Annotated in this window: 94 protein-coding genes, 1 tRNA gene, 1 pseudogene and 1 other annotated feature (1 of these 97 only partly in view); of the genes and pseudogenes, 57 read left to right on the top strand and 39 right to left on the bottom strand. The window is 60.9% G+C overall.

What is annotated here, in order from left to right; translation table 11 throughout:
- Positions 1-950 carry the 5' portion of a lysylphosphatidylglycerol synthase transmembrane domain-containing protein gene (locus CN673_RS15810; protein WP_245409948.1) on the bottom strand. The gene continues 28 nt to the left of window position 1, outside the view, so only the first 950 of its 978 coding nucleotides appear in the window; its start codon is at positions 948-950; its stop codon lies beyond the left edge, outside the window.
- 190 nt (positions 951-1,140) lie between these two features.
- Between CN673_RS15810 and CN673_RS15805 the strand changes: the two genes are divergently transcribed.
- From CN673_RS15805 to CN673_RS15785, 5 genes are read left to right on the top strand one after another with little or no spacing between them, the layout of a single operon-like run.
- Complete coding sequence (locus CN673_RS15805; RefSeq protein ID WP_099867346.1) at positions 1,141-2,784, top strand: sulfatase-like hydrolase/transferase; 1,644 nt, start codon at positions 1,141-1,143, stop codon at positions 2,782-2,784.
- 20 nt (positions 2,785-2,804) lie between these two features.
- The gene (locus CN673_RS15800) at positions 2,805-3,782 is read left to right on the top strand and encodes a zinc-dependent alcohol dehydrogenase (protein ID WP_099867345.1); all 978 of its coding nucleotides are present in this window, start codon (positions 2,805-2,807) and stop codon (positions 3,780-3,782) included.
- 40 nt (positions 3,783-3,822) lie between these two features.
- Entirely contained in the window at positions 3,823-4,230 is a 408-nt protein-coding gene (locus CN673_RS15795) for a 6-pyruvoyl trahydropterin synthase family protein (RefSeq protein WP_245409947.1), read from the top strand.
- Between the two features lie 5 nt (positions 4,231-4,235).
- Positions 4,236-5,282 carry a glycosyltransferase family 4 protein gene (locus tag CN673_RS15790; RefSeq protein ID WP_099867344.1) on the top strand — a complete coding sequence of 349 codons (1,047 nt, stop codon included), beginning with the start codon at positions 4,236-4,238 and terminating at the stop codon, positions 5,280-5,282.
- Positions 5,279-6,097, top strand: a complete 819-nt coding sequence (locus CN673_RS15785) for an SAM-dependent methyltransferase (RefSeq protein ID WP_099867343.1) — start codon at positions 5,279-5,281, stop codon at positions 6,095-6,097. Before CN673_RS15790 ends, CN673_RS15785 begins: the two co-directional genes overlap by 4 nt.
- Here the strand turns inward: CN673_RS15785 and CN673_RS15780 are convergent, their stop codons facing one another.
- Together CN673_RS15780 and CN673_RS15775 are read right to left on the bottom strand one after the other, a co-directional pair.
- Positions 6,098-6,661, bottom strand: coding sequence for a cytochrome b (locus CN673_RS15780; protein ID WP_099867342.1), 564 nt, complete (start codon positions 6,659-6,661; stop codon positions 6,098-6,100).
- Between the two features lie 27 nt (positions 6,662-6,688).
- Entirely contained in the window at positions 6,689-7,399 is a 711-nt protein-coding gene (locus tag CN673_RS15775; protein WP_245409946.1) for a RibD family protein, read from the bottom strand.
- Positions 7,400-7,690: 291 nt separating this feature from the next.
- Between CN673_RS15775 and CN673_RS15770 the strand changes: the two genes are divergently transcribed.
- Both CN673_RS15770 and CN673_RS15765 read left to right on the top strand, forming a co-directional pair.
- Complete coding sequence (locus CN673_RS15770; RefSeq protein WP_099867341.1) at positions 7,691-16,306, top strand: glycoside hydrolase family 94 protein; 8,616 nt, start codon at positions 7,691-7,693, stop codon at positions 16,304-16,306.
- A gap of 199 nt (positions 16,307-16,505) precedes the next feature.
- Positions 16,506-17,684, top strand: coding sequence for an OpgC family protein (locus tag CN673_RS15765; protein ID WP_099867340.1), 1,179 nt, complete (start codon positions 16,506-16,508; stop codon positions 17,682-17,684).
- Between the two features lie 132 nt (positions 17,685-17,816).
- Here CN673_RS15765 and CN673_RS15760 read toward each other — a convergent pair whose 3' ends face one another.
- Entirely contained in the window at positions 17,817-19,589 is a 1,773-nt protein-coding gene (locus CN673_RS15760; RefSeq protein ID WP_099867339.1) for a glucan ABC transporter ATP-binding protein/ permease, read from the bottom strand.
- Positions 19,590-19,921: 332 nt separating this feature from the next.
- Between CN673_RS15760 and CN673_RS15755 the strand changes: the two genes are divergently transcribed.
- Positions 19,922-20,590 (top strand): response regulator transcription factor, encoded by a 669-nt coding sequence (locus CN673_RS15755; protein WP_099867338.1) that lies wholly within the window; start codon positions 19,922-19,924, stop codon positions 20,588-20,590.
- A gap of 5 nt (positions 20,591-20,595) precedes the next feature.
- Here the strand turns inward: CN673_RS15755 and CN673_RS15750 are convergent, their stop codons facing one another.
- Together CN673_RS15750 and CN673_RS15745 are read right to left on the bottom strand one after the other, a co-directional pair.
- A complete protein-coding gene (locus tag CN673_RS15750; protein ID WP_245409945.1) occupies positions 20,596-21,957 on the bottom strand; it encodes a hybrid sensor histidine kinase/response regulator in 1,362 nt (453 codons plus the stop codon).
- Between the two features lie 5 nt (positions 21,958-21,962).
- Positions 21,963-23,132 carry an FIST N-terminal domain-containing protein gene (locus CN673_RS15745; protein ID WP_099867337.1) on the bottom strand — a complete coding sequence of 390 codons (1,170 nt, stop codon included), beginning with the start codon at positions 23,130-23,132 and terminating at the stop codon, positions 21,963-21,965.
- 599 nt (positions 23,133-23,731) lie between these two features.
- Here CN673_RS15745 and CN673_RS15740 point away from each other — a divergent pair.
- The 4 genes from CN673_RS15740 to hemA all read left to right on the top strand — a co-directional run bounded on the left by CN673_RS15740 (position 23,732) and on the right by hemA (position 28,958).
- Positions 23,732-24,220, top strand: coding sequence for a (2Fe-2S)-binding protein (locus CN673_RS15740; RefSeq protein WP_099867470.1), 489 nt, complete (start codon positions 23,732-23,734; stop codon positions 24,218-24,220).
- 94 nt (positions 24,221-24,314) lie between these two features.
- The gene (locus tag CN673_RS15735) at positions 24,315-26,660 is read left to right on the top strand and encodes a xanthine dehydrogenase family protein molybdopterin-binding subunit (RefSeq protein WP_099867336.1); all 2,346 of its coding nucleotides are present in this window, start codon (positions 24,315-24,317) and stop codon (positions 26,658-26,660) included.
- Positions 26,661-26,735: 75 nt separating this feature from the next.
- Positions 26,736-27,533: an FAD binding domain-containing protein gene (locus CN673_RS15730; protein WP_099867335.1), complete on the top strand. Its 798-nt coding sequence runs from the start codon at positions 26,736-26,738 to the stop codon at positions 27,531-27,533.
- 210 nt (positions 27,534-27,743) lie between these two features.
- Complete coding sequence (gene hemA / locus CN673_RS15725; protein ID WP_099867334.1) at positions 27,744-28,958, top strand: 5-aminolevulinate synthase; 1,215 nt, start codon at positions 27,744-27,746, stop codon at positions 28,956-28,958.
- A gap of 28 nt (positions 28,959-28,986) precedes the next feature.
- Here the strand turns inward: hemA and dxr are convergent, their stop codons facing one another.
- Positions 28,987-30,207 (bottom strand): 1-deoxy-D-xylulose-5-phosphate reductoisomerase, encoded by a 1,221-nt coding sequence (gene dxr, locus CN673_RS15720; RefSeq protein WP_099867333.1) that lies wholly within the window; start codon positions 30,205-30,207, stop codon positions 28,987-28,989.
- Positions 30,208-30,321: 114 nt separating this feature from the next.
- On the opposite strand from dxr, the gene kynU reads away from it, so the two are divergent.
- The 3 genes from kynU (at position 30,322) to CN673_RS15705 (ending at position 33,187) form a co-directional block, all read left to right on the top strand.
- Entirely contained in the window at positions 30,322-31,584 is a 1,263-nt protein-coding gene (gene kynU, locus CN673_RS15715) for a kynureninase (RefSeq protein ID WP_099867332.1), read from the top strand.
- 182 nt (positions 31,585-31,766) lie between these two features.
- The gene (locus CN673_RS15710; RefSeq protein WP_099867469.1) at positions 31,767-32,948 is read left to right on the top strand and encodes a L,D-transpeptidase family protein; all 1,182 of its coding nucleotides are present in this window, start codon (positions 31,767-31,769) and stop codon (positions 32,946-32,948) included.
- Positions 32,945-33,187, top strand: a complete 243-nt coding sequence (locus CN673_RS15705) for a sulfurtransferase TusA family protein (protein WP_099867331.1) — start codon at positions 32,945-32,947, stop codon at positions 33,185-33,187. The genes CN673_RS15710 and CN673_RS15705 overlap by 4 nt, the downstream gene beginning before the upstream one ends.
- A 13-nt stretch (positions 33,188-33,200) precedes the next feature.
- On the opposite strand, the gene CN673_RS15700 is transcribed toward CN673_RS15705, so the two are convergent.
- Positions 33,201-34,280 (bottom strand): CobW family GTP-binding protein, encoded by a 1,080-nt coding sequence (locus CN673_RS15700; protein WP_099867330.1) that lies wholly within the window; start codon positions 34,278-34,280, stop codon positions 33,201-33,203.
- A 27-nt stretch (positions 34,281-34,307) separates the two neighbouring features.
- Positions 34,308-35,429: a D-alanyl-D-alanine carboxypeptidase family protein gene (locus CN673_RS15695; protein WP_099867329.1), complete on the bottom strand. Its 1,122-nt coding sequence runs from the start codon at positions 35,427-35,429 to the stop codon at positions 34,308-34,310.
- A gap of 272 nt (positions 35,430-35,701) precedes the next feature.
- Here CN673_RS15695 and CN673_RS15690 point away from each other — a divergent pair, with 272 nt between their 5' ends.
- Together CN673_RS15690 and CN673_RS15685 are read left to right on the top strand one after the other, a co-directional pair.
- Positions 35,702-36,871, top strand: a complete 1,170-nt coding sequence (locus tag CN673_RS15690; RefSeq protein ID WP_099867328.1) for a M20 aminoacylase family protein — start codon at positions 35,702-35,704, stop codon at positions 36,869-36,871.
- A gap of 68 nt (positions 36,872-36,939) precedes the next feature.
- Positions 36,940-37,016: transfer RNA gene (locus tag CN673_RS15685), tRNA-Arg, on the top strand.
- Between the two features lie 25 nt (positions 37,017-37,041).
- Here CN673_RS15685 and CN673_RS20935 read toward each other — a convergent pair.
- Both CN673_RS20935 and CN673_RS15675 read right to left on the bottom strand, forming a co-directional pair.
- Positions 37,042-37,251 carry a YMGG-like glycine zipper-containing protein gene (locus tag CN673_RS20935; RefSeq protein ID WP_157928922.1) on the bottom strand — a complete coding sequence of 70 codons (210 nt, stop codon included), beginning with the start codon at positions 37,249-37,251 and terminating at the stop codon, positions 37,042-37,044.
- A 70-nt stretch (positions 37,252-37,321) separates the two neighbouring features.
- Positions 37,322-37,795 (bottom strand): MarR family winged helix-turn-helix transcriptional regulator, encoded by a 474-nt coding sequence (locus CN673_RS15675; protein WP_099867326.1) that lies wholly within the window; start codon positions 37,793-37,795, stop codon positions 37,322-37,324.
- A gap of 264 nt (positions 37,796-38,059) precedes the next feature.
- On the opposite strand from CN673_RS15675, the gene ectA reads away from it, so the two are divergent.
- The 4 genes from ectA (at position 38,060) to CN673_RS15655 (ending at position 41,920) form a co-directional block, all read left to right on the top strand.
- Positions 38,060-38,608 carry a diaminobutyrate acetyltransferase gene (gene ectA / locus CN673_RS15670; protein ID WP_099867325.1) on the top strand — a complete coding sequence of 183 codons (549 nt, stop codon included), beginning with the start codon at positions 38,060-38,062 and terminating at the stop codon, positions 38,606-38,608.
- 58 nt (positions 38,609-38,666) lie between these two features.
- Positions 38,667-39,956 carry a diaminobutyrate--2-oxoglutarate transaminase gene (ectB, locus tag CN673_RS15665; RefSeq protein WP_099867324.1) on the top strand — a complete coding sequence of 430 codons (1,290 nt, stop codon included), beginning with the start codon at positions 38,667-38,669 and terminating at the stop codon, positions 39,954-39,956.
- Between the two features lie 7 nt (positions 39,957-39,963).
- The gene (locus CN673_RS15660; RefSeq protein ID WP_099867323.1) at positions 39,964-40,368 is read left to right on the top strand and encodes an ectoine synthase; all 405 of its coding nucleotides are present in this window, start codon (positions 39,964-39,966) and stop codon (positions 40,366-40,368) included.
- A gap of 79 nt (positions 40,369-40,447) precedes the next feature.
- The gene (locus tag CN673_RS15655) at positions 40,448-41,920 is read left to right on the top strand and encodes an aspartate kinase (RefSeq protein ID WP_198586021.1); all 1,473 of its coding nucleotides are present in this window, start codon (positions 40,448-40,450) and stop codon (positions 41,918-41,920) included.
- 17 nt (positions 41,921-41,937) lie between these two features.
- On the opposite strand, the gene CN673_RS15650 is transcribed toward CN673_RS15655, so the two are convergent.
- The 4 genes from CN673_RS15650 to CN673_RS15635 all read right to left on the bottom strand — a co-directional run bounded on the left by CN673_RS15650 (position 41,938) and on the right by CN673_RS15635 (position 45,594).
- Positions 41,938-42,567, bottom strand: coding sequence for a nucleoside triphosphate hydrolase (locus CN673_RS15650; RefSeq protein ID WP_099867322.1), 630 nt, complete (start codon positions 42,565-42,567; stop codon positions 41,938-41,940).
- Positions 42,567-43,373, bottom strand: a complete 807-nt coding sequence (locus CN673_RS15645) for an ATP-binding cassette domain-containing protein (RefSeq protein WP_370853060.1) — start codon at positions 43,371-43,373, stop codon at positions 42,567-42,569. The genes CN673_RS15650 and CN673_RS15645 overlap by 1 nt, the downstream gene beginning before the upstream one ends.
- Entirely contained in the window at positions 43,349-44,440 is a 1,092-nt protein-coding gene (locus CN673_RS15640) for an ABC transporter permease (protein ID WP_099867321.1), read from the bottom strand. The genes CN673_RS15645 and CN673_RS15640 overlap by 25 nt, the downstream gene beginning before the upstream one ends.
- 125 nt (positions 44,441-44,565) lie before the next feature.
- Positions 44,566-45,594: a sugar ABC transporter substrate-binding protein gene (locus CN673_RS15635; protein WP_099867320.1), complete on the bottom strand. Its 1,029-nt coding sequence runs from the start codon at positions 45,592-45,594 to the stop codon at positions 44,566-44,568.
- Positions 45,595-45,810: 216 nt separating this feature from the next.
- On the opposite strand from CN673_RS15635, the gene CN673_RS15630 reads away from it, so the two are divergent.
- A complete protein-coding gene (locus CN673_RS15630; RefSeq protein WP_245409944.1) occupies positions 45,811-47,028 on the top strand; it encodes an ROK family transcriptional regulator in 1,218 nt (405 codons plus the stop codon).
- Between the two features lie 23 nt (positions 47,029-47,051).
- Here CN673_RS15630 and CN673_RS15625 read toward each other — a convergent pair whose 3' ends face one another.
- The 3 genes from CN673_RS15625 to eutB form a co-directional block, all read right to left on the bottom strand.
- The gene (locus tag CN673_RS15625; RefSeq protein WP_099867319.1) at positions 47,052-48,419 is read right to left on the bottom strand and encodes an aspartate aminotransferase family protein; all 1,368 of its coding nucleotides are present in this window, start codon (positions 48,417-48,419) and stop codon (positions 47,052-47,054) included.
- Positions 48,420-48,533: 114 nt separating this feature from the next.
- Positions 48,534-49,532: a cyclodeaminase gene (locus tag CN673_RS15620; protein ID WP_099867465.1), complete on the bottom strand. Its 999-nt coding sequence runs from the start codon at positions 49,530-49,532 to the stop codon at positions 48,534-48,536.
- Positions 49,525-50,538 (bottom strand): hydroxyectoine utilization dehydratase EutB, encoded by a 1,014-nt coding sequence (eutB, locus tag CN673_RS15615; protein ID WP_099867318.1) that lies wholly within the window; start codon positions 50,536-50,538, stop codon positions 49,525-49,527. Before eutB ends, CN673_RS15620 begins: the two co-directional genes overlap by 8 nt.
- A 219-nt stretch (positions 50,539-50,757) precedes the next feature.
- On the opposite strand from eutB, the gene CN673_RS15610 reads away from it, so the two are divergent.
- Together CN673_RS15610 and argE are read left to right on the top strand one after the other, a co-directional pair.
- Positions 50,758-51,957: a M24 family metallopeptidase gene (locus tag CN673_RS15610; protein ID WP_099867317.1), complete on the top strand. Its 1,200-nt coding sequence runs from the start codon at positions 50,758-50,760 to the stop codon at positions 51,955-51,957.
- A gap of 10 nt (positions 51,958-51,967) precedes the next feature.
- A complete protein-coding gene (gene argE, locus CN673_RS15605; RefSeq protein ID WP_198586020.1) occupies positions 51,968-53,131 on the top strand; it encodes an acetylornithine deacetylase in 1,164 nt (387 codons plus the stop codon).
- A 19-nt stretch (positions 53,132-53,150) separates the two neighbouring features.
- Here argE and CN673_RS15600 read toward each other — a convergent pair whose 3' ends face one another.
- A complete protein-coding gene (locus CN673_RS15600; protein WP_099867316.1) occupies positions 53,151-53,936 on the bottom strand; it encodes an SDR family oxidoreductase in 786 nt (261 codons plus the stop codon).
- A gap of 132 nt (positions 53,937-54,068) precedes the next feature.
- On the opposite strand from CN673_RS15600, the gene pyrC reads away from it, so the two are divergent.
- The 5 genes from pyrC to CN673_RS15575 all read left to right on the top strand — a co-directional run bounded on the left by pyrC (position 54,069) and on the right by CN673_RS15575 (position 59,360).
- On the top strand, positions 54,069-55,106 hold the full coding sequence (gene pyrC / locus CN673_RS15595) for a dihydroorotase (protein WP_099867315.1): 1,038 nt from the start codon (positions 54,069-54,071) through the stop codon (positions 55,104-55,106).
- A 92-nt stretch (positions 55,107-55,198) separates the two neighbouring features.
- A complete protein-coding gene (locus CN673_RS15590; protein WP_099867314.1) occupies positions 55,199-55,897 on the top strand; it encodes an orotate phosphoribosyltransferase in 699 nt (232 codons plus the stop codon).
- A 29-nt stretch (positions 55,898-55,926) separates the two neighbouring features.
- Complete coding sequence (locus tag CN673_RS15585) at positions 55,927-57,201, top strand: saccharopine dehydrogenase family protein (protein ID WP_157928921.1); 1,275 nt, start codon at positions 55,927-55,929, stop codon at positions 57,199-57,201.
- A gap of 56 nt (positions 57,202-57,257) precedes the next feature.
- A complete protein-coding gene (locus tag CN673_RS15580) occupies positions 57,258-58,373 on the top strand; it encodes a carboxynorspermidine decarboxylase (RefSeq protein ID WP_198586019.1) in 1,116 nt (371 codons plus the stop codon).
- A 60-nt stretch (positions 58,374-58,433) separates the two neighbouring features.
- Entirely contained in the window at positions 58,434-59,360 is a 927-nt protein-coding gene (locus CN673_RS15575; RefSeq protein ID WP_099867311.1) for a carbohydrate kinase family protein, read from the top strand.
- 45 nt (positions 59,361-59,405) lie between these two features.
- Here CN673_RS15575 and pgi read toward each other — a convergent pair whose 3' ends face one another.
- Positions 59,406-61,046: a glucose-6-phosphate isomerase gene (gene pgi, locus CN673_RS15570; protein WP_099867310.1), complete on the bottom strand. Its 1,641-nt coding sequence runs from the start codon at positions 61,044-61,046 to the stop codon at positions 59,406-59,408.
- A gap of 71 nt (positions 61,047-61,117) precedes the next feature.
- Complete coding sequence (locus CN673_RS15565) at positions 61,118-62,854, bottom strand: long-chain fatty acid--CoA ligase (RefSeq protein WP_099867309.1); 1,737 nt, start codon at positions 62,852-62,854, stop codon at positions 61,118-61,120.
- A 210-nt stretch (positions 62,855-63,064) separates the two neighbouring features.
- Between CN673_RS15565 and CN673_RS21130 the strand changes: the two genes are divergently transcribed.
- The 5 genes from CN673_RS21130 (at position 63,065) to CN673_RS21475 (ending at position 71,869) form a co-directional block, all read left to right on the top strand.
- Entirely contained in the window at positions 63,065-63,919 is an 855-nt protein-coding gene (locus CN673_RS21130; RefSeq protein ID WP_198586018.1) for an ImuA family protein, read from the top strand.
- Complete coding sequence (locus CN673_RS15560) at positions 63,819-65,372, top strand: DUF6504 family protein (protein ID WP_245409943.1); 1,554 nt, start codon at positions 63,819-63,821, stop codon at positions 65,370-65,372. The genes CN673_RS21130 and CN673_RS15560 overlap by 101 nt, the downstream gene beginning before the upstream one ends.
- Positions 65,369-68,635 (top strand): error-prone DNA polymerase, encoded by a 3,267-nt coding sequence (locus tag CN673_RS15555; protein WP_099867308.1) that lies wholly within the window; start codon positions 65,369-65,371, stop codon positions 68,633-68,635. The genes CN673_RS15560 and CN673_RS15555 overlap by 4 nt, the downstream gene beginning before the upstream one ends.
- 158 nt (positions 68,636-68,793) lie before the next feature.
- Complete coding sequence (locus CN673_RS15545) at positions 68,794-69,552, top strand: hypothetical protein (protein WP_157928920.1); 759 nt, start codon at positions 68,794-68,796, stop codon at positions 69,550-69,552.
- A gap of 2,191 nt (positions 69,553-71,743) precedes the next feature.
- Positions 71,744-71,869 carry a hypothetical protein gene (locus CN673_RS21475; RefSeq protein ID WP_280951191.1) on the top strand — a complete coding sequence of 42 codons (126 nt, stop codon included), beginning with the start codon at positions 71,744-71,746 and terminating at the stop codon, positions 71,867-71,869.
- Between the two features lie 586 nt (positions 71,870-72,455).
- Here the strand turns inward: CN673_RS21475 and CN673_RS15535 are convergent.
- From CN673_RS15535 to CN673_RS15525, 3 genes are read right to left on the bottom strand one after another with little or no spacing between them, the layout of a single operon-like run.
- The gene (locus CN673_RS15535) at positions 72,456-74,483 is read right to left on the bottom strand and encodes an AAA family ATPase (RefSeq protein WP_099867304.1); all 2,028 of its coding nucleotides are present in this window, start codon (positions 74,481-74,483) and stop codon (positions 72,456-72,458) included.
- Positions 74,480-75,013, bottom strand: a complete 534-nt coding sequence (locus CN673_RS15530) for a hypothetical protein (protein ID WP_099867303.1) — start codon at positions 75,011-75,013, stop codon at positions 74,480-74,482. Before CN673_RS15530 ends, CN673_RS15535 begins: the two co-directional genes overlap by 4 nt.
- Positions 75,010-76,335: an SIR2 family protein gene (locus tag CN673_RS15525; protein WP_099867302.1), complete on the bottom strand. Its 1,326-nt coding sequence runs from the start codon at positions 76,333-76,335 to the stop codon at positions 75,010-75,012. Before CN673_RS15525 ends, CN673_RS15530 begins: the two co-directional genes overlap by 4 nt.
- 357 nt (positions 76,336-76,692) lie before the next feature.
- On the opposite strand from CN673_RS15525, the gene CN673_RS15520 reads away from it, so the two are divergent.
- Positions 76,693-77,325, top strand: a complete 633-nt coding sequence (locus tag CN673_RS15520; protein ID WP_099867301.1) for a tyrosine-type recombinase/integrase — start codon at positions 76,693-76,695, stop codon at positions 77,323-77,325.
- 127 nt (positions 77,326-77,452) lie between these two features.
- Here CN673_RS15520 and CN673_RS15515 read toward each other — a convergent pair whose 3' ends face one another.
- Entirely contained in the window at positions 77,453-78,295 is an 843-nt protein-coding gene (locus CN673_RS15515) for a LysR family transcriptional regulator (protein ID WP_198586017.1), read from the bottom strand.
- 121 nt (positions 78,296-78,416) lie between these two features.
- Here CN673_RS15515 and CN673_RS15510 point away from each other — a divergent pair, with 121 nt between their 5' ends.
- Entirely contained in the window at positions 78,417-79,163 is a 747-nt protein-coding gene (locus tag CN673_RS15510; RefSeq protein WP_099867299.1) for an NAD(P)H-dependent oxidoreductase, read from the top strand.
- A 155-nt stretch (positions 79,164-79,318) separates the two neighbouring features.
- On the opposite strand, the gene CN673_RS15505 is transcribed toward CN673_RS15510, so the two are convergent.
- The gene (locus CN673_RS15505) at positions 79,319-82,264 is read right to left on the bottom strand and encodes a DEAD/DEAH box helicase (RefSeq protein ID WP_099867298.1); all 2,946 of its coding nucleotides are present in this window, start codon (positions 82,262-82,264) and stop codon (positions 79,319-79,321) included.
- A 269-nt stretch (positions 82,265-82,533) separates the two neighbouring features.
- Entirely contained in the window at positions 82,534-83,424 is an 891-nt protein-coding gene (locus tag CN673_RS15500) for a LysR family transcriptional regulator ArgP (RefSeq protein WP_099867297.1), read from the bottom strand.
- A 55-nt stretch (positions 83,425-83,479) separates the two neighbouring features.
- Here CN673_RS15500 and CN673_RS15495 point away from each other — a divergent pair, with 55 nt between their 5' ends.
- From CN673_RS15495 to CN673_RS15480, 4 genes are all read left to right on the top strand, one after another.
- Positions 83,480-84,127, top strand: coding sequence for a LysE/ArgO family amino acid transporter (locus CN673_RS15495; RefSeq protein WP_306456963.1), 648 nt, complete (start codon positions 83,480-83,482; stop codon positions 84,125-84,127).
- 8 nt (positions 84,128-84,135) lie between these two features.
- Positions 84,136-84,756 (top strand): LysE family translocator, encoded by a 621-nt coding sequence (locus CN673_RS15490; protein WP_099867295.1) that lies wholly within the window; start codon positions 84,136-84,138, stop codon positions 84,754-84,756.
- 18 nt (positions 84,757-84,774) lie between these two features.
- Complete coding sequence (locus CN673_RS15485; protein WP_099867294.1) at positions 84,775-85,674, top strand: dihydrodipicolinate synthase family protein; 900 nt, start codon at positions 84,775-84,777, stop codon at positions 85,672-85,674.
- 182 nt (positions 85,675-85,856) lie between these two features.
- On the top strand, positions 85,857-86,489 hold the full coding sequence (locus CN673_RS15480) for a tyrosine-type recombinase/integrase (RefSeq protein WP_099867293.1): 633 nt from the start codon (positions 85,857-85,859) through the stop codon (positions 86,487-86,489).
- Positions 86,490-86,855: 366 nt separating this feature from the next.
- On the opposite strand, the gene CN673_RS15475 is transcribed toward CN673_RS15480, so the two are convergent.
- From CN673_RS15475 to CN673_RS15440, 8 genes are all read right to left on the bottom strand, one after another.
- Positions 86,856-87,641, bottom strand: coding sequence for a hypothetical protein (locus CN673_RS15475; RefSeq protein ID WP_099867292.1), 786 nt, complete (start codon positions 87,639-87,641; stop codon positions 86,856-86,858).
- A gap of 80 nt (positions 87,642-87,721) precedes the next feature.
- Positions 87,722-88,258, bottom strand: coding sequence for a hypothetical protein (locus tag CN673_RS15470; RefSeq protein WP_099867291.1), 537 nt, complete (start codon positions 88,256-88,258; stop codon positions 87,722-87,724).
- A complete protein-coding gene (locus CN673_RS15465) occupies positions 88,258-88,794 on the bottom strand; it encodes a HEPN domain-containing protein (RefSeq protein WP_099867290.1) in 537 nt (178 codons plus the stop codon). The genes CN673_RS15470 and CN673_RS15465 overlap by 1 nt, the downstream gene beginning before the upstream one ends.
- A 748-nt stretch (positions 88,795-89,542) precedes the next feature.
- The gene (locus tag CN673_RS15460) at positions 89,543-90,583 is read right to left on the bottom strand and encodes a TRAP transporter substrate-binding protein (protein ID WP_099867289.1); all 1,041 of its coding nucleotides are present in this window, start codon (positions 90,581-90,583) and stop codon (positions 89,543-89,545) included.
- 58 nt (positions 90,584-90,641) lie between these two features.
- On the bottom strand, positions 90,642-91,922 hold the full coding sequence (locus CN673_RS15455) for a TRAP transporter large permease (protein WP_099867288.1): 1,281 nt from the start codon (positions 91,920-91,922) through the stop codon (positions 90,642-90,644).
- A 2-nt stretch (positions 91,923-91,924) separates the two neighbouring features.
- On the bottom strand, positions 91,925-92,425 hold the full coding sequence (locus CN673_RS15450; RefSeq protein WP_099867287.1) for a TRAP transporter small permease: 501 nt from the start codon (positions 92,423-92,425) through the stop codon (positions 91,925-91,927).
- Between the two features lie 23 nt (positions 92,426-92,448).
- Positions 92,449-93,507 carry a D-TA family PLP-dependent enzyme gene (locus tag CN673_RS15445; RefSeq protein WP_099867462.1) on the bottom strand — a complete coding sequence of 353 codons (1,059 nt, stop codon included), beginning with the start codon at positions 93,505-93,507 and terminating at the stop codon, positions 92,449-92,451.
- An 11-nt stretch (positions 93,508-93,518) separates the two neighbouring features.
- Entirely contained in the window at positions 93,519-94,397 is an 879-nt protein-coding gene (locus tag CN673_RS15440) for a MurR/RpiR family transcriptional regulator (RefSeq protein WP_245409942.1), read from the bottom strand.
- Between the two features lie 200 nt (positions 94,398-94,597).
- Here CN673_RS15440 and CN673_RS15435 point away from each other — a divergent pair, with 200 nt between their 5' ends.
- The 4 genes from CN673_RS15435 to CN673_RS15420 are packed head-to-tail and all read left to right on the top strand — an operon-like array spanning position 94,598 to position 98,125.
- Complete coding sequence (locus CN673_RS15435) at positions 94,598-94,963, top strand: RidA family protein (RefSeq protein WP_099867285.1); 366 nt, start codon at positions 94,598-94,600, stop codon at positions 94,961-94,963.
- Between the two features lie 41 nt (positions 94,964-95,004).
- Positions 95,005-96,141, top strand: coding sequence for an amidohydrolase/deacetylase family metallohydrolase (locus CN673_RS15430; protein WP_099867284.1), 1,137 nt, complete (start codon positions 95,005-95,007; stop codon positions 96,139-96,141).
- Positions 96,138-96,926 (top strand): creatininase family protein, encoded by a 789-nt coding sequence (locus CN673_RS15425; protein WP_099867283.1) that lies wholly within the window; start codon positions 96,138-96,140, stop codon positions 96,924-96,926. Before CN673_RS15430 ends, CN673_RS15425 begins: the two co-directional genes overlap by 4 nt.
- On the top strand, positions 96,923-98,125 hold the full coding sequence (locus CN673_RS15420) for a threonine synthase (RefSeq protein ID WP_157928919.1): 1,203 nt from the start codon (positions 96,923-96,925) through the stop codon (positions 98,123-98,125). Before CN673_RS15425 ends, CN673_RS15420 begins: the two co-directional genes overlap by 4 nt.
- 134 nt (positions 98,126-98,259) lie before the next feature.
- Here CN673_RS15420 and CN673_RS15415 read toward each other — a convergent pair whose 3' ends face one another.
- Positions 98,260-98,886, bottom strand: coding sequence for a DUF938 domain-containing protein (locus CN673_RS15415; RefSeq protein WP_245409941.1), 627 nt, complete (start codon positions 98,884-98,886; stop codon positions 98,260-98,262).
- 433 nt (positions 98,887-99,319) lie between these two features.
- On the opposite strand from CN673_RS15415, the gene ampC reads away from it, so the two are divergent.
- Both ampC and CN673_RS15405 read left to right on the top strand, forming a co-directional pair.
- Positions 99,320-100,486 (top strand): class C beta-lactamase, encoded by a 1,167-nt coding sequence (gene ampC / locus CN673_RS15410; RefSeq protein WP_099867281.1) that lies wholly within the window; start codon positions 99,320-99,322, stop codon positions 100,484-100,486.
- Positions 100,487-100,981: 495 nt separating this feature from the next.
- Positions 100,982-101,947, top strand: a complete 966-nt coding sequence (locus CN673_RS15405; RefSeq protein ID WP_099867280.1) for a zinc-binding metallopeptidase family protein — start codon at positions 100,982-100,984, stop codon at positions 101,945-101,947.
- 74 nt (positions 101,948-102,021) lie between these two features.
- On the opposite strand, the gene CN673_RS15400 is transcribed toward CN673_RS15405, so the two are convergent.
- The 3 genes and pseudogenes from CN673_RS15400 to CN673_RS15390 all read right to left on the bottom strand — a co-directional run bounded on the left by CN673_RS15400 (position 102,022) and on the right by CN673_RS15390 (position 105,563).
- Positions 102,022-102,873, bottom strand: coding sequence for a universal stress protein (locus CN673_RS15400; protein ID WP_099867279.1), 852 nt, complete (start codon positions 102,871-102,873; stop codon positions 102,022-102,024).
- A gap of 13 nt (positions 102,874-102,886) precedes the next feature.
- Positions 102,887-104,367: pseudogene (locus CN673_RS15395) on the bottom strand (SulP family inorganic anion transporter).
- Positions 104,368-104,443: 76 nt separating this feature from the next.
- Positions 104,444-104,499 (bottom strand) — a sequence feature (sul1 is cis-regulatory element that is thought to sense ions involved in sulfur or methionine metabolism; They are found in Alphaproteobacteria).
- Positions 104,500-104,768: 269 nt separating this feature from the next.
- Positions 104,769-105,563 carry a GntR family transcriptional regulator gene (locus CN673_RS15390; protein ID WP_198586016.1) on the bottom strand — a complete coding sequence of 265 codons (795 nt, stop codon included), beginning with the start codon at positions 105,561-105,563 and terminating at the stop codon, positions 104,769-104,771.
- A gap of 132 nt (positions 105,564-105,695) precedes the next feature.
- On the opposite strand from CN673_RS15390, the gene CN673_RS15385 reads away from it, so the two are divergent.
- The 11 genes from CN673_RS15385 to CN673_RS15335 all read left to right on the top strand — a co-directional run bounded on the left by CN673_RS15385 (position 105,696) and on the right by CN673_RS15335 (position 115,280).
- Positions 105,696-106,679, top strand: coding sequence for a TRAP transporter substrate-binding protein (locus CN673_RS15385; RefSeq protein ID WP_099867277.1), 984 nt, complete (start codon positions 105,696-105,698; stop codon positions 106,677-106,679).
- Between the two features lie 81 nt (positions 106,680-106,760).
- On the top strand, positions 106,761-107,252 hold the full coding sequence (locus tag CN673_RS15380; protein ID WP_099867276.1) for a TRAP transporter small permease: 492 nt from the start codon (positions 106,761-106,763) through the stop codon (positions 107,250-107,252).
- A complete protein-coding gene (locus CN673_RS15375; RefSeq protein WP_245409939.1) occupies positions 107,227-108,552 on the top strand; it encodes a TRAP transporter large permease in 1,326 nt (441 codons plus the stop codon). Before CN673_RS15380 ends, CN673_RS15375 begins: the two co-directional genes overlap by 26 nt.
- A gap of 25 nt (positions 108,553-108,577) precedes the next feature.
- The gene (locus CN673_RS15370; protein ID WP_099867275.1) at positions 108,578-109,804 is read left to right on the top strand and encodes an aconitase X; all 1,227 of its coding nucleotides are present in this window, start codon (positions 108,578-108,580) and stop codon (positions 109,802-109,804) included.
- A complete protein-coding gene (locus CN673_RS15365; RefSeq protein ID WP_099867274.1) occupies positions 109,804-110,217 on the top strand; it encodes an aconitase X swivel domain-containing protein in 414 nt (137 codons plus the stop codon). The genes CN673_RS15370 and CN673_RS15365 overlap by 1 nt, the downstream gene beginning before the upstream one ends.
- A 271-nt stretch (positions 110,218-110,488) precedes the next feature.
- Positions 110,489-111,250, top strand: a complete 762-nt coding sequence (locus tag CN673_RS15360) for an ABC transporter ATP-binding protein (protein ID WP_157928918.1) — start codon at positions 110,489-110,491, stop codon at positions 111,248-111,250.
- Between the two features lie 25 nt (positions 111,251-111,275).
- On the top strand, positions 111,276-112,259 hold the full coding sequence (locus CN673_RS15355; protein WP_157928917.1) for an ABC transporter substrate-binding protein: 984 nt from the start codon (positions 111,276-111,278) through the stop codon (positions 112,257-112,259).
- A 2-nt stretch (positions 112,260-112,261) separates the two neighbouring features.
- Positions 112,262-113,053, top strand: a complete 792-nt coding sequence (locus CN673_RS15350) for an ABC transporter permease (RefSeq protein WP_157928916.1) — start codon at positions 112,262-112,264, stop codon at positions 113,051-113,053.
- On the top strand, positions 113,046-113,825 hold the full coding sequence (locus CN673_RS15345) for an ABC transporter permease (protein ID WP_099867270.1): 780 nt from the start codon (positions 113,046-113,048) through the stop codon (positions 113,823-113,825). Before CN673_RS15350 ends, CN673_RS15345 begins: the two co-directional genes overlap by 8 nt.
- 2 nt (positions 113,826-113,827) lie before the next feature.
- Complete coding sequence (locus tag CN673_RS15340) at positions 113,828-114,667, top strand: alpha/beta fold hydrolase (protein WP_198586015.1); 840 nt, start codon at positions 113,828-113,830, stop codon at positions 114,665-114,667.
- 10 nt (positions 114,668-114,677) lie between these two features.
- Complete coding sequence (locus CN673_RS15335) at positions 114,678-115,280, top strand: TetR/AcrR family transcriptional regulator (protein ID WP_099867269.1); 603 nt, start codon at positions 114,678-114,680, stop codon at positions 115,278-115,280.
- The last annotated feature ends 63 nt before the right edge of the window (positions 115,281-115,343 follow it).

Below are 115,343 nucleotides of genomic sequence, written 5' to 3'. Positions count from 1 at the left end.
AGCCCCGGCGCCGCGCCGGCGATGCTGAGAAGCGCGTAGAGCAAGGCGGCTGCGAGGCCATAGGAGCCTGCGTGGCCGGCCAGCGGCCAAAGCGCTGCTGCCGCGCCTTCACGGATGCCGAAGCCGCCGACCGATATGGGGATCAGCATGGTCAGGAGAACCAAAGGCACGAGGGTGATCCAGGCGGGCCAGGATAGCGGGGCGCCGACGGCCGCGGAGGCTATCGCAAAGACGGCGATATAGAGTAGGGCGATGACGATGCTCAGAACGCCTTGCACCAGCCATGCGCCCTGGCGAAACCATGCGCGGATGATATCCGGCCCGGTGTCCGCGACAAACCGGCGCGCGGGCTCTGGACCGAAACGGAGGACCGCCCACGCGGCGGCGGCCACGATGGCAACGGCGAGAAGCGGCAGTGCCAGAAGCGTGAGGGTGCCCTCAGGACGCGATCCCGTCAGAAGCAGCGGCCAGGCAAAGGCCCCAGCCGCGGCTATGAGGCAAAACGCTGCCTGCCCGGCCAGGCGTTCAAGCATGACGGCCCGCACCGTTGCGGGTGCATCGCGTCCCGACGAACCGCCCGCGTCTTGCGCCGTCATTCTGTAGGCCCGCAGCACATCGCCGCCGACCCCACCGGGAAGAACGAGATTGAGCAGGCTTGCGAGATAGTATTCGCCGATCGCCGTTCTCGTGCCGATTGGCTGGCCGAGGCGCATGGCGGTGAAACGCCAGCGCAGCGCGGACAGGACGATCTGTCCCTGGACCAGAAGAAGAGCGACGAAGATCAGCAGCGGATCGGCGTTGAGGAGGCTTTCGAGCGCATCGCCGAAATCGACGACGATCATGATCGCGACGAGTAGTCCGATGACGCACAGCACGCGTATGACATTTCCATGCCGCTCGGGCATCATGGACCACGGTTGGCGGATGCGCATCCGCTTGTGGTCAGACATCGAGAGCTTCGCCGCGTGTGGCCATTGGGAGGATCCGGTTCATCTTGAAGCACACAGATAAAGCACATCACTGGTTCTGCCACGGCGTGCGCACAATCGCCGCAAGTATGACCCCGCTCGGGGCAAGGCGATCAAAGAGCCGATCGGTGAGCGCATTGCGGGCTGACGTCCGGACAGCGAGACAGTCTTGATGATCGTCGTCTGGCTCGCACTGGTGATTTTTGCACTCGGACTGCCGAACGACACCGCAGAATTCGGCGTCGGTCCGTTCTTGTCCGTGCCGCTAGAGCTGCCGGTGGCTATCCTCCTCATGGCGCTTGCTCCTTCCGTGCTTGGCCCCGTCGTCCGCTTCGGCGCTGCGTTGGGTCTCGCGCTCCTTACCGTGATCAAACTTGCCGATATGGCGGCGATCCAGGCGCTTGGCCGGCCCTTCAGCCCCATCCTTGATTTTCATCTTCTCGGTGCGGCCTGGAACCTCATTTCCGGCGCAATCGGTACACCCGGTGCGTGGCTGCTGGTCGTCGCGCTTGTGGGCGTCCTCATCGCTATAGCGTGCCTATCGTTCTTCGCCATCGACGCCCTTGAACGCCTCGCGCGCAGGCGCCGGTCCATTGCAGCCGGCTTTTGCGCGGCCGTGATTGCCCTCGGGCTCTCCATACCCGCCGTCTATCCGAACAATCGGTCTGCCGATTTCACCTCCAGCAAAAGCACCGACTTGATGGTTCGCCATGCGCAAGCCTTCACCACAAGTCTTCGCGATCTGGAGGACTTCGAACGGCAGGCGCGCGTTGATGTCGCCGCGGCAATCCCCTCCGATGTGCTGTTCTCGCGCCTGAAGGACAAGGACGTACTGCTTGTCTTCATCGAGTCCTACGGCCGGACGGTTCTGTCCAACCCGCTTTATCGCCCGCATGTGGAGCCAGTGCTGCGAGAATTCGACAGGGTTGTGGAAGAAAAGGGGTATGCGGCGGCCAGCGGCTATCTGACCTCGCCGGTGGCCGGCGGGCAGAGCTGGCTCGGACATGCCAGCGTACTCTCGGGCCTTTGGGTCGACAATCAGCGTCGCTACAACGCCCTGGTCGTCAGCGAGCGCGCCACGCTGATCGATGATTTCGACCGGGCCGGTTGGCGCACGGTCGCCGTGATGCCGGCGATCACGATGGCCTGGCCTGAAGGAGAAGCCTTCGGCTATGACGCCATCTACGACGAAGATGCTCTTGGATACGAGGGGCTGCCCTTCAACTGGGTGACGATGCCGGACCAATATACCTTGTCGGCTTTCGATCGGCTGGAGCGCGAAAGGAAGGACCGACCTCCGATTTTCGCCGAGATCGCGCTCATTTCCAGCCACGCGCCCTGGACGCCCATTCCTGAACTGATCGACTGGGAATCGATCGGCGATGGCCACGTGTTCGACAGCCAGGCCCGCAGCGGCGATACGCCCAAGGAGGTTTGGAGCGACCCCGATCGCGTCAGACTGCAGTTCCGCCTTTCGATAGAGTATGCGCTCGCCAATCTTTCCTCCTATGTCGAGGAACGTCTGGATGACGACTTTGTTATGGTCGTGCTCGGCGACCATCAGCCGTCCCGCATGCTCACCGGTGAGACGGAGAATCGCGACGTGCCCTATCATGTCATTTCCGACGACATGGCCCTTGTCGGTGAATTTCGGCGGCGGTGGGGGCTCGCAGATGGCATGCTCCCGTCGCCGCAGGGTCAGGCGGTGGCCATGAACGCGTTTCGTGAGCGGTTCGTACGGGCTGCCAGCGGCATCGAGGCAGAAGAGGCGCCGCTACCGCCAGCTGCCGACGGTGAACCGCTTGGTCCCACATAGCGCAGGCGAGACGAGGGCCGATGGGTTCTTCCAATGACGGGGCTGTGTCGATGACGCGATGCCTGACTTACACCGCGCCGGGCGTGGCGGAAATCCGCAAGGTGCCGGTCCGGCTGGGCGAGGGCGATACCACTCGCGATCTTTCCACACTTTACACCGGGATCAGCCGCGGCACGGAGCGGCTTGTCTACCAGGGGAAAATCCCGCCAAGCGAGTATCACCGCATGCGCGCGCCGTTCCAGCATGGCGATTTTCCGTTTCCGGTCGGCTACGGCTATGCGTGGGTCGGTGCGGACGCGGACGGTCGATGGTTCGGTCTGTTTCCGCATCAGGAAAGGGTGGAGGCATCGCGAGCGGCGCTGATCCGACTGCCGGAAGGCGTACCGGCGCGCAGAGCCATCCTCGCCGCCAACATGGAAACCGCGCTCAACGTCGTCTGGGACGGAGCGATCGGTCCAGGCGACAGCGTAAGCATCGTCGGCGGCGGCGTGCTCGGTCTGCTTGTGGCAGGCATCGCTTCCGACATTCCCGGCACGAGCGTGACAGTCATCGACATCAATGCGCAGCGTGCGGCCGTTGCAGAGGCGCTCGGCGCCCGCTTTGCCAGACCCGAAGACGCGCGCGACGACCAGGATATCGTCATTCATACCAGCGCGAGCGAGGCCGGGATCACCACCGCGCTGGGCTTGGCGGGGACAGAAAGCACGGTTGTGGAGGCCAGCTGGTATGGGAATGAATGTCCCTCCTTGCCGCTCGGCCAGTCGTTTCACAGCAAGCGGCTCGTCCTGCGCTCCTCGCAGGTCGGCATGGTGTCGCCCACGCGCCGCGCGCGCTGGACCCATCGACGCCGCCTGGAAGCCGCGCTGGCGTTGCTGCGCAGCGACAAATATGACGCGGTGATCACCGGCGAAGTGCGCTTTGACGAGCTGACACGGCGCATCGGTGAAATCCTCGATCCACAGGCGGACGGGCTGGCGACCGCGGTGTCCTATTCATAACGAGAACGGGCTTTCGTGCCCGAAAAGCAAGGGAGTTTGGATGTCTCACTATTCCGTCGAGTTGCGCGATTCCATCATGATTGCCCATTCGCTCAAGGATCCGTTCTTCGGGCCTGCGCAAAGCCTTCATGGAGCGACGTTCACGGTCGATGTCAGCTTCGTTGCAAGCCGGTTGAACGGCAAGAATGTCGTCGTCGATATCGGCAAGGCGATGGAAGCGCTTGCAGCGACGCTCAAGCCGCTTAACTATCAGAACCTCGACGAATTCGATCCGTTCGACGGTCAACTGACAACTACGGAATTCCTGGCCCGGTACATTTTCGACGAACTGGCGGAATGCGCGCGGACCGGCGGGCTTGGCGAAGGGTCGGGGAACGTCGAGGAAATCCATGTGCTTCTTCATGAATCGCATTTCGCCAGGGCGGGATACCGGGGCAGCGTGCGCTGACATTCATGGAGATTTCGTTCTTCATTCCCGGTGATATCGAGCAGCCGACAGGCGGCTACGGCTATGCCCGCCAGATTATCGCATGCTGGAAGGCAATGGGGATCACATGCGAGGTGGTTCGCCTGGCCGACGATTATCCGTTTCCCAGCGAACGATCGCTGCGTGAGACGGCCGCGCTGCTTTCGCGCCAACCCGCCGCGCGCCCCATCCTGATCGACGGTCTTGCCTATGGCGCCATGCCAACCGACATCATCGCGATGGCGCCGGGCCCGGTGAACGTCCTCCTGCATCACCCGTTGGGATTGGAGACCGGTTTGTCTGAGCGGACAAGCCAGGCTTTGATCGCCTCGGAGAAGGCGGCGCTGAAGCTGGCAGACCATGTGATCGTGACGAGCCATGAGACGGCGCGAACCATTGGTCAGCTGCTTTCCGTTCGCGAAGACAGGATCACCGTCGCCCTTCCGGGAACGGATCGTCGAACGATAGCGCCGCGAACCACCCGGCCGCCGCTGATTCTCACGGTCGCATCGATCCTGCCGCGCAAGGGCCATGTCGATCTGGTCGCCGCACTTGAGCGCATCAAGGAGCTCGATTGGAACGCGCGTTTTGTCGGATCCGTCAGCGCGGCTCCCGATACGGTCACGTCAGTGAAGGACGCAATCGTTCGTGCGGGGCTGGAGCGCCGTATCGAGCTTCAAGGACCGTTGACTTCGACCGAGTTGGACGCTGCCTTCAAAGAGGCGTCTGTCTTCGCGCTGCCTTCGCACTATGAGGGCTACGGGATGGTGTTTGCCGAAGCGCTCGCCGCCGGGCTTCCGATCGTCGGCTATCATGCCGGGGCGGTGCCCGATGTCGTGCCGCCCGATGCAGGCATCCTTGTTGAACCGAGCGACGTCAGTGCATTGTCGGGCGCGCTCGCGAAAATTCTGTGTGATGACAGCCTGGCGGCCGAAATGGCGCGCCGGGCTGCATGGCATGGCCAGAGATTGCCCCGATGGCAAGATACCGCCCGCCGCATCGCCGATGCAATTGATGGGAACGAGCAGCAATGAATGCTGAGACGAACGATGCCTTTTCCGCCGACTGGCTCGCGCTGCGCGAACCCGCCGACAACGCAGCCCGCAACAGCGACGTTCGGCAGGCTTTCGCGAATTACCTATCAAGCGCGGAAGACGAACTTCGATTGATCGATATGGGCTGCGGCACGGGGTCGACGGTCCGCGCTCTGGCTCCTTTTCTGAGTGCGGCGCTGCCAGGGGTTTCGCAGCGGTGGCTTCTGTGTGATGCCGATGCGCTCCTGCTGTCCATGGCGCGCGAGCAGACGAACGATCTCGATGTTGCGATCACCTTCACAACTGTCGATCTTGCCTCTCAGGACGCGGTCAACGATCTCATCGGCGAATTCGAGCCGGACGTCGTCACGGGCTCGGCGCTGATTGATCTCGTGTCAGCCGATTGGCTTGACCGGATGCTGGCGCATGCCGTCGCCGACGGCTTCGGTCTCTATTTTGCCCTGAACTACAGCGGCGAAGAGCGATGGCTCCCGGCCCATCCTCTCGACGCGGCGATTCTTGCGGCATTCAATCGGGATCAGCGGCGCGACAAGGGCTTTGGCCACGCTTTGGGGGGTGAGGCGGCCGGCTATCTGGCGAAACGTGCGCGCGAGCGTGGCCTGGCGGCCACGATCGGACCCAGCGATTGGGACCTGGGGCAAGATGAGGTGGCACTGCGCACCATGCTTGCCGAGGGAATCGCCAACGCTGCGGTGGCGGGCGGCGCCGGCGAGGGTGAAGCAGCAAAGTGGCTCGATGACAGGCGGAGGTCCGAGCAGGCCGTCGTGGGCCATTTCGACATCTTCGTTGGGTAATCAGGCTTCCGGCTCGGCAACCCGGCGCCCGATGCCCATGCGGCCGACGACGCCGTCGCGCGCAATGACGCCGTGATAGAATGCCCCGGCGAGGTGGAGGGCGAGAAACGCCAGGAAGATCCGCACGGCAACCCCGTGATAGAACAGCAGTGTCTCGGCGAGATCCTCGTTCTTCTCAAGCAACACGGGTACGTGAAAGAGATAGAAGACACTGATGCCTTCCGGGCTCGCACCATATGCCGACTTGCCCAGCCAGCCGAGAACTGGCGCAACGATCAGCATGACGTAGAGACCGATATGGACGATGCTCGAAACCATACGCTGCGCACCGGTAAGGACACGGGCCGGCTTTGGCGGGGGCGCGACGATCCTGACGACGATCCGGACGACCATCAAAAGCAGGACCGTCAGGCCGATCGACCAGTGTACCGTGTAGAGAACGTTCGTGACGGGATTGAAATCCCGCTCAACCATGATCAGGCCGATAGGCAGCCCGATTGCCACGAGCAGGAAGATCGACCAGTGGAGGAAACGGGCGAGAGGGTTATAGGTCGTTCGCTGCAAGGCCGTCCCTCCTCGATCAACGTCGGATCACCGGATCGCGTCATCCTTGGACCAGGCGCTTTCAAACGCACACTCGTATAGCACATCGCCGTCGTCGAACAGAGAGACCTGCACGCTGGGCCGCAAGGCTTCATCGAGGCTGTCGATGCGCGCAAGGTTCAGCCCGTTGACACCCGATCCCAGGATGATCGGTGCCATCAATATGTGAAGCCGGTCGATCGCGCGGTGATTGATGAAGTGGGACAGCGTGGAGGAGCCGCCTTCGATAAGGATCCGGCCATAGCCTCGCGCGCAGAGCGCCCGAACGATAGCGACGGGGTCAAGCAGGCCCTCGTCCGCGTCCGCTTCGAGGCATGGAACGCCGACGTCGGCATCGCACCGCACGTCATTCTCATGCCGGATGAACAGGGGCGGCGCGTCACCCGCCGACATCAGGACCGCGTCCTGCGGCATGCGGCGTCGCGGATCGATCACGATCGCACGCGGGGTCTGCCCGCTGCATCGGCGCACGGTCAGCTGAGGATTGTCGGCAATCACCGTGCCGACGCCGACCAGGACCGCGTCGACCTCGGCGCGCAAGCCATGGAGATGGTCGAGGGCATCGGAGCCATTGATGTATTTGGATGCGCCATTGTGGCAGGCGATGCGACCGTCGAGCGTTTGACCCAATTGGCCGAAAACAAAGGGTGTGCCAAGGGGCGAAGCCGCATGACGAGCGATGTCGGTACTGATGTTCACCGTTTCCTCATCAGCTTGTGGAAGGGTCGCCGCACATTGTTCCTGATACCTACGGGCGAATGCCGACACCGGATCGCCGCAAGCGTTGTAATGACTCCGCAAAAGTGAAAACGTTCCCTGTGGCGAGCGAGATCACGCCATATTTCAGCTTTCCCAGAAAGGTGAGTGGAACCGGTTTGGAAAAACGTGGGTTACTTGTCCCCTCGGCGGGTAGGTCAGCCCCATTTCTGCCGGTGTCCGGCTCCACATCCTTCTATCAGCCGTCAGCCTAGCCAGAAGCAGCGATCCGCGATGAACTTCCAAGACAAGACCCCGAGCCGCTATCCGCAAGCCGCTGAAAGCGAAGCAAAGTCACGAGGGGTTGCCAGCGGTCGCCGGGTTCATCGATTGTCGACGCAGGCGAACAAGAGCGACTCCATTCGTGCGACCTATCTTTCTGATCAGGAGATAGAGATTGCAGGCCGCGAACTGGCTGAAGGGAAAATTCGCGCCCTGCCGGAGTTCAAGACGTTCGACATCATCGCCCGGCAGAAGGAAAACGAGACGGCGATCCTCAACGCCTATCGCTCGACCCGCGATGCCAATGAAGTCGGCGAGATGATCACGCCAGCCGCGGAGTGGCTGCTCGACAATCACTATCTGGTCGAACAGAACATACGGCAGGTGCGGCGAGACCTGCCGTTGAAGTTCTATCGGCAATTGCCAACGCTCGCGATGAGCGAGACGGGCGAACTGCCCCAAGCCCTGGCGCTTGCCTGGCTTTATGTCGCGCATACGCACAGTTCCCTGACACTGCACAGCCTGACGGCAATGGTGGAAGGTTTTCAGACGCGCAAGGTGCTGAAGATCGGTGAGATCTGGGCGCTGCCTTCAATTCTCCGTTTCGTCCTTATCGAGAATCTCAGCCGGATTTCGCAGCGCGTCGAGAATGCCCGCAACATGCGGCGGCTCGCCAACATGGTGGCCGACCGGATCCAGAAGCTGGCGAGCGGCGAGAGCTGCACCCCGATCCTCATCGAGAACGAGCACTACACCCACGACAATGCTTTCGCGGCGCAACTGCTCTATCGGCTCCGTGACGGTTCCGACATTGCCGAGGAGGCGATCGCCTGGCTCGAGGCCAAGCTTGAGGCACGCGGCATGGATGCCGAGGAGGTGCTTGTCCTGGAGCACAATCGCCTTTCGTCGGGCAATGCGACGATGGGTGCGATCATCCGGTCCTTGCGCAAGATCGACGATACCGACTGGACCGTCTGGTTCGAATCGATCAGCCGGGTGGATCAGGTCCTGCGCGAACGCTCCACCTTCGCGCAGCTCGATTTCCAGTCCCGCGATGTCTATCGAGAGGCTGTTGAGCGGCTCGCGCGTCGCGCGGGTTGCGAAGAGACCCATGTCGCCGAAACGGCGATCGCCATGGCGGGAGGCGTTTCCGGCACCCAGAGCGGTGTCGATGCCGGCCGGGTCCTGGTCGGGCCGCTGCGTCATGATCTGGAAAAGGCGATCGACTACAAGCCGTCGCTGCGTGACAGGATCTGGCGGATCACCCGTCGTTTCGGATGGCGCTCCATCGCCGTCCCCACACTGCTGCTCATACCCATCTTCCTGTTCGTGGGCTATTGGCTCTTATCCGCCATGGGTGTTTCTGCGGCAGTGAGCCTGCCGCTGCTGTTCTTCTTCCTGTTTCCGGCCAGCGAAGCGGCGACCGGGCTCTATAACACCACAATTTCACTGACCGTCCGACCCACCCGGCTGATCGGCTACGAATTCAAGGACGGTATACCGGAGGAGGCGCGCACGCTTCTCGTCGTGCCTTGCCTCATCGGTTCGCGTGACGGGGTCGATGATCTCCTGCGGAACCTGGAGGTCCACTACCTCGCCAACACGGCCGGAGAGATTTCCTTCGCACTCCTGTCGGATTGGGCCGATAGCGAGAATGAGGAAACCGAGGCGGACCGCGACCTGCTCGACTATGCGCAGCGAGAGGTCAATGCGCTTGCCGACCGCTACGCCTTCGATGGGCGCACCCGGTTCTTCCTGCTGCACCGGCGGCGCCTGTTCAATCCGTCCGAGGGCGTCTGGATGGGGTGGGAGCGCAAGCGCGGCAAACTGCACGAGCTCAACCTCCTGCTGCGCGGCGATCAGGACACGACCTATCTTCCACTCGACCGCCCGCTGCCCGACGACATCCGCTACGTGATGACCCTGGATTCCGATACGCGGCTCACGCGCGACGCGGTCACCAAGCTGGCCGGCAAGCTCGCCCATCCCTTGAACAGCCCGGTGCTCGACAAGGACGGCCGTGTCGTCAGTGGCTATGCGATCCTGCAGCCGAGGGTCACGCCGTCCCTGACGACCGGGCACGAAGCCTCCGCGTTCCAGAGGATATTCTCCGTCAATCGCGGTCTCGATCCCTACGTCTTCACCGTATCAGACGTCTATCAGGATATCGCCGAGGAAGGTTCCTTCACCGGTAAGGGGCTCTATCATGTCGATGCCTTCGAGGCGGCGCTGGCGGGCCGACTTCCCGAAAACGCGGTGCTTAGCCACGACCTGCTCGAGGGCTCGTTTGCGCGCAGCGCACTCGTCAGCGACGTCGAGCTGGTCGAAGATTTTCCCGTCCGCTATCAGGTCGAGTCGTCGCGCCAGCATCGCTGGGCGAGAGGCGACTGGCAGTTGCTGCCCTTCATCCTCGGCTGGCAGGAACGCGTCAGTGCGCTTGGTCGCTGGAAGATGTTCGACAATCTCCGGCGATCGCTGACACCAATCTTCTGGCTGATCGGCTCGGTTCTCGGCTGGTCCCTGCTGCCCCTCCAGCCCGCGATCATCTGGCAGATGACGATGATCCTCAGCCTGTTCGTCGCGCCGACTCTCGGTCTCATCGCAGGCGCCATTCCGCGCCGGACCGATATCATCCCGCGCGCTCACCTGCAGTCGGTGATCGAAGAATTCGCTTCGGCAACCGCACAGGTCGTGTTGAGAATCGTCTTCATCGCTCACACGGCATGGAACATGGGCGACGCGATCGCACGCAGTTTCTATCGCCTCTTCGTCAGCCACCGGAAGATGCTGGAATGGCGCACGGCCGCCTCGGCGCATGGCAGCGCCTCCGTTGATCTCGCGTCATTCTACCGTGCCATGTGGCAGGCGCCCGCGATCGCGCTGGTGGCGTTGACCGTGCCGTTCCTGTTCTTCGGCAATGGCGGGGAACTCGTCGCCATTCCCTTCAGCCTTTTGTGGGCGCTCTCGCCCGCGGTCGCGTGGTTCGTCAGCCAGTCCGCCGAGACGGAGGATCGGCTCGTCGTGACCGAGCACGACCGCCTGGAGCTTCGCAAGGTCGCCCGGCGGACCTGGCACTATTTCGAAAGCTTCGTGACGGCCGAGCACAATCACCTGCCGCCGGACAATTTTCAGGAAACCCCGGTTCCCATCGTTGCTGGGCGCACGTCCCCGACCAATATCGGGATCTACCTTCTTTCCATCGTATCGGCGCGCGATTTCGGCTGGATAAGCCTTGAGGAAGCGGTGTCGCGCCTCGAGCAGACGACGGCGACGATCGGTCGGATGGAAAGCCATCGGGGCCATCTCTACAACTGGTACGACACGCGCACGCTGCAGCCGCTGATGCCTCAGTACGTTTCCTCGGTCGACAGCGGAAACCTGGCGGGACACCTCATCGCGGTATCGTCGGCCTGCCGCGAGTGGGCAGACGCACCGGCGGCCTTCCTGCAAGGATCGATCGAAGGGATCGATGATGTGGCGGCGGTGGTTGCGGAAACGTTCGCCCTTGTCGCCGACGACCGGCGAACCGTACGGCCCCTGCGGCACAGGCTCGACGAGCGCATCCAAGGCTTCCGGCGGGCTTTGGCCAAGCTCAGGCACGAACCTGAATTCGCATCGATCCGCACGATCAATCTCACCGTGCTTGCGCGGGAAATCGAGAAGCTTTCCGGCGATCTGCACGAAGAGATCGATTCCGTCGAAAGCGGCGATCTGACCCATTGGGCGCGATCACTGACGCGGACCTGCGAAGCGCATGTGGCGGATGCCGTGTTCGATCCGCACCATGTCGAGGCGCTGCGCACCCGGCTCGCGGCTCTGCGCGAGCGCACGCGCGACATCGCCTTCAGCATGGATTTCCGCTTCCTGCTTCGCGCCGATCGTCGGCTGCTGTCGATCGGCTACCGTGTGACGGAACGCGAGCTTGACGAGAGCTGCTATGACCTTCTCGCTTCCGAAGCGCGGCTGACGAGCCTTTTCGGCATTGCCAAGGGGGACCTGCCGACGGAGCACTGGTTCCGCCTTGGCCGACCGATCGTGCCGGTCGGGGCGCATGGTGCCCTGATGTCATGGTCGGGCTCGATGTTCGAGTATCTGATGCCGCCGTTGGTGATGCAGGAGCGGCAAGGCGGCATCCTCAATCAGACGAACAATCTCATCGTGCGCCGGCAAATGGAGTATGGCGCCAGCCTCGGCGTTCCATGGGGCATTTCGGAAGCCGCGTTCAATGCGCGCGATCCCGAGATGACCTATCAGTATTCCAATTTCGGCGTTCCCTCTCTGGGTCTGAAGCGAGGTCTCGGCGAAAACGCCGTCGTGGCACCCTATGCCACTGTGCTTGCCAGCCAGTATCGGCCGCGCGATGCCGTTGCCAACCTGACAAAGCTCCGCGCCCTTGGTGCGCTCGGACGTTACGGCTATTACGATGCCGTCGATTTCACGCCGAGCCGCGTTCCCGAAAAGCAGACATACGCTGTCGTTCGCAACTACATGGCGCACCATCACGGCATGTCGATCGCGGCCATCGCCAACGTCGTCTTTTCCGGCCGTCTGCGCGACCTGTTCCACAGCGATCCCGTCATCGAGGCGGCAGAACTGCTGTTGCAGGAAAAGGCGCCGCGCGATGTGCCGGTCATCACCATCAAGCACGACGAGAAACTGTCATCCAAGGGTCCCGCGGAACTGCGGCGGCCGGAACTCAGGATCGTGCGTGATCCGCTTCATGCCGAACGCATGACGTCCCTCATGTCGAACGGCCATTATTCGACCATGCTGACGGCGACAGGTTCGGGCTATGCCCGTTGGAATGGCCTTTCAGTGACGCGCTGGAAACCTGATCCGACCGAAGACCGCTGGGGCTCGTTCGTCTTCCTGCGCGATCAACGGTCCGGTGATTGGTGGTCGGCGACGGCCGAACCCAAGCAGGCCGAAGGCGAAGAGACGCTGACGATCTTCGCCGACGACAAGGCGGAATTCTACAAGACCGTCGGCGACATCCGCTCGGAACTGGAGTGTATCGTCGGGGTGGAGAGCGACGCCGAAGCGCGCAGGCTGACCATCTTCAACAACGGCACCGAGGATCGCTTCATCGAAGTCACCTCCTATGCGGAGGTGGTCATCGCCGCCGACGATGCCGATGCCGCGCACCCGGCGTTTTCCAAGATGTTCGTCAAGACCGAGATCGGCCCGAAGGGCGACGTCATTTTCGCCGAGCGCAAGAAACGGGCGCCGAACGATCCCGACATGCATGTCGCACATCTCATCGTCGACAGCTCCAACCTGTCGCGGGACACCCAGGCAGAAACGGACCGGCGCGCCTTCATCGGCCGGGGGCGCAACCTGTCCGATGCGGCCGCGTTCGATGCCGACGCGAAGCTTTCCGGCAGCCAGGGGTTCACCATGGACCCGATCCTTTCGCTGCGGCGGGTGGTGCGCGTACCGGCCGGCAAGAAAAGCCGGGTGATCTTCTGGACACTCGCGGCGCCGAGCCGCCATGAGATCGAGGACGCTGTCCTACGGTACCGCCATGCGGAGAGCTTCAATCATGAAATGATGCAGGCCTGGACACGTTCGCAGGTGCAGACCCGTCACGTTGGTATCAGTTCGCAGGAGGCGGCGGATTTCCAGCGTCTGGCCCGTTACCTCATCTATCCGGATCTTCAACTGCGCAGCGGCACGGAGTCATTCTCCGCGGGCCTGACGAAGCAATCCGCGCTCTGGCCGCTGGCGATCTCGGGGGATTATCCCATCTGCGCACTGCGCATCAATGACGAGGCCGACCAGGAAATCGTCAAGAAGGCCCTGCTTGCACAGGAATATCTGCGCGCCAGGGGGCTTGTCGCCGATCTGGTCATCGTCAACGAACGGGCCACGTCCTATGCGCAGGACATGCAGCGCTCGATCGAGACAATGTGCGAAAACGCGCGCTTGCGGGGGACCGCCGAAGGACCGCGGCAGCACATCTTCGCCGTTCGGCGCGACCTGATGGAACCGACGACGTACGACGCCCTGATGGCCGCGTCGCGGATCGTCCTCCACGCGCGAAACGGAAAGCTGTCCACTCAGATCGATCGTGTCTCGCACGAACCGCCGGCCAGCGCCGTAACCGTGCCGCGCGCAAAAAGCGAGCGTATCGCAGAGGAAGGACGACCTGTTCCATCGCCCAGGGCACGGCCTGTGGCGACAAACAGCGGCGCATCGCGCGCGATTCAGCCCGTGCCGCCGGCAGTGGCCGCGATCGACGGCGAAGGGCTGCGCTTCTTCAACGGTTATGGCGGGTTCGAAGGGGCGCGATCCGACTACGTGGTTCGGCTGCATGGGGGAGCGGCAACGCCGCACCCGTGGATCAACGTTGTGTCGAACGGAGATTTCGGTTTCCACATTTCCGCTGAGGGATGCGGCTTTTCCTGGAGCCGCAATTCGCGTGACTATCAGCTGACGCCCTGGTCCAACGACCCGGTGGAGAACAGGCCGGGCGAGGCGTTCTTCATCGCGGATCGAGAGACGTCGGCGGTCTTCACACCGTTTGCCGCGCTTTCGCGCGATCGCAATCAGGTATTCGAGGCGCGCCACGGGCAGGGCTTCAGCTGTTTCAAGACCAAGAGCGCCGACGGACTCGATATGGAGCTGACGCAGGTCGTCGACCCGGACAATCCCGTCAAGCTCTCGCGTCTCGTGATCGCCAACGACGGCACGCAGACGCGGCGCCTGAGGGTATACGGCTATGCGGAGTGGGTGCTCGGCAACAACAGGTCGAAGTCGGCGCCCTTCGTCGTCCCGGCCTTCGACAGCGCAAGCGGGGTTCTGTCGGCCGCCAATCCCTATAGCATCGATTATGCCGACCGCGTCGCCTTCATGTCGTGCAGTGAGGCGGCTGTCTCATTCACATCGAGCCGCCGTGAATTTCTTGGTCGCAATGGTTCGATCTACCATCCGTCGGCCGTCTATGCGGGCAAGGTCCTGTCGGGTATGACCGAGCCCGACGGCGATCCGTGCGCTGCGATTTCGACCGATCTCGATATCGCCCCGGGCGAGAAGCGCGAAATCGTGTTCCTGCTCGGCGATGTCGGTCAACTCGCCGAGGCCACGGCGCTGGCGCAGCGTGACGGGAGCGAGACGTTCAAGCGCTGCCTGGAAAGGACCGAGGTCGAGTGGGACGATTTTCTCGATACGCTGCAGGTCGAGACGCCAGATGACGCCATGAACATCATGGTCAATCGCTGGTTGCCCTATCAGAGCCTGGCCTGCCGTATCCGGGCGCGCTCGGCCTTCTATCAGGCCAGCGGCGCCTTCGGGTTCCGCGACCAGCTGCAAGACACGCTGGCGCTCATGCTGCACGATCCGGCGCTGGCGCGTGACCAAATTCTCAACGCCGCGCGGCGGCAATTCACCGAGGGCGATGTCCAGCATTGGTGGTTGCCAGCGAGCGGTGCCGGTGTGAGAACGATGATTTCCGACGATGTCGTCTGGCTGGTCTATGGCGTCACCCAATATCTCGCGGCGACAGGCGATGTGGACATCCTCGACGTCTCGCTGCCTTTCATTGAAGGCGATCCACTCGGCGAGGGCCAGCACGACAGCTTTTTCGAACCGCGGGTTTCCGGCGAGACGGCTCAGCTTTACGAACATTGCGCGCGGGCGCTGCAACTCGCCGTGGAACGGACAGGTCCGCATGGCCTGCCGTTGATCCTGGGCGGTGATTGGAACGACGGCATGAACCGCGTCGGTGAGGACGGGCGCGGTGAAAGCGTCTGGCTCGGTTGGTTCCTCCTGAGCGCTATCGACGCGTTCAAGCCGTTGGCAGCGCAACGCCATGACGGACGCCTCGCCGGCTGGGAAGCGCATGCGGGCAAACTCAAATCGGCGCTCGAAGAGGCGGGATGGGACGGCGCCTATTATCGTCGCGGCTATTTCGACGATGGGACGCCGCTCGGCTCGGCGGCAAACAGCGAGTGCCGTATCGATTCCATCGCGCAAAGCTGGAGCGTTCTGTCGGGTCACGGCGATCCCTCCAGGACCACCCAGGCCATGGACGCGGTTCTCGACCAGTTGGTCGACGAGGATGCACAGATCGTGCGGCTCTTCACGCCACCCTTTGAGAACACCGACAAGGAACCTGGCTATATCAAGGGCTATCCCCCTGGCGTGCGCGAGAATGGCGGTCAGTACACGCACGCGGCAACATGGGTCGTCTATGCATTGGCCCGTATGGACCGCGGCGACGATGCCCATCGATGCTTCGACATGCTCAATCCGATCAGTCACGCGCGCACGCGTGATGCTGCCGAGCGGTACCGGGTCGAACCTTATGTCGTCGCCGCCGACGTCTATTCCGGCGAGGAGCGCGACGGACGTGGCGGGTGGACCTGGTATACGGGCTCGGGCGGCTGGCTCTACCGCGCCGCGGTCGAGGCCATTCTCGGCATACGACGCCAAGGCGATCGCGTCATGATCGAACCGTGTCTTCCATCCGCATGGGATGGCTACACGGCCCGGCTCGTTCTTGAGGGGCGGCGCCGGGAAATCGTCGTCGAACGGGCAGATGAGGGCTACCGGGTCCGCGTCGACGGAAACCTTCTTGAGGACGGTGTGTTGGCGATTTCCGCCGGCCATGCAACAAAATCGCCATGATCACGTTTCAGTGAAAACGCGGATGCACGAGATGGCTCGGCAGAAGGTCAATGTGCATCCGCTCTTCACAAAATAGGGACGTGGGTCTTATGCGCCGGCCACAGGTTCGTTGCCTGAAGGCATGTCGCATCGGACAGTCGGGCGCGCCGCTCAGCGACGTCAGGCTGGCCAACGGACGGTAATCGATAAGCACTTGAACATGAACAAAGACCAGCTGCCTGCAACGCAGCGCGACAGCAGGCTCGACGTCCTGCGTGCCATCGCGCTGATCACCATCTTCATCAACCACGTTCCCGGCAATTTCTACGAGGCCTTCACCAGTCGCAATTTCGGCTTTTCGGATGCGGCAGAGACGTTCGTCCTGATATCCGGCATCGCCGTCGGACTGGCCTACGGAACGAAATTCTTGCCGGGCAATCGCCTGATCGTCCTTGTCCGCACCTGGCGCCGCGCGATTACCCTGTATGTGGCGCACGTCATGGCGACCATGGCGACGATCGCCATTTTCGCGGCCGGCGCCCTCTGGTACTCCGCACCGGAACTGATGACCAAGATAAACCTGACACCGGTCTTTCAGGAAACGCCGGAAGCGCTGCTCGGCATCGTGACGCTCGGCCACCAGCTCGGCTACAACAACATCCTTACGATGTATGCGGCCGTGATGATCATGGTGCCAGGTTTGCTTTATCTTGCGAGCCGGAGCCTTTCGTTGATGCTGGGCGTTTCGGCGATGATCTGGTTGCTGGCCGGTCTCTACAGGATCGGACCGCCGCATTATCCCAACGACGGCCTCTGGTTCTTGAACCCGCTGTCCTGGCAGTTCCTCTTCGCAATTGGAATCGCCGGGGTGCTTCATGTGCGCCGTGGCGGCACGATCGCGATCCATCCCTGGCTGGTGGCATCGGCGATCGGATGGCTCCTTTTTTCGCTCGTCTGGGTGAAGCTCTCGCTTTGGGGCCTTCAGGACAGGTTGCCGCTGCCCTTTGTGCTCGGTGATTTCAACAAAACGTTCCTCACGCTGCCGCGCCTTCTGCATGTGCTGGCCATGGCATATGTGTTCCTTGCCTTCCCGTTCTTTTCGCGGTGGACGCGATGCAAGCCATCAAACCCGCTGGCGGTGATGGGGCGCCATGGTCTTGCCGTGTTTGTGGCGGGAACGGTGCTCTCCATGGCCGGACAGGTCATCGGGTATCTCACGGAAACCGGCTTCGTCATCGACACCATCATCCTGTCGACCGGCATCGCACTGCAGTTCGCTCTGGCCTACTACCTCGAGTGGGAAGGCCAGCTGCTGCGTCGCAAGGTCAAGGCGCCATCGCTCGTTCCTCAGACCGGTCCCGCCGCTGCGGCCGAGATGCCCGAGGGGAAAGCCGTCTGACTGGGCATCATGGTGGTTACGCCTGGCCGCGAAAAAAGAAGGCCGGCGCATTGATGCGCCGGCCTTTTCAATTGAGTGGTGGCACCCTTGGGCCGCGGCCGTCCCAGCAGGAACGTTTGCCGAGCTGACCTGTCAGGCGGCTTCAGCGATGGCTACGTGGCTGACACGGCGAACCTCGTCGTCGGTCAGCAGGCCGCCAGCGCGCAGAAGCGATGCGAAGCGGCCATTGCTTGCCGCCAGGTCATCGAAGCTTCCGGCCTCGATGAGGTGGCCATGATCGAGGAACATGACATAGTCCGCATCCCGAACCGTGGTCAGGCGGTGGGCGATTATGAATGTCGTCCGTTCGCGCCTGAGTTCGTCGATCGCATCTTTCACGCGCTGCTCTGTCTCGACATCGAGCGCGCTCGTCGCTTCATCGAGCACCAGGATCGGCGCGTCCTTCAGCACCGCACGCGCGATGGCAATTCGCTGGCGTTCACCGCCCGAGAGCTGGCCGCCACGCTCCCCGACGACGGTGTCGTATCCGCTTGACTTGCTGCGAATGAACTCGTCGGCCGCGGCTGCGGAGGCTGCCGAGGTCACATCGGCATCGGCCGCTTCCGTGCGACCGAGACGAATGTTTTCCTCGATCGAACGATTGAGCAGCCCGGCGTCCTGAAACACGGTTGCGATGTTGTCGCGCAGCGATTTGCGGGTGAGGGTGCTGATGTCCGTGCCATCGATCATGATGCGACCCTGATGAGGATCGTTCACGCGTTGCAGCATATTGATCAGCGTGGTCTTTCCCGCGCCCGTCGGGCCGACGATAGCGACCGTCTTGCCGGCCGGGATGTCGAAGGACAAGTCGCGCACCCCGTGTCCGGAATTCGGAAACTGGAACGTGACGTTCTCGAACCGGACATGACCTTTCACCCGGCCGACGTCGATGAGTCCGGCCGGCTCGTCCCTCTGGTCGACGGCATCCTCCAGCGCATAAAAGTCGACCAGCTTGGCGCGTGCCTCGAAGATCTGGTTGACGAACTGCATCACTTGGTCCAGCCGGCTGATCAGCAGGTTTGCGAAGCCGACAAACGCCACGACGTCACCGACTCGCAACTGACCCGAGGAGACGAGCAGCGCCCCGATCAGGAGGACGACGATCATCGAAATCGTCGAGGCCATGCGATGGAGACCGCTGGCAAGCGCCCACCAGTCCAGAACGGGGAACTGTGCACCCAGCAGGCGGGTGGTGTGGATGCGAAGCTGACGCACCTCGCTGTCCATGCGATTGTAGCTCTGCAGGACGGAAACGTTGGATATGCAGTCACTGACATGGCCGAATACGTCATGGTGATAACGCTCGACCGCACTCTGGCCTTCCTTCGTCCGTTTCATGACGAAGCGGCCGATCATGAAATAAAGAACGCCGAGGACGACGAGGACCATCGTCAGGCGAAGATCCATGGCGAGCGCAGTGGGTATCAGCAGCACCAGGGCGACGGCCGTCGTCAGGTGCTGGCGCATGAACTCCAGCCAAAGACCGAAAAGCGCCTCGACCGCGCGCAGCATCGTGTGCAGCGCATTCGAGGTGCCTTTGTCGTGATGCCAGGAAAGCGGCATGCGGATCACGCGCTCGAAGGAATCCGACAGCACCTGAACGCGGCGCCGGTGCGCCAGGCGATCTGCACTGCGCGCGACGATCACGAAGGACACGATGTTGAAGATGCCGAGCGCGGCCCAAAGCCCGAGTGTCGACGTGATGCCCGAGCGTTCGGCGATCGCATCGATGACACGTCCGAACAGGATCGGCTCGGCAATCGTGACGACTGCGAGCACGACATTGGCGGCGCAGACGAAGAGAACTCCCGTTCGCTCGGTCCCGAGGTAGCGGAGAGCCCGCCAATAGATTTCCGTCAATGTCATTCAGCTACTCCAATTCGCAGCGATTGTGCGATGCACCATCAGATCACGGTTAGCCGCAATATTGGGAAAGACAATGGGATTTCAGGGGCATGGTTCCCAAACCCCGCGCAACTATTGCGCGCTTCATGTTACATGACGTGATTATAATTCTCGCAGGTGCGAGATTCCGTCGCGGGGCGGCGTTCCGCCACCCCTACATTTCGAGAGCAAATAGGAGCCAAGGGGTTGCCGGCAAGCTCTAGACCCCACCAACTGCATAAATGCGCCGGAAAATTTGCCTGGCCGGCGAGTTTAGGGGTGACAAATGGCCACTGGCCGCTTTCATTGAGATTATGACACGTTTCCTGATCATCGACGACCATCCACTCTTCCGCGAAGCGTTGCACAGTGCCGTGGAACTGGCCTATCCCGACGTCGAGACCATGGATGCGGTAGATTTTACCAGCGCGTTGGAAATACTCCGCGATGAACGCAATTTCGACCTCGTCCTTCTGGATCTCAAAATTCCAGGGGTGCAGGGGTTTGAGGGGTTGCTTCAATTGCGCAGCCATTATCCGCGGGTGCCAGTGGTGGTCGTTTCGGGCCATGAGGATGCGCGGGTGATCTCGGAAGCTCTCTCCTATGGTGCCTCGGGCTTCATTCCCAAATCGGTTCGCAAACAGGAACTGACGACTGCGATCCAGCGCGTGATGGACGGGGAGATCTATGTTCCCGCATTCTACGCCCCGCCCAGTTCCACCGACGGGGACGCCGCGCGCAAGGAAATGATCGGTCGGTTGTCGACCCTGACGCCGCAGCAATTGCGCGTATTGCAGATGCTGCGGGAAGGGCTTCTCAACAAGCAGATCGCGTTCGAACTCAATGTCGGGGAAACGACGATCAAGGCGCATGTTTCCGAAATATTGCGCAAGCTCAATGTCTATAGCCGCACGCAGGTCGTCATCGAAGTTTCGAAGCTCGATGTGGCCGATCTCAGTGTGTTTTCCAGCGATCGGCGCTGACGGGTTCAGGTCTGCCGGCCGGCGGCGAGCATGTGGGCCATCAGCGCTCTCAGCTGCGCGGGCTTCAGTGGCTTCAGCATGACTTCCACATCGATGGCGCGGCAGCGTTCGACGAGCTTTGGTGACGGGTCGGCCGTCACAATCAGTGCCGGAACGGGTCGGCGCAGGTAATAGCGGATATGCTCGATCGTGTCCGATCCGAGATCGCCCTCGTCGAGATGCTGGTCGGCGATGACGATATCGGGCCGCCAATCGGCGTCAGCCAGAAAGCTTATCGCATCGCTGGCATTGCTGGCCATCCGCACGGAGCAATGCCAGCTCTCCAGCAAGGTCAGCATCGCTTCCATCACCGCACGGTCGTTTTCCACGAGAATGACGTTGGTGCCAAACAGGCTGTTGCCGGTCGGGCGCTTCGGTGCGTATTCCCCCGTCGTCAGGCGGCGGGAGTGGGCCTGGCCGAACGGCACATAAAGGTGAAACGCGGTGCCGTGCCCCTCTTTCGAGGTGAAGGCGATGTGGTGGCCGAGCGTGGAGACCATTCGCTGGACGATCGACAGGCCGAGACCAAGCCCGGCCTGGTGCGCGGTATCGATGCCCGCCGGGATGGTTCCGCGGTGGAACTCCTCGAAAATAGCCTCGAACTGGTCGGCCGGAATGCCGATACCGGTGTCGACGATGTCGATGCGCAGCATGGCGCCACGTCTGCGCGAGCCGATCAGAACGCCGCCGGTCTTGGTGTAGCGTATCGCATTGGAAATGATGTTCTGCAGGATGCGTCGCAGCATGCTGCGGTCGGACCGCACAATGGCGTTGGTCGGCCGAAAACGTATGTGTAGATCCTTGGCAGCGGCGATCGGCTGAAAGTCGGAGCGGAGGCTGTCGAGGATGGTGTCGAGAGGCAGGCTGGTCACGTCTGGTCTCATGACGCCGCTGTCGAGCCTGGATATATCGAGCAGCGTGCGCAGAAGGTCGTTCATCGTCTCCAGAGACTGTTCGACCTGATGGACAAGGGCTCGCCCCTGAGCTGTCGTCTGCAGGTCCGAAAGAGCCGAGATCGACAGATGGGCGGCATTCAGAGGCTGCAGAACGTCATGGCTCGCGGCCGCGATGAAACGGGTCTTTGAGATGTTGGCGGCCTCGGCCGCTTCCTTTGCGGCACTCAAGGCCCTGTTGGTCTGTTCCAGTCGCCGAAGCGTTGCGGTCAATTCGTCGGTGCGCTGGCGTACCTGGCTTTCAAGGCCGATCGCCGTCTGAAACAGGGAAAAAGCGTTTCCCTGTTGATCCATCGAGCGTTCCACGCGCTCGATCAACGCCGCATTGATCTTGCGAAGCTTGGCGATTTCGTCTGGATCGATGGCACCTGTCACACTGTCTACTCCGCGGCCAGGACCTGGCGACCGAAGGCAATGCCGGTAAAGGTCTGGTTCAGATGCATCGAGCGATACTGCTCGCCGTAAGTCCCGAAGCCGATGATATTGTTGTCGCGATAGAGTTTGGAAATTGCCGCGAAACTCTGGCGGTTCTCTGCATCCAGCCGGCGCAGGACACAGTCAAATCCGAGGATGACATCCGTGCCGCCCAACTGGGCCGAGACGTCGTGCAGCTTCTGGCGTGTCGATTCCACCATGCCCATCGGTTCGGCGATCGTCAGTACGATGCCGTTGTCGATGGCGCAGAAGAATGACAGCGAACCGTCCTCGTTCATCTTCTGGATCGACCGGCAATAGTACTCGCCACCCACCCGGACGACGACGGGGTAGGAGGCGAAGCTCATCGGTGTCAGCGACTTCGGGTCAATGCCGATCGCCGAGGCATACGCTTCGGCTGCCGGTTCCGCGTTGATCTCGTAAACGGTGCGGCTGTCGGGATCGGATGCGGTGACCACCAGCTTCTGTGCCGTGGGGTTGAAGTTCTCCGTCTTGAAGATGTGGAAGGGCAGGGCACTGCGCACGAGGATGACGATGGCGCAGCCGGTTGCGACGCGGCCATTGTGGATCAGCGTCGTGCGATCGAAGCGCATATTGTCACCGGCGGAACCGCCGACGAGCGGGATATCGTCAAGGCTCCAATAGAGCGCCGACGTCACCGTTTCCTCGACGCGGGACAATCCGTCGATAAGCAGCACCGAGAACATGTCGCCACCAGCATTGGCGGGCTTTTCGTCGAATGCACTGCGCAGCGCTTCGACCGCGGCGACAAGCTCTTCCATGCGCCGCGTCGCCACGTCCTCGATAAGCAGAGCCGATGCCTTGAAACTGGCCGACGGAAACAGCATCGCGAGAATGCAGCCCTCGGAATAGCCGTTCGGAGTGATTTCACCGGCGGTCGAGCAGCCTGCGTATCGCAGTGCTGGCGCGTGACAAGCGATTGCCTCGACGAGGGCGGCGGCGTCGACGCGATCCTGCGAAAAGAAGATGGATGCGATCTCTGCTTTCGCCAAATTCGCCTGGCGCGCCAGCTCGCGTGCGAACGTGTCTGGTGACACGTCGCGCGCATCGATGGCGACGATGCCACAAGCATAGGTCGTGCTTTGACACGGCATGCGCTTTCAACCTCCCTGCCGCGGCGTTGCGCGACCCGTGCCACTATTCGTCCACCAGCTTGGTTTTTCAAGACAAACAGCGTCGAGGCGATGGCCGAAAGTACAATGTCAATTTATCGCGCGTTTCAGCATCCTTGCGGCGATGGGTGGCGCAACCGCTGAATGGATCGCAATCATGCGGAAGTTCGTGCAACTTCCGGACGTTTGCCTGTGTGCGGGCGCTTCATCCCGCGACTAGGGCAGCGTCGGGAGATGGCGAATTTGCACTTGAAAACCGGTTGCAGGACAACACACTATGTCAGTGCTGCGGCCGTCGACAGGAGACGAGGATGAGCGAAGGCATCATCGATCGGGTCATGCGCCTCTTCGGCCTGAAGGCCCCGGCACATCCGGCGCCACCGCCAAGACGCGTGGTGGAGCCGCCTGCAGAGCCGCCACGACCCAGGGTGGTGGCCAGCAACGACATACCGAGCCGCAGTCAGGCGGCGCCAAGCCCAGTCAAGGACGACAACATCAAATCACCGGTGATCGAAACGACGGATGCCAACGCTGAACAGCCGCAGGCACCGCACGAGCACAAGGCCGGCGGGAGGAATGGAATGACGAAGGTTACGATGAAGGTGAATGGCCGCGAGGTTTCGCACGAGGCCGAAGACCGTACGCTTCTGGTCCACTTTATCCGGGAAAATCTCGGCCTGACGGGAACGCATGTCGGTTGTGACACCTCGCAATGCGGTGCCTGCATCGTCCACATCGACGGCAAGGCCATCAAATCGTGCACGATGCTCGCAGTCCAGGCTGCCGACACAGAAATCACCACGATCGAGGGGCTCGCCAAAGGCGGCGAACTGCATCCGGTGCAGGCTGCATTCAAGGAGCATCACGGCTTGCAATGCGGCTTTTGCACGCCGGGCATGATCATGGCGGCGACGGACATCATCAATCGCCACCAAGGCCAGCTGGACGAGAAAACGGTCCGCCACGAGCTGGAGGGCAATATCTGCCGCTGCACTGGCTATCACAACATCGTCAAGGCCGTACTGGCCGCCGCCGACACGATGGGCGCGCGCAAGCAAGCGGCCGAATAGGGCATTCATCGACCTTTCGGCGTGAGCGCTCTGCCGCCAAAGGTCCGCTGAGGGAGCGAGGCGCGGTCCTGCTGCGCATGAGGAGGAGACGATTATGGGTATCGAAGGAATCGGCGCGCGGGTCCAGCGCAAGGAAGACAAGCGTTTCATCACCGGCAAGGGGCGCTACACCGACGACATGGTGGTGCCCGGCATGAAGCATGCCGCCTTCGTCCGTTCGCCGCATGCCCATGCCAAGATTGCAGGCATCGACGCCTCCGCGGCGGAGGGCATGCCTGGCGTTATCGCGGTGCTGAACGGAAAGCAGCTGACGGATGACGGCATCGGCAACCTGATCTGCGGCTGGATGATCCATTCCAAGGATGGTTCTCCGATGAACATGGGCGCCTGGCGGCCACTCGCCGATTCCACGGTCCGCTATGTCGGCGACGCCGTCGCGATCGTCGTTGCCGACACCCGCTCGCAGGCGCGCGATGCGGCAGACGCGGTCGTCGTCGATTACGAGGAGCTTCCGGCGATCGTTGACCCGGTGAAAGCGCTGCAAGACGGGGCGCCTCAACTGCATCCCGAAGCCAAGGGCAATCTGATCTATGATTGGGAGATCGGCGACGGCGCGGCAACGGACAAGGCGATCGCCGAAGCGGCGCACGTCACCGAATTGAAGATCATCAACAACCGCCTCGTGCCAAACCCGATGGAGCCGCGCGCCGCTCTCGGCCACTACGATGAGGCGGAGGATCACTATACCTGCTGGACGACGTCGCAGAATCCGCACGTGGCGCGCCTCGTGATGAGCGCATTCTACAACGTGGCGCCCGAGAACAAGCTGCGGGTGATCGCGCCGGACGTGGGCGGCGGCTTTGGCTCGAAGATCTATATTTATCCCGAGGAGATTGTCTGCTTGTGGGCTTCCAAGCGCACCGGCGTGCCGGTGAAATGGGTGTGCGACCGCACGGAGGCCTTTCTGACGGATGCCCATGGCCGCGACCATGTATCGACGGTCAAGCTTGCTTTCGACGCGAACAACATCGTCACCGGCATGAAGGTCGACACCATCGCCAATCTCGGCGCCTACATGTCGCTCTTTTCCTCATCGGTTCCGACCTATCTCTATGCCACGCTGCTGTCTGGCCAGTACAACATCCCGGCCATCCACGCGAATGTCCGTACGGTCTACACAAACACCACGCCGGTCGACGCGTATCGTGGCGCAGGGCGTCCGGAAGCCACCTACCTGGTCGAGCGGGTCATGGAGACGGCCGCCCGTGAACTTGGCGTTTCACCTGCGGAACTGCGGCGGAAGAATTTCGTCCGCGAGTTCCCACATCAGACGCCGGTGATCATGTGCTACGATGCGGGCGACTACGATGCCTCCCTGAAAGCGGCGATGGAAGCGGCGGACTATGACGGTTTCCCCGCGCGTCGGAAGGAGGCGGAATCCAAAGGCAAGAAGCGCGGCATCGGGATGAGCTGCTATATCGAGGCCTGCGGCATCGCCCCTTCCCAGGCGGTCGGGTCGCTCGGTGCGGGCGTCGGACTGTGGGAATCGGCGGAAGTCCGCGTCAACGCGGTCGGCACTATCGAGGTGCTGACCGGCTCGCACAGTCACGGGCAGGGCCATGAGACGACATTCGCTCAGCTCGTTGCCGAGCGTTTCGGCGTGGGGCTCGACAGCGTTTCCATCGTCCATGGCGACACCGACAAGGTGCAGATGGGCATGGGCACCTACGGCTCACGTTCCGGCGCAGTCGGCATGTCGGCCATTGCCAAGGCGCTCGACAAGGTCGAGACCAAGGCAAAGAAGATCGCAGCGCATCTGCTGGAGGCCGACGAGGGCGACATCGTCATCGAGAACGGGGAACTGAAGGTTGCCGGCACCGACAAGACGTTGCCGTGGTTCCAGATGGCGCTCGCCGCCTATACGGCGCACAATCTTCCCGATGGCATGGAGCCGGGCCTGAAGGAGGGCGCGTTCTATGACCCGTCCAACTTCACCTTCCCGGCAGGCTGCTACATCTGCGAGGTCGAGGTCGATCCGGACACCGGCAAGACGGAAATCATCCAGTTCGTCGCCGCAGACGACTTCGGCAACATCATCAATCCGATGATTGTCGAAGGCCAGGTGCATGGCGGCATCGCTCAGGGTGTCGGACAGGCGATGCTGGAGGCGGCGCATTATGATGCGGAGACAGGGCAGCTGATCACGGCCAGCTACATGGACTACACCATGCCGCGGGCCGACGACCTGCCGTCATTCCAGGTCTCGCATCAGAACACGCCCTGCCCTGGCAATCCGCTGGGCATCAAGGGGTGCGGTGAGGCCGGCGCAATCGGTTCTCCACCGGCGGTGATCAACGCGATCACGGACGCGATCGGCACCAACAAGCTCGATATGCCCGCAACCCCGGAGAAGGTCTGGGCTTTGCTGCATTCCCATTGAACCGGAACGATGATCGAACGGAGCGAGCAGCAAAGCCAGAGAGCTGCTTGCTTCGACCTCCCAAGGAGATGAAGTATGTACGCAACGACTTACCATAAAGCCAAGACGGTCGATGAGGCGGTCAAGCTGGTTGGCCAGAGCGAATCCGGCAAATTCCTTTCCGGCGGCATGTCGCTTCTGCCGACGATGAAGCAGCGCCTCGCCGCACCTTCCGACCTCGTCGATCTGCGCCACATCCCCGAGATGAAGGGCATCAGCGTGAGCGGCAGCGAGGTGAAGATCGGAGGTGCGGCCACACATTACGAGATCAAGGAATCGGCAGAGCTCGCGAAAGCTTGCTATGGCCTGCACTCGATGGCGAGCGTGCTTGGCGATCCGCAGGTGCGCTACATGGGTACGATCGGCGGGTCGCTTGCCAACAACGATCCAGCAGCCGACTATCCCGCCGCGATGCTGGCGCTCGATGCGACGATCCATACGAACGCACGCACCTTGAAGGCTTCCGAGTTCTTCGCTGGCTTGCTTGAAACCGCGCTCGAGGACGACGAGATCGTCACGGCCGTCTCCTTCACCGCGCCGGAGAAGAGCGGCTACGAGAAGTTTCGCAATCCCGCTTCGCGATATGCCATGTGCGGCGTTTTCGTCGCCAAGACGGGCTCCGAGGTCAGGGTCGGGGTCACGGGTGCCGGTGCAGACGGTGTCTTCTCCTGGGACGAGGCAGCGAGTGCGCTTTCGTCCAACTTCTCTGCCGATGCGATCAAGGATCTTGCGGTTGATCCAGGCGAACTGCTGTCGGACCTGCACGGCTCGTCGGAGTACAGGGCGAATCTCGTCAAGGTCATGGCAAAACGGGCGGTCGAGAGCGCGCGATAAGCCAGCGACATGGTTGTTTCGGAAGGCCGGCCGTCGCGCCGGCCTTTTGCGTTGCATTACCCGATGCCGCATTGCACGCGATGCGGCGGGTGGTCGCACAGTGCCCGAAAACCAGTCCTTTATATCTAGAAATTGCAATGAATCCGGGCTGGCTGCTTGACTTAGAGTCATTCCAACCTGAAAAACGGAGAGCAATAATCGGAGCAGACGATGGATTTCGACGCCTTTTTCGAAAGCGCTCTCAACGGACTTCGCGAGGAAGGCCGTTATCGCGTTTTTGCGGATCTGGAGCGGCACAAGGGCGATTTTCCCCGCGCCACGCGCCATACGGCTGCGGGCAAGCAGGACGTGACCGTCTGGTGCTCGAACGACTATCTCGGCATGGGACAGAATCCGGCCGTCGTCGCTGCGATGAAGGAAGCGATCGACCGGTGCGGTGCGGGTGCTGGCGGCACGCGCAACATTTCAGGCACCACCCACTATCACGTGCTGCTCGAGCAGGAACTTGCCGATCTTCATGACAAGGAAGCGGCGCTGCTGTTCACATCAGGCTATGTTTCAAACTGGGCTGCGCTGGGCACATTGGCGTCTCGCATTCCGGGCTGCATCGTCTTTTCCGACGCGCTCAACCATGCCTCGATGATCGAAGGCATCCGCCATTCCAAGGCCGAGCGGGTTATCTGGAAACACAACGACCTTGCCGATCTGCGCGCCAAGCTGGAAGCTGCGGATCCGTCTGCGCCCAAGATGATCGCCTTCGAAAGCGTTTATTCCATGGACGGCGACATCGCGCCGATCAAGGAAATCTGCGATCTCGCGGACGAGTTCGGCGCCATGACGTATCTCGACGAAGTGCACGCGGTCGGCCTTTACGGTCCGCGTGGCGGCGGTATCGCCGAGCGGGAAGGCCTGATGCACCGCCTGACGGTCATCGAGGGCACGCTCGGCAAGGCATTCGGCGTTATGGGCGGCTACATCGCGGCATCGGCCGCATTGTGCGATTTCGTCCGGTCTTTCGCGTCCGGCTTCATCTTCACGACAGCCTTGCCGCCAGCGCTCGCAGCTGGTGCTCTCGCGTCTATCCGGCATTTGAAACAGAGCCAGGTGGAACGTCTGCGCCATCAGGACCGTGTTGCACGGGTGCGTGCGCGCCTGGATGCGATCGGCATTCCTTACATGCCGAACCCGAGCCATATCGTGCCGGTCATGGTCGGCGATGCGGCGAAGTGCAAGTGGATCTCGGATCTGCTGCTCGACAATTACGGCGTATACGTGCAGCCGATCAATTATCCGACCGTGCCCAAGAAGACCGAACGGTTGAGGATCACGCCGTCGCCGCTCCATTCCGATGCCGATATCGACCATCTGGTATCAGCATTGTCGAGCTTGTGGTCTCGTTGTGCGCTGGCGCGCGCAGTCGCTTAGGCCCAAAACCAAACGTGAACGATGCGGATCAGGCGGCGCTTCGCAGCGCCGCTATTTTTTCGCCTGCGTGTGTGCGGGCTTCGGCGTCGGCCGCAAAGACGGCGTCTATGCTGTCGGGCGCGTTCGAGCTGCCGTATCGGCTCATCACCGCTTCCACGACTTCGGCCATTTGAAGAAAGCCGATCTCCCCGGCGATAAAGGCTTCCAGGGCTTTCTCCTTGGCCCCGTTGAGGACAGCACCGAATGTGCCTCCCTGGCGCATCGCCTGGCGCGCCAGACGCAGGGCAGGGAAGCGCGTTTCGTCAGGGGCGTGGAAGTCCAGGCGCGAAAGGCGTGTGAAATCCAGTCGCTCCACCGGCAGTTCAGCGCGCTCCGGATAGGCCAACGCGTAGCCTATTGCGGTGCGCATGTCGGGTGTGCCGAGCTGAGCAAGAATCGATCCGTCCGAATACCCCACCATGGAGTGCACGATCGATTGCGGATGGACCAACACTTCGATCTGATCCGGAGACGTCTCGAACAGATATAGAGCCTCGATCATCTCAAGCGCCTTGTTGAACATGGATGCGCTGTCGATGGATATCTTGAGACCCATGGACCAGTTGGGGTGATCGGCCGCGGTTGCCGGCGTGACCTGGCTCATTTGCGTAAGTGAATAATTACGAAAGGGCCCGCCGGAAGCGGTGAGGATAATGCGCTCCAGGCGTTCCCGGCCTCCCGAAGCAAGGCACTGATGGATGGCGTTGTGTTCGCTGTCGACGGGGAGCAGCCGCCCGCCGCCGCGGGCGATTTCCTTGCGGAACAGCGCGCCGGCCGAAACGAGGCATTCCTTGTTGGCCAGCGCGATGTCGCTGCCGCGCGCCGCTGCAGCCAATGTTGGCGCCAGCCCGGCGATACCCACGATGCCGGCCATGACGATGTCCGCATCGCGTCCGGCCGCCTCGATCACGGCGCCATGGCCCGCTCCACTTTCGATACCGGTACCGGCCAGTAGCGCCTTTAGCTGGGCCGCCTGGCTGTCGTCCGCCGTCGCCACGAATTCGGCGCCGAACTCGATCGCCTGCGAGGCAAGGAGCCTGATGTTGGTATGGCCGGTCAATGCCGCCACCTCGAATGCGTCGCGCCCACCAAGGTGGCGCACAACGTCGAGGGTGCTGCAGCCGATCGACCCGGTGGAACCGAGGATCGCCAACCGGCGCGGCTCACGAGGACGGGCGGTTGGTTGATCGACGAGGGCAGGGCTGTTCAAACTGGCGGACCTTTCGTAAAGCCTGACAATCGACGGGTGCGGCGGGTGTCGTCAAGCGCGTCGATAGCGCAAGGGCGCCGCCGGCGGCAGGCGCGAAACAGCGACGGAGACCTTATGACGCAACAGGCCGGCAATGTGAATGCCGCGCGCGAGCGCGCGCTTGAGATGGATCGCGCGGACCCTCTCGGACCGATGCGGGAGGCATTTCACCTGCGCGAAGGGTTGATCTACCTCGACGGCAATTCACTCGGTGCGATGCCGAAATGCGCAGCGAGCGCGGTTGAAGCCGCGCTCCATCGCGAGTGGGGCGAGGATCTGATCGAGTCCTGGAACAAGGCCGACTGGATCGGCCTTCCGCAGCGCGCCGGGGCCAAGATCGCTGCGCTGGTCGGCGCCGGGAGCGACGATGTCGTCGTGACGGATTCCACCTCTGTCAATCTCTTCAAGGTGCTCGCCGCCGCCCTTTCGCTGCGACCGGACCGACGCGTCATCGTTTCGGAACGATCGAATTTCCCGACCGATCTCTACATGGTCGAGGGATTGATGACCTTGCTGGGCCGCGACCACAGTCTCAAGTTGGTCGACAGGGCCGAGGACATTGCGCCGGCCATGAGCGAAGATGTCGCCGTGGTCATGCTGACCCACGTGAACTATCGGGACGGCCGCATGCTGGACATGGCGGACCTGACCGAACGTGCGCACGCGGTCGGCGCGCTGACCATCTGGGATCTTGCCCATTCGGCTGGGGCGGTGCCCGTGGCGCTATCTGCGACAAACGCCGATTTCGCGGTTGGATGCGGCTATAAATTCCTGAACGGCGGACCGGGCGCCCCGGCGTTCTGCTATGTCGCGCCGCATTTGCAGGAGGATGCCGTGCAGCCGTTGTCGGGCTGGTTCGGCCATCGCGCGCCTTTCGACTTCACCCCGAGTTTCAAGCCGGCGACGGGCATCGCGCGTTTCCTGACCGGAACGCCGCCAGTTCTTTCGATGACGGCGCTCGACAAGGCGCTGTCGGTCTGGAGAGACGTCGACATGGCGGTCGTGCGGGAGAAATCACTGGCGCTCAGCGACCTCTTTGTCGAAAGGGTCGAAGCGTTGACTGCCGGAGGGGAACTGACTTTGCTCACCCCGCGTGACCATGCCTCGCGCGGCAGTCAGATATCGTTCCGCCATCCTTCAGCCTATCCGGTCATGCAGGCGTTGATTTCGCGCGGGGTCGTGGGTGATTTTCGAGCGCCGGACATTTTGCGCTTCGGGCTGACGCCGCTCTATCTGCGGTACGTCGATGTTTTCGATGCGGCCGCGATCCTCGCCGATATCCTCTCGAGCGGCATCTGGCGCGAAGACCAATACAATCGACGCGCGCGGGTGACCTGAAGCGCGGCGCGGCGAAACGTGTCACAAACGAGTCACAAGCAAGGAAATTCGATGGCCGGCAGCAAAGAACCGAAAGGTTAATGCTTGCGATAAGGATTTATGAACTGTATTCAGCCTATTGAGATCATTCCAAATGGTCGCGGGGATAGCCGCATAGCTCTGGGCAAAGGGTGGTTGCCGTCATGAAAGGCTGGCATCGGCTGCTGATGATTTCGGGGATGTGTTTCACGCTCGCAGCGTGCAACGACACCCTTTCGAGTGTTTCCAACAAGGTCGAGCATCCGCTTCCGACGAAGGTCGTCAGCCGGATGCAGGCCTACGGCATGACCGAACAGTCGCCGATCATGATGCGGATATTCAAGGAAGAGAATCTCCTTGAAATCTGGAAGGCCAAATCGTCTGGCCGCTACGAAAAGATCGCCGAATACGAGATTTGCAAGTGGTCGGGCGCGCTGGGTCCGAAGCGCCAGGAAGGCGACCGGCAGGCGCCAGAGGGCTTCTATACGGTGTCGCGGCACCAGATGAACCCGAATTCCAGCTACTATCTTTCCTTCAACCTCGGCTACCCGAACAAGTTCGACAGGTCGCATGGGCGCACCGGGTCCAACCTGATGGTGCATGGGGCCTGTTCGTCGGCCGGCTGCTATTCGATGAGCGACGAGAACGTTTTGGAGATCTACGCTTTTGCACGTGAAGCGTTTCGTGGCGGGCAGGATGCGTTTCAGGTCCAGGCGTTCCCCTTCCGCATGACGGCGGAAAACATGGCGCGCAATCGCGACAACCCGAACTACGAATTCTGGAAGATGCTCAAGGTCGGCTACGACCATTTCGAATTGACCAAGACACCGCCAAAGGTCGACGTCTGCGAGCAGAAATACGTCTTCAATCGCATGGCCACGACCAATGATGCGGTGTTCGATGCCCGGGCGCAGTGCCCGCAGACGACAACGCCCCAGTCCTTGGAAGTGGCATATTCCAGCTACGTCCAGGCTTATGAGAAGGCGTATGATGACGCAGTGCGCAAGCTGACGGGTAAGTCCTCCAGTCCGTTTTCGAGCCTGATGGGCACCGGCCCGAAGGCGGGAACTGCCCCAGTCGCAGCGCCCGCCTCAAGCGCAGTGGAGACGCCGGCACAGGCCCCCACATTGCCGCAGCCTTCGCCGACCACGCTCGATATGGAAACCGAGGTCATTCCGGCGCCCGCTCCGCAGGCCGGCGCCGCATCCATTCCGACGCCTGAGGCCAGCCCCGCGCCCGTGCCGATGCCGTCGGACAATGCGGCCGCGGCGCCCGCTCCGGCGCCGGCGATGCAGCAGACGGCTGAGGCTGACAAGCCGTTCTGGAATCTCTGGAGTCGCAATTGACGGCGGCAGCCGGCGACCCGAGCGACATCTACGATCTTCGCGGCCTGAAATGCCCCTTGCCCGTCCTGAAGGTGCGCAAGCGCTTGGCGGGCATGGCTTCGGGCTCGACGTTATGGGTCGAGACCACCGATCCCATGGCGGTGATCGACGTGCCCCACTTTTGCAGCGAAGCCGGGCATCGGTTGGTCCGCACCGAAGCGGTGGAAGGTGGCCACCGTTTTCTTATCGAGAAAGCCTGAACCGGCGCGGCGATCAGAATTTGTGACCGGGCACCGCGAGCGGATTTTCTTCCAGCGCAGCGCGATCGGGCCGGTCGGTCGCTGGCCTGCCCACGAAAGCGTTGAAGAGATCGCGCACATAAGCCTCTTCAATGTCGCGAGTGATCACGACAAGCCGCGTCAGTCTGTCCGCGCCTACCGGCCAGGCCGGCAGGCGGGCCGGTGGATGGAAGACGCTCTGAACGCCATGGATCGCGACCGGTCGGTCCGGTGCATCGCTCAAGCCGACGATGCCCTTCAAGCGCAGCAGCCGTTCGCCATGCGTCGAGCGCAACAGGTCGATGAACATTTCAAGCGTGTCCGGCGAAACAGGACGGTCGTGTGTCAGGCTGAAGGCGCGGATGCGGTCGTCGTGCCGGTTGACGTCATGGTGATGATGGTTGTGCCTTTGGCTTTGCAGATCCTCGTCGCGCAGCCAGCGTTGAACGTCGAGGCTCTTGGTCGACGGATCGTAAAGTCCGCAATGGAAGAGTTCTGAGGCTGACGCATCGGCGCGAAGAACCGGCGCGCCGGGATTGAGGGCGGCGAGCCGATCCATCAGCGTTTGCAGCGTGCTTGCTTCGGCAAGCTCGGTCTTCGTCAAAACGAGGCGATCAGCGACAGCCACCTGCTTGACCGCTTCTTCGTGCTGGTCGAGCGTGGTCATCGCGTTGGCAGCGTCGACAGTGACGATCACCCCATCCAGCCTTAGATTGTCGGACAGAACCGGGTGGCCCATGACCGCCTGAAGAACCGGCGCGGGATCGGCGAGCCCCGTCGTCTCAATGACGATGCGCGAAAGCGCCGCGATCCGGCCGGTCTGCACGCGATCTACGAGATCGGCGAGCGTATCGATCAGTTCTCCGCGTATGCTGCAGCAAAGGCAGCCGTCGGACAGTTCGATAACGCCGTCGGACGACTGCTCCACAAGAAGGTGATCGATCGCAACGTCGCCAAACTCGTTGATGATCACGGCGGTATCGCGGACGGTTGGATCCTTGAGGAGCCTGTTCAGCAGCGTTGTTTTTCCCGAGCCGAGAAAGCCGGTGAGAACTGAAACCTCGATCGTGTCCATGCTTTGGCTCTTGTGTCGGGGGGGCGCCTACAAGGACGGGCGCGGGCTGGGCAGGGGTACGTCGAGGGATGGTCTCAGCCCGTCCGTCGTGCTCACTGTCGTGGTCTCGGTTTCCGATGCAACCAGCTCGGCCGTCTCCGATACTTCCGGGCTTTCTTCAAGCTCGACCAGCCGTGGGCGTGGCGTGGGAATCGGCATGTCCACTTCGATGGCTGCAACGCGGCCATCTGTTCCGCCGAGTGCGACGGCGACCGGCTCCAACTCACGTTCCAGCGGGAGGATGTATTTGGAGTTCAGGATCAGGTCGCCATCATCGTCGCGTCCTTCGGCGCGGGTCTGGGCCGCCTCGGGAGAACAGATTTCCTCCCGCAGATCGGCAACGACCGTCCGGTTCTCGCCGTAGGGCTCAAGGTCCATCAACTTCACTCCGCTCCCGGTCGCCTCGCCGGAAAGGCCCTCTTCGAGCAGGCGCGCCGACTGCTCAGCGCGATCGGCAAGACTTTCCGCTCCGAAAACGACGGAAATGACGGATCGATCGCCGCGATGCGCAGACGAGACCTGGTTGAATCCGGCAGAGCAGATGAAGCCCGTCTTCATGCCGTCAGCGCCCGGGTAGCGCCCGATCAGCATGTTGTAGTTGGGGTAGATGTTGTCGCCCGTCTCGATCGCCTCGATCGAAAAATACGAGCCGTATTGCGGGAAATCGCGCTTCAGGGCGCGCGCGAGCACCGCCATGTCACGAGCCGTGGTGTATTGCCCCTCTCCGGGCAGGCCGTGCGGATTGATGAAATGCGTGTCGGACATGCCGAGACGGCGCGCCTCGCTGTTCATCCGCTCGATGAAGTCCCGGCGGTTGCCGGCGACGGATTCGCCAATGGCGGCAGCGACGTCGTTGGCCGACTTGACCATGATGATCTTGAGCGCGGTGTCGAGGGTCATCGTCGCGCCTTCGCCGTAATACATCTTGCTCGGCGGCTCGGCGGCGGCCTTGGCACTCAGCGTGACAGGGGAGGTGATCTCCAGATCACCGCTCTCGATAGCCCTGAAAGCCACATAGGCGGTCATCAGTTTCGTCAAGGAAGCAGGGTACCAGCGTTTGAAAGCCTCTTCATGTTGAAGAACCTCGCCCGTCTCCACATCCACCAGCATCCGCGGCGCCGAGAAAGCCGGCAGCGCGACGGTCGACAAGAGGACGGCGGTGAGGCAGAGGCGAGCGGCTACAGTGCTAGAAGTGCGAATTGCGTATATCAAAGCCAAGAAACTGGTCCCGGTTCTTAACGATTGTGGCAAGGCGATGCCGTTACGCGGCCTATATGGCAGCGCGATGGCAGAGCCCCATTGATCCTGACGCCCGCCCGGTTCACATATCGTTGAGCTCTGCCTTCAAGGCAAGGACGACACGCGCACGATAGGACCAATTGATGCCCATTCTCAACCGCGCCGCAGAATTGCAGGATGAAGTCGCCGAATGGCGCCGCAACCTGCACGCCAAGCCGGAACTCCTCTTCGACGTTCATGAGACAGCCGATTTCGTTGCGAAGAAGCTTGAAGCCTTCGGCTGTGATGAAGTGGTGCGCGGTCTGGGGCGCACGGGTGTCGTCGGTATCATTCGCGGCGATCGTCAAGGGGCGGGCGAGCGGACGATCGGTCTGCGCGCCGACATGGATGCCCTGCCCATCAAGGAGGAAAGCGGCGTCGCCTGGACCTCGACCGTCTCCGGCAAGATGCACGCTTGCGGCCATGACGGGCATACGGCCATGTTGCTCGGTGCTGCCAAGTATCTGGCAGAGACACGCAACTTCTCCGGTTCGGTCGCGGTGATCTTCCAGCCGGCCGAAGAAGGCGGCGGCGGCGGCAACGAGATGGTCAGGGATGGCATGATGGAACGGTTCGGCATCGCCGAAGTCTATGGCATGCACAATCTGCCAGGTTTGCCCGTCGGTCAGTTCGCGGGGAGAAAAGGTCCGATCATGGGGGCAACCGACGAGTTTCGCGTGACGGTCAAGGGGCGCGGCGGACATGCGGCCATGCCCCACGAAACAATCGATCCCATCGTCATGGCGGCCCAGATGGTCCAGGCGCTGCAGACGATTTCCTCGCGCAATGCCAATCCCGTGGACGCGATCGTCGTGTCGGTCACGAAGATCAATGCGGGATTTGCCCACAATGTCATTCCGGAAGAGGCGGTGTTTGCCGGGACCGTTCGGTCCCTTTCGGAGGCCAACCGCGATCTCGGTGAAAATCGTATCCGTCAGATTTGCGAGGGAATTGCCAGCAGTCATGGCGCCACGGTTTCCATCTGGTACGATCGAAACTACCCGGTGACGGTCAATCACGACGGGGAAACCGACAACGCGCTCAGCGCGGCGACAGACGTCGCCGGCGCCGACAAGGTGGACCGCGCGATCAATCCGATGCTGGGAGGAGAAGATTTCTCCTACATGCTGAATTCCCGGCCCGGATCATTCATCTTTATCGGCAACGGAGACTCCGCCGGTCTCCATCATCCGCGATACGATTTCAACGATGATGTCATCCCGCACGGGATTTCCTATTGGGTCAGGCTTGCCGAGCAGCGTCTCGGTCAATGATGTCGCCACGCGCCGCTAAGCGCCAAGGGCTTGGCGAAGCGGCGCGTCTGGATTATGGATCGGGGCGTGGTCCCGTAGCTCAGCAGGATAGAGCATCAGATTCCTAATCTGAGGGTCACTGGTTCGAATCCAGTCGGGATCACCATTGCCTTGTCGCTCGCCGATCCGGCTTAAAGGTTGCGGCCGATCGCGCTGCCGGCTACCGCGCCGCCAACACCCCCGACGATTGCCCCACCCGTGCCGGCGATGGCATCACCGACGACCGCGCCGCCAACGCCGCCTGCAACGGCGCCACCCACGGCTTTCTGGTTTGTCGTGCATCCGGCGGTCGCCAGCGCAACGCATCCGAGAATTGAGAGTATCTTGATTTGTCTGGTCATCGGTTCAGCTCCACACATGTCCCTGGAGCATTGAACTCCGCCGATCGTGCGATGGTTCCCCGCGCATCCGTCAGTGGTCTATCGCGGCGCTGTCAAGAAGAGGGGCGGCATCTATCTCCGCCGCATTCAACAGGCTGGCCACATGCTCAAGAGAGGCGACGAGCATTGCCTGCTGCCAATCGGGAAGTGCCTCGAATTTGACCGCGAACATCTGTTGCAGCGCGTCGGGCGCCGAGGCCATCGTCGCCCTGCCGCTGTCCGTGAGGGTTATCCAGACCTGTCGGCGGTCTGTCTGCCCGCGGGTTCGCTGCGTCAGCCCGCGCGACTGCAGTTTATCGAGAAGGGCGGTGACGGTGGCCTGGCTGATGCGGGCCCTCGCGGCGATCTCCTTCGGCGTCGTCTCGCCAACCTCCCCCAGAATCTGAAGGACGATCCACTGTGGAGTGGTCAGTCCCGTCCTGCGGGAAAGGGCCTTGGCGTGGTGGTCGCTCGCCCGCAAAATTCTGCGGAGTGCGATGAGGCTTTCTTGTGTCCTGTTTTCCACGGGGCCGGTATCCGAAATTCAGAGCGGTGGGACGGGCGTCAGGCCCGCATTCGAGAATGATAGTTCGTTTGCCGAATTAATTTTTCCAGAGCAAGGCGAAAAATATTTCGCCGATCGAAGCGAATCCGGGGTGAAATAAAACGTATAATCCTTGGAACCCTGGTAAAGCTGTAAAATATGACCGAAATGTCCCGTGATTGTTGAAGTTGTCGGATAGGTCCGTATATTTCGGCCTACGAATTAAATGCAAGGAGAGTGGACGGGATGGCCGACAACACGATCAAGCTTGAGCGCAAGGCGGGCGCCGGAGACATCAGCTTCCGCAAGCCGACCAAGTCGGACGGCTCTGACGTTTGGCGGTTGATTGCCGATTCCGGCAAGCTCGACGAGAATTCCATGTACTGCAATCTTCTGCAGTGCGACCACTTTGCCGACACCTGTGTCCTGGCGGAACTCGATGGAGAGATCGTCGGCTGGATCTCTGGTTACCTTCCGCCAGACGACGACAAGACGTTCTTCGTCTGGCAGGTGGCCGTGTCGGAGAAGGCGCGCGGGCGCGGAATCGCCAAGAAGATGCTGCGCGAGCTGATGCGCCGAGAGGACTGCGCGCAGGTCGAGCAGCTTCAGACGACGATCACCAAGGATAACGACGCGAGCTGGGCGCTTTTCCGCTCCTTCGCACGCTTCTGTGGTGCAACGATCAAGGATCAGCCGCATTTCCGCGAGGAAGAGCATTTCGATGGCGAGCACGACACCGAGCATATGGTGACGATCACCTTCGAAGCGGCCGTCAAGATCGCTTTCGCGGCCTGATATCAGGCCAATCACACGCCAATTTTCTTGAAACCAATCCAATGATTGGAGTGGAATTATGACGACTGTCACTATGAAACAGCCCACAATTTTCGAACGCCGCGAGTCAGAATCGCGCAGCTATTGCCGCAGCTTTCCGAACGTTTTCTCGAGCGCGCAGAACGCGACGCTGACGGACGAGAGCGGCAAGACATATATCGATTTTCTGGCCGGCTGCTCGTCGCTGAACTACGGCCACAATGATCCGGACATGAAGGCCGCGCTGATCGACTACATCTCCAAGGATGGCGTCACGCATGGCCTCGACATGTTCACCGAGGCGAAGGCAGACTTCCTGTCCGCCTTCGAGTCGATCATCCTGAAGCCGCGCGGGATGGACTACAAGGTCCAGTTCGTCGGCCCGACGGGTGCGAATGCCGTTGAGTCCGCGATGAAGCTCGCCCGCAAGGTGACGGGCCGCACCAACATCATCGCGTTCACAAACGGGTTCCACGGGGTGACGATGGGCGCGCTTGCCGCGACAGGGAACGGCTATCATCGCGGCGGTGCCAGCGCGCCTTTGGCCAATGTTCAGCGTGCGCCTTTCGATGCTTATCATGGCGATGGCATTGATACTGCGGCGATGCTCGAAAAGATGCTCGACGACCCGTCCTCGGGTATCGACAGCCCAGCTGCGATCCTGCTGGAAACCGTTCAGGGCGAAGGTGGCCTCAACGCCGCTTCGGCGCCTTGGGTGAAGCGCGTCGAAGAGATCGCGAGGGCGCACGGCGCTCTGTTAATCATCGACGATATCCAGGCAGGCTGCGGCCGAACCGGGACGTTCTTCTCGTTCGAGGAGATGGGCGTGTCGCCCGACATCGTAACGATGGCGAAATCGTTTTCGGGCTTCGGCCTGCCGTTCTCGGCTGTCCTCATCAAGCCCGAGCATGATATCTGGGGCCCGGCCGAGCACAACGGCACGTTTCGCGGCAACAACCATGCATTCGTTACGGCGCGTGTGGCACTGGAGAAGTTCTGGACCGACGATGCCTTCCAGAAGGAAGTTCAGGCCAAGGGCGACTATCTGAAAGACCGCCTTGATGCCATCGCATCGATGGTTCCCGGTTCACGCCTCAAGGGCCGCGGAATGATGCGCGGCATCGATGTCGGCACCGGCGAGCTCGCATCCGATATCTGCAAGTGGTGCTTCCAGAACGGTCTCATCATCGAGACGTCGGGTGCCCACGACGAAGTCGTAAAGATTCTGGCGCCGCTGACGATCGAGAAGGAAAAACTCGCAAGCGGCCTCGACATTCTCGAGGCCGCGGTCAGCGAAATCGTCGCCCCCAACAAGATTGCAGCGGAGTAAACCGGCCATGATCGTAAGAGACTTCAACGAAGCAAAGAACACCGAGCGGCGGGTTGATTCGGACGGATGGAATTCGGTTCGTCTGCTCCTGGCCGGCGACAACATGGGATTCAGCTTCCATATCACGACGATCTACGCTGATACCGAGTTGCACTTTCACTACAAGAACCACCTGGAGAGCGTTTATTGCGTCGCTGGGGAGGGTTCTATCGAGGATGTCGCAACCGGCGAGGTTCACGAGATCAGGCCGGGTGTGATGTATGCGCTCAACAAGAACGACAAGCACATCCTGCGCGGCAAGACCGAGATGACGATGGCTTGCGTGTTCAATCCGCCGGTAACGGGCAACGAGGTTCATCGTGCCGACGGTTCCTATGCGAGCGCCGACGAGGTTGCGGCGGCATCGGCCTGACGATCCGGACCCCCAGCCGCCTTTATTTCAATGGAGAGGGCGCCGGCTGCCGACATGCACCGGCGCAATATCGACAAAGATGACGACTGATACCGACAAGACGATGACGGAAGAAAAGCCGAACGGCAACCACACCGTCGAGAAGATCGGCGGCACGTCGATCAGCCGGTCGCGAGAGCTGCTCGACAGCATCTTCATTGGCGATCGGGAAGGCGAAGCGCTCTACAATCGCGTCTTCGTCGTCTCAGCTTATGCCGGCATGACAAACGCCCTGCTGGAGCACAAGAAGACCGACGAGCCGGGTGTCTATGCGCTGTTCTCCAACGCCGACAACGATCACGGTTGGATGGATGCCCTTGGCCGCGTCAGCATCATGATGCGCGACATGAACGCGGAAATCCTCGATGATGGCGGTGATCGCCGCGTTGCCGATGATTTCGTTCGTGAGCGGATCGAGGGCGCGAGAACCTGCCTTCTGGATCTCCAGAGGCTGTGCTCCTACGGACATTTCCGCCTAGAAGAGCACATGCTGACGACCCGCGAACTTCTGTCGGGCCTGGGCGAGGCGCATTCGGCTTTTGTCACGACGCTTCTGCTTCGCCGACATGGCGTCAATGCACGTTTCGTGGACCTGACGGGCTGGCGTGACGAGAATCATCCCGACCTCGGGCAGCGCATCTCGGACGCTTTCGCCGAGGTCGATTTCGCCCGCGAATTGCCCATCGTGACCGGCTATGCCCAGTGCATGGAAGGTCTGATGCGCGAGTTCGACCGTGGTTATTCGGAGGTGACGTTCGCTCACACGGCAGCGATCACCGGGGCGCGCGAGGCAGTGATCCACAAGGAGTTTCACCTCTCCAGCGCGGACCCCAAGCTGGTGGGTGTCGATGCGGTCCAGAAGATCGGCCGTACCAACTACGACGTGGCGGATCAGCTTTCGAACATGGGCATGGAGGCCATCCATCCGAAGGCAGCGAAGACGTTGCGCCAGGCGGGCATTCCGCTGCGGGTAGCCAACGCATTCGAACCGCACGACCCTGGTACGCTGATCGATGCGGAGCCGGCGAGCGAGCCGCGGGTCGAGATCATCACCGGTCTTCCCGTGATCGCGCTCGAAGTCTTCGAGCAGGACATGGTCGGGGTCAAGGGCTATGACGCCACCATTCTCGAAGCGCTGACGCGTCACAAGGTCTGGATCGTCGCCAAGACATCCAACGCCAACACGATCACGCACTATCTGGAAGGCTCGCTCAAGGCCATTCGCCGCGTCGAGCGCGACATTGCGAAGGTTTACCCTTCTGCGCAGATCAAGATGCGCAAGGTTGCGATCGTGTCTGCAATCGGCCGCGAGCTGCGCGGACTGGATGTCATGCTCAACTCGCTGGTGGCACTGAAGGAAGCGGGTATCGAGCCGCTCGGAGCGCATGAAACCGGGCGAGGCGTCGATGTGCAGTTCGTCGTCGATCAGGAATCGATGAACGCAGCCGTCAAGAGCCTCCATTCGGTCCTTATCGAAAGGGCCGGCGAGGTCGAGCTCAAGGCTGTCGCTTGAAAGGCTGACTAAGGCGGTCAGCCATTGATGGTGATGTCTGCCCGCCGCGAATTCTGCTTCACAAACCTGGCGTTCGGCATATCGTTGTCGAGCGCCTTTTTTATCGCCTGCTGCCGCCCCAACCCATGGTACAGCCAGCGACGAACAAGTCGTTCCTCCAGAACATCGTCGGCCACATCGAGCCAGATGGTCCGCTCGAAGAGCGTGCGAAGCTCGCTCCAAGGTGCTGCGTCGATCAAGAGGTAATTGCCCTCCGTCAGAACGATGCGATGGCCGGGATCGACGATGCCCGCTCCGGCGCGTGCGAGATCGAGATGACGGTCGAAGACCGGATAGGCGGCTGAAAGCTGCGGCCGCTCGGCGATTCTGCGCATCGTTTCGCAGTAACCCGCCGCATCGAATGTCTCCGGTGCACCCTTGCGGTGCCTCAGGCCACGGTGATCGAGCACGACGTTGTCGAGATGAAAGCCATCCATCGGCACTATGATGGCGCTGCCGGGCTCCCGGTCGTCGATGGCCTTGCGCAGCGCTTCGGATATGGTCGATTTGCCCGAGCCCGGCGGCCCGGCAATCGCCACGATCAATCGCCGCTGCGACGCCCTGGCGCCGGCGAGCAGCCCTTCTGCAATGCCCGCCATATCACGCATCAGGCGGCAATCGCTTCTTCCGGCGGCGTCTTGGCACCTGTCATGAACGCAACCGCATCGGACATCGAGTAGTCCTTTGGCTTTATGACGCATAGCCGGCGGCCGAGACGGTGGATATGGATTCGATCGGCAACCTCGAAGACATGCGGCATGTTGTGGGAGATCAGAACGATCGGAATCCCACGCCGCTTGACGTCCAGGATCAATTCAAGAACGCGGCGTGACTCCTTCACGCCGAGCGCCGCCGTCGGCTCATCCATGATGATCACCTTCGAGCCGAATGCTGCGGCCCGCGCGACGGCAACACCTTGCCTTTGGCCTCCCGACAGCGTTTCCACGGGTTGCGCGATGTTCTGAATGGTCATCAGGCCGAGGTCGGAGAGCTTCTGGCGTGCCACTTTCTCCATCTCTGCGCGGTCGAGCAGTTTGAAGATGGATCCGAGTGGCCCCTTCTTGCGGATTTCGCGGCCAAGAAACATGTTGTCGGCGATCGACAGCGCAGGTGAGAGCGCGAGCGTCTGATAGACGGTTTCGATGCCTGCATCTCTCGCTTCCATGGGCGAGGAGAACCGCATGGGGCGCCCCTCCAGCGTCATGTCGCCCTCATCAATCGATACAGCGCCCGAGAGGGCCTTGATCAGCGAGGATTTTCCGGCACCGTTGTCGCCGATGACGGCCAGGATCTCACCGGGGTAGAGATCGAAATCGGCGCGGTCGAGGGCAGTCACGCGGCCGTAGCGCTTGACGAGGCCACGGGCGGAAAGGATGGGTACGTTCTCGCTCATGCCGATACCTTTCTGATCCATTGGTCGATGGCGACGGCGATGATGATCAGCCAGCCGATCGCGAAAACCTGCCAGAGCACGTCGACACCGACGAGGCGAAGCCCCGACTGGAAGACGCCGACGATCAACGCCCCGATCAATGGTCCCATGATGGAGCCGCGGCCTCCGAAGAGCGAAATCCCGCCGATGACCACAGCCGTGATCGACTGGAGGTTGCCTTCGTAGAAGCTTTGCGGGGACACGGAGCCGACGCGGCCGATGGACGCCCAAGCGCCGAGTGCACAGACAAGCCCTGCCAGGGCATAGACGGACACCAGCGTCCGGTTGGTGCGGATGCCGGCCAGTTCGGCGGCTTCCTTGTCGTCGCCGACGGCATAGACGTGGCGTCCCCATGCGGTCCTGTTCAGGAGATACCAGAGTGCGGCGAAGATCAGCACCATCAGCACGGAGCCATAGGAGAACTGGGCTCCGAACATGCCGAAGTTCTCGCCGAAGATCTTGAGGATGGGCGCCTGTTCATCGATGTCCTGACTGCGGATCGACTGGGCGCCGGAGAGCCAGAGGTTCAGCGCGAAGAAAATGTTCCAAGTGCCGAGTGTGGTGATGAAGGGCGGCAGTTTCAGGCGGGTCACCAACAGTCCGTTGAGGGCGCCCGCTGCCGTGCCGCCAGCAAACCCGACCAGCAAGGCGATGGGGGTCGGCACTCCCATGCTGACCGCCAGATTGCCCATGATCACCGACATTAAGACCATGATGGCCGCCACCGACAGATCGATGCCGGCGGTGAGGATCACGAGGCTCTGCGCTGCCGCCAGTATCCCGATGATGGAGACCTGCTGCATGATGAGCGAGAGGTTGAAGGCAGAGAAAAAGCGGTCGCCGGCGACGATGCCGAAGGCGAGGACGCTCACCAGGAGCACGATGACCGGCACCATGGTGGGGTAGCCGTGAAGGAAATGCTGGATGCGATCGAGCGCCGATTGGTGTCGTGCCTCGAACTCCGCAAGGCTGCGGTCGCTCTGTTCAAGGCTTTCTTCATAGGCCTGTGCACCCCGCGCCGCCGGCGCGGTGTCGACTGAGCTCGTCATGAAAATCCTCCCGCCACTCCAGTCCCTGCGGAACCAGCAGTGTAGCGCAATTGCAGCCTGATTGGCATGGCGCACTCAGCGCCAGGCGAGGGGCAGGCCTGTATCCGCCTGCCCGCAAGGCGCCGTCAGCCCCAGCAGAGTTCGAGACCTTCCTCGACGCTGATCGATTCCAGGCCCTCGACCGGCGTGTCCGTTACGAGTTGGACACCGGTGTCATAGAAGTCGAGACCGGGGGACGGTTCGGGCGTTTCGCCGGTGCGGGCGAAGTTGGCGATCGCCTCGATACCGAGCGCAGCCATTTCAAGCGGATACTGCTGCGAGGTGGCGCCGATGATCCCCTCTTGCACGTTCTGGACACCCGGGCAGCCGCCGTCCACCGATACGACGATCACCTCATCCTGGCGTCCGAACGAGCGAAGCGTCTCGTATGCTCCAGCCGCGGCGGGCTCGTTGATGGTGTAGACGACGTTGATCTCCGGATCGACCTGGAGCAGGTTTTCCATCGCGCGCCGGCCACCTTCTTCATTGCCGGAGGTGACGTCGTTGCCGACTATGCGTTCGTCCTCCTCGTCGCCGATCAGGTTCTCGTCGTTGAGGTCGATGCCGAAACCCTGAAGGAAGCCCTGGTTGCGCAGAACGTCGACGGACGGCTGACTGGGGGAAAGATCGAGCATGGCGATCTTGGCATTGGCGGCCTCGTCGCCCAACTGCGCGGCTGCCCACTGTCCAATCAGTTCTCCCGCCTTGAAATTGTCCGTGGCGAAGGTGGCATCAGCTGCATCGATCGGCTCAAGGGGAGTGTCGAGTGCAATGACGAGAATGCCGTTGTCGCGAGCCGTCTGAACGACATCGACGATCGCCTTTGTGTCCGATGCGGTGATCAAAATGCCGTCGGCGCCCGATGCGATGCAGGTTTCGACCGCCTGTACCTGCGTCTGGTGGTCGCCATCGACCCGGCCGGCATAGGTCGCCAGTTCCATCCCGAGCTCCTCGGCCTTTGCTGTCGCGCCTTCCTTCATCTTGACGAAGAATGGGTTGATGTCGGTCTTGGTGATCAGGCAGGCGCTGACCTGCTCGTCCTGCGCATGCGAGGGCGCGGCGAACGCGAGTGCAGCGGCAAGAGCCGTCGATGCAATGAGAGCTTGGCGTTTCATTTCAATCCTCCCGAAATGGCTGGCCCGCGGGCCAGGTGCCGAAGACTCCTCCATCGGCATCCGACGAAAAGAAAACAGCATCCCAATAGGACTGTCAATAAATAAATCACTCTTATTTAGTTATTGACAGTCAGTCGACGCGTCGGCATCCTCTCGCCAATCGCTCGGTTCGTGATAGAAGCGATCCGGCCGCGTCGGCCCGGGGGAGGAGCGTTGATGGCAGTTTCCAGCGGGCTCAACGAGCCTGGCACCTTGCAGCAATTGCGTGGCTCCAATCAGAGCGGCATGCGTGCCTATAACGAGCGGCTGGTGCTGAGCCTCGTTCGCCGCCACGGCGTATTGGTCAAGACCGAGATCGCTCAGATGACAGGGCTGTCCGCTCAGACGATTTCCGTCATCATGCGGGCCTTGGAGGGTGAGGAGCTGCTGAAACGCGGTGAGCCGATCCGCGGCAAGGTGGGTCAACCGTCCGTACCGCTCTCCATCAATGGCGATGGTGCTTTTTTCATAGGCTTGAAGGTCGGCCGGCGCAGTGCAGATCTCGTGCTGATCGACTTCCTTGGTTGTGTGCGCCATGCGCTTCATATCGGTTATGCCTATCCCGAGCCCGATGCGATCATCGCGTTCGTCCGTAATGCACTGGCGCAGATGACGTCGGTCCTGGATGAAGGGTTGAGAGACCGCGTCGCCGGCATCGGTATTGCGATGCCGTATCAGCTCTGGAACTGGCACGAGGAAATCGGCGCACCGCGAGCGGTTATGGACAGATGGCGACGGATCGATCTGCGAAGCGAGATCGCTGGCATGTCAAGCTATCCCGTCTACTTGCAGAACGACGCCACGGCGGCGTGCGCGGCCGAGCTCATCTTCGGGCATCATGGCGCGCGCCAGGACTTCATCTATTTCTATATCGGCACCTTCATTGGCGGCGGGATCGTCTTGAACGGCAGTCTCTATGCCGGGCGCAGCGGCAATGCCGGTGCTCTCGGGTCGATGCCGGTGCCGGGACGCGATGGCAACTCCGAGCAACTGATTGACCAGGCCTCGCTGATGGTGCTTGAAGGGATGCTGATCGCAGATGGCATCGATCCGTCACCGCTTTGGCGTACGCCGGACGATTGGAGCGGCTTTGAAGTTCACGTCGCCCGCTGGCTGACCGTGGTTGCACGCGGCCTCGCCCACGCGATCGTCGCCTCCGTCTCCATCATCGATTTCGAAACGGTGGTGCTGGACGGTGGAATGCCGTCTGCCGTGCGGGAAAGGCTGGTGGAAGAAACCCGGCGCGCCGTACTCGCGCTCGACCTCCAGGGTCTGGACGTGCCGGCGATCGAGGCAGGTACGGTTGGGCCCATCGCGCGGGCCCTCGGAGCGGCAAGCCTGCCGCTTTCCGACAAATATCTGATCGATCAGCATACGCTGATGCGCGAGGCCTGAACGACCCCGCGCATCGAGCAACCTCAGAAGACTTCCTTGACGGCCTTCTTCGTCGCGTCGACGATCTGGTCGGCTTCAGCCTCGGTCAGGCAGAGCGGGGGCGCGAAGCCGAGGATGTCACCCTGGGGCATGGCGCGGCCGATGACGCCGTTCTTCAGCACCGCCGCCGCCATTGCCGGTCCAATCTTGCGGCCAGCGTCGAAGAAGGTGCGGCTGGTCTTGTCGTCCACGAACTCGACGGCGCACAGCATGCCTTCGCCTCGCACGTCCCCGACCTTCTGGTGAGCGGACAAGGCGTCTTTCATCTTGTCGTTCAGATATCGCCCGACCTTGCCGGCGTTCTCGACGAGTCCCATTTCGTCGACCAGCTTGAGATTGGCAACCCCGGCGGCCGCGCCGATGGGGTGCGCCGAATAGGTCCAGCCGTGGCCGATCGGCCCCATCTCGTCGGAGCCCTTGACCAGAACGTCCCACATCCGATCGGAGATCACGGAGCCTGACAGGGGGGCATAGGCTGAGGTCAGCCCTTTTGCCAGCGTGATGATGTCCGGCTTTATCCCGTAGTGCTTCGAGCCGGTCATCGAGCCGAGGCGGCCAAAGCCGGTCACGACTTCATCTGCGATCAGGAGGATGTCGTGCTTTTCGAGCACTTTCTGGATCGCCGCCCAATAGCCTTCCGGCGCCGGAATGATGCCGCCCGTGCCGAGGATCGGCTCGCCGATGAAGGCGGCGATCGTGTCGGCACCTTCCGCGGCGATCATTTCTTCCAGCTTGTCCACGCAATGCTGGACGAAGTCGGCCTCGCTCATGTCGAGGTCCGGCCGGCGGAAATAGGAAGGGGTCTCGGTGTGCAGGACCTGAGAAAGCGGCAGATCGAATTTGTTGTGAAACGGAGTGAGACCGGTCAGCGAGCCGGTCATCAGGCCGGAACCATGATAGCCGCGCCAGCGCGAAATGATCTTCTTCTTCTCCGGCCGGCCAAGGATATTGTTGTAGTACCAGACGAGCTTGATGTTGGTTTCGTTGGCATCCGAGCCGCCGAGGCCGAAATAGACCTTCGACATATGTTCGGGCATGCGCTCCATCACCATTTTGGCGAGTGTGATCGAGGCTTCCGTGCCGTGGCCGACATAAGCGTGGTAGTAGGCGAGTTCCTTCGCCTGGGCGGCGATCGCCTCGGCGATTTCCTGGCGGCCATAGCCGACATTCACGCAGTAGAGCCCGGCAAAACCGTCAAGCAGCTTCGTGCCGTTGCGATCTTCGATAAAAACGCCCGATCCACCGGTTATGATCCGGTTTGCCGCCTCGCCACGCTCGTGCTGGCCCATGTGCGTCGAGGGGTGGAAGAAATTCTCGCGATCCCACTGATCGAGCTGATCGTTCCTGAGCATGATGACTCCGTCTTTTCGTCGGTTTCCAGCGCCCTCTTGCCGGCAACCTTCTGCTACGGCCGGGCCTTCGGGCCCATGTAGCGCGAAATCGCGTCAGTCACTTGCTGTGCGGGCCTATCCGGCCACCTTTGAACCCTTACCCCCCGCTTTGGCAACCCCGAGAGCGAATGTCGCAATCGCGGTGTCCTGCGCTCCGGTTCCGGTGAGGTCGCAGACCGTCACCGCCTCCGGCGAGGATCGGCCGGCGATGCGGCCTGCAACGATATCGCCGAGTTCGGCTGGCGGTTCGCCGGTCCATAGCCCGGCGGCCACGGCGCTGCGCAACTCGCCAAGCTTTTCGCACTGGCTGACGCGGTCGACGATATAACGGTCGGCGCGCACGACGATCTCCGGATCGAGCTCGTTCTTGTCCATATTGTCCGATCCCATCGCGGTGATATGCAGACCGGGATGCAGCCATTCGGCCTTGAGGATCGGCGTTCGGGCCGGGGTGGTCGTCACGACCAGCTGACTTTCGCCGACGGCCTTCTCGCCATCCGGCTCGGCGCGCGCCTCGATGCCCAGCGCCTCGCCCAATTCCGCCGCGCAAGCTTCGGTCTTGGCCCGATCGCGGCCCCAGACGATCAGCTTTTGGAAGGGGCGTACGAGATGGGCCGCCTTGACCTGCAGACGAGCCTGAACCCCGGTGCCGAAAACGGCGGCCGTCTCGACCCTTTCAGGTGCCATGTGGCGGGCGGCGACGGCGCCAGCGGCAGCCGTTCTCACATCGGTCAGATAGCCATTGTCGAGAAGCAGTGCATCGACCAGTCCGGTCTTTGCCGAGAACAGGATCATCAGCCCGTTGAGGCTCGGCAGTCCGATCTTGGGATTGTCGAAGAAGCCGGGGCTGACCTTGATCGCAAAGCCGTCGAAGCCAGGAATATAGGCCGTCTTGACGTCGACTTCGCCATTGGCTTCGGGAATGTCCATCGAAAGGATGGGCGGCATGACGACCGCGCCGGAGGCCAGCGCAGCGAAGGCCTGTTCCACGATATCGATCGCCGCGAGATCGAGATGAACCACCTCGCGCAAGTCACGCTCGGTCAGCACGAAAATGTCGCGTGCCTCAGCCATGGTCATATGCCTTTCCGTTGATCGTGACGTCACCGAGCAAGACGTCACGCCCGGCGACGACGGCGGCGAACGTGTCCATATCAACATTGCGCCCGGTAATAATGGTCGCGACAGGGGCGTTGAGCCGGGTCAGCTTCCCAGCCATCATCGCTGCGATACCGACGACACAGGCACCTTCGGCCACCAGGCGCTCCTCAAAATAGAGGGCCTGCATTGCGCTATAGATCTCGTCTTCGGTGACGAGAACGACCTTGTCCAGATAGTCCCGGCAAAGCGGGAAGCTGTGGCGGTTTTCAAGTCCGATGCCGCCACCCAGCGAATCGGCGAGGCTGGCCACTTCTGTCACTGCGACCGGTCGGCCGGCCTTCAGGCTGTCATGCATCGCCGCGCCGCGGTCCATCGAAACACCAATGACCTCGATGCCTGGCTTGATGGTCTTGGCGGCGAAGGCGACGCCGGCGGCAAGGCCGCCACCGGAAAGTGGCACGAGCAGCGTTTCGATATCGGGGCGATCCTCCAACATCTCGACTGCCATCGTCGCCTGTCCCGCGATCACATCGGGATGATCGAAGGGAGGGATTTCCACCAGTCCCTCGGCGGCGGCGAGGCGCAGGCACTCTTCCTGCGCATCGTCCTGGCTGCGGCCGCGGATGTACACTTCGGCGCCGAGTTTGCGAATCCCGTCGACCTTCGCCTTGGGAACGAGCTCCGACATGCAGATTACGGCGCGCATGCCGAGAGACTTGGCGGAATAGGCGACGGCACGACCATGATTTCCCGTTGAGCAACATGTCACGCCGCTGGTGTTTGCAGGGAGCTTTGCCATCGCGTTGGCGGCGCCGCGCAGCTTGAAAGCTCCCACAGGCTGAAGCGATTCGAGCTTGAGCAGCAGTTCGCAGCCAAGCTTGCGTGAAAGATCCGGCGCGGCGATCAAGGGCGTCCGTAATGCCACTTCGGCGATGGCACGTTGCGCGGATTCGATATCCGAGAAGGCAAGTGTGGGCATGGCGAAGGACGTTCCCGTCAAAGGCACCTGGTATCGAGATTTGTCGGAACGCAGCACGCCCGGTTGACCGCTGTCAACCGAAGCAACCCTGCGGCAACATTGCCACTGTTCTATCATGGCGTGAGGATGTCGCTATCCGACATGTTGTTGCGTGGACTGCATGTGTAGTAGGCATTGGGCGAGGGTGCCCGAAATCAAGCAATTCTCAGGGAAAATCCAATGCCTGCCAGTGCATTGCCTTTCAGCCGTGGCGAATATGAGCGTCGGCTGCAACTCGTGCGTGCCGCGATGCGTCAGCGCGATATCGAAGTCCTCTTCATCGAAGATCCGTCCAACATGGCTTGGCTCACCGGCTATGACGGCTGGTCGTTCTACGTGCATCAGGGCGTCCTCATCTTTCACGACGAGGACCCGGTCTGGTGGGGGCGTGGGCAGGATGCGAACGGGGCGGTGCGCACGGTCTACATGGATGACGATCGCTGCATTCCCTATGCCGACCACTACGTCCAGTCGCCGGAATACCACCCGATGCAGACGCTGGCGGCGCTGATCCGCGACAAGGGACACGCCGGGGCACGCATCGGGCTTGAACTCGACAATTACTATTTTTCCGCAAAGGCTTATCTCGTACTGGAATACGAACTGCCGCACGCCTCGTTCATCGACGCAACTGGCCTGGTGAATTGGCAACGCACCGTCAAATCGGACGAGGAACTCGGCTTCATGCGCAAGGCGGCGCTCCTGGCCGAGAAGGTGGTCGATGGCATCGTCGAGCGCGTCGAGCCCGGCATGAAGAAGAACGATCTGGTCGCTGATATCTACGCCGATACGATTCGGGGATTGGATGACGGGACCGAGGAGGGAATCTGGGGAGACTATCCGGCCATCGTGCCGCTGTTGCCCAGCGGCTCGGACGCCGCCGCGCCGCACCTCACCTGGAGCGCCAGTCCCTTCAAGCGCGGCGAGGCTACCTTCTTCGAGATTGCCGGATGCTATCGGCGCTACCACGTCCCGTTCTGCCGCACTGTCTTTCTCGGCAAGCCGCCGCAATACCTGCTGGATGCGGAGATGGCCGTGGTCCTCGGGCTGGAAGCGGGGCTGGAAACGGCGCGTCCGGGCGCGCGAGCCGGCGATGTCGCACGCGCTTTCCACTACGAGCTGGAGAAGATCGGTATCGATCGCGGTGCGCGCTGCGGCTATCCCATCGGGATTTCCTATCCGCCCGACTGGGGCGAACGAACGATATCGTTCCGTGAGAACGACGACACCATACTGGAGGCGGGCATGACGTTCCACTTCATGCCGGGCCTGTGGATGAAGGATTGGGGGCTCGAGATTACCGAGAGCATCCTGATCCGCGAGGGCGCGGCGGCTGAATGTCTCTGCAACCGTCCGCGCAAGATGTATGTGAAGGACTGACGCCGACGCCATGATGCTGCTCTCCCGCACCAAGGATCTGCTTGCCGACCTCATCGCCTATCCGACCGTCTCGGCAGACAGCAATCTGGAGCTCATCGCCTACGCCGCCGACGTTCTGGAGCGATCGGGGGCGCAAGTGCGCTTCTATGGAGACGAGAGCGGCAGGAAAGCCAATCTCTTCGCCACGATCGGCCCGCAGCGGGATGGCGGTATCGTTCTGTCGGGGCATTCCGACGTCGTTCCGACGGAAGGGCAGGAGTGGACGAGCGATCCCTTTGCGGTGCGCGAAGCCGACGGGTTGCTCTATGGTCGCGGCAGCTGCGACATGAAGGGGTTCATCGCCGCGTGCCTTGCTGTGGCCCCGGTGTTCGCGGCACGAGAGCTGAGCCGGCCGATCCATTTCGCCTTCACCTATGATGAAGAGGTCGGTTGTCTCGGCGCCCGCGCCCTGATGACCGATCTCGCTGCAGCCGGCATCCGGCCCTCGGCGGTGATCATCGGTGAGCCGACCGAGATGCGCATCATCGAGGGTCACAAGGGGTGCTATGAATATACAACGCATGTGACCGGCACCGGCGGTCATGCGTCCGTGCCCGATGCCGGCGTCAACGCCATCGAATATGCGGTGCGCTACATCACACGGCTTCTGGATCTGCGCGATCCGCTGAAGGCGCGCGCGCCGGAGGCAAGCCCGTTCAATCCGCCCTGGACGACGGTCCAGGCCGGCGCGGTCGTCGGCGGGCCTGCACGAAACGTCATCGCGAGCGACTGCCGGATCGATTGGGAAATGCGACCGGTGACTTCCGCCGATGCCGACTATGTGAAAGCCGAGATGCATGCCTATGTGGAGGACGTCCTCAAACCCGCCATGCATCGGATCGCGCCAGAGACCGAAATCGTCACGCATGTCGTGGGCGAGGTCGAGGGGCTCGAGCCCGTCAGCCAGTCCGAAGCCTTGGCGATCGCCCGCGAACTGACGGGGCGCAACGATACAGATGTCGTATCGTTCGGCACCGAGGCAGGCCTCTTTCAGAAAGCAGGAATTTCCGCCGTGGTCTGCGGCCCTGGTTCGATTGCGCAGGCGCACAAGCCGGACGAGTTCATCAGCGAAGATCAACTCGTCCAGTGTCTGGGGATGTTGGAGCGGCTGGCCGACAAGGTCAGCGCCCCATAGCCAATTCTCAGTGCGACGCTCAGACCGACTTGATGGCGCCGCCGTCGCAGCGGATCAAGCCACCAGTCACGTAGCTTGCCGGATCGGATACGAGGAATGCGGCGACCGAGGCGAACTCCTCCACCTTTCCGTAGCGTCCGGCGGGGATTGTCTGGCGCGCGGCTTCGCGCACATCCTCGATCGACTTGCCGGTTCGCTTGGAGTTGGCGCAATCCAGTTCCTCGACCCTTTCGGTATCGATGCGGCCCGGCAACAGCAAGTTGAAGGTGACGCCGTCGGCAGCATTCTCGTTGGCCATCGATTTCGACCAGCCGACAAGCGCGGATCTGAGGGCGTTTGACAGGCCGAGATTGGGGATCGGCTGGATGACGCCGGACGAAGCGACCGTCAGCACGCGTCCCCAGCCGCGCTCTTTCATGCCGGGCAGGAAGCGAGCGGTTATCGCCATGACACGCAGGACCATCATGTCGAACTGCTTGGAAAGCACCTCCATCGAGGCGTCGGTCATCGAGCCGGGCGGTGGGCCGCCGGTGTTGTTGACCAGGATATCGACGCCACCAAGTTTCTGATCGACATTGTCGGCGAGCAGATCGACGATCCCGGGGTCGGCGAGATCAGCGGTGACAAAATCCGCCTTGCCGCCCTTGTCGCGAATTGCCTTGACGGCCTCCTCCAGCCGGTCGGTCGAGCGGCCGCACAGAAGGACCTCCGCGCCTTCCTCAGCCAGTTTTTCAGCGATGCCTCTGCCCAGTCCGCGCGTCGATGCTAGGACGAGGGCGCGTTTGCCGGCAATCTTCAGATCCATCCAATCCGTCTCCCTTTTTCTCTGGCGCAGGGTATAGAACAGCGATCGGCCGATGAACAGCGCAGGCGTGATTGTCCTCCGGCACCCGCGGGTGCTAACGACAGTGCCGCTTGACGCGATGAGAGGCTCCTGATGAACGAATTGACGATCCGCCGCCCCGACGACTGGCATCTACACCTGCGCGACGGGGCGATGCTCAAGGGCGTCCTGCCATTCTCGGCGGCGCATTTTGCCCGGGCCATCATCATGCCGAACCTGGTGCCGCCGGTGGTGACGGTCGCCGACGCGCAGAGTTATCGCGCGCGCATCCTGGACAGCCTGCCAGATGGGGTGGATTTCGAGCCGCTGATGACCCTCTACCTGACGGAAGCCACTTCGCCCGACGATGTCGCCGCCGGTCACGAGAGTGGTCTCATCAAGGCCGTGAAGCTCTATCCCGCCGGGGCGACGACGAATTCCGACAGCGGCGTCAAGTCGATCGATCGCGTCATGCCCGTGCTTGAGCGCATGGCCGCGATGGGCCTGCCGCTCTGCGTGCATGGCGAGGTCACCGATGCATCGGTTGATATCTTCGATCGCGAGGCCGTCTTCATCGAACGGGTTCTGGCGCCCCTGCGCGAACGGGTCCCCGATCTGAAAATCGTCATGGAACATGTGACGACCAAAGACGGTGTCGACTATGTCGCGAGTGCGGAGCGCAACCTGGCGGCGACGATCACCACGCACCACCTGATCATCAATCGCAACGCCATCCTCGCCGGCGGCATCCGGCCGCATTACTACTGCCTGCCCGTTGCCAAGCGCGAAACGCACCGCCAGGCTCTGCGGGCGGCCGCCACATCGGGCGACCGGCGCTTCTTTCTCGGAACGGATTCGGCGCCGCACGTCGATCCATCGAAGGAATGTGGCTGTGGCTGTGCCGGGATCTTCACCGCGATCAACACGCTTTCCTGTCTGGCGCATGTCTTCGAGGAGGAGAGGGCGCTGGATCGTCTGGAAGCGTTCACCTCGCTCAACGGTCCCGCCTATTACGGCCTGCCAGTCAACAGCGCGACGGTCACGCTCAAGAGACTGCCGGAGCCGATCCGCCTGCCAGGCAAGATCGACACCGGCGCGGGGCCGGTCACCGTGTTCGATCCAATGTTCGCACTTCATTGGCAGGTGTGTTGATCAACGCCGGTCGCGTCGCTCCTGGCAGGGTGGCGCAGCGGTAACCTTGCTGCTAATCAGTGCGCGCCGTCAGTCAGCCGAAGGTTTTTCGCATGTTCTCAAACAGTTTTCCCGACAAGTCCCTGACCGCCGAGATGGTCGCAAGAATGCTGCTCGAGATCCGGGCGGTGCATTTTCGCGCCGACGAGCCCTACACCTTCACGTCAGGGCTTGCGAGCCCGGTTTACATCGACTGCCGGAAGCTGATCTCCTATCCGCGGGTGCGTTCCGCGATCATGGATTTCGCAGCCGGGACGATCCTTCGCGAAGCCGGTTTCGAGAAATTTTCGAGTGTCGCGGGCGGCGAGACGGCCGGCATTCCCTTTGCGGCCTGGATATCGGAAAGGCTCGGCCTTCCGATGCAGTATATCCGCAAGAAGCCAAAAGGCTTTGGACGCGATGCGCAGATCGAAGGGCACATGCCCGAAGGCTCGAACGTGCTTTTGGTCGAGGACCTGACAACGGACGGCGGCAGCAAGATCAAGTTCGCAGAGGCGATCCGCAGCGCCGGTGCAGACATCACCGATACGTTCGCGATCTTCTACTACGACATCTTTCCCGATGCGCCGGACCGGCTGAAGGCCGCGGGGATGCAACTGCACTACCTCGCCACCTGGTGGGACGTGCTGGCTGCGGCGCGCGCCGGCAAGCATTTTGACGAGAAGACGCTGGAGGAAGTCGAATCGTTCCTCAATGCGCCGCTCGCATGGTCCGCCCGTAACGGCGGGATCAGCGAACTTCCGGCTCACTGAATGTCGAAACCAATGTGGGAGACAAGGCCGTGACGAAGCCGAAGCTCTTGATCGTCGGCGCCGGTGGTGTCGGGCAGGTGACAGTCCATAAGGCGGCACAGTTTCGCGCCGAGTTCGCCGGCATCACCATTGCGGCCCGTAACCGCGACAAGCTGGATCTGATCGCCGACGAAGTTCAGGGACGTTGGGCGGAACCCGGTGAGAAGAGGCTGGTCGACGTCGCGGTGATCGATGCGCGCGATATCGACGACACGACACGCGTTATCGCGGATACCGGCGCCGATATCCTGATCAATGTCGCCTCGCCCTATTGCAACGCCACTTTGCTCGACGCGTGCCTCGCCACCGGAACGCATTATCTCGATACGGCGCTCGGAGAAGACGAGCATGTCGAAGACATCAAGGCGCCCTGGTATTCCTATGTGGAATGGCCGCGCCGCGAGGCCTTCGCCGAACGCAAGCTCAATGCCTTTCTCGGCATGGGTTTCGATCCCGGCGTAGTCAACATCTTCTGCGCCCATGCGCGCAAGCATCATTTCGACCGGATCGCATCGATCGATATCATCGATGTGAATGCCGGCAGCCACGGCAAATTCTTCGCGACCAATTTCGATGCCGATGTCAATCTGCGCGAGGTCAAGGAAGACGTGATCACGTGGGAAGGCGGTCGCTGGAAGACGATATCCCACCACTCGGAATGGATGGATGTGACGCTGCCCCAGGTGGGCTCGCACCGGGTCTATTCCATGGGTCATGACGAATTGCAGTCGCTCGCCTACACTTTTCCCGGCACTGACCGCATCACATTCTGGATGGGGTTTGGCGAGCACTACCTCAAGGTCTTCAACGTGCTCGACAATCTCGGCCTGACCTCGTCCATTCCCGTGGACGTGGATGGGGTCGCGGTCGCGCCGAACCGCGTCGTCAAAGCCTTGCTTCCGGACCCCTCGTCGCTCGCGCCAGACTACGAAGGCAAGATCTGCATCGGCTGCGATATCCGTGGCGTCAAGGACGGAAAGGAAAAGCGTCTCTTCATTTGGTCGAACTGCGACCATGCAGAGAATTACGAGGAGGTCGGCAGCCAGTCGATTTCCTATTCCACGGGTGTGCCGGTGATCACAGCGATCCGACTGATGGCAAACGGGACATGGAACCCGCAAGCGATGATGCATATGGAAGAGTTGGATCCAGATCCCTTCCTGAAACTCATGCCGGAAACCGGCATTGCCTGGCACGAGATGGAATTGCCGCTCGACGGAACCTGGCCGTTCGGCCGGAACGCCATGACGACGGCAAAAGCCTGATGGGTGGGAATTTTCACGCGTTCGATCCCGGCAGAGTGCCAAGTCCCTGTTACGTCATGGATCTTTCAAAGCTTGAGTCCAATCTCGAGCTGCTGAAGTCCGTGGCGGACAGGGCCGGGGTCGAAATTCTTCTGGCGCTGAAGGCGTTTTCCTTTCCCGGCGCAGGGGAGCTGGTTTCCCGTTATCTTGGCGGCACGGCGGCAAGCGGCCTTTACGAAGCGCGCCTTGGGCGCGAGCGTTTCGGCGGTGCCGTGCACACCTTCGCTCCGGGGCTGTCGGCCGACAACATCGAGGCGATCCTTCGCCATTCGGATCATCTGATCCTGAATTCGCTCGGCCAGTGGCGGCGGTTTCAGGACATACTGGGTTCGGCCGACAACGTCGAACTTGGTCTTCGGGTCAATCCGCAGCATTCCGAGGTTGCCCAGCCGCTCTACGATCCTTGCGCACCATGGTCGCGGCTCGGCGTTCCGGCGGGAACGCTGGATGCACAGGATCTCGCGCCCTTCTCCGGCATTCACGTGCATGCGCTCTGCGATCACGACTATCCGGCATTCGAGCGTCTGCTGGGCGCGGTGGAGCGCAATTGCGCGCATCTTCTCGGATCGATCGATTGGCTCAACCTCGGCGGTGGGCTGCTCATCACCGAAGATGATTTTCCGGTCGATGCCCTCGTTGCCCGCCTTTCGGAGTTTCGCGCTCGCACGGGACTGAAGGTCTATCTGGAGCCCGGCACCGCTGTCGCGCTGCATGCAGGCGCGCTCGTTGCCGAGCTTCTGGATGTCACTGAAAACGGTGCGCCCATCGGAATCCTCGACGCATCGGCAACCTGCCACATGCCGGATGTGATCGAAGCACCGTTCACGCCGGAACTCGTGGGGGCGGAAGTCCTGCCGCGCGATATGCCGGCGGATGAGGCCGGGGCGGGGGCCATGCGACTGGGAGGCCCGACCTGCCTTGCCGGCGATGTGATCGGGACCTATCGCTTCAAGACCCTGCCGCAACCCGGGGATCGCATGGTGTTTCTTGATCTCGCCTATTACACGATGGTCAAGAACACGACGTTCAACGGCACGCCGCTGCCGGCAATCGCGACCTGGGACCCCGTATCCGATGCCATAGAGGTTGTGCGGTCGTTCAGCTACGCCGATTTCGAGCAGCGCCTGGGCTAGGGCTGGCGTCAGGCCCGCATATCGATTAAATCGATTGAATACCAAGATGGGAGGGCCTTCATGATCGTTTGCTGTGGCGAGGCGCTGATCGACATGCTGCCGCGTGAGGCCGTTACCGGAGAAGCGGCGTTCGCTCCCTATGCAGGAGGCGCGATCTTCAATACCGCGATCGCGCTCGGCAGGCTCGGAATGCGGACTGGCTTCTTCACGGGCCTGTCGAGCGACATGTTCGGCGACATTTTGCGCACGAGCCTTGATGCGAGCCGTGTCGATCATCGCTATTGCGCCACGCTGGATCGCCCGACGACGCTGGCCTTTGTCAAGTTGACCGATGGCCAGGCTTCCTACGCCTTTTTCGACGAGAACACGGCAGGGCGAATGATCACCGCTGCTGATCTGCCGGTCTTCGGTATCGACGTCGAGGCGCTTCATTTCGGTGCCATCAGCCTGATGTCGGAACCTTGCGGCGCGACCTATGAGGCGCTGATGCAGCGAGAGACACCGCGGCGGGTGATCTCTCTCGACCCGAACATTCGGGCAAGCTTCATCAAGGACAAGGAACAGCATCTGGCACGCATGCAGCGCATGATCGCGATGAGCGACATCGTCAAGCTGTCCGATGAGGATCTCGACTGGTTCGGCTATGGCCACCGCGCAGACGAGGCCGCTGCCACCTGGCTCAAGCTTGGTCCCGCGCTGGTGGTTGTGACACGAGGAAAGAACGGCGCGACGGCGTTCAGCCGGTCGCATTCGATCAGCGTAGCGGGCGAAACGGTAACGGTCGCGGATACGGTCGGAGCTGGCGATACCTTCAATGCCGGGATGCTGGCTTCCCTGAAGCGCGCGTCCCTGCTGAGCAAGGACGCGATCGCGTCGCTGGACGAAGAAGCGATTCGCGATGCGCTTTCGCTCGGCGTCAAAGCTGCCAGCGTCACTGTCTCGCGCGCCGGTGCCAATCCCCCCTGGGCACACGAAGTCGGACTCTGAACGCTCGACCAGCCCGCAACAACGCGGAATTCGGCGAGAGCGTTGTCAGTGCTTTTGGCGAAGCGATCGGATCGTTTCGACCAAGCCCAGTGTCGAGCCGTCGTGTTCGTCGCCTCGCTCCTCGCCCTTCACCACGGGCAAGAGGCCGGTCGCCAGTTCCTTGCCGAGTTCCACGCCCCATTGGTCGAAAGCGTTGATGTCGAACAGTTGAGCCTCAACGAAGACGCGGTGCTCGTAAAGGGCGATCAGGCGGCCAAGAGAATAGGGTGTCAGCCGGTCGTAGACGAGGGTGATCGACGGACGATTTCCAGTGAAGACGCGGTGCGGCGCGATGCGATCGGCTTCAGCCTCGGACGCACCCTTTTCCAGCACCTGGTCTCTTGCTTCAGTCAGCGTGCGGCCATGCATCAACGCTTCGGACTGTGCAAGGCAATTGGCAATCAGCAGATCGTGCTGATGCGCCAGTTCCGCCTCATGACCGTTCGCGGCGACCTGAAATTCGACGGGGATGACATCCGTGCCCTGGTGGAGCAGCTGAAAGAAGGCATGCTGGCCGTTCGTTCCGGGTTCGCCCCATGCGAGGGGACCGGTCGGTCCTTGCACGGGCGCGCCGTCAATCGTCACGCCCTTGCCGTTGGATTCCATGTCGAGCTGCTGAAGATAGGCCGGGAAGCGGGCCAGACGCTGATCATAGGGGATGATCGCGCGGGAACCGAATCCGCAGATCGCGCGATGCCAGTAGCCCAGCAGTCCAAGCAGAATGGGAAGGTTGCGTTCAACGGGTGCGTCGCGAAAATGCTGGTCCATTGCGTGCGCTCCGTCAAGGAAGCGCGCAAAGTCATTCGGTCCGATTGCGATCATCAACGGCAGGCCGATTGCCGACCAGATGGAATACCGTCCGCCCACCCAATCCCAGAAGCCGAACGTGCGCTCTTGGCGGATGCCGAAGGCCTCGACCTTGTCGAGCGCCGTGGAGACGGCACAGAAATGGTCGCTGACGGCCTTGTCGCCAAGCGCGTCGGTAAGCCACATCCTTGCGGTGTGGGCATTGGTGATCGTTTCGATGGTAGTGAAGGTCTTTGACGCGACGATGATAAGCGTCGTCGCCGGATCCAGCGTCTTCAGCGTGTCGGCGATATGGGCTCCATCGACATTGGAGACGAAATGCGCACGCGGGCCGTCGTGATAGGGCGCCAGCGCCAGCGTTGCCATGGCGGGGCCGAGATCGGAACCGCCGATGCCGATATTGACGATATCCGTGAAGCGCTTGCCTGTTGCGCCGGTCACGGAGCCGGATCGCACAGCGTCGGCGAACGTGCCCATCGCATCCAGAACGTCATTGACGCCTGGCATGACATCCTCGCCGTCGACCATGACCGGCGTGTTCGACCGATTGCGCAGCGCGGTATGGAGAACAGCGCGGTTTTCCGTCGCGTTGATCTTCTTTCCTGCAAACATGGCGTCACGTTTGCCCGCAACGCCAGCTGCTGCGGCAAGTTCGAGGAGCAGCCGCATGGTCTCATCGTTCACGCAGCACTTGGAGTAGTCCATGATGAGGTCGTCAAGCGACGGCGAATAGCGGGTGAAGCGCTCCCGATCCTCGGTGAACGCGGCCCGCATGTCGCGCGGCGCTCCGTCGCTTCGATGGGCGATCAGAGCGTCGATGGCGGCTTTCTTGTCTGGCATTGCATTCACCTGGTTTCTGCATGGAGCCGCAGTCGCGGCTCCATTCTGCGTTACGCGTCGAGCGGTGACCGCTAGCCATCCCTCAGCTTGCGCCGGAGAATCTTTCCGACATTGGTCTTTGGGAGCTCGTCGCGGAACTCTACGTATTTCGGGCGCTTGTAGTTGGTCAGGCCTTCGGCGCAGTGTTTCTTGACGTCCTCCTCGGTGAGGTTCGGGTCCTTCTTCACGACGTAGAGCTTGACCACTTCGCCTGAATGCTCATCCGGCAGACCGATGGCGGCCGCTTCAACGACGCCGGGATGGGCGGCGGCGACCTCTTCCACTTCGTTCGGATAGACGTTGAAGCCGGAGACCAGGATCATGTCCTTCTTGCGGTCGACGATTTTTGTGTAGCCCTTCTCGTCCATGAAACCCATGTCGCCGGAGCGGAAATATCCGTCCTTTGTCATGACCTTCGCGGTTTCGTCCGGTCGGTTCCAGTATCCCTTCATCACCTGCGGTCCGCGGATGCAGATTTCGCCGACCTCGCCCGTGGTTACTTCCTTGCCATCCTCGTCACGGATCGAGATGTCAGTGCCGGGCAGGGGCAGTCCGATGGTGCCGGTGAATTCGGTCTTGTCGAACCGGTTAGCGGTGGCAACGGGTGATGTCTCGGACAGACCATACCCCTCGATGATGGGGCAGCCCGTCAGTTTGTGCCAGCGTTCTGCGACCGGGCGCTGCACCGCCATGCCGCCACCGAGGGTCAGCATCAGCGGCTTGAAGTTCAGCTTCTGGAAGTCCTCGTTGTTCAGCAGCGCGTTGAACAGGGTGTTGAGGCCCGGGAAGATGTTGAACTCGTATTTGGCGAGTTCCTTGGCGAAGGCGGGTATGTCGCGCGGATTGGGGATCAGGACGTTGTGCGCGCCCTGGTCGATCCCCGTCATCGCGTTCACCGTGAGCGCGAAGATGTGGTAGAGCGGTAGAGCGCAGACATAAACGAGCGTTTCCGGCTTTTGACGCTTGAGAAATGCTGCTTTCATCCAGAGATCGTTCTGGGCGGTGTTGGCCAGCACATTGGCGTGCGTGAGTTCAGCGCCTTTCGAGACGCCCGTCGTGCCTCCTGTGTATTGCAGGAAGGCGGTATCCTCCTGGCTCACCTCGGCTTTGCGGAAGGTCATGCCGGCGCCTTCCGACAGCGCTTTTTTGAATGAGGTGTGCCCCGGCAGCGACCAGGCCGGGACCATTTTCTTCACCTTGCGGACGACCAGGTTCACGACATGGCCCTTGAGGCCCATCATGTCGCCCATGGTGGCGACGCAGACATGCTTGACATCCGTCTTCGCCACGACGTCCTGAAGCGTGCGTGCGAAGTTCTCCAGGATGATGATTGCCTTGGCGCCGGAATCCTTCAACTGGTGCTCCAACTCGCGCGGCGTGTAGAGCGGGTTGACGTTCACGACGATGAATCCCGCGCGCAGGATCGCTGCGATGGCGATGGGATTTTGCAGAACATTGGGCATCATCACGGCGACGCGGTCGCCCTTCTGGAGGCCCCTGGATTGCAGCCAGGCACCAATCGCAGCCGAGTGGGCAGCGAATTCCTCGTAGGTTACCGTCTTGCCCATGCAGGTGAATGCGGGGCGGTCGGAAAACCGGGCACAGGCGTTTTCGATGAGATCGCCGATCGAGGCATGGGCCAGAGGCGGCAGTTCGCCGGGCGTGTCGGGCGGGTAGGAAGCCACCCAGATTTTGTCGGTCTTTGCCTGGTTCGCCTTCGTCTGCTCCACGATGTCCTCCCGATTCTTCGCGTTCCCTGCCGCCGGCATGGCGTTGTCCGCCTTCCGATCCTTCTTGTCCCCCGCGAAGGCTAGCAGCCTTTATTCGTGTTTACATCCGCCCCCGGCGCGGCAGCAAGCATTACTTTGACGTAAACGTCGGAAATGCATTTTTCTCGCCCGCTTGACTCGTCGCAGGACTTGAGTCCTAATTAGAACATAACATGAACAAGCAACGCAGATATTTTATGGGCCGAAGCCGTGCAGGATGCCGTCGCGCAACTGAAGCAGAAGCTTGCCACCCTGGAGCCGGCAAAGCCGGCACCGGGAAGTGGCTTCACGCTCGGATGCCAAGCGATAGACGAAGCGCTGGGCGGCGGACTGCCGCGCGCTTCGCTTCACGAGGTTTTCGTGCGCGAAGTGGGCGATGCCGGTGCGGGAGCGGGCTTTGCTCTCGCCCTGGCAATTCGCGCGTCCCGGATCGCCAGTCCAATCGTATGGATACGAAACGATCTGGCCAGGATGGAATCCGGCGGGCCGTATGGGCCTGGAATTACGGAATACGGGTTCGATCCGGATGCGATCATTCTCGTTTCGGCAAAGAACGAGACTATGGCTTTGCGGGCTGCCCTGGAAGCCTTTCGATCGAAAGCGCCAGGTGTCGTTCTCCTGGAATTGTGGGGGGCAGGACGACGTCTCGACCTGACGGCGAGCCGCCGGATGATGCTTGCTGCAGCCAAGAGCGGAGTGACTGGCCTGGTTTTCAGGCCAACCGGGGCGCCGCAGCCAAGCGCAGCCCTCAGCCGCTGGATGGTTGCAGCTTCATCTTCTGAAAGCCTGACCGCAGGGGCGCCGTCCCATCCGGTTTTCGACATCAGCCTTGAACGACACCGTGCCGGCATCGCTCCCGGACGGTGGCGCGTGGAGTGGAACCGTGACCGCAAATCCTTCGATGAATCCCGAGCCATTCGAAAATCTTCCGCAGGCCGGATCGGGAATGTCGGTGTCGTTGCCCTTGGCAAGGCCGTCCCGGTTCCTGGCGCTGTGGTTCCCTTTTCTGTCGACCGACCGGCTGCATCGACAGCAAGGCCGCAAAGGGGGCGAAGGGTCGGATGAAGCGCCCCTCGTCACGACGGAAAAGATCAAGGGCGGTCTGCATCTGGCAGCGGTCGACCAGAAGGCGCGGCGGCTCGGGCTCGTGCCGGGACTGACGCTGGCCGACGCGCGGGCGCGGATTCCCGGCATCACGGTCGTGGAGCATGATAGCGCTGCCGACCGAGGCGTGCTTGGTCATCTGGCCGATGCCTGCGACCGGTATACCCCTCTTCTCGCGTGTGATGGCGAGCAGGGCCTCATGCTCGATATTTCCGGCTGCGCGCACCTCTTCAAGGGCGAGAGGGCGATGCTGGACGATGTTTGCAAATGTTGCCAGGAGGCGGGATTTTCCACGCTGGCCGCCATTGCCGCGACACCCGATACGGCGCGTGCAGTCGCGCGTTGGGGAACTGGCGGGATCGTCAAGGAAGGGGAGGAGCACGACAGTGTTCATGACTTGCCCGTCGCAGCCCTGCAGCTTGGCCACGAGACGGACATCGCCCTCGTTCGTGCCGGACTGAAGACCGTCGGCGATCTTGCTGACCGTCCACGCGGACCGCTGGTCGCCCGTTTCGGCGCCGCGATCGCCTATCGGCTTGACCGCATCCTGGCGTGCGAACGCGTCTCGATCTCGCCGCGCCGGCCGGTCGCGGACATCCTTGTGGAAAAGCAGTTTGCAGAACCGATCGGCTATGCCGACGATATTCGCGCCTGTCTGTCGCATCTTGCCGAAGAGGCTCGTGACTTGCTGGAGCAAAAGGGCGAAGGGGGACGCGGTTTCGAAGCCGCTTTCTTTCGTGCGGACGGCAAGGTGGAGCGCATCGCCATCGCGACGGCGCGGCCGCTGCGCGAGCCCGCCGCGGTCATGCGCCTTTTCGATGCCAGGATGGAAGGGCTGGCCGATCCCCTGGATCCCGGTTTCGGTTTCGATCTCATTCGCCTTGCCGTGACGGTGCGCGAGACCCTTTCGGCCGGGCAGCCGGATTTCATTCGGCCCGATCATGGCGAGGATGATGCCTGCGAACTGGTGGAAAGGCTGAGTGCCCGGTTTTCCCCGGCCCGGGTTCTTCGCTTTGTTCCTGAAGACAGCCATTTACCTGAGCGAGCGGTGCGTGCGGTCCCGGCGATCGCCGCTCCGCCTGCCGGTCAGTCCTGGCATGCCGCCGATAAGGGGGAGCCGCCCTTGCGGCCTCTTTTCTTGTTCGAGCCGCCGCAAGCAATCGAAACGGTCGCCGAAGTGCCGGACGGGCCACCACGCCAGTTCTTCTGGCGCCGCCTTCGCCATGACATCGCACGGGCAGAAGGGCCCGAACGCATCGCACCGGAGTGGTGGCGTGACGGTTCCGATACGCTGACGCGGGACTATTTCCGCGTTGAGGATTCAGCCGGTCGGCGCTTCTGGGTCTACCGTGAGGGTCTTTTCGCGCAAGAGGCGCGGCATCCGCGGTGGTTCCTTCACGGAATCTTCGCATGAGCGTCTACGCGGAACTCGCCGCCGCCACCAATTTTTCATTCCTGCGCGGCGCCTCACCACCGCAGGACATGGTCCTCAAGGCCCTCGAACTGGGGCATGCAGGGATTGCAATCGCCGACTGCAACACGGTTGCGGGCGTCGTGCGGGCCTACAGCGTGCTCAAGGAGCTGAACGAAGATTATCAAAGCCGCTATGGCAAGGACGCCAGGCTGGATTTCAAGCTCATGGTCGGCGCGCGGCTGGTCTTTTCCGACGGCACGCCCGATATCCTCGCCTATCCGGAAAATCGTGCAGGGTGGGGGCGGCTTTGCCGCTTGCTGACCAAAGGCAAGATGGGCGAGACGAAGAAGGGATCCTGCATTCTTCGCCTCGACGATCTCAAACGCAGCATGGACGAAGTGCTGATGATCGTCATGCCGGGGGCACGACTCGATGGGTTGGAGGATTCTATTGGCCGGCTGTCGAAGATGGCGCCTGGAGCCGTATGGCTGGGTGCGGCGATGAATCGACAGGGCGACGACCACCGCCGGCTTCACCTTCTGAAATCCCTGGGAGAGCGAGCCGGCGTCCCTCTCATCGCCTTGAATGACGTTCTTTACCACGCCCCGGAGCAGCGCCCGCTTCAGGACATCCTCACCTGCATTCGTACGGGCAAGACCATTGAAACGGCCGGGCGCCTGCTGGAAGCCAACGCCGAGCGCTATCTCAAGCCGGCAAAGGAGATGGAGCGGCTTTTCCGCGAGGCACCGGAGGCTCTTGATGAAATCGCCGGCTTCATGGCCCGCATCGACTTTTCGCTGGATCAACTGAAATACGACTATCCCGAAGAGCCTGTCCCACCGGGCAAGACGCCGCAGGGCTGGCTGGAGGAACTGACATGGCGGCATGCGGGGTGGCGCTATCCCCAAGGCGTGCCCGACAAGGTTGCCGCACTTATCGAGCAGGAGTTCGCGCTGATCGCCAAGCTCGATTATGCGCGCTATTTCCTGACGATTTACGACATCGTGCGTTTTGCCAACAGCCGCGGCATTCTGTGCCAGGGCAGGGGTTCCGCCGCCAATTCGGCGGTTTGCTACGTGCTCGGGATCACGTCCGTCGACCCGGCAACGAGCAACCTGCTCTTTGCGCGATTTCTTTCCGAGGAGCGGCGCGAACCGCCCGATATCGACGTCGATTTCGAGCATGAGCGGCGCGAAGAAGTCATCCAGTATCTGTACGACCGCTATGGCCGGCTGCGGGCCGGCATCGCAGCCACGGTGATTCACTATCGCCCGCGCAGCGCCATCCGGGAAGTCGGCAAGGTCTTCGGTTTGACGGAAGACGTCACGGCCAGACTTGCCGGGATGGTGTGGGGCAGCTTTGGCGACGACATTCCCGACAAGCACATCAGGCAGGTTGGGCTTGATCCGCAAAACCCCGTGGTGCGACGGGCCGTCGACTTCGCCAAGCGGCTGCTCAACTATCCGCGACACCTTTCCCAGCATGTCGGCGGTTTCGTGCTGACGAACGGACGGCTGGACGAGATGGTGCCGATCGGCAATGCGGCGATGGCTGATCGGACCTTCATCGAATGGGACAAGGACGATATCGACACGCTCGGCCTGATGAAGGTCGACGTGCTGGCGCTCGGGATGCTGACCTGCATCAGGAAATGCTTCGACCTTCTTGAAGGTCACGAAGGCGAGAAGCTGGATCTCGCGTCGGTCAAACAGGATGACCACGAGACCTATGCCATGTTGCGCCGGGGCGATTCCATCGGGGTCTTCCAGGTGGAGAGCCGGGCGCAGATCAACATGCTGCCGCGGCTGAAGCCGAAAGAATTCTACGATCTCGTCATCCAGGTGGCGATCGTCAGACCCGGACCGATCCAGGGCGACATGGTGCATCCGTATCTGCGCCGCCGCGACGGGCTGGAGAAGGACGAATACCCTTCACCGGCGCCGCCGCATGATCCCGACGAACTCAAGCATGTCCTGTCGCGCACGCTCGGCGTGCCGCTTTTCCAGGAACAGGCGATGCAACTCGCCATCACCGCGGCGGAGTTCACGCCCGAACAGGCCAACGGGCTCAGAAAGGCGATGGCCACCTTCCGTCACAACGGAACGATCGGCGAATTCGAGAAGATGATGATCGAGGGTATGGTGCGGCGCGGCTACGAGCGGGCCTTCGCCGAGCGGTGCTTTGCCCAGATCAGGGGATTTGGGGAGTATGGCTTTCCCGAAAGCCACGCGGCGTCCTTTGCCCGCCTTGTCTATGTGTCGGCCTTCATCAAGCGCCATTACCCCGCAATCTTTGCCTGCGGTCTTTTGAATTCGCAGCCGATGGGGTTCTACGCCCCGGCGCAGATCGTGCGCGATGCACGCGATCAAGGCGTAAAGGTGTGGCCGGTCGACGTCAATTTCAGCGCCGACGACAACACGTTGGAGCGTGACCACGAAGGAGCCTTGGCATTGCGGCTCGGCTTTCGCCAGATCGATGGCTGGAAACGGCGCTGGTCGGAGGCTCTGCTCCAGGCAAGAGGACAAGGCTACGAAAGTGTGGAGACGCTGTGGCACCGGGCCGGCATGGAGCACCGGGCGATGAAGATGCTTGCCGATGCGGATGGTTTCCGTTCCCTGGGGCTCGACCGGCGCGAAGGCCTTTGGGCCGTGCGTCGCCTGCCGGCGGCCCCTCCGCTGCCGCTCTTTGCCGCCGCCGATAAACGGGAACTGGGCGCCGAACCCATGACGAGACTACCGGCAATGCCGCTTTCGGAGCATGTGGTGGCCGACTATCAGACCGTGAAGCTCTCCCTGAAAGCGCATCCGATGGCGTTTCTGCGTGAGCGCTTCGGGAAGGAAGGCATCATCACCTGTGAACAGACCGGCAGCATTGCGGACGGGGCGTTCGTCCGGGTCGCCGGTGTCGTTCTGGTGCGCCAGCGACCTGGCAAGGGGAATGCCATCTTCATGACGCTGGAAGACGAAACCGGAATCGCCAACGTGCTTTTGTGGGCGAGACGGTTCGAGCGGTATCGCAGCGCGGTCATGGGGGCGAAACTCGCGCTGGTGGAAGGGCGCATTCAAAAGAGCAAGGAAGGCGTGGTCCACCTGATGGCGACAGCGGTTCTGGACAGAACGCAAGATCTGCAAAACCTGTCCGACGCACATGCCGCGCGCATTGCGTTAGCGCGTGCCGACGAGGTGACCCGTCCTCAATATAGCCGCGGCAACAGTCATCCGCGCGATGTGCGGATCATTCCCAGATCGCGGGATTTTCATTGATCCTTTTCAGCCGTCTGGACAGGCGAAGCGCCAACAAGACCTGCATAGCAAGCATCAAAAACCTTCTACCGACCGCCATCTTGGGTTGAACTCCAGCGCCAAAATCCATCCTATGCATGAAAAATCGGCCATCGGCTCGGGCAGAGGGGGCGACATTCATGATGGGCATACGACTATTCGTGCATTCGATCCGCATGGTGTTCGAGAATTTGGGCGAAGCGCTCCGCATCTTCGGGGTGCTCTATTTGCCGTTCGCTGCTGCCACCTTGACGTCCGGCCTGTTTCTGCAAGGCCAGGATCCGCTGATCGTCATGTTCGGCGACGGCTGGTCGATAAGCCGTATCATGGCAAGCGTCGCCGTCCTCTTCATATCGGTCGCCTTGCTCATCTGGATGGCGATCGGCTGGCACCGCTATGTCCTTTGCGGGGAACGCACGACCAGGCTTGTCCCGCGGCTCGACCGCGAACGGTTCACTGCCTATCTCTTACGCTCGGTCATCGTCACGTTCATAATGGCGCTCCTGTTCGCTTGCAGCATGTTTATCTTTTTCCTGCTCGGATTCATGTTCCGGAACATGCCATTCGTCATGACCGGAGCCGCCTTTGTTCTGATTTTTCTAATCATCGTGCTAGTTTACCGGCTGAGCCCCATTTTGCCTGCCGTCGCCGTCGACCACCCACTGTCAACCGGCGAAGCGCTCGTCGCCACGCGTCATGCGAAAATGGCGATCGCGGTTTTGACCATTGTGTCGCTTATCGGCTCTGCGATCCTCCAAGCAACGCTCTTCCTTGTCACAGCGTTGCCCGTTGTCGCGGTGCTCTGGGCGGTGACAATCAACTGGATCGGCACCGTCGTTGGCGTGGCCATCCTGACGACGATCTACGGACACTATGTCGAGGGACGACCGCTCGCCTGATTGACCCGGCGGAGGTGTGTGAACTGACGCGCATCGATATGTGGAAAGTGGTGCCGCTTGCGTGACTCGAGAAGTCACCTTAAAATACTGATATATAAGGATTAACCATACTCCTAATATCTCTGTTACTGAAAAAGCTACTGCGTCTCATGCGTTCCGTTTGGTGCCAAGCAGCCCTTGCGGATTGGAGCCGCGAGCGCGCTCGTCTCGGCTATGACCGCTTCCAATGACTGTCAAACCTCCGAGTTGCCCTTCGGACTTGCGCCTGCCTAACCAATCTGAGCACGCGAGAATCGCAGCTCTCATGTGGAGGCACGATTGATCTTTCCCCGGGTCGGTTGCTCAGGTGGACGAGAGTGCAATGGCCGGATCATTCGTTGGTCGGCGGTGAGGTTGTTGTGGCCTGAGCCTACGACCCTCATCGGTCAGCTGAGAGAACGGGCCAGCCCACTGCTCTTTCCTTGGTTGGCTCAGTGTTTGCCGGTCCATGATCGGCCAGCTGGCTTACTTAACTCCCGAAAGACGATCTCGAACACGTGGGGGGCTCGGAGCTCTACAGCAGCGCCAAGGACCAACTTCTCTGATGCTTGCGCGACGCGCAGCAAGAGCCAACATCGGGACCCCGAAGTGCTCTTGGGGGCGATCTGCCCCGCCAAGCGCCTGAAGCTGAGCGAATGGCGCCCTGGAATGCCTCTATTTCGTCCTGTGCGGCCCACTGAGCGCATTCCGTTCGTTTCTGCGCGGGGTTAGCGGCATAGGAGCTGAAGGCGCTCAGCGGGCGTCTCTGTGGATTTATCCCTACCAGCTCGGCAGCCTGCCTCTTTCTGGTGCATCTGATCGGCAACGCCCCACACACTGACGGCGCACGCCAACGAGTGCGATCGGGAGGTAGGTTCGCATCGCGGTTCTGTTGCCGTTTGCCGATTTGAGCAATCAAGCTTGTCCGATCGAGGCGACCTCCAGGATGCCGCTGCGTGAAACCTGGATTTCGTTGAGCAGCCGCATCGATCGGCCTGCGCCAACCGTTCGAGGTAAGTCCCTCCGGAACTGGCCCCCTGTGCTGAGCGCCGCATGCAATTCGATTTGGCCCAGAACTTCAGTCCGCTCCGAAAACTGATGCCGGGCATTTCCGAAGCCGAATGATTTCGATCAAGTCGGGGGCGCCACCATTTTATCGACCGACAGTGCGTCAGTGCGATGGCTGCCAATTATTGCCTTCACGAAATTCCGGATCTTTCTGGCGTGTCGCAAATTCCGAGAAGGCGACCTGCGATGTGAGTTAGTCGTCAGCAGCGTCATTGTCGTTGATTGGCAATCAAGAGGAACGCGACACCGAACTCCTTAAACCGTATCAATTGCGAGGGGACGAAATGGGCTGCTTTTGGCTCGATTTATTTTTCCCCAAAAATAGGGGGGGGTAAGTGGGTAGAGGGCCAAAACAGAGGAGAATCTTGATAAAACCCCCTATAAGGGCAACGGGGAAAAATAAAAACGCATATTTTATCGAATGAAATCAACGCAGTAATTTTCCCCAGCTATATCGAAATTTGGGGTTTTTCCCCACTTTTTTCTGTTAGCAGTCTCTAATGCACAGAGGCCAAACTCGCGGGGAAAAATACCCATTTTGACCCCCCTTGGGGATAATTCCCCGCATCAGATTTGTCGGTCTGAGGGGTGTCTGATATTCTCGTTTAAGCCCTAGAAAAATCCCGAAAAAATTCCGAAAACTCCCCCGGCCCGCGCTCAGCGCCCCCCGTGACAGCTCACCCCCGCCAGGAAGGACCCGGAGCGACCGCGTCGACGAGATGCACGGCCATCCAGCTGCCGGCGCCATCCCGCCACGCCCCACCACGTCTCACGATGTCCCGCCTTGTCCCGCGCCTGCACCATGCGCCTTTAACCGATCCGTTCCGCACCGCCTCACCGCGTTCCATGCCGTTCCACCGCGTCCCGGTAATGTGACGAAGGTTCGCATGCCAATGGACGGACCCTGCATCGAACGCACGGTACCGGAAGGCTTGGCAGCGGACTGAAACGAGACATCTGCACGATGCCCACGTCATCTCTTTGGCAGCGCGAGCTCAAGATCCTGGACCGAGAGCATCTGCCCATGGCATCGTTGACGCCACCACTGGCGCATAGAGCGTCTTCAATCAGTCCATGGCGGATTAATCTGGAGCGTGTGGCGACCATGAGCCTTCGGCAAGTCTACGCAGTCATACTTGCTGGTGCTGTCATCTGGCATGGACCGACACTGCCGGCGGTCCTGATCGCTCTGGTCCTGTTCTGGTTCTTCGGCCACTGGCTTCATGAGTGATCAGGTGGCGCAGCAACAACTGGCAACCCGACTGTATTGACCGACATTCAACATCAGCACGAACGGCTCGATCTGAAGGGCGCGTCGGCCGCCCCCACAGGTCTCCGGCGGGCAAACCTGGAGCACGTCATCTTTGGGGATGGCAGACCGGCCGAGTGCGCCGATTTTACTGATTCGAATATTTGCTTACTCGTTAATCCTTGGCAGGTGCCGTCATTCGTCAGGACCGCCAAGTGGCGACGCTCCGACAAAGCTTGTCGAGCAGGGCTTCAAGCGTCTTACTTTCATTCTCATCGAGAACGTCGGCGATCCGCTCTTCATGATGGACCAAGCAAGTGACGATGTGCTGGGGTGGCTCGAATCGGTTTTCTAACCACCATCAGTGCGATCGATGATGATGTGGCGATAGTCGTCAGTGTGGTACGTCGGTAAGCGCCCTTATCTCGGTCGTACGGCTCAATTCTGCGATGTCCTAAAAGCAGACATTAATCAGTCTGACGCTGGAAGGACATCTTCGTGCGAGAGCGGTGCGAGCTCAGGTGACGGCTCAGTCCAGCCCGGCGCTGCACGATCCGAAGGAGTCGGTTCAGGCAGTCAGCAAATTGTCTGCCGGCACCAGTGACCGACGACTAAGAGTAGCCACGGTCTGTTCATGGACGACTGCCAGCGCCCCGGTCGCATCAGCGCCAAGGCTGATCCGTTTCCCAGGCGATGTGACCGTCGATGGCAATCGACGGCACATGAGATCCGCTAGCGCGCTGTCTTCGACCGCGCAGATGACTTGGCGGCCGGATGCGCAGAGTTGTGCCAATACCTCTGCAAGGTGCACGGTGCGGAAATCATCGACATGCTGCACCGGGTCATCCAGCAAGATGCTCTGCCATCTGCTCCATGCGATCGAGAGGTTGACGGACAGTAGGAACGCGAGGCCTGTCGCACGGCGCTGGCCGCTTGAGAACACAAATTGGGGGTTCACCTCGCCATCGACCTTCAATGTGAGAAATCGTTTCACATCGCCGCGCACGCTGTATTCGATGTCGCCCCAGATCGGATGCGGACGCAGACGCTTGTAGAGCTCAGACATCAGAGGAATCACGCGATCGAGGCGGAGTTGCAACGTTTCAGCAGCGGCGCGGCGCGCGGCATCGTAAATCGACTTCGCGCGGGCTTCGGCGGTGCGCGCCCGCCCCAGTCGAACCTCGGCAGATCGTACACGGTCAGCCGCGGCAGATTGCTCACCAAGTAAGCGGGTTATGACGCGGTCTGTCGAGTGGGTGTCGAAGACGCGCAGATCCGACGCAATGGACTGCTGCTCAGTCTCGACCTTCACAAGACGATCTTCGATCTCGGCGGCGCTAGCGTTCTCCAGCGAGGCGTTCACGAGGCGAGCCTCGAAATCCTTGATCGAGATTGCTAACTGATCGCGTCCGGCAGTGGCCTCGAGGGCGTCCTGCTCGGCAGTTTGAGCTTCGCGCAGAGCAGTGTCCCGTTCGCGCTCTTTCTGAGCCTGCTCCACCGCTTTGGCATCTAGCCCCTTTGCGATGCTAAGGGCCAGATCGAGGCCGTGACCGAATTCATCGTGGCTGATGCCGCTTGCGCATAGCGGGCAGTGACCGTCACGGAGTCCGAGCTGGCGGCCCAACTCCACCAGATTTTCAAGCTGCCGAGCCTGCATCGAAAGTTCAGTTGCCTCTGGTGACGCCGACAATGCGTTCACCGCTTCATCGTAGCGCAGCTGCGCCAAGTTTGCGGCCACCGAAGCCTCGGAGGCACGTTTCTCAGCATCCGAGAGACCACGCCGCGCGCTCTCGAACACGGCATATCCGGCTATCAGGGATCGCAGGTTTTCAATCTCAAGTGTGATGGCAGCGAGGCGTTCGCGGGCGAGATCTGACAATTGGCTTGGCGAGCCGCTCGCCCCAAGATTTCGTTGCAGGCGTGCACTGGCTTGTCCAACGACGTCTACGGCCGGCAGGGATGCGCGTGCTTGATCGATTTGCCTCGCCGCATTGGCCTGCGCGGTGCTCGCCGTTTCCACTTCTCCTTGCGCCGTCTTCGTCCTAGAGGCAGCTGCCGAATAAATTGCTTGAGCGCGCTTGATCCAGTCTTCCGCATCGACGGCACCGATCGCGTCGCGGAGCAAGGTGAATCGATCGCCTTCCTTCAGATCCAAACTCAATCGCGCAATGTGCTCGTCCCGGATGATCGTAGAGTTGCACAATTGAGCGATGGCTTCGCGTGGCGCCGCGTCGGCCCGGAACAAGTGCTCGGCCTTCGCGCGGACATCGAAGTCCTTCGGATCAAGCGGGGTACGGCGGATCGCGAACTGCGCGTCACCGTTAGAGAAACCGACCTCCACAAAATGCTTTGAGAGATCCTGGTCCAGCTCGTCGGGACCGGCCCACCAGAGATAGTCAGTAACGGATTCACCATCCGCTTTCGCATCGAGATATTTGCTGATCGTGCCCGTCAGCGCGAACTCCACGGCGTCGAATATAGTGCTCTTGCCGACACCATTGCGGCCATCGAGGATCGTGAAGCTGTCGGCAAACTGGAGACGAACGGGCTTTCGATAACCTCGGAAACCGTGAAGATGGACGTAACTGAGCCTCATTGGCCGGTCTCTAGCATCTGGAGGATTGCCGCATCCGCGGCACCGCCGACAAACGCGTCGACGAGATCGGTTGGCAGCTCGGAGGTACGCAGGCGGATTTCCGAGGCCATGTCTACGGCATCAAGCTGGGGTGCATTCTGGATGGCGAGCAGAGGCAGCAATGCGGCACGCGCGTCCTCATCGTTACCGACCCCCGCGCGTGCGATCTTGCGCGTACCCGTCAGATCCTCTTCTATCGCGCTCAGCGTTATGCTGGCACCATAGTCCGCAGGCTCTGCCGCCAGCAGGATCAGATAGGCATTCCAAGACTTAGCTTCCGCGCGCCGCAGCCCAAATTGCGCGGCCTTCAAGACTTGCTGACTGTGGGATCGCCAGTTCTTGATCAAACTTTGAGTGTTCGGAAACGCCAGGACGAACCCCAAGACTGTATCGCCCTCGAATGCCAGGTATTTGACCGAAGGCTCCTCAAGTGCAGCTACTGAATATGCTGCCTCTTTCAACTGCTGCGACACGATCTGCAAGACGTTCACAATCCTAACTCCGCAACAGCGTCGGGTCTGGAACGCCATTTGGTGGGCGAGCCTCGCACGATGGATCCGGTTCCGCCGCCCCTCGCGATGCTCGCTGGCAGGGTTAGCGCCTCAGCGCCTACGACGATCACAAACTCGGGTGCGACTACCGGTGCGATTTCGCGCGCATAGGCCGCCTCGACTTCGTGGAGAGGCCGATTTATCGATCGCAACACCCGGATACGACTGCCGCCGAGATTCCAGCAGATATCCTCGGGAGCGGCGCCAGCGGCCTGCAACTGAAGGAGTGTCATTCCCAAGAGAGGCTCCTCGACAGGCTGGTGCCCCTTTGCGGGTTCGTTGGGCATCGCGCCTTCAAGATCGCGGCGGATGCGCCAGAGCGTCTGGGCATCCGTCGACGAAGGTTCGAGCCAAGCGGCGGCCGGTGCCGCCCCAGATTGCGCCTCGAAGCTGGCCGCACCCGAATGCAGGATTTGCCGCAACATCGACCTAGAGAACTCGACCCGTAGATGGTTCAGGAATACTGCACCAGATTCCTTGACATGGAAAAACCCGCCCGTCGCTCTCTGACCAAGGTCGAACAGCGCTTTCGCCTTTGTTTCGAACGCTGCAGTGTCACAGGGATCGATGACGATGATCCGGCTAGGGTTGACCGCCGCCAGAGCCTGTTCCAGCACCTGATTGAGATAATCCCAGTCGGTCCAATAGCCGACGATCACGAGGTCGCGATCGAGCAGGCGCTGCGTTAACCACGCAGCACTCTCCGCGAGGCGCGTGTGAATCGGTTCGGCGGCGACTTGACCAGCTGCCCAGACAGTACCGTTAGGATTGCTCCAGCAACCATGTATCTTCAGCAGCGGCGACCTGTTTGCCGGGAGCGCGGCGACCTGATCGCGGCTCACGCCTGCTCCGATGTGGCCAAACAGAAGATTGCCCGCCGCTTCGATCAGGGTGTCTACGTTTGTTGAGACAGCCGTGCCGATGCCTCCGGTAAGAAGAAGATCGGCGGCGGCCAAGTGACCATCGTTCGGAACACCTGCAAACGCATCATGATCGATATAGGATTTCAGATAGACATTGGCCAATTCGCCGCGCTGAAAGAAGAACTCGGCCTGATCGTCGATGGAATCAGCCAGTTGAGGCCGTGACGCGCCATGAGTCGCGTCGTATTTCTGCTTCGCCTTCCACGCTAATGCCGCTGCGCTTGGTACCGAGCTGGGAGCGGCCATCGACAGGCCGGCCCCGCACAATAGTGCCAGTCTATCCGCCAAGAGCGCATCCACCGCCTTCTCGACACCTTCCTGAATATCGATGACGTCCATTTTTCGCTTCGTGCCCTATGCTATTGCAGTTGGAAAGTTAGAACAACGTTTGCCGTCCTGTCAGCACCGGAGTTGGTAGCAATCATTGCCTACAGAGCGATTTCTTAGGCGGCCAGAACCATCAGCCGCCGAGCACCAAGATGTCGCCTTTACGCCGTCCTAGAGAGAATCCTGCAATGGGGCACTCGGTGACTTCAGGTCAGCAGTGAGCTGACGAAGCAAATTTTGTCCGACGACCGTGAACTACGGCAGCTTACCTTCGAGCACTTCTCAAAAGCAGACTGTCCAGACACGGCCCCTAATCCTCAACGTTCCGCGAATATCTCCTCTGGCCAATCAAGGCCGAGGAGAACTCAGATGGGCCATTCAAGATACGATGATGCTAGTCGCGAGCGCGCCGCATGGAACGCCGGAAAGAAGGTCGGCACCAAGCGCCCGTTCACCCAGAAGCAGATCTGGGCAATTCGCTTCTTCCTCGATCGCGAGAGACGCGTTCGGGACCGCGCGCTGTTCGATCTGGCAATCGACAGCAAGCTTCGTGGCTGTGACCTGGTCAAGATTACGATACGCGATTTGGTCGCCGGACCGGAGATCAGAACACGGGCGACCGTAATCCAGCAAAAGACGCGGCGGCCGGTCCAGTTCGAAATCACCGCCGACGTGAGAGCGAGCCTGCTGGCGTGGCTCGAACGACGAGGCGGCACGGTCGAGGACTACGCGTTCCCTAGTCGGATCGATCACACGAAGCACATGAGTACAAGGCAGTATGCTCGCTTGGTCGACGAATGGGTGACTGCGATAGGTTTGCGTCCAGAAGAGTACGGCACCCACTCGCTCCGACGCACGAAGGCATCGATGATCTACAGGGCAACGGGAAACATCCGCGCCATCCAGATATTGCTGGGTCACTCCAAGATCGAGAACACGGTCCGCTATCTTGGCGTTGATGTGGAGGACGCGCTCCTCTTGGCTGAGAGAACCGAGATCTGACGTAGAGCGGCCGTCCGAACCTAGCGCGGATGGCCGCTCACGGCATGCGGTCTGCCAAGCCACTTCGGCCATCGTGGGGTGGGGAGCGGAACGTCGGCTTCTGAGACGATAAAGGTGTAGCTGCCTGTCAAACCGTCTTCATCGACAACGCCTTGGCCAGAAAATCAGCCAGTGCCTGGATTCTTGCGGTCTCGCGCAGTGCAGGATGGCGGAGAAGCCAAAGGTCGATTGTGAGTTCGGGTATAGGGGGAGACAATTGTTCGAGCCCGGCGATCGAATTTGCGAGATAGGTCGGAAGGACCGAAAAGCCATTCCCACTCGCCGTCAGGGCCAGCATGCCCATCAGCGTGTTCGTACGCACGTGTACTCGCTGCTCCACTTCATTGGACGCGAACCACGCGGCCAGCGCGGGATCGCCGAAACCGTCCTCCGGGCCGATCCACTCCAGGACATCCGAAGACAAGGGATCAAGCCCGGTGGCGAGCCCGTGCTGCGCGTAAATGGCCAGTTCGATCTTGCCAATACGTCGCCCCAACAATGATGCCGAAGGGTTTCGGGCAGGTCGAAGAGCCAAGTCCGCTTCTCGCCGCTCCAGATTCGCGACGGTGTTGGATGTGACGATTTCGACGTCAATCTTAGGATAGAGCTGTCGAAACCGGCAAAGGATGGAACCCACAGGACCCGCCAATAGGGTGTCGGTTGTGGTCAATCTTACCGTACCAGCTGGTGTCTGCTCGGTTCCAACCACCTTGTTCTCAAACGCAGCCAACTCGTCCGCCACCCTTTCAGCATGGTCAATCGCGAGTTCGCCGGCCGAGGTGAGCACGTAGCCGGTTCGGCTCCTGTCAAAGAGTCGAACGCCCAAATTCTCTTCGATTCTGTTGAGGCGGCGAAAGACCGTCGCGTGATTGATGGACAATTGACGGGCCGCTTCCGCCAGGGTTCCGGCAGCAGCAATCAACCGGATCAATTCGAGATCGTCTGAACTCGTTCTTATTTGCATAATTGCAAGCGCGGCTGGCGTTGATGGCGGATTGGCTTGCGTAAACTATCGCGAAATGATGGCCAAGTCAGCAATGAGGCCACCCGTCATGAATTTCCTGATCGTCCAGTCCCATCCGGAAGCGACCTCTTATAACGCTCAACTGACAGGCGCGGCCCAGCGGGTCCTTTCAGCCAGTGGCAATGAGGTCGTAATCTCCGATCTTTATGCCGAAGACTTTGATCCGGTCGAGGCTGGCCGTCATTATCGGCATCGCATCGATGCATCGGCGTTCGTCCCGTTGGCCGAGCAGCGACACGCAAGCGATACGCATACACTGCCGCAGGATGTCGTCACGGAAATTGCAAAACTAGAAGCGGCCGATGTGGTGATCCTCCAGTTTCCTCTCTGGTGGCATGGGCCTCCGGCCATCCTGAAGGGCTGGTTTGATCGCGTGTTCGTCTCTGGCAAAATCTACCGAAGCCGCATGCGCTACGACACAGGATATTTTAAAGGCAAACGAGCCGTCCTTTCTTTGACGACCGGCGCGCCTGAAACCGCATTCGGTCCTGGCGCCCGTGGTGGCGACATGAACACCATGCTTTGGCCCATCCAGTATTCCCTGCATTATCTCGGCTTTTCGGTTCTTGCACCCCAATGCCATTTTGAAGTCTCCGGTCACGGCTATGGCTATAGCGACGAACAGGAGATGAAACGCCAGCTTCAGCGAAACATCGACAACTGGTCCAGCCGCCTCGCCCGTATTGCGGACGAGGACCCTCTCAATTTTCCTGGTTGGGCAAGCTGGGACGAAGCCGGACGTTCGATCAGCGGAGCGAAACACGGCGCTTGCTAGGTCAGCTTCTAGGAGGCCGGTTTCGTGTCATGAACGACCGCAGTGGGGTCGGATTCCGAATGTCGGCTGTCGCCGCTTCTCGACCAGAACCGGACAGACCGCTCACGGCCCCCGTCCGGCAGTTGCTTAGGATGTGCAAAACACCGTGCCCGAAGCTACTTCTTAGGCTTGGCACTGCCCCAAACCCTCAGTTCTGCATGTCCGGCATCGACGAGGTAAGAATTGGCTGCGGCAAGCACCTCCGCGATCTTCTGAGTAGGCTTCATGTTGGCGATGCCGGGTTGCACGACAACCACCTTGAACGTAACTGGCAAGGCGGTTGCAAACGATGCGAGCTTGGCCTCGTCTCCTTTAATGAATCTCGCCTGCCCAGTTCCCGCCGTGAAGCGCTGCTGGAGGCGGTTGACGAGCCGAGGCAGGTCGCACCAGATCAGGCACTTCACCGCTTGGCCGCAGACCTCGTAAACGTCGTCTACGCGATTGCCGGGTAGGGCACCGCCAGATCCCTTGCAATGATAGAACGTCACCCATGTGCCGCCGTCGGAAGACCGGGAGAATGTTACGAAATCAGCGGTTTCCCCGCTACCATGGTCCCAGTAGACAACTTCGTACTCGTCCCTGTCTAACGCTTTGACCAGATAGCCCTGAATGGACGACGCCTGAGCCGCGCCCTCGGCAAATTCGATCTGCACGTCGATGCTCTCGGCAGCCCAGTCTACGGCTTCAATCAGCGAGATGTCGAAGGGCTCGACGCCCTCCGCGGGTGCCGAGTAGTGAGTAGCGCCGGTCAATCTTGACCCGTCGACAAGCATGAGGTGCAGGGGGTTGTCGTTCAGTACATCTACTAGGTCTTCGGTCGATCGAGCCCTTACGACCTGCGGGCGGGTCTGCGACGCGTCGGCATATGCGAAGAGTGGGGTACGCCCGATCTCATAGGTAAGGTACGTCCTCAGCTCCCCGCCCTCAAGACGCAACTCCACCTGCTTGTTGCCGGAAGCATCGACCCACAGCGACATGTCATTAATCGGATCCTGACGTGGGCCACGGTTGCCCCGATAGGCGAGCATCGGCGGGTCGACATAAAAGCTGCGGTCCTCCCAGTCCGCCGCCATGACGGGTGCCGGGATCGCTGAAACGGCCTTCCCCGTCTGCAGCAGATCAATCTTGCTTCCTGTCACCGCCGCCTTACGGTCATGCAGCTTGGCGGCGACCTTGCGGCACCACTCCAGCAGCTCGAACAGCCGCAGCGACCTGTTACTCCAGATCTTGGATGCGCTGCTCAACCCAATCGTAATCGAGGCACCGTCCTCGATCGCGGTGCCGAACACGTGCCCGCGATGATAAAGACGCGCATCCCCCGGCCTGATCGCGCCATCCGCCCTTGGACCGGTGATCATCCGATATGATTCAGTGGTGCTGGACTGTTGTCGGTTCCGCATTCCGACGTTGAAGAACTTCGCTCCCTCAAGGCCTTTGAGTGCCCGGTTCAACACTTCCAAGGGCAGGATACTGGGATTGTATCCAACCATCGACCGAACCACCCTCTGGTACAGCCCATCGCTCCGCTTTGAGGCGCAGACGAATAGCAGCCTCGACTTCGCGTCGTAGTAGAAGATGAAGACATCGAACTCGACGTCAATCAAACGGTCGTCGGCGGACCACTCGACCCTGCCAGCACGCCGCGTCACGAACACGCTAGAGCTGGTCTCCTGACTGACCCGCCCGAAGACCATCTCCCGGTCGTGACCGAAGGTGGGCGTGGCGGTGACATCGAAGGCCTCGCGCAGGTGAAAGACCTTCACATGCAAATACGGCGTTAGCGAGTATAGAGAGAGATCTGACAGGTCAGGGATGGTCGGCGCCTCGAAGTCGAACGTGTCCAGCGTCTCACGCGCTTCGACTTCGCGCCGAATCCGGGCCTCGCTCAGGTTCGGCACGATCTCCGCCCAAATCGCGCCAGTGGTGTACAGGCGTTCGGCCTCAAGCTGTATGGCGGACTGGGGAGCGATAAAGGTGGCGTCCCCGAGTTTGCGGCGAGATGTTCTTGCAAACCGTCCTATGAACTGGAGCGTGATAGCGAGCGACCGATGGGGCGCATGCACCGCCGCGACTTTCAGCCTCGGCATGTCAAACCCTTCACCGAGCATGTTTACGCAGATGATGCCATCAAGATGCCCGTCCCGCAGCGAGGCCAGCGTTTTTTTTACAGTGCTGAGCGACTGCGCGCCATGGACGAGCTTCAGGCGCAGCTTCGTCTCCGCCGCGTATATCGCCTCAATCTCCTTGGCACGCTTCCGACTGTCCGTCCGGACCATCAGAAGGTGGTCGAGCCCTGCCTCAACATCCGCGCGTACCTTGGCCTCCGCAGCATGGGCGATGGCGACGTCCTCTAACCGCTGACGATCACCGCCGCGCGCCTTCACAACGACGGGCTGGTAGTCGATGTGACCGAAGACACCGTCACGGTATGCGGAGCGCACGTCGTAGGTGTAGACGAACCGCGCCTTTATCTCCCGATCGTCGCGCCTGAAGGGCGTGGCGGTGAATAAGACCCTTCGAGCATCCGGGAAGTCGGCGAGTAGCATCTGCCAAGTGATGGCCGGACTGTGATGCGCCTCGTCGACGAGAATCAGATCGAATAGGTCAGGCGGTGGCTTGGGCACGCCCTCCAGATGGGAGCTTACGCTCGGCACAGTGGCGACGACGACATCAAAGTTACGCATTGCTTCCCAGGACGCGGGGTCTGTCACCCGGTGCGCGGTCGGCATCACCTTCGGGGACTCCAGACCCTGAGACAGCGCTCCGACACGCTTGAGCACACCGAGAGCTGCAAAATCCTCGGCGATCTGCTCACGGACGAGACGGCTCGGTGTCAGTATGAGAACGCGAGTTGCCCTTAATAGGAAGGCGCATGCCTGAAGCGCAGCCGTCTTACCCGATCCGGTGGGCATGGTGACGATCGCCGGCTCTTGTCTGAAGGTGAAGTGCGACCCGACCGCGAACAATGCTCCTCGCTGGGCTTCGCGGAATCCCTCGATGTTCTTCTCTTCGTCTGCGATAGGAAACGAGAGCTTCGAATAATTCGCTTTAAAATATGACACGCGCCCCCCGGCACGAACTATTTCCCATATGTTTTCATATCATGTGCTTCGAAATGTCTGCAACCTAGGTCCGGGCACATGAACATCCACTGGGCGTGGGTTAATCTGGGAGGACTACGAAGGGCGGCTATACCGTACCGGTCGCCCTAAACATGACGGTCCGCTGTCGGCCCCGTTGACGACGGAGATTTATTTCCGCTATCGAGCGGTCATAGAAGAGGGCAGCGTAAAAGCGCGACTGAGCGCTACGGAAGACAGACTCGTTTGCATCAATACAGTCTGCTCCTTGCCGATGCGCAAACTGCCTTCGTCAAAAGGTCGAGCGACGCTATCGGAAGGCCGGCGACGATCCAGCTCAACTCGACATCGATCCGTATTTGCGGATCAAGTTCGACCAGCCGCCCAGCAGCAAGATGAGATTCTGCCAATTGAAGCGGTTGCATACCCCAGGCCAAACCGGCGATTGTCAGATCGATGAACGCATGGGTCGATGCAACCGAGTATGTTGGGGCATCAAGTTCGATATCGAATTTCCTTCTGACCCATCTGGCTTGAAGACCATCCTTGCGATCGAAGCGCAGGCAGGGCGCTTTCGTGAGTTGGGTAGCTGTCGTGCCATTCGGAAAGAAACGAGAGACGAATTCGGGGCTGGCGCAGGCCGCATACTGCAGTGAACCGAGCGGAACGGTTCGACATCCCTGCACAGTCCCGGCTTCTGCTGTCACGGCGGCCATCACTTCACCGGAGCGAAGTCGCTCGGCGGTGTGCGCCTCGTCATCGAGGGTCAGGTCGAGCGGAATGCCGGAGCCATGTCCGAATATCCTTGCTGCCTCAGGAAACCATGTGGCGAGGCTATCGGCGTTGACTGCCACCTTGAGAGGAACCCGTGACGGTTCCGGTCCTGCACGCGACGTCAGATCGGGTGCGAGATCGGTTTCAAGCAGGCGCACACGGTCGAAGTGGGCGCAGAGCTTTCGGCCAAGCTCGGTAGGCTGGCAGGGCTGTCCTCTGATGATCAAGATCGCTCCCAGCCGTTCTTCGTATCCGCGAACGCGTTGCGAAACGGCGGACGGCGTAATGCCGAGTAAGACCGCAGCACGTTCAAACGTGCCTTCGCGGATGACAGCGGCCACAGCAGCAAGGGCAGGATAATCCAGCATTGATGAAGCATAGCTTCACCTGGCGTAGAAAAACAAGTTTTACTTAGCCTTCGCTTTGCGGCATTCGCCGTTCATGACCGTCTCTGTAACCTCGTTCATTTCCGGCTTTGCCCTTTCCGCCGCCCTGATCATGGCGATCGGCGCGCAAAATCTCTTCGTCCTGCGCCAAGGGCTGAAAGGAGAGCATGTCGGAGCAATTATTCTGTTCTTTGGGCTATCCGATGCTCTGTTGATCACAGCAGGTATCAGTGGCGTCGGCGCATTCCTAGCTGCCGTGCCAGAGCTGGCAACAATCCTGACGATTGGGGGCGCCGTATTTCTCGCGTGGTACGGCATCACTGCGCTGCGCCGAATGACTTCGGTAACCGCTGTGTCGATAGCGGCCACTGAGGCACATTCACTTGGTCGAATCATGGTCACCGGTGCGGCGTTCACCTTTCTCAACCCCCACGTCTATCTCGATACGGTCCTCCTGATGGGAACGGCGGCCTCGGCGCAGCCGGAAGCATTGCGTCCGGTGTTCGCGCTCGGGGCAGTGACGGCAAGTTTCGTATGGTTCGCTACACTCGGCTACGGCGCTCGACTGCTTCAACCGGTCTTCACTCGCCCATCCGCCTGGCGAATTCTGGATGCCGTTGTCGGCATCGTCATGCTAGGCCTTTCGGCGTCGCTTCTGATGAGCGCATTCAACCAACCGGGCTAACCACCGCTATGACCCTTAACGACTTGCTGCTGGTCTACACCGCCTACGTCATCGCCGTTGCGAGTCCTGGACCAAGCAACATGGCGATCATGAACGCAGCAATGCGCCACGGCCGCCGCTCCGGTCTCGCCTTGGCCGCCGGTGTCATCACCATGTCGGTCATCTGGGGAACGATTGCCGCTACGGGTGTTTCGGCTCTTCTCACCACCTACGCGCATGCCGTGACGGTGCTGAAGGTGGCGGGGGCGCTCTATCTGTTGTGGCTCGCCTGGAACGCGGCACGATCGGCCGCCACCCCCGACATGGAACTGGGCCAATCGGTGGCGGCCGCGCCGAACGCCTTGATATTCTACCGGCGCGGCGTCCTCATGCATGTCGGCAACCCGAAGGCTGTGCTCGCCTGGCTAGCGATCATGTCGCTCGGCGTCAGCCAGAACGCTACCCCTGCCGCTGTCGCCGTCGCGCTGATTGGCTGTAATATCCTCGGCATCATCGTCTTTTCGGGCTATGCCCTGTTGTTCTCAACCGCTCCGATGGTGAAGGCCTATGCCAAGGCAAGACGTTGGTTCGAAGGCGTCCTTGCCGTGTTCTTCGCCGGCGCCGGCCTCCGGCTGCTCTTCTCACGATAAATCGCCAAAGGGGCTGCAATGCTCGGTTCGTCACACTTTCATGGGCTTTCCGCCTTTCCGATCACGCCGGCCGATCAAGACGGTCGCGTCGATACTGATATCCTGGCGCGATTGCTGGAACGGCTGTGTGAAGCACAAGTGGGCTCGATCGGTCTGCTCGGTTCGACGGGCATCTACGCGTATCTGTCGCGCGAGGAGCGGCGGCGCGCGATCGACGCAGCCGTTGAGTGTGTTAAAGGTCGAGTGCCGCTTGTCGTTGGCGTCGGAGCGCTCCGCACGGACGAGGCGCAACATCTCGCACGCGATGCTGAAGCAGCGGGCGCCGACGCTCTGCTAATGGCCCCCGTCTCTTACACTCCGCTCACACAGGATGAGGTGTATGAACACTTCCGGGCCGTCACGGAGGCGTCGGCTTTGCCGCTTTGCATTTACAACAATCCCGGCACGACGCATTTCAGCTTCAGCCTCGACCTCCTGGCCCGGCTCTCTACCCTGCCAAGGATCAAGGCGGTCAAGATGCCCTTGCCGTCCGATGGAGACCTTACGTCGGAGCTCGCAACTCTGCGCCAACGAACAAGTCTCTCGATCGGCTACAGCGGGGATTGGGGGATGGCAGACGCCATGCTGGCGGGCGCGGACGCCTTTTATAGTGTCCTGGGCGGAACGCTACCAGGACCTGTCCTGGCGATGGTAAGGGCCGCGCAGGCCGGCGATGCCGACAATGTGCGGAAGATCGACGCGTCGCTCCAACCACTTTGGGACACTTTCAAGACCTTTGGTAGTTTGCGGGTCATGTACGTGATTGTCGAGATGACCGGGCTTGGCCGACTGTCTCCACCTCGGCCGATTCGTCGGCTTGAGGACAAAGCCCGAGAAAGGGTGGTGGCGGCGGTAGAACCCTTGCTGGTGACTGGCTGACGCCGGCACTTCAACTCGGAAAGTTCGGCCCATCGCGGCTGTTCGGTCAAACCTGCAATGGATTGGCTGCGAAGCGTCAGCTTTCTGTGATTTGCTCCTGAAAGCAGACAGTCAGCACTCGGCCCCCCGGCTGCCGGTCTCAACGTTTCTCTATTGGCCAATAAAGGCCACGGAGAAGTCAAATGGGATACTATCGATATGATGCTGCAGCCCAAGGGCGGGCTGCATGGAATGCCGGAAAGACGGTTGGAACCAAGCGCCCTCTGACACAGAAGCAGATCTGGGCAATCCGCTTCTTCCTGGATCGGGAAGGGCGAATTCGGGACCGCGCTCTGTTCGATCTAGCACTCGACAGCAAGCTGCGCGGTTGCGATCTCGTCAAGATCAAGACTGGCGACCTGGTCACAGGGCCGGAAATTCGAACACGGGCAATGGTCGTTCAGCAGAAGACCGGACGGCCAGTCCAGTTCGAGCTGACCAGCGACGTGCGTGCCAGCCTTCTCTCATGGCTTGAGAAGCGCGGGGGCAGTGTCAATGACTATGCCTTCCCGAGCCGGGTTGATCACGACAACCACATGAGCACACGGCAGTATGCCCGTCTGGTCGATGAGTGGGTCACAGCCATTGGCCTTCGATCATCGGACTATGGCACGCATTCGCTGCGAAGAACGAAGGCGGCGATGATCTACAAGGCAACGGGCAATTTACGAGCCATACAGATTCTGCTCGGCCACACCAAGATCGAGAATACCGTTCGCTATCTCGGTGTGGATATAGAGGATGCTTTGCTTCTCGCTGAACGGACGGAAATATGAGCCTTGGAGCGGTCATTCGCTCAACACGGATGACCGCTTCGTGCCACTGGCTCTTGGTTCACAGAAGTCGAACCGGGGGTGGGGAGCGGACAGTCAGTTTCTATCTCAGAATATTAGGAAGCGGACGTTGCAACGTGGGGCAATCTGGGGGCATCACATCGCGAGAAATTCCTGGCTGCGAGTTGTGAAATACACGGCCGGATTGTCGCGATCATTTTTACATCACGCGTCTCGCGCCGTTGCAGTTCTACTTGCCGCCGCTATCGCTGCGACAGGTCTGTGCTTTTGGAGCGTGCAACGCATATATGCCGATGATGATCGCAGAGGAAATGGTGCAGGTCGTGGAGGACGAGGAAGTCACCAAGATTATGAGCGCAGATCGCGCTTCTGCCGCATTGCTTCTCGATCCTTCAAAATTGCCTTCTCAAACCAAGCCGGGACGACCTCCATGTTGCAGCCAAAGACGTTCTCCGGGACCGCGCGCCAGAACGCTGGCATAGCGTCTGCGAATGCCTGGAACTGCTGATCGTCTACTCTGAGGTCGGTATGCTCGCGACGGGATACGTCGAACGGACGACCTCTATCGCTGGCAAACGGATCTGGAAGATACTGCGGATGCTGTTGCTTCAGGGCATTCAGCGCGCCCCCATCGCCATGCTTATAGACATTGACGACTAGGCGGCATGCGTCGAGCGACTTGAAATACTGGGTGGTGCGAATTGGCCATCCGAAACTCTCAAGCAGATCAGTTATGGAAGCGAAATCTGCTCCCCAGACCTTGTCTCGAACATGGTCGCCGTGGTGCCAATGCTGGATTTCACTCACAAGCCAATCACGAAGCTGCTTGTCCCACTGATGGTACATGCCAGCGACGACGCTGAGCCGCGTTTGCTCACGCATGTCGCTGAGCATCTGATAATGCTGGATGCTTACGTTGTTAGCGGCTTCGTAAAAGCTTCCCGCGTCGTCGTCGGGACCAAACCACTTGCCACTCTCGGCCAACCATTCTTCTGCGGCTTTGTCAGCGTCGGCCTCGATATTCTCAAAGCGAGACAAAAGGCGAGAGCGTGCTTCGCGAACATAGAATTCGTGCTGCTCGATCAATAGGGAGCGGTGAGGTCCCCACATCTGGAATAAAACATAGTCGCTCATAGCGGAGATTGCTCGGTAAAACTACCATCGACGTCCAACACCTCGCCACGGCTGCCGACCAAAGCGATCTCGATGCCCGCTTAGGCGCAGCGCGGAGCCATCCGCCTTGCAAGGCGCAAGGTGCTTTCGGTGTAGGGCACAACTGCTACCTGCCGGCCGGGGTTTTCGGAGGCCATCAGGAGGCCCACGGTCTCGCATAGGCCCTTGTAGAGCCGCGAGACCTGGCCTGAATGACGGGTATTGATGATGCCGCCCTTGCACTCGGCAGAGATGATGTGATTGCCTATCTCCGCGACGACATCGCCTTTGCCGGATGAAGGGTGGATCGTGATGCGCCACCCGTCAGGATGCCAGTACTCACCGCCGTAGGTCGTGGTGCCAGTTGAAGTTGTCTTCACGAAGCCGCGGCGGGCGAGCCAAGCCACGAAGTCGAAGCGCTTGCCGTGCTCGCCGTCGGGATGGATCCGGACGTGGTTGGCGTCGGTTGTTCGGAGCAGGTGCATGGCGTAGGCTATCATCACCGCGCCTTCGTGAAGTTTGTGCTCGATGCCGTCCGCGACTTTCCCGGCGCGCTTCTCGGGGGCTGCCACCTCCTCGATGAGATCATCGAAATCCATCAGAGCTTGCCCAGTGCGTGAGCTTCGAAACGGGCCGCGAACTGCTCAGCGAAGTTGCGGAAGGTTCTCACCTTCGCCAGGGTCAGAGAGTAGTTTCTACCGTCGACCCTCAACTGGGCTCCGCCGTGCGCGATGCTGTTCCGGACATGATTCAGGTTGTTGAGCTTGGCCCGTACGCTGGTCGTCGGCGTCTTCTGCCAGCTCAAGCCCTCGAAGACATCTACGACGCCAATCTTCAAGAACAGCAGCTTGGCGTTGTCTGCACTAGGATTCCCCCAGCCCTTCATTTGCTTCCAATAAGAATCCCACACGGCCTCCGGCACCAGTGTTGGCAGTGCCTGTTTGGCGCAGAGCTGGAAGACCTCTTGCATGTACGCCTGGAGCAGAGCGCTCAACATGACCACGCAGCTTCGATTGATCGATGCGCCTTCTCTCGATCCGTCCTCGACCTTCCTCGGTGCACCTTGCCCACCGCCGTGCTGCACCTGTCGAACGCTTATCAGCTCATCGACATACGTAAGATTCAGTTCGACCATTCATCCCCCCATTCGTGGACCGTATAGAGGCAGCGGAGGATGATGCGGTCAATCCGTTCGTAGCAGCCATTGTCCACAGAAGTATCGATTCTGCCTTCCTGTGATTTTACGAAGTCGTACCAATGTCGTCCCAGCCCCGAAAGCCCCCCGGTTTGCCGAGGGTTTGGTGGTGCGGGCAACAGGGTTCGAACCGGTACCCCTGTTCACAAATCTGGTGCTTCAGACCGAGAACGAATGCTCGCCCATGGAATAGGATAAAAATCTCAATCCGTAACGCTAAAGGTGGTTAGTCCGCCGTCGACGGAATTTCGCTAAAAGTCGCCAGTCCCTTTTCGCCCCCGATTAGGCTTTAGTCGAGCGCGCTGGCAACGACCGCTTTCGGAAATCGTCCGTGCTTTCGGAAGGACCGAGATGGGGTCGACAGCCGAACTTCCGCTATCCGCGTTTCCCGCCCAGAAGCTGACGGTCCGGAAGCGGCCCCATAGCTGACGTGGGGAATTAATTGCTGGTTGCACTAGGTGGTCGAAAAGGTTGCTTCGATTTGCACGGCTGAGAGACACACATTTGAGCGCTGGCCAACCCGCTGCCGAGCGGTGGGTCGCGCGACCGCCAACGCATGCAGGCTTATCATGTGCTCCTGTCGCTTTAGTCCGTTGCGCCAATCCATCTTGTCGTTGCAAGCCTAGCTCTGCATCGGCCAGCACCCGCCAAACCCGTAGATTGAAGCTGGTTTGGCGGGTGGTACCCATTATTGAAGGTAGCCAGAGTCGTTTGCCTTGCCGACCTCCTCCTTGAATTGGGTTAGAAGACCGACGGCGTCCTCGCCCAGTTCGTTCTGGATATGCTCCTCGAAGGGCGGCTGCGTGACCTCGCGCATCTGGTCGCGCTGTTCCGGAGTAAGCGCGGTGATTTCCATGGAATCGCCGAGACCCGCCACGCCGCGATCGGACGCTTCGATGATGCGCGACAGCCCCCGCGATGCGGTTACGCAGGATTGCGCCGCGTAGCCGAGGATTTCCTGCTGGCGCTCGTCTAGCCCGTCCCAGAAGGCTTTGGAGAGCAAGAAAATATAGGGCGAGAACAGGTGATTGGTCAGCGTCATATAGCCTTGGACCTCGCCGAAGTCCGAGAAAGAGATGATCGGCACCGGATTCATCTGCCCGTCGATCACGCCAGTCTGGAGGGCCGAGTAGACCTCGCCCCATGCCAGCGGATAGGCCTGAGCGCCGAGTGCGTTGATGATCACCTGGTGCGACGGCACGGTCATGGTGCGAAGCCGGATACCATCGAAATCGGAAAGGTCCTCGATCGGTCCCTTGGAGTTGGTCACGGCGAAGAAGCCGCCCGTGTCGGGATAGCCGAGCACGACGACGTCGCCCATCTCGCTCTCGATGTCCTTCTTGAGGGCCTGGCCGAACGCTCCGTCGAAGACCTCGTAAGTCGCCGCGTTGTCGGTGAAGGCGAAAGGCAGGTTCAGCACGTCGATCTTCGGATAGTATGAGGCAAGCGCCCCGGTCGAGGCGATCGTGGCCTGGATCACGCCGTCACGTACCATCTGCACCTGCTCGGAATTCGAGCCGAGCTGGTCGTTCGGGTACATCTCGATCTCGATCCCGCCATTCGTGTCGCTCTGCACAATGTTGGCGAAGACCTGCGCACAGGCATGACCCGGATTGTCGAACGGGTCGGGGGTGTTGTCGTGCGCCAGCTTGAGGACCTGCTCCTGCGCGGTGGCCGCCGTGGTCATGGCGAGCGCGCCGACAAGGGCGCATGCGATTTTCCTTCTCATGTCTTGTTCCACTCCTTCATTCTCGTTGTTTCAGGCAATCGCCTTTTAGAGGTCCGCGTCAGGCGAAACCGAGCCAGCGCGGGATCAACATCGCCAGGTCCTCCCAGAAGGCGAACAGGATGAGGACGGCAACTTCGGCGATGAGGAACGGCCACAGCTTGAGCGCTATGCGCTCCAGCTTTTCCCCCGTGACGGAGGACAGCACGAAGAGGCAGGCGCCGACGGGCGGCGTCATCAGCGAGATGTTCAGCGCGATGATGAAGATGAGCCCGGCATGGATGGGATCGAACCCGATCTGCGCGCCGAGGGGAGCAAGAACAGGTGCGAGGATGATGAGGATCGCCGTCACGTCCATGATCATGCCGATGGCAAGCAGCAGGCCGATGATCAGGAGAATGAGGACCCGCCGGTTCTCCGAAATGGAGAGCAGCATCTCGGCTATCGCCTGCGGCACGCGATTGAAACTCATCCACCAGCCCAGCGTGCTGGCGAAGCCGATGATCACGAAGATGACGCCGCTGATGATCGCCGTGCGCAGCAGCATGTGGCAGAGCGCGGGAAGGGAGATGTTGCGATAGACGAAGAAACCGAGCGCCAGCGCATAAGCCACGGCGACGGAGGCGGCTTCGGTGGGAGTGACCACCCCGCCGAGAATGCCGCCGAGGATGATGACGGGCATCAAGAGCGCGGCGATTGACTTCAGGAAGGACCGCGCCACCTCCATGATGGTGGCCCGCTTCTCGGCCTTGGGGAGATTGTTGCGGGATGCGCCGAGCGCGATCACCGCCATGCAGACGATGCAGATGAAAAGGCCGGGAAGGATGCCGGCAGCGAAGAGGCCACCGATCGAAACCCCCATGATCGAGCCGTAGACCACCATGATGCCGGAGGGCGGGATCGTCGGTCCGATGATCGAGCCGGCGGCGGTCACGGCGCAGGCATAGTCGCGCCGGTAGCCCTGTCGGACCATTTCCGGCACCAGCGTCTTGCCGAAGGCGGCGGCATCGGCGGTCGCGGCTCCCGTCAGGCCGGCGAACATCACAGACGCGACCATGTTCGCGTGCGCCAGGCCGCCGCGAAAGTGGCCGACCAGCACGTGCGCGAAACGCATGAGCTGCTGGGTGATGCCGACATGGTTCATGAGCTCGCCGGCGAGGATGAAGAACGGCATCGCCAGGAAGGGGAAGATGTCCAGGCTGTTGAACATCCGGCTCGGTCCCATGGCGAGGAACTGTCCGCCACCCATCTGCACCACGCCGACCAGCCCGGCGATGCCTATTGAGAAGCCGATCGGGGTTCCGATCAGCAAGAGGACGACGAAGGCGAGGCCGACGAGCATGATCAGAGCTCCGCGTTTTCTTCGAGGTGATAGCCGCCGAGGTCGCGGATCATGACGAGGGCCATCTGCAGCGCCGCAAGGCCGGCGGCCGCTGGAATGGCCGAATAGGCAGGCGCCAGCGTCATGCCGAAGATCATCGCCATGCGGGTCTGGCCCGACTGCGCGAAGCCGATGCCGTACCAGAAGAGGTAGAGGAACAGCAGCAGCGTGATAAAGTCGGAGAGCATCAGCACCGCGCGGCGCGCGGGGACGGGCAGGCGGTCGGTGAGCATCGTCAGGCCGATATGCTCGCGCCGGACGATGCCGGTCGAGATGGCGAGCAGCACGGTCCAGATCATCAGGTAGCGCGCAAGCGGCTCGGGCCAGTTGAACTGCCAGTGAAAGTAGTAGCGGTCGACCACGCCGATCCACACGTCGATGACCAGCGCGGCCATGAGAACGATCAGAATGATCTCGACCAGCCGGTTCACTCGATCACTAATGGTCGCCGCCGTTCGTCTCATGGAAGGTTCCTCGCTGTTGCCGATCAGTCGACCCTGCCGCGGGCGGCCACCCGCACGCGTTCGACATGACCGTTGCTGCCGACGAAATGGACTTCGTCGAACAGGTTCGTCACCACGCAGGCGTGGTTCGGGACGATTTCGATGCGGTCTCCGATCGCCGGACGCCTTTCGCAGGCGGAGACGTCCACCACCCCGTGCTCCTCGCTGAGTGATGCGATGCGCGCTTCCGGGTAGGCCGGGATGAAGCCGAAGCCTTCGAGGCCGAGCGTGTCGCTCGACAGCGTCTTGGAGCCGGCATCGAGCACGACGCGATCCGGCGTCGGCGCGGAAACCACGGTCGCCAGGACGTGCAGGGCGCATTCGTCGAACGTGCAGGCGTCGCGCGCCACCTGCGACCGGTCCATGTAGATATAGGTGCCGGGCCGGTATTCGGTGACGACCTCCGCCTCGTGGGCGCGCCACATGTCCGGCGTTCCGCCGCTTGTGACCACCGGCACGTCCAGCCCGGCGGTCTTCAATTTCCGGCACGCCTCGTCCAGCCACCTGGCGGCCTCGTCCGGTTTTCCTGCGGCGGGGAAGGTCATTAGTCCACCGAAATGCAGGCCCTCCGCTGCATCGATGCGTTGCGCAAGGGCCAGTGCCTCGTCGGCTGTCGGGACTCCGCAGCGCCCCATGCCGGTGTCGCATTCCACGAAGACGGTAAGCGGCGCCTCGGCGCGGAACGTCCCGGCATACCCGTCGATAGTCGCCGCGCTGTCGGCAGTCACGGCCAGCGTGACGCGCTCGGCCAGTGCCTTGAGGCGCCTGAGTTTGGCCGGGCCGACGATGTTGAAAGTCAGGAGAATGTCGGAAAGTCCGGCATCGGCCATGATTTCCGCCTCGCCGAGCTTCTGGCAGGTGATGCCGCATGCGCCGAGCTCGACCTGCCTTGCGGCGAGGTGGGGCAGCTTGTGGGTCTTGATGTGCGGGCGGAGCTTCAGGCCGTGGCTGTCTGCATAGGCCTGCGCCTTTTGCAGATTGCGTTCGACGCGCTCGCGGTCGAGCAGCACTGCCGGGGTTTCGATATCGTCCAGGGTCAAGATCGTCGCTCCTTCTAGTCGCCCACCGGCCGGCCGGGATCGCTCATGTTGAGGCCGGAGAGGCTGATGCGGATGCGGCGAAGACCTTCCAGCACGCTCGGGCCGATCAGCTCGGCCGTCGTCATGGCGATCAGGTCGATGATGAAGAGCAGCGAGTAGCGGCCGGCCGTGGGCTTGTAGAGCTGGGTGTCGGGCGCGATGATGAAGGGAAGGCAGACCTCCGCCTCCTTCGCCAGATCGGAGTCGGGGTTGGTGATGGCGACGGTGCGTGCGCCGTACTGGCGCGCAACGCGCACAGACTCGATGATCGAGGTCGCCTGTCCCGAGGCGGAAATGGCGAATACGAGGGATTTCTTGTCGCAGACCGCCGCCTGCATGCGCTGCATCTGCCCATCGGTCTGGGCGACGACCGAGAGGCCGAGACGGAAGAGGCGATTCTGCATCTCCACGGCACCGAGGGATGAGACGCCGCCGGATCCGAAGACGCATATCTGGCCGGCCTCGACCGCCATTTCGGCGACGGCGTTGACGGTGTCCATGTCGGTGATGTCGCGAACGCGCTGGATGGCAGACGCCGCACCCTCCGCAACGGCATCGACGACGCGAGCATCGCGTTCGTCGCGTACCAGCGGCTCGGGGAAGAGGTAGAGCCCGCCGATCGCCAGGACTTGGGCGAGTTTGAACTTGAAGTCGCGCACGCCCTCGCAGCCAAGCGAGCGGCAAAAGCGTGTCACCGTCGGTTCGCTGACGCCGGCGCGCAGCGCAAGATCGGCGATCGGCGCGCGCGAGGCGTACTCGATATCGGACAGGATGATCTCGGCAAGGCGGCGTTCGGCCTTGCTGCCGTCGGCCGCCCAAATGCGAAGTCGATTGACGATGTCCGTTGTGGTCAAGCGATGCTCCCGAAGCCGTTTCTGCGGCGCCTTTCCGGCTGCTCTCGATGAAAGCTTGACAGGCAAAATGTAAAAAAGCAACATTAAATCTGATGATTTTGAACCGATATTGCGGCTTATGCGGCGAATATGTAAGAAAATTAATTGCATGGTTGGGCGTACTGGGCGGCTAGGCTCTCACAAGAGAAAGGCATTCGAGAATGAACAAGCAGACTTTCGGAAAGGCGCATGTCCCGCTGTCGCCAGCGGTGCGGGCGGGAGACTTCGTCTACATATCCGGTCAGGTGCCGGCGGGTGCGAACGGCAGCATCGTGGTCGGCGGAATCGAGGAGCAGACGAAGCAGGTGATGGAAAACGTGAAGGCGGCGCTCGCTCTTGCCGGCGCCGAACTCGCCGATGTCGTCAAAACGACCGTCTGGCTGGAGGACGCGCGCGACTTCGGGGCGTTCAACAACGTCTATGGGAGTTATTTCGAGAGCGATCCGCCGGCGCGGACGACCGTGGAATCGCGCCTGATGGTCGACATCAAGATCGAGGTCGAGGCCGTCGCGTACAAGCCCTTATAAGCCACGGAGTCGGCGTTCGAAACAAAGGCCAGGAACACCAGATGACATTTGATCTCGTCCTCACCGGCGGCCGCGTCGTCGATCCCTCGCAATCGATCGACGCTGTTACCGACGTCGGGTTTGCCGACGGCAACGTCGTGGCCGTCGAGGACGGTCTGGCGCAGCTTACCAACAATGTCCGGGACGTGACCGGCAAGATCGTCACACCCGGCATCATCGACCTGCACACACACGTCTATTGGGGCGGGACGTCGCTAGGGATCGATGCCGAGGAATTCGCGCGCACCAGCGCGGTGACCACCAGCATCGACACGGGCAGCGCGGGACCCGGTAATTTCGCCGGCTTCCGTAAGCACGTCATCGAACCGTCGGAAACGCGTATCCTCGTCTATCTGCACGTGTCGTTTGCCGGCATCTACGGGTTCGACCCGGTCGTCATGGTCGGGGAGAGCCACGATTTCCGGCTCATGGCCCCGAACCACGCGCGCCGGGTCATCGAGGAAAACCGCGACGTGATCGTCGGCATCAAGGTCAGGATCGGCCGGCACGCCAGCGGCCCGCAGGGCATCGCGCCGCTCGACGTCGCACTCGGCCTTTCCGACGAGACCGGATTGCCGGTCATGTGCCACATCGACGAGCCGCCGCCCTCCTACGAGGCGGTCGTCGCCAAGTTGCGCAAGGGCGACGTGCTGACCCATTGCTTCCGGCCGTTCCCAAATTCACCCGTCAGGGGCGACGGGACGATCAAGGACGAGGTGCTGGCGGCGCGCGAGCGCGGCGTCTATTTCGACATCGGCCACGGCATGGGATCGTTCTCCTACCGTACCGCGCGGGCCATGCTCGCCGGAGGCTTCCCGCCGGACACAATCTCGTCCGACGTCCACGCCTTCTGCCTGGAAGGCCCGGCCTACGATCAGCTTACCACGATGAGCAAGTTCCTCGGCCTCGGCATGCCGCTCGACGAGGTGATAGCGCGCTCGACGGTGAAGGCCGCGGAAGCGATCGACCGACCGGAACTCGGGACCTTCCGCAAGGGCGCGGTCGGGGATGCGTCCATCCTCTCGCTCGTCGCGGGCGAGCACAGGCTGGAGGATGTGGAAGGTGAGGTGTTGACGGTGAAGGAGCGGCTGATGGCCGAAGGCGTCGTGGTCGGCGGAGAATGGTGGTACCCGAAATGATCTGGGATAGGCTCGCCACCACCGAATTCGCCGGGCTCGACCGGCGCATGCCGGTCATATTGCCGATCGCCGCCGTCGAGCAGCACGGCGCGCACCTGCCGCTTTCGGTAGACTGCGACATCGGCAGCCATTTCTTGGCTGAAGCCGAGACGCGTTTCGGCGAGGACATGCTGATCCTGCCGCAGATCCGTGTCGCGTGCTCGCAGCACCACATGGATTTTGCCGGAACGCTTACCGTTCAATCCGAGACCTTCCTCGCCTATGCGGCGGACCTTCTGGAATCGGTGATCGCGCATGGATTCGACCGGATATTGATTTTCAACAGCCACGGCGGCAATCGGGCGATCGGCCATGTGCTTGCCGACAAGATCGGTGTACGGCACCGTCACTGCCACGTTGTGATGTCAACATGGTGGACGCTTGCCGGAAAGGCGCTCGAACCGTTGCAGGAGAGTGCGCACGGGGGTGTGGCTCATGCGTGCGAATTCGAAACGTCGGTCATGATGCTGGCGCACCCCGACAAGGTTCGGCAAGACCAGATCACCACCATGTCGCATGTCGCAACCCATGAATGGGCGCAGGAGGATATGCTGCACGCTGCCCGCGCGTTGCTTTTCCGTACGATGCATGAAAAGTCTGGTGGTACGGGTACGGTGGGCGATCCGTCGAAAGCAAGCGCGGAAAAAGGCGCGCGGATCACCGAAACGGTCATCGATGCATTGCGAATGGTCGTTCGCGACCTCAAGGCGGCGCGGCCGCGCAGACTTGTCGGAGAAGCTCCGTGAGCAGTTCGCCGAACCGCGAAACGCTCCGCTGTACCGCCTGCGGCGCAAAAACGCCTATCGAAGACGTGCCGTCGACCTGCCCGGCATGTCGCGGCATTCTCGATCTCGAACTCGCAGCGCCATCTGGTCGTGCGACCGGAGGTGAAGCGACGGGTATATGGCGCTGGGCGGAACATCTACCAAGTTGCGATCCAGAAAACCGCATCACACTTGGCGAAGGAGCTTCGCCGCTTCTGGCGACAGCGCGATTGGCGGATAAGACGGGCCTTCGGGATCTTTGGATCAAGAACGACTCGATCATGCCGACGGGCTCGTTCAAGGACCGGGCAATCGCACTCGCGACATCCTTGGCGCGACAGTACGAGAAACCTGGTCTCGTGCTTTCCTCCAGCGGCAATGCGGGCGCGTCGAGCGCGGCCTATGCTGCACGCGCAGGCCTGCCGCTCGTCGTTTTTGTGCCGGCGACGGCGCCAGAGGCGAAATTGCGCCAGATCGCGGCGACGGGCGCACAGCTCGTGACAATCGACGGAAATACTGCGCATTGCTGCCGCCTGGCCGACCAGCTATCGCGGGAGAAGGGCTGGGTGAATCTGACGACCACATATCACAACCCGTACGGTGTCGATGCCTATGCGACCATCACATACGAGATCGCCGCACTGGAGCCGGATGTCATCCTCCTGCCTATATCCAGCGGGCCCCTGCTAGCCGGCATAATGAAGGGGTACCTCCGTCTGATGGCTGCCGGGATTGTCACAAGTATCCCGCGCCCGATAGCGGTTCAGGCGGAGGCCTGTGCGCCCATCGCCCGTGCATTCGCTTACGGTGGTCCAGTAGAGACTTGGGCACACCGCGCGACAATCGCGTCGGCGCTTAACGACACGCTAGAGGGCTATGAGCGGGACGGAGATTATACACTCGATTGGATACGCCGCCATGATGGAACGGCGATGGCCGTCGATGACGATGCGATCCGCGCCGGCGCAGAACTGCTCGCCACGACCGAAGGCATTCTTGTCGAGCCTAGCGCAGCCGTTCCCATCGCAGCTATTGACAGATTGTTAGAGATTGGACTGATCGAGAAGGACGAGCGGATACTCGCTGTGACGACCGGCCATGGGCTAAAGGACATGTCTTGGGTTAGCGTACGCACCGCCCCTAACGACTATCCAGCGAACGCCGATCTGAATGCTATTTGATGGGCAAAAGGTATCGCGTTGCACCTATCACGGCTCATACGTCCAGCGGCAGTTGGTCCAATGGGAGGGCGAAAGCCGGACCATTCTTTTTCGTACTCTATCCGGTCCTGTCGCGAGAAGGCTGCGGGTCGACTTCAGTGCTTGCGGAATACGAGCGACAGATTGTTCGTGGGCATCTCATGGAGTTCCGGTTGCCCAAACCCGTGCAACGCAGCGCAACGGGTGACATCCTCGACATGGCGTAAACCCCATTCCGGATTGCGCGACCGCAACTCGCGGTCGAACGCCACGTTGCTCGGCGATGTGTGCACACCGCTTCGCAGATATGGACCATAGAGGGAAAGGATGCCGCCTTGGCCAAGGACGGCTTGCGCACCGCGAACGAGTCCCTCCGTGGCAGACCATGGGGCGATGTGAATCATGTTCAGACAAACGACCGCCGCCGCAGGTCCAGCCTGCCAGGGCAATTCGGTCACGTCGAGGCGCACCGGGGGTAGAATGTTTTCGCGCGCTTCAGCCGCGATCCACTGCTTGATCCATTCGAGGCAGAGCTCGTCGCTTTCGCTGGGCTGCCACGTGAGGTGCGGCATCATGCGTGCAAAATGCACGACATGTTGACCTGTCCCGCTGCTGATTTCGAGCACCAGGCCACGATTGGGCAGGACGCGCTTCAGAACATCGGCGATGGGTCCCTTGTTGCGTTCGGCCGACGGGCTGACAGGGCGCTTGTCCGGAGAGACGTCCAGTTCCTCGTTTCGCAATCGACTTCCTCCCTCTGCGGATGTCCGAAGAATGTCTGTATCAAAAAACTCCGTCCCTCCATGAGGAAAATGGTCTCGGGCGATCAGGACGATGGTCGCGTTCTGGATCGTGATCGTCCGGAGGGAGTGGGCTTCACCCGTATGCTCATTGTCCCGCCCTAAAGATGAATGATTTCAAACTCGTTCGTCGGTCCGCAAGGATTTCGATCACGACATGATAGCGGCGTTATCGGCAGCGAGGAAAGCGGCATATGGATTCGCAGGGCGGGTTGGGACGAAAACACCTCTGACGCAGAGGCAGAGGAGGACCGTCCGACGGTCCGCCTGTGGCCTTCTTGATGCCACGATCCCCTGAGCATCGCTCTAGCTCAGGTTTCCTAGCTGACCTCGGATCGGCGGTGGCGGGGAAACGTTTGTGTCGTTGGAGTTTCATATGAACTTTGCATTTTTGTCGTCGGCGTCTCTTACGGCCGTCGTCGCCCTGTTTGTTGCCATCCCCGCCCATGCAGACGACCAATTTCAAGCCGTCGTGGACGCAGCCGTCGAGCCCGTGATGGCCGAGCACGGCATTCCCGGCATGTCGGTCGCCGTTCTGGTTGCCGGCCAGCGACACGTGTTTCATTACGGTGTCGCCTCGCGCGAAACCCAAGTCGCCGTGAACGATCGCACTATCTTCGAGATTGGCTCGCTGTCGAAACCTTTTACAGCAACGCTCGGAGCAGTCCTTCAGGCCGAAGGAGCCGTGGATCTCTCCGCCTCGGCTCAGAATCTCATGAAGGAACTCCAGGGCAATCCAATCGGAGGCGCGAGCCTTCTGGAACTTGCTACCTACAATGCTGGCGGCTTGCCGCTGCAGTTTCCCGGGGGTGTCGATGAGAGCAACTTCGCGGATTGGTATCGCGGATTTGAACCCAGCACGACGATCGGCGAGAGCCGGCTCTACTCCAACCCATCCATCGGCTTGTTCGGTCACCTGGTGGCGAAGGCCGCTGGGCGCCCTTTCGGCGAGCTTCTGCGCGCGAAGGTCCTGGCACCCCTCGAGCTCACCGACACTTTCCTGACCGTGCCCGACGAGGGCGCTCAGGATTACGCGCAAGGCTACACGCGGGATAACAAACCTGTAAGGGTCAAGCCCGGCCTCTTCGACAAAGAAGCCTACGGCATCAAGACCACGGCGGCGGACTTCCTTCGGTTCGTGGAAGCGTCGATGTTCAAGTCGGCTGGAACGGGTTCGCTGGCCGAAGGGCTCCGGACTGCGCGCTCCGGCGTTTACCGCATGAACGCGATGCATCAGGGTCTTGGATGGGAGCTATATCCCGCACCCGCACGCCTTTCCGACCTTCTTCAAGGTGCAGATCCTGCGTTCGTGCTGGAGCCAAACAGCGTCGAGACCGTCGACGGTCTGGTTAGCGACCGAAGCCTCGTTGGAACGGTGAGCAAGACTGGATCGACGGGCGGCTTTGGTGCCTACGCCCTTTACTCGCCCGAACGCGGGACGGCCATCGTGATGCTCGCGAACCGCTTTTGGTCGAACCCGCTGCGGATCAAGACCGCGTACGCCATCTTGTCTGAGCTTGATCCGGGGTTTGCGGCGCACTGACAGCCGGTCCAATTGACGAGCAGGCGGCTCGGTCACCGAGGGATCGACGCTGTCATCGCATTGCTAGAGGGTCGCGCGGCTTCAGTGATTTTGCGCGGGCAAGATGGATCGTTGTAGTATGGCGCGGAGTTAGTCTGAACGTCCTCGGGCGACGACAGCCGCACGGCAGCTCTCTATTCAAGCAAACCGGAACTGGCATGTCCGCCATCCCATCCGCCGTTGCCAGCGTCTTGAGATCCTCTCGGGTCGGCAGCGACAAGCCTTCGTAGAGCCCACTCTGCGCCGCGTATCGGTAGCTGCCGGGGCCACGGTTAGTGGCCTGAAGCAGACATGGCAAGCCGAACCAATATCTCCATCGGAACGGGCGATCTTGTGAAGTGCGGACTACTCAGTGCTCAAGCGGAGAAACATTACCAAGCGCAAGGAACGACGGTTCGCCGAAGCAGTTACCTCCGCGCCATCCCTCAAGCCGCCGTATATCGGAGACATTGCTGAATGCGTGTTTTTTCCAACCCAATCGGGCAGGGGTCTCTCTGGTTCGATAACCTCGCCGTGTCCGACGGCACACCGGTTGCCTACGATCCGCAGGCAAGGGCATTCATTCCAATGCCGCCCTTCTGTGCCAACCGGGAGGTGATCGGGTGCAACTGGATCGCCCCCGAGGAGGGTGCCTTCTGCCGGTCATGCGCGATGACCAAGCTCGCGCCCGATCCTGAAATCCTCGACGCGATGCCGAACTGGGCGCTGACCGAAGCCGCCAAGCGGTGGGTGCTCGACAATCTCGGCCAGTGGAACTGGTTCCGGCCAGAGGATCCGGGCGTGCCGCCGGTCTTTCACATGCTTGCCGAAGGCAGGGCGCCGGTGCTTATGGGACATGCCGAAGGTGTGGTGACGATCAGCGTCGCGGAAGCCGATCGCGTGCTGAGCACAACACGCCAGGAGGCGCTGAATGAGCCATACCGCACGATGATTGGCCACATGCGCCACGAAATCGCGCATATGCTTTGGTGGCGACTCGGCCTGCGCGAGGATTTCCTTGAGGCCTTCCGGTCGGTGTTCGGCGATGAGCGGGCCGACTACACCGCCGCTCTCCAGCGCCACTACAGCGACGGCCCGCCCTCGGATTGGAGAGAACGCTTCCTGACGACCTATGCCTCCGCGCATCCGCACGAGGACTGGGCCGAGACGGCCGCCCATCTGCTGCACCTGACCGATATCGCCGACAGTTTCGTCGCAGCAGGGTTCACGTCACCGGAACTGCCGGGCCCGGCCTGGGAACCCTATTCGGAACCTGATGCCGAGCGCCTTCTCCATGTTGCCGCATCGCTCACCGTGGGCGTCAACAACATCAACCGGTCCATGGGGCTGTCGGATATCTACCCGTTCGTTCTGTCAAAGGACGCGCTGCGCAAGCTCGCCTTCGTGCACGATTGGCTGCGCCGCGGCGCGCAGGGCCGATGATAATCAACCCCGATACGGGGGCAGGTGGCGATGCGCCAGCTTCAATGTTCACTTTCGCTGGAGCGGATTCCTGACTAGCGAAACAGCACCACCGGAACCTTGCAGGATCGCATCATCACGGCGGTGGTCGAACCGATGATCATGGCTCGGATTCGCGAGTGCCCATAGGCGCCCATGACGAGAAGGTCGATGGCGTCGCGTTCCGCGATATCGGAAATAACCTTTTCCGGCTGGCCGGCAGCGATTTCGATGGTTGCCTCATGGCCTCCAGTGCGAAGCGTTGCCTGCGCGTCTTCAAGTCGGCGCTGCAGATCGGGCGTGTCGTTTCCCACTGTCAAAAGGCGGATGTCGAGACCTGCTAACAGCGGCGCGCGCGCGATGTGATCCACCGCTTTCGTCGCGCTCGGTCCGCCATCATAAGCAATCAGCACCTTGGTGACGGGACGGAACGCACGTGCCGCCACGAAGACGGGTTTGGTTGCCGAGCGAGCGATGCGCTCCAGATTGGAGCCGAGATGCAGTTTGGCGAAGTCCGCGGCCTCGCCGCGTTTGCCGATCACGATCCCCCACGAACCCGCCTCGACTTCGGCGACCGCCTCGATCAGATCGCTTTGACGCAGACGGGCGGTGACTGTTTCGACGCCAGCGGCCCGCAAGATCGCTTCCGCATCTTCAAGGATCGCACGGCCGCGCCTCTGCGCGAGCTTCGCCTGTTGCTCATCAAGGCTTGAGAGTTCCTGAAGCAGTGCGCTCCGCGCGCCCAGAGCTATGGATCCGGATAAGTCCGAGCTTGCCGTCTGGCGGCGTCCCAGCACATGGAGAAGCTCGACCGGGGCGCCAGTGCGCCTGGCAATCCAGGCTGCGTTCTCGCACACGCTCGTGGAATAGACCGAGCCATCGACCAAGGCGATCAGTTTCTCTGTCATGTTTTGCTCCTCCTCAATGCGCCATCAGCTTGTCGAGCGCGCCGGGCTTGTCGTGCACCGCAAGGCGGTCAACGATCGTCTCGCTGGCTTCATTCATGCCGACGATTTCAACCTCGGCGCCGTCGCGGCGGAACTTCAGCACGGCCATATCAAGAGCTGCCACGCTGGAGATGTCCCAGATATGAGCCCGCGAGACGTCTATGGTGACCTTTTCCAGCACCTCCTTGAAGTCGAAGGCAGCCATGAAGTCTTCTGCAGAGGCGAAAAAGAGCTGGCCTTCGACCACATAGGTCCGATGGCGTCCGTCAGCGCTCAAGCCAGACGAAACGCGGAAGAGCTGCGCGATCTTCCACGCAAAGAAGATGCCCGAAAGCAGCACGCCGATCAGCACGCCATAGGCGAGGTTGTGCGTGACGACGACCGTGACGACCGTGGCCAGCATGACGAGCGAGGAGGAGCGCGGGTGATCCTTCAGGTTGACGATTGACGACCATGAGAATGTGCCGATCGACACCATGATCATGATCGCGACGAGCGCCGGCATCGGTATCTGACTGACAAGATCGCCCAGAACGAGGATCATGAACAGGAGAAAGACGCCGGCGGCGAAGGTCGAAAGACGGCCGCGACCGCTGGATTTCACATTGATGATCGACTGACCGATCATGGCGCAGCCGGCCATGCCGCCGATGAAGCCTGTGGCCGCGTTGGCGATTCCTTGTCCGATGCATTCCTGATGGCGGTCTGATGCGGTGTCGGTAAGGTCATCGACGATCTGCGCCGTCATCAGCGATTCCAGCAGCCCCACGACGGCGACGGCGGCCGAATAGGGCAGGATGATCAGCAGCGTCTCGAATGTCAGGGGGATGTCCGGGATCAAGAAGACCGGAAGCGTTGCGGGCAACTCCCCCATGTCGCCGACGGTGCGCACATCGAAACCGAAGACGACTGCAACTGCGGTCAGGGCGATGATGCAGACCAGCGGGGATGGAACAGCCTTGGTCACATAGGGAAAGGGATAGATGATCGCCAAGCCGGCGGCGACCATCAGATAGGTCAGGTACGGCACGCCGACGAGTTCGGGTATCTGCGCCATGAAGATCAGGATGGCCAGCGCGTTGACGAAGCCCGTCATCACCGAGCGCGAAACGAAACGCATCACCGAGCCGAGCTTCATCAGGCCAGCCACGATTTGCAGAAGGCCCGCCAGCACAGTGGCTGCCAGCAGATATTCGAGCCCGTGATCGCGGACCAGCGTGACCATCAAAACCGCCGTCGCGGCTGTCGCAGCCGAGATCATGCCTGGCCACCGACAAAGGCAATGAGCACGGCGATGGAAAACGAAGCGTAGAGCCCGACCTTCGGGTCGACACCGGCTATGAGAGAGAAGGCGATGGCTTCGGGAATGAGCGCGAGGGCAACAACAAGCCCGGCGAGCAGGTCGCCGCGCACATTGCCAAACCATTGCGCGCGATAGGCGGACAAGGAGGTCATGAAATTCCAGATGATGAAAGAACCAAACCAGCGGCCGTTCTCAAGGAAAGGTCGCACCGGATGACGGTATTGATCTAGTTGTCCGGCGGATCGGCGGCCGGAAGAGCCACCCGGAATTGCACCGGGTCCTGATGGATGGCGCTTCTTAGCCCGTGACCAGGACGATGCGCAACACTTGATGCAGTCGCCATGAAGCGAAATGGTTGCTGCTGGGTTGTGGCTATCTCGGTGGTAAAGACGATCTTACGCCGGACCGTTGGTGAGCTCCTTGCCGGGGTTCTGATGCCGCTCGACACCTATCCCTTTACCAAGTGGGGGATACGCCTTGGGGGAAATCAGGGTATCGGCGATCAGGATAGGTGACTATTCATTTTCAGTGCCGTCGCCATGCATGAAAACATTCAGTTACGTGTCGCAAAACCCAGATCAAGTTCGCCCGCTTTGAGTGGCAGGTAAAAATCCTGGTAGTAGTTCGCTTCGCCATTGGGCGCGAGCGCCACAACATTGAGGACCGGTACGATACCTCCCGTGCCGTTTTCGACATACTTAGTGACATGGGGCGGGGGGGCTTCGAAGCGCAATCGCTGGCGCATGCGATGAAACGGGATGCCGTGTTCCATCGAAAGCATGCGCTTGAAATTGAGTCCATTGAGCTGAGCGAGTTCGATCTCCGCAAACTCGGGAAAACGTTCTTCTAGCGCATAGAACTCCGAATAGATGTCGATGCGCTGATCGACAGTGAAAATTCGATCGATCTTTACGACTTGGGCACCGCGCTGGCGGAGAGGCTCAGACCACGTTCCTGCCCGGCCTGTGAGTTGACGGTCCAGCACGCGGGTCTCCACGGGATAATAGCCGCCACCCTCGATCTCGGGATCGACGTATCGTATATGCCACGGGTCATCGATCTTTGCCCGCATGTCGGCCACGACAGATCCACTGCCGCGGCGCCGTTCTATCAGCCCGGCTTGCGACAGAGCACGTAGTGCTCGCTGCACCGTTCCGAGACTGCATGGTGTGCTCTGGGCGAGTTCCATCTCCGTGGGCAAGCGCATGCCAGCTTTCCAGAAACCGTCTGCGATCGAATCGGCAAAGGCTTTTTGCAGCCGCTCATGCTTCGACAGTTCGTCGCTTTCCGGCCAGTAGCGTCGGACAAATTCTCCCGACAATTCCCGTGCCGCGTCTCCCCCTGCCATGGTCAGTCCACTCCTGATCGTTGTCCTGTCGCGAACTATCACATGAGCGGCTTGACCACACAAGATTGCTATGGTGTTATTACGATATAGTAATTGGTCGATCGGGAGGATCGGCTGTTTTGGGAGGAGCCGATGAAGATCGCATTTCTTGCTGGTTTCGCTGTTGCCGTCGCAGCAGTGACCGCGCATTCGGCCGAAAGGCTGTCGCTTTCGACCTGGGGAAGTCCGCAGCACTATCAGGTGGAAGAGTTTGTTCCGCTTTTCGAAGAGAAGCTAACAGAGAAAACGGATGGCGAGATCCGGCTGCGTACGTTCGAGGCCGGCGAAATGGTCAAACAACAGTTTGTCTCCAACGCCGTCCCGCAAGGCAGTGTCGATATATCTCTTACGACGCTCGACAACTGGTCTGGCCGCATACCCGACGTTGGCATTCTAACGACGCCGCTGTGGGACAAGTCGATGGAGTGGACCCTTGAGAATGTGAAGCCGGGTAAGCCTGTGTTCGATTATTTCGACGCAAAGCTCCGCGAAGAAGGGGCCGTTCTGCTCGCCATGTTCGACATCGGCCCGCCCGTCCTGTCAGCTAACTTTGAAGTAACGGGGCCCGAGAGTTTCGAAGGAAAAGCGATCCGCGTTTTCTCCAAAGGATCCGGAGAAGCTGTACAGGCTCTCGGTGCGGCACCGACGATCATGGGCGTCGGGGACGTGTACTCCGGACTGCAGCGCGGGACCGTGCAAGGCGCCCTTGGGGGGTTAGGGGGTGCCGTTGGCCTGAAGCACTACGAGGTCACGGAAAGCATGTTCGCCCCCAATGGAGTAATGGGGGGACTCATTCACGCCTATGTCATGAACAAGGATCGGTTTGAAGCTCTTTCCCCGGACCTGCAGGCAGCGTTGATGGAAGCGGCAACCGAGGCGCGCGACCACATGCAGCAATTTGCCATTGATGACCTTTCGAAGCTTCTCGATGAGGTCGAGGCGCATGGCAATCAGGTGACGGTTCTCGATCCTGGCAGCGATCTGTGGGATGCGTTCGCATCGACGCTGGAGCCCCTCTCGGCTGCCGCGAAGGAAGCCTATTCGGAAGAAGTGCAGGCGATCATCGCCGCCGAGTAGTCGGTCTTATGGACGAGCCGTCGGCCGGCTCGTCCAGCCCCTTCAACTTAACTCTCCAGACAACCCCGGAGTTATTCGGCCATGGTATCGCTTGCGCGTCTCATCGGTAAGGCCATGACGTTCGTATCGATCGCGCTGATGATCGTGCTCAGTTTGCCGATCGCCTATGAAGCCATAGCGCGTTCCTTTGGCGCGCCCACCATCTGGGTCTTTGAAACGACGCTATATGCATTCGTTTTTCTGGGTTTTCTCGGCAACGTGCTGGCAGTTCAGACTGGGGCGCATTTTCGGGTGACCCTTCTGCCTGACATCTTCCACGAGACACGTTGGCTCTTCGACCTAATTGCTCAGCTAGCCACGCTGGCCTTCGCAGCGTTGCTGATTGGCGCCGGCATCTACTTCGTCTGGTACCAGCTCCAGAACGAGATTGTTTCGGCGACACTTCTCGAGGTTCCGCTTTGGATTCCCGGACTCGCCATGCCGCTCGGCGGGATTGGTCTGTTCCTTCAGACACTCGTTCAGATGATCACCGGCGAGATCGTCGCTGATGCGCATCTGGTTTCAGGGGATTGAGCCGATGATCGAGGACTTTCTCTTCAACTATATCGGCTATATCGGGATCGCGCTTCTTTTCCTCTTTATGGCGCTCTCCGTGCCGGTTTTCGTTTCGATGGGCCTTGCGGCATTTGTCGCGGCGTTGATGATCGAGGACCCGTTTCATGCGCTGCGAAACTTTATCAACACGTCATGGCAGGGCGCATCCATATTCGAGCTTGTAGCTCTTCCGCTCTTCATTTTTACCGGCACGATCATGCAGCGCACGGATGCCGGGCGCGATCTGTTCCAGGTGACGAAAGCGTGGGCAGGCTCGATTCCCAATTCACTGGGCGTAGCAACTATAATCGCTTGCGGCATTTTCGCGGCGATATCCGGGTCCTCAGTGGCAACCGCTGCGACTGTCGGCTTGGTTGCGATCCCGCTTCTACTTGAAGAGAAATATGGCAAGGCCCGTGCTGGCGGCTTTGTCGCCGGTGGCGGGACGTTAGGGATCATCATACCGCCGTCCATCCCATTGATTCTCTACGGCGTCATCACCGAGACATCGATTGGTCAGCTCTTTATCGGCGGCGTTGTTCCTGGCATCATCATGATGACCCTCTTTGGTATCTATGTCTGCTTCTCGCGTCCGCGGGTCAAAGTGGCTCACGCGATGCCAATGGACGAGAAGCTGCGTATCACTCTGCGTTCGCTCGGAGTGGTCCTGCTGCCGGTCGTAATCATCGCCGCTATTTACACGGGCATTTTTACTCCAACAGAAGTCGGCGCTCTTTCTGTCATATACGTGATCGCACTCGGGCTGGCGCAAAAGCGACTGTCGCTTGCCAAGATTTACAACGCCGCGCTGGTCGCGACGGCGACGACGACCATGCTCTTCATGTTGATCGTTTTTGGCCAGTACTTTGCGCATTTCCTGACATTCGAGCAGGTACCCCAAGCGATCGCCAGCGCGATCATAGAAAACGCCAGCGGCTTCTATGCCGTCACCTTGATGATTCTCGCTTACATCGTGCTCGGCATGTTCCTTGAGAGCGCGGCCATGTTGCTGATCTCGATTCCGATTTTCTTTCCGGTCGCGATGGAACTTGGGATGGATCCCATCGCCTTCGGGATATTTGCCGCGATCGCCATGGAGATTGCGCAGATATCACCGCCGATCGGCGTCAATCTCTTCACCATACACGGCATCTCCAAAATCGATCTTTGGACCTTGGCGCGCGGGGCGCTGCCATTCCTGCTCATCCAGATCGCCATGCTCTACGCGGTCTATTTCTTCCCGGAGATCGTTACTTGGCTGCCCAACCAGATGAAATGATTGCGACCATCAAGAAGGTGCTTCAATGAAACTCAATGACGAAGAACAGGCGATGCTGGCCGGTGACCTTGGTCCCGCTCGGCAATGGGCCATGGACCACCAGATCAAGGTGGGTCGCCTATTTGATGCGGAGGATCTTGTTCCCGTCTCCCAAGCCCACATGATGGGCGATCCTGAAGCGGTAGGAATAGGCGGCGCGGAGTTTCTCGAAAACCTTGCTGCCCAGGGTGCCGTCGTTGAGATACCCACTATAACAGATCCACGCGGCGTCGATCTCAATCATTATAGTCCCATCGGTCAGACCGAGGAGATGGCAACATTGGAGCGGCGCATCATTGCCGCGCTTGGCCGCATGGGCGTCATGATGACCGACACATGCATCAACTACCAGACGATCATGCCGCCCATTCGCGGAGAGCACGTGGCATTCGGCGATACCGGTGTTGTCATTTACGCCAACTCCGCATGCGGCGCGCGCTCCAATTTTGAGGGTGGCCCCTCCGCACTTGCGGCGGGCCTGACCGGCCGAACGCCCCGCTATGGCCTGCACCTCGATGAAAATCGACGTGCGACCCGGCGTTTCGTCGTCAGTGAGCAACCTCGAGGTCTGACGGACTGGGGCGTCCTTGGCGCAGTGGCCGGAAAGACGGCGGGTTCTTATTGGGAAGTGCCGGTAATCGAGGGCCTTGAGGTGATGCCGACCTCTGACGAGATGAAGCATCTGGGTGCGGCGATGGCGAGCTATGGTTCGACGCCGCTCTTTCATCTGGTGGGTATCACTCCCGAGGCGCCTACCATCGCAGCGTGCGGCGGCGGCCGGCTGACACCGGAGAAACTCACAAATGAGATGATGGGTGCCATGCGTTCGCGCTTTGGCGGCAAGGGCGACAAGCTCGACGTGGTAGTCTTCGCAGCTCCCCAGCTCAGCCTCGTCGAAATGCGCCGGCTGGCCGAACTCAGCGCGGGGGCAAGCTTCTCGGTGCCAGTGCTCATCTGCACCGCGCCACAGGTCTATCCGGACGCGATCCGGATGGGATTTGTCGAAAAGATCGAGACGGCAGGGGGCAAGGTGCTTGTCGGCACGTGTTTCTACAACGGCTTCGCTCGGGAGATCGGCGAAGCCAATGGGTGGACCCGTCTGCTGAGTAACTCTGCCAAGATCGTGAACATTCTCGGCGGCTATGGTTACCAGCCGGCGCTGGCGAGTATGGAAGATTGTATTGCCGCTGCAATCAAGGGGGAGGTCGCCTGATGAAGACGCTCAAATGCCATGTTGGAATGGGCGAGAAGGTTGAGGCAGACGCGTTGGTCGCGAAGGACAATTTCTCTGCGCGATACGATCTCGACAGGATCAAGGGCGTGTTTTCCAGGCCAGACCACGCACTCGCCGGTGAAAGCTACCATGGAAAGGTTTTGGTCTTCGACACCGCGAAGGGTGGGGTCGCGTCCGCCTGGATGCTGCACGAAATGAAGGAGCGCGGGCTGTTTCCGGCGGCGATCCTGTTCAATCGCGCCAACACCATTCTTGCGCAGGGCGCAGCATTAGCAAACTTATCCATGTGCGATCGTTTCGACGACGGCGATGTGACCGACCTCATCAGGACTGGCGACCGATTGATCGTCGATCCATCGGTTGGAGAGGTTACCATCCTACGCAGCGGTTGATGCACCTGTCGATGACTTGTTAACTGGTGAGCTGAAGACAGGAGCCGTTCTCAAACAGGCAGTCTTTGCCAAGGTATCTTCTGTAAATACCGCGTGTCATGGGTTTCGATCATCGGCCAGTAGACGCGTCACGCATTGGAGCGCCATCCCACCCACGATCAAGCGTGCTAAACTGGCCAAGCTGCAGCCAACGCTTGAAGCCCGTCGTTATTGATTGACAAGCGCTCAAGCGGCGACTTTACTAAACCGAGTAGTAAAGTCGGAGGGTGAAGTGCAGCCAGCTATCCGATTTGACCGGATCGGTCTCGATCTCGGCGGCGTGGCCATCTACGACGACATTTCGTTCGCGGTGGAGAAAGGTGAGTTCGTTTGCCTTCTCGGTCCGTCAGGATGCGGCAAGTCGACGGCGCTTCGCTTGATGGGGGACCTTTTGCCCCTGCAGCGCGGCACGATCGAGATATCCGGGCTACCGCCAGAGCGCAGTTGGGACCAGATCGCATTCATCTTCCAACAACCGCGGCTGCTGCCTTGGCGGGACGCGCTGTCGAACGCCGCGTTCGGCCTTGAGCTGCGGCATCCCAGCATGCCCAAAAATGAACGGGAGGACCGGGCGCGACGCCAGATGGAAAGGGTCGGTCTCGGGCGGGACCTTCACAAGATGCCAGTGATGCTGTCAGGCGGCGAAAAGCAACGCGTTTCCATCGCTCGCGCTCTTGCGCTCGATCCCGATATCATCCTGATGGATGAACCGTTTTCGGCCCTCGACCCGAACACTCGCGTCCGGTTGCGTGACCAGATTCTTGAGCTGTGGACGGGATCGGGCAAGACCGTCGTCTTCGTCACGCACGACATGGACGAGGCGCTCTATTTGGCGGACCGCATCGTTGTGTTCTCTAACAAGCCGGGCCGTATCCAGGCAGTCCTTGGTGTCGATCATCCACGTCCGCGTGAGGTCCTGGTCGACCGGGCACTCCTTGCAAGACGCAACGAACTGATCGCCCTGTTCGATGAACTCGGTGAAGCCAAGATCTGAAACACACATAAAGGGGAACGGAACCATGAAACGAACTGCACTGGCATTTCTGGCGGCCTTCGTGTTGAGCCCGGCACACGCGCAGGAGCGTACCGTTACATTCGGCTATCTTGCCGATCCGAGCCACGAGGCGGCGCTCTACGCAATGCGCGAAGGTCTGGTGACATCCGACACGATCGAGGTGGAGGCGCAGCCTCTCGACATTCCTGCGTTGATCCAGGCGACGGCGGCACGGACCTATGACGTCATTGAAACGGCCGCGATGGCCATTCCTCGCGGCAATGCGCGCGGCCTCGAACTGGAAATCATTGGCGTTGGTCTGCGCTACCACGAATCCGGTCAGGGCGCCGACATCTGGGTCGACGCCGACAGCGACATCGAAAGCATCGAGGACCTGGAAGGACGCCGCCTTGCGGTTTACTCGATAGGTTCTGCGGGCATCACGCTCATCCGTATCGCCATGGCCAACGCCTGGGACTTCGATGTCGCGACGACGGGAGGCAGCGTCGAGTTCGTTGAGATGCCTGCTCCTGCGATGCCGGCGGCGCTTGCCTCCGGCAATGTCGATGCAGCAACGCTCATTCACGCCCAAGCCTATGAGGCGATGCAGACCGGTGATTTCCGCTCCATCGCCAAGGCCGGCGAGGCCCTGACGGAAGAATTCGGCGTACGCATGGTGTCCGCCGTGCTTGCGGGCTATTCCGACAAGTTGGCGGCGGACCCGGAAGTCTATCAGGAGTTCCTGCGCCTTGTCAGGGCCTCCGTCGACTATGCGCTCGAAAACCCTGACGAGGTCTTCGCAGCCGTCGGCGAGCAGGAAGGGATTGACCCTCAGTTCTTCGAAACCTGGTTCTCATCCTTTTCGAGCATTCCTGTTCTTGTTTCTGATCAGGACATCGAAGCCATCGACATTCTATGGCGCGAAGCAAAAGAACTCGGCGTCCTCGAAGAAGAGGTCGAACCGGCAGAAGACGCCGTCTGGGCAGACACAGTGCGCGAAACGGAATAGCGGTGGCAATCTCCACCAGTCAGATGCCCGTCGCCCGAACGCGGCGGCGGGGCAAGTGGGTCGCGCATGGCTTCAGTCTCGCGGCTCTCGGCCTCTGGTGGCTCTACAGTCAGACCGTTCCCGCCTACCAGCTTCCGGGACCGGGGCTGGTCGCCGCTGGCATGTGGGAGATTGTGACAACCGCCACGCTACGCCGCCAGTTGATGATGTCGTTCTTTCATGTCGTATCGTCGATCGGGTTGGCTTTCGTGATCGGCCTTGCACTTGCCATGGCTGCGCAGTCCCTGTGGCCGTTGCGACGCCTGATCGACGGGCGGATCACACCATTCCTCAATGCGTTCTCGGGCATTGGTTGGCTGTTCCTGTCGATACTCTGGTTTGGTGTGAATTCAACGACTGTGATCTTCGCCGTCACGATGATCCTCATTCCGTTTTCGGTCATCAACATTCGCACCGGCCTGATAGAACTGGACGGCGAGATCAGGGAACTGGGCAGAAGTCTCACACGCAATCGCTGGATGCACTTTCGCTTGCTCACGCTGCCGATGTTGGCACCTTACTTCTTCGCCACACTGAGGACATCGTTCGGTGTGGCGTGGAAGGTTGTTCTGACGGCCGAATTGTTCGGCGGCAACGCGGGCATTGGCTACCAGTTGAACGTCGCCAGGCAGGAGTTCGACACCGAGATAATCTTCGCGATTATCGCCTTCATCATCGCCTTCGTCTATCTCGTGGAAGTCACCGTGTTCGCTCCGATGCAGCGCCGGATCGCTCGGAGGTTCTCGCGTGACTGAACAGCCGCTGAGCCGCTACCAGAGCTTGATCGGATGGGGCGTCGCCGACGTCTCGGTGATCTTCATGATCGTCGCTTGGTGGTTCTTCGCCCAGGGCCTGCCGGCATTTGTGATGCCGACGCCCGATGCCGTCTTTTGGAAGCTCGTCGCTTTCGTCAGCGACCCGCGACTTTTCGACCATGTCGTCATCAGTTTCTTGCGGATCGGTGCCGCCGTCACGATCGCCATGACGATCGCCATGGCCCTGGCGCTTCTGACAAGGGCGTTCCCCATCCTCGACGAGACCGTAGAACGGCGGCTTCTGACGTTTCTCAATAGCTTTCCCTCAGTGGGTTGGGCGATCCTCGCGGTCATCTGGTTCGGTATCTCCAACCTGACCGTCATCTTCATCCAGGTGGCGATCGTGCTGCCGTTCTGTCTGATCGGCATCCTGTCCGGCCTCAAGCAGGCGGATGTGGAGCTCACGGAAATGGGTCGGAGTTTCACGCGTTCGCGGCGGCTCATGTTCATGAAAGTGACGCTGCCGCTGATGATGCCCTTCTTCATCGCGTCCTTGCGGATCGCCTACGGAATTGCCTGGAAGGTGGCGCTGGTGTCCGAACTGTTCGGGGCGTCGTCTGGACTCGGATATCTGTTGATGCAGGGCCAGATCCGGGCCGATGCCGCGCTCGTCTTTGCCTGCTGCCTAGCGATCGTCCTGATTTTCGGCACGGTCGATGCGCTGTTACTGCGGCCGCTGGCGCGCCAATATTCGTTCAACAAGGGAGAGTGACCATGAGCGACATCAAGACCGATTTGATCGGGTCGGCGCCAAGGATCTGTGTCGATCACGCCGGCTCTGGAGAATTGCTGCTTTTGATGCACGGCATCGGAGGCAACCGCACCAACTGGGCCGAGCAGATCTCTCAACTGGCCCGTCATTTCCATGTCGTCGCCTGGGATGCGCGCGGTTACGGAGGATCGGACGATTATGACGGGCCACTGGAGTTTTCGGACTACACCCACGACGTCATTCGGGTTCTCGATCATTTCGGCGCGGCAAAGGCCCATATCGCGGGCCTCTCGATGGGTGGGCGGATCGCAATGGATCTGGCAGAGAAATACCCCGATCGTATTCTGTCGCTGACGCTAATCGACACGCATCCAGGGTTTGGCCATCTCTCGGAAGAAAAGAAGGCGGAGTTTATACGGCTTCGCAAAGAACCGCTCATGAACGGGATGGAACCCAAAGATATCGCCGGACCGGTGGCCAAAACGCTTATCGGCCCAAAGGCGTCCGAAGCCGCCTATCAACGTCTTGTCGAAAGCATGACCGCTCTCCACAAGGAGAGTTACATAAAGTCGATCGAGGCCACCGTTCGCTCACCCAATCATGAAAGGCTTGAGGATATCCGCGTTCCCACACATGTGATCGTCGGCGAAGACGACCGGCTGACGCCGCCCGATATTGGCAGGCATATCGCGGACCGCATCACCGGAGCCGAACTCACCATCATCCCCAATGCGGGACACCTGGTGAACATCGAGCAGCCCGAAGCATTCAATGCGGCCATGTTGTCCTTTCTGAAGCCGCGCCGCTTTAAGACCCTCAGCGACGGCGTTCGAAGTGGCTGAGGGTACTGCCATGAAGGCACCAAGGGCGGCCCGGAGCCGGATCCGGGAGGCCGCCATCCATCTCTTCGTCAATCACGGTTACGCCGGCGTATCGGTGGACGAGATCGCGCGCGCGGCGAACGTTTCCAAGCCGACCATCTACAGTCACTTCGGCGGGAAGGAAGAGCTTTTCGTCTTCCTACTTAAAGACGTCTGCGACCGGCTTCTGGCGCCGCTCGCAGGTCCCGGTCGGGACGGTGACGTCTATGAAACCCTGATCGATCATGCGCGCGCCTATGCGCGAGCCGTCCTGCAACCGGACATCGTCGCGATGCACCGTCTCTTCACCGCCGAGGCGCGCCGGTTTCCCGAACTGGGCCGACGCTATTTCGCGGCAGGTCCGGAAGTGGCGCATGAGGGGCTGGCCATCTACTTCGCCCGTTTGCGGGAGCGCGGCGTTCTGAAAATCGATGATCCGAAACTGGCGGCTGAACAATTTTCGGGCATGGTCCTATCACCCCTGCGCCTCAAACTGCTCTTCGGCTGCCTTGATAGCGTCGATGACGACGAGATCGAACGGCAGGTCGAGCAGGCTGTAAGGATTTTTCTTCAAGGGACGAGGTCGGGTGGGTAGCTCTTTCCGGCGCGGCGAGACGTCGATTAGGGGCGTACTTCACCGTTCGCTGGATAGGCGGGT

Origin of the sequence: Neopararhizobium haloflavum (assembly GCF_002750855.1) — a bacterium.
GTDB classification, from domain to species: Bacteria; Pseudomonadota; Alphaproteobacteria; order Rhizobiales; family Rhizobiaceae; genus Georhizobium; species Georhizobium haloflavum.
Note: the sequence above shows the minus strand (reverse complement) of the source record. Positions and strands in the feature narration are given on the sequence as shown.

What these genes read in the sequence shown, in the direction of transcription:
- CN673_RS15805 (WP_099867346.1), top strand. Translation starts at nt 1,141, where the DNA reads ATGATCGTCGTCTGGCTCGCACTGGTGATTTTTGCACTCGGACTGCCG.
- CN673_RS15800 (WP_099867345.1), top strand. Translation starts at nt 2,805, where the DNA reads ATGGGTTCTTCCAATGACGGGGCTGTGTCGATGACGCGATGCCTGACT.
- CN673_RS15795 (WP_245409947.1), top strand. Translation starts at nt 3,823, where the DNA reads ATGTCTCACTATTCCGTCGAGTTGCGCGATTCCATCATGATTGCCCAT.
- CN673_RS15790 (WP_099867344.1), top strand. Translation starts at nt 4,236, where the DNA reads ATGGAGATTTCGTTCTTCATTCCCGGTGATATCGAGCAGCCGACAGGC.
- CN673_RS15785 (WP_099867343.1), top strand. Translation starts at nt 5,279, where the DNA reads ATGAATGCTGAGACGAACGATGCCTTTTCCGCCGACTGGCTCGCGCTG.
- CN673_RS15770 (WP_099867341.1), top strand. Translation starts at nt 7,691, where the DNA reads ATGAACTTCCAAGACAAGACCCCGAGCCGCTATCCGCAAGCCGCTGAA.
- CN673_RS15765 (WP_099867340.1), top strand. Translation starts at nt 16,506, where the DNA reads ATGAACAAAGACCAGCTGCCTGCAACGCAGCGCGACAGCAGGCTCGAC.
- CN673_RS15760 (WP_099867339.1), bottom strand. Translation starts at nt 19,589, where the DNA reads ATGACATTGACGGAAATCTATTGGCGGGCTCTCCGCTACCTCGGGACC.
- CN673_RS15755 (WP_099867338.1), top strand. Translation starts at nt 19,922, where the DNA reads ATGACACGTTTCCTGATCATCGACGACCATCCACTCTTCCGCGAAGCG.
- CN673_RS15745 (WP_099867337.1), bottom strand. Translation starts at nt 23,132, where the DNA reads ATGCCGTGTCAAAGCACGACCTATGCTTGTGGCATCGTCGCCATCGAT.
- CN673_RS15740 (WP_099867470.1), top strand. Translation starts at nt 23,732, where the DNA reads ATGACGAAGGTTACGATGAAGGTGAATGGCCGCGAGGTTTCGCACGAG.
- CN673_RS15735 (WP_099867336.1), top strand. Translation starts at nt 24,315, where the DNA reads ATGGGTATCGAAGGAATCGGCGCGCGGGTCCAGCGCAAGGAAGACAAG.
- CN673_RS15730 (WP_099867335.1), top strand. Translation starts at nt 26,736, where the DNA reads ATGTACGCAACGACTTACCATAAAGCCAAGACGGTCGATGAGGCGGTC.
- hemA (WP_099867334.1), top strand. Translation starts at nt 27,744, where the DNA reads ATGGATTTCGACGCCTTTTTCGAAAGCGCTCTCAACGGACTTCGCGAG.
- kynU (WP_099867332.1), top strand. Translation starts at nt 30,322, where the DNA reads ATGACGCAACAGGCCGGCAATGTGAATGCCGCGCGCGAGCGCGCGCTT.
- CN673_RS15710 (WP_099867469.1), top strand. Translation starts at nt 31,767, where the DNA reads ATGAAAGGCTGGCATCGGCTGCTGATGATTTCGGGGATGTGTTTCACG.
- CN673_RS15700 (WP_099867330.1), bottom strand. Translation starts at nt 34,280, where the DNA reads ATGGACACGATCGAGGTTTCAGTTCTCACCGGCTTTCTCGGCTCGGGA.
- CN673_RS15695 (WP_099867329.1), bottom strand. Translation starts at nt 35,429, where the DNA reads ATGCTGGTGGATGTGGAGACGGGCGAGGTTCTTCAACATGAAGAGGCT.
- CN673_RS15690 (WP_099867328.1), top strand. Translation starts at nt 35,702, where the DNA reads ATGCCCATTCTCAACCGCGCCGCAGAATTGCAGGATGAAGTCGCCGAA.
- CN673_RS20935 (WP_157928922.1), bottom strand. Translation starts at nt 37,251, where the DNA reads ATGACCAGACAAATCAAGATACTCTCAATTCTCGGATGCGTTGCGCTG.
- ectA (WP_099867325.1), top strand. Translation starts at nt 38,060, where the DNA reads ATGGCCGACAACACGATCAAGCTTGAGCGCAAGGCGGGCGCCGGAGAC.
- ectB (WP_099867324.1), top strand. Translation starts at nt 38,667, where the DNA reads ATGACGACTGTCACTATGAAACAGCCCACAATTTTCGAACGCCGCGAG.
- CN673_RS15660 (WP_099867323.1), top strand. Translation starts at nt 39,964, where the DNA reads ATGATCGTAAGAGACTTCAACGAAGCAAAGAACACCGAGCGGCGGGTT.
- CN673_RS15655 (WP_198586021.1), top strand. Translation starts at nt 40,448, where the DNA reads ATGACGACTGATACCGACAAGACGATGACGGAAGAAAAGCCGAACGGC.
- CN673_RS15650 (WP_099867322.1), bottom strand. Translation starts at nt 42,567, where the DNA reads ATGCGTGATATGGCGGGCATTGCAGAAGGGCTGCTCGCCGGCGCCAGG.
- CN673_RS15645 (WP_370853060.1), bottom strand. Translation starts at nt 43,373, where the DNA reads ATGGATCAGAAAGGTATCGGCATGAGCGAGAACGTACCCATCCTTTCC.
- CN673_RS15640 (WP_099867321.1), bottom strand. Translation starts at nt 44,440, where the DNA reads ATGACGAGCTCAGTCGACACCGCGCCGGCGGCGCGGGGTGCACAGGCC.
- CN673_RS15635 (WP_099867320.1), bottom strand. Translation starts at nt 45,594, where the DNA reads ATGAAACGCCAAGCTCTCATTGCATCGACGGCTCTTGCCGCTGCACTC.
- CN673_RS15630 (WP_245409944.1), top strand. Translation starts at nt 45,811, where the DNA reads ATGGCAGTTTCCAGCGGGCTCAACGAGCCTGGCACCTTGCAGCAATTG.
- CN673_RS15625 (WP_099867319.1), bottom strand. Translation starts at nt 48,419, where the DNA reads ATGCTCAGGAACGATCAGCTCGATCAGTGGGATCGCGAGAATTTCTTC.
- CN673_RS15620 (WP_099867465.1), bottom strand. Translation starts at nt 49,532, where the DNA reads ATGGCTGAGGCACGCGACATTTTCGTGCTGACCGAGCGTGACTTGCGC.
- eutB (WP_099867318.1), bottom strand. Translation starts at nt 50,538, where the DNA reads ATGCCCACACTTGCCTTCTCGGATATCGAATCCGCGCAACGTGCCATC.
- CN673_RS15610 (WP_099867317.1), top strand. Translation starts at nt 50,758, where the DNA reads ATGCCTGCCAGTGCATTGCCTTTCAGCCGTGGCGAATATGAGCGTCGG.
- argE (WP_198586020.1), top strand. Translation starts at nt 51,968, where the DNA reads ATGATGCTGCTCTCCCGCACCAAGGATCTGCTTGCCGACCTCATCGCC.
- CN673_RS15600 (WP_099867316.1), bottom strand. Translation starts at nt 53,936, where the DNA reads ATGGATCTGAAGATTGCCGGCAAACGCGCCCTCGTCCTAGCATCGACG.
- pyrC (WP_099867315.1), top strand. Translation starts at nt 54,069, where the DNA reads ATGAACGAATTGACGATCCGCCGCCCCGACGACTGGCATCTACACCTG.
- CN673_RS15590 (WP_099867314.1), top strand. Translation starts at nt 55,199, where the DNA reads ATGTTCTCAAACAGTTTTCCCGACAAGTCCCTGACCGCCGAGATGGTC.
- CN673_RS15580 (WP_198586019.1), top strand. Translation starts at nt 57,258, where the DNA reads ATGGATCTTTCAAAGCTTGAGTCCAATCTCGAGCTGCTGAAGTCCGTG.
- CN673_RS15575 (WP_099867311.1), top strand. Translation starts at nt 58,434, where the DNA reads ATGATCGTTTGCTGTGGCGAGGCGCTGATCGACATGCTGCCGCGTGAG.
- pgi (WP_099867310.1), bottom strand. Translation starts at nt 61,046, where the DNA reads ATGCCAGACAAGAAAGCCGCCATCGACGCTCTGATCGCCCATCGAAGC.
- CN673_RS15565 (WP_099867309.1), bottom strand. Translation starts at nt 62,854, where the DNA reads ATGCCGGCGGCAGGGAACGCGAAGAATCGGGAGGACATCGTGGAGCAG.
- CN673_RS15555 (WP_099867308.1), top strand. Translation starts at nt 65,369, where the DNA reads ATGAGCGTCTACGCGGAACTCGCCGCCGCCACCAATTTTTCATTCCTG.
- CN673_RS15545 (WP_157928920.1), top strand. Translation starts at nt 68,794, where the DNA reads ATGATGGGCATACGACTATTCGTGCATTCGATCCGCATGGTGTTCGAG.
- CN673_RS21475 (WP_280951191.1), top strand. Translation starts at nt 71,744, where the DNA reads ATGAGCCTTCGGCAAGTCTACGCAGTCATACTTGCTGGTGCTGTCATC.
- CN673_RS15535 (WP_099867304.1), bottom strand. Translation starts at nt 74,483, where the DNA reads ATGAGGCTCAGTTACGTCCATCTTCACGGTTTCCGAGGTTATCGAAAG.
- CN673_RS15525 (WP_099867302.1), bottom strand. Translation starts at nt 76,335, where the DNA reads ATGGACGTCATCGATATTCAGGAAGGTGTCGAGAAGGCGGTGGATGCG.
- CN673_RS15520 (WP_099867301.1), top strand. Translation starts at nt 76,693, where the DNA reads ATGGGCCATTCAAGATACGATGATGCTAGTCGCGAGCGCGCCGCATGG.
- CN673_RS15510 (WP_099867299.1), top strand. Translation starts at nt 78,417, where the DNA reads ATGAATTTCCTGATCGTCCAGTCCCATCCGGAAGCGACCTCTTATAAC.
- CN673_RS15500 (WP_099867297.1), bottom strand. Translation starts at nt 83,424, where the DNA reads ATGCTGGATTATCCTGCCCTTGCTGCTGTGGCCGCTGTCATCCGCGAA.
- CN673_RS15490 (WP_099867295.1), top strand. Translation starts at nt 84,136, where the DNA reads ATGACCCTTAACGACTTGCTGCTGGTCTACACCGCCTACGTCATCGCC.
- CN673_RS15485 (WP_099867294.1), top strand. Translation starts at nt 84,775, where the DNA reads ATGCTCGGTTCGTCACACTTTCATGGGCTTTCCGCCTTTCCGATCACG.
- CN673_RS15480 (WP_099867293.1), top strand. Translation starts at nt 85,857, where the DNA reads ATGGGATACTATCGATATGATGCTGCAGCCCAAGGGCGGGCTGCATGG.
- CN673_RS15475 (WP_099867292.1), bottom strand. Translation starts at nt 87,641, where the DNA reads ATGAGCGACTATGTTTTATTCCAGATGTGGGGACCTCACCGCTCCCTA.
- CN673_RS15470 (WP_099867291.1), bottom strand. Translation starts at nt 88,258, where the DNA reads ATGGATTTCGATGATCTCATCGAGGAGGTGGCAGCCCCCGAGAAGCGC.
- CN673_RS15465 (WP_099867290.1), bottom strand. Translation starts at nt 88,794, where the DNA reads ATGGTCGAACTGAATCTTACGTATGTCGATGAGCTGATAAGCGTTCGA.
- CN673_RS15460 (WP_099867289.1), bottom strand. Translation starts at nt 90,583, where the DNA reads ATGAGAAGGAAAATCGCATGCGCCCTTGTCGGCGCGCTCGCCATGACC.
- CN673_RS15455 (WP_099867288.1), bottom strand. Translation starts at nt 91,922, where the DNA reads ATGCTCGTCGGCCTCGCCTTCGTCGTCCTCTTGCTGATCGGAACCCCG.
- CN673_RS15450 (WP_099867287.1), bottom strand. Translation starts at nt 92,425, where the DNA reads ATGAGACGAACGGCGGCGACCATTAGTGATCGAGTGAACCGGCTGGTC.
- CN673_RS15435 (WP_099867285.1), top strand. Translation starts at nt 94,598, where the DNA reads ATGAACAAGCAGACTTTCGGAAAGGCGCATGTCCCGCTGTCGCCAGCG.
- CN673_RS15430 (WP_099867284.1), top strand. Translation starts at nt 95,005, where the DNA reads ATGACATTTGATCTCGTCCTCACCGGCGGCCGCGTCGTCGATCCCTCG.
- CN673_RS15425 (WP_099867283.1), top strand. Translation starts at nt 96,138, where the DNA reads ATGATCTGGGATAGGCTCGCCACCACCGAATTCGCCGGGCTCGACCGG.
- ampC (WP_099867281.1), top strand. Translation starts at nt 99,320, where the DNA reads ATGAACTTTGCATTTTTGTCGTCGGCGTCTCTTACGGCCGTCGTCGCC.
- CN673_RS15405 (WP_099867280.1), top strand. Translation starts at nt 100,982, where the DNA reads ATGCGTGTTTTTTCCAACCCAATCGGGCAGGGGTCTCTCTGGTTCGAT.
- CN673_RS15400 (WP_099867279.1), bottom strand. Translation starts at nt 102,873, where the DNA reads ATGACAGAGAAACTGATCGCCTTGGTCGATGGCTCGGTCTATTCCACG.
- CN673_RS15390 (WP_198586016.1), bottom strand. Translation starts at nt 105,563, where the DNA reads ATGGCAGGGGGAGACGCGGCACGGGAATTGTCGGGAGAATTTGTCCGA.
- CN673_RS15385 (WP_099867277.1), top strand. Translation starts at nt 105,696, where the DNA reads ATGAAGATCGCATTTCTTGCTGGTTTCGCTGTTGCCGTCGCAGCAGTG.
- CN673_RS15380 (WP_099867276.1), top strand. Translation starts at nt 106,761, where the DNA reads ATGGTATCGCTTGCGCGTCTCATCGGTAAGGCCATGACGTTCGTATCG.
- CN673_RS15375 (WP_245409939.1), top strand. Translation starts at nt 107,227, where the DNA reads ATGCGCATCTGGTTTCAGGGGATTGAGCCGATGATCGAGGACTTTCTC.
- CN673_RS15370 (WP_099867275.1), top strand. Translation starts at nt 108,578, where the DNA reads ATGAAACTCAATGACGAAGAACAGGCGATGCTGGCCGGTGACCTTGGT.
- CN673_RS15365 (WP_099867274.1), top strand. Translation starts at nt 109,804, where the DNA reads ATGAAGACGCTCAAATGCCATGTTGGAATGGGCGAGAAGGTTGAGGCA.
- CN673_RS15355 (WP_157928917.1), top strand. Translation starts at nt 111,276, where the DNA reads ATGAAACGAACTGCACTGGCATTTCTGGCGGCCTTCGTGTTGAGCCCG.
- CN673_RS15340 (WP_198586015.1), top strand. Translation starts at nt 113,828, where the DNA reads ATGAGCGACATCAAGACCGATTTGATCGGGTCGGCGCCAAGGATCTGT.
- CN673_RS15335 (WP_099867269.1), top strand. Translation starts at nt 114,678, where the DNA reads ATGAAGGCACCAAGGGCGGCCCGGAGCCGGATCCGGGAGGCCGCCATC.